124 protein-coding genes, 3 tRNA genes and 4 rRNA genes (2 of these 131 only partly in view) are annotated in these 109,337 nt (G+C 54.4%); 41 read left to right on the top strand and 90 right to left on the bottom strand.

The window, feature by feature from the left end; all coding sequences use genetic code 11:
* The 6 genes from prmA to C3F35_RS14180 all read left to right on the top strand — a co-directional run.
* On the top strand, nt 1-443 hold the 3' portion of the coding sequence (gene prmA, locus C3F35_RS14205) for a 50S ribosomal protein L11 methyltransferase (RefSeq protein ID WP_103792772.1). The gene continues 439 nt to the left of window position 1, outside the view; the window shows 443 of its 882 coding nt (coding positions 440-882); its start codon lies beyond the left edge, outside the window; the stop codon is at nt 441-443.
* A gap of 137 nt (nt 444-580) precedes the next feature.
* A complete protein-coding gene (locus tag C3F35_RS14200; protein WP_059309065.1) occupies nt 581-1,321 on the top strand; it encodes a carbonic anhydrase in 741 nt (246 codons plus the stop codon).
* Nucleotides 1,322-1,650: 329 nt separating this feature from the next.
* On the top strand, nt 1,651-2,616 hold the full coding sequence (gene dusB / locus C3F35_RS14195; protein WP_032614590.1) for a tRNA dihydrouridine synthase DusB: 966 nt from the start codon (nt 1,651-1,653) through the stop codon (nt 2,614-2,616).
* Between the two features lie 23 nt (nt 2,617-2,639).
* Nucleotides 2,640-2,936, top strand: a complete 297-nt coding sequence (gene fis / locus C3F35_RS14190; protein ID WP_000462905.1) for a DNA-binding transcriptional regulator Fis — start codon at nt 2,640-2,642, stop codon at nt 2,934-2,936.
* 200 nt (nt 2,937-3,136) lie between these two features.
* Nucleotides 3,137-3,301 (top strand): DUF2556 family protein, encoded by a 165-nt coding sequence (locus C3F35_RS14185; protein ID WP_032614592.1) that lies wholly within the window; start codon nt 3,137-3,139, stop codon nt 3,299-3,301.
* A gap of 127 nt (nt 3,302-3,428) precedes the next feature.
* Nucleotides 3,429-5,498 (top strand): putative bifunctional diguanylate cyclase/phosphodiesterase, encoded by a 2,070-nt coding sequence (locus tag C3F35_RS14180; RefSeq protein WP_103792771.1) that lies wholly within the window; start codon nt 3,429-3,431, stop codon nt 5,496-5,498.
* Between the two features lie 14 nt (nt 5,499-5,512).
* On the opposite strand, the gene envR is transcribed toward C3F35_RS14180, so the two are convergent.
* Nucleotides 5,513-6,160: an acrEF/envCD operon transcriptional regulator gene (gene envR, locus C3F35_RS14175; protein ID WP_103792770.1), complete on the bottom strand. Its 648-nt coding sequence runs from the start codon at nt 6,158-6,160 to the stop codon at nt 5,513-5,515.
* A 394-nt stretch (nt 6,161-6,554) separates the two neighbouring features.
* Between envR and C3F35_RS14170 the strand changes: the two genes are divergently transcribed.
* The 7 genes from C3F35_RS14170 (at nt 6,555) to C3F35_RS14140 (ending at nt 15,929) form a co-directional block, all read left to right on the top strand.
* Nucleotides 6,555-7,694, top strand: coding sequence for an efflux RND transporter periplasmic adaptor subunit (locus C3F35_RS14170; protein WP_103792769.1), 1,140 nt, complete (start codon nt 6,555-6,557; stop codon nt 7,692-7,694).
* Nucleotides 7,695-7,704: 10 nt separating this feature from the next.
* The gene (locus C3F35_RS14165; protein WP_103792768.1) at nt 7,705-10,818 is read left to right on the top strand and encodes an efflux RND transporter permease subunit; all 3,114 of its coding nucleotides are present in this window, start codon (nt 7,705-7,707) and stop codon (nt 10,816-10,818) included.
* Between the two features lie 319 nt (nt 10,819-11,137).
* Nucleotides 11,138-11,359, top strand: coding sequence for a lipoprotein (locus C3F35_RS14160; protein WP_032614604.1), 222 nt, complete (start codon nt 11,138-11,140; stop codon nt 11,357-11,359).
* Between the two features lie 415 nt (nt 11,360-11,774).
* Nucleotides 11,775-12,800, top strand: coding sequence for an amino acid ABC transporter substrate-binding protein (locus C3F35_RS14155; protein ID WP_059307083.1), 1,026 nt, complete (start codon nt 11,775-11,777; stop codon nt 12,798-12,800).
* A 68-nt stretch (nt 12,801-12,868) separates the two neighbouring features.
* On the top strand, nt 12,869-14,050 hold the full coding sequence (locus tag C3F35_RS14150; RefSeq protein ID WP_032614609.1) for an amino acid ABC transporter permease: 1,182 nt from the start codon (nt 12,869-12,871) through the stop codon (nt 14,048-14,050).
* Between the two features lie 9 nt (nt 14,051-14,059).
* The gene (locus tag C3F35_RS14145) at nt 14,060-15,163 is read left to right on the top strand and encodes an amino acid ABC transporter permease (RefSeq protein ID WP_103792767.1); all 1,104 of its coding nucleotides are present in this window, start codon (nt 14,060-14,062) and stop codon (nt 15,161-15,163) included.
* A gap of 7 nt (nt 15,164-15,170) precedes the next feature.
* On the top strand, nt 15,171-15,929 hold the full coding sequence (locus C3F35_RS14140; protein WP_032614613.1) for an amino acid ABC transporter ATP-binding protein: 759 nt from the start codon (nt 15,171-15,173) through the stop codon (nt 15,927-15,929).
* A 123-nt stretch (nt 15,930-16,052) separates the two neighbouring features.
* Here C3F35_RS14140 and rrf (C3F35_RS14135) read toward each other — a convergent pair.
* From rrf (C3F35_RS14135) to C3F35_RS14105, 7 genes are all read right to left on the bottom strand, one after another.
* Nucleotides 16,053-16,168: ribosomal RNA gene (rrf, locus tag C3F35_RS14135) — 5S ribosomal RNA — on the bottom strand.
* 38 nt (nt 16,169-16,206) lie between these two features.
* Nucleotides 16,207-16,282 (bottom strand) — tRNA-Thr (locus tag C3F35_RS14130).
* Between the two features lie 14 nt (nt 16,283-16,296).
* Nucleotides 16,297-16,412: ribosomal RNA gene (gene rrf / locus C3F35_RS14125) — 5S ribosomal RNA — on the bottom strand.
* 92 nt (nt 16,413-16,504) lie between these two features.
* Nucleotides 16,505-19,411 (bottom strand): 23S ribosomal RNA (locus tag C3F35_RS14120).
* 195 nt (nt 19,412-19,606) lie between these two features.
* Nucleotides 19,607-19,682: transfer RNA gene (locus tag C3F35_RS14115), tRNA-Ala, on the bottom strand.
* A gap of 49 nt (nt 19,683-19,731) precedes the next feature.
* Nucleotides 19,732-19,808 (bottom strand) — tRNA-Ile (locus tag C3F35_RS14110).
* A gap of 71 nt (nt 19,809-19,879) precedes the next feature.
* Nucleotides 19,880-21,419 (bottom strand): 16S ribosomal RNA (locus C3F35_RS14105).
* Together the 16S, 23S and 5S rRNA genes with 3 tRNA genes alongside form the textbook arrangement of a ribosomal RNA operon.
* A 471-nt stretch (nt 21,420-21,890) precedes the next feature.
* On the opposite strand from C3F35_RS14105, the gene C3F35_RS14090 reads away from it, so the two are divergent.
* Nucleotides 21,891-22,445, top strand: coding sequence for a gamma carbonic anhydrase family protein (locus tag C3F35_RS14090; protein ID WP_103793549.1), 555 nt, complete (start codon nt 21,891-21,893; stop codon nt 22,443-22,445).
* Here C3F35_RS14090 and C3F35_RS14085 read toward each other — a convergent pair.
* Genes C3F35_RS14085 through dprA form a run of 6 tightly spaced genes read right to left on the bottom strand, consistent with a single transcriptional unit; the run spans nt 22,421 to nt 26,204 of the window.
* On the bottom strand, nt 22,421-22,669 hold the full coding sequence (locus tag C3F35_RS14085) for a DUF1488 domain-containing protein (protein ID WP_077228022.1): 249 nt from the start codon (nt 22,667-22,669) through the stop codon (nt 22,421-22,423). The genes C3F35_RS14090 and C3F35_RS14085 overlap by 25 nt on opposite strands.
* Nucleotides 22,666-23,484 (bottom strand): shikimate dehydrogenase, encoded by an 819-nt coding sequence (gene aroE, locus C3F35_RS14080; RefSeq protein WP_103793550.1) that lies wholly within the window; start codon nt 23,482-23,484, stop codon nt 22,666-22,668. Before aroE ends, C3F35_RS14085 begins: the two co-directional genes overlap by 4 nt.
* A gap of 4 nt (nt 23,485-23,488) precedes the next feature.
* Nucleotides 23,489-24,061 (bottom strand): L-threonylcarbamoyladenylate synthase type 1 TsaC, encoded by a 573-nt coding sequence (gene tsaC / locus C3F35_RS14075; protein WP_032614665.1) that lies wholly within the window; start codon nt 24,059-24,061, stop codon nt 23,489-23,491.
* Entirely contained in the window at nt 24,054-24,608 is a 555-nt protein-coding gene (locus C3F35_RS14070) for a DNA topoisomerase family protein (RefSeq protein ID WP_032614667.1), read from the bottom strand. Before C3F35_RS14070 ends, tsaC begins: the two co-directional genes overlap by 8 nt.
* Nucleotides 24,609-24,634: 26 nt before the next feature.
* A complete protein-coding gene (gene smg / locus C3F35_RS14065; RefSeq protein ID WP_032614670.1) occupies nt 24,635-25,108 on the bottom strand; it encodes a DUF494 family protein Smg in 474 nt (157 codons plus the stop codon).
* Entirely contained in the window at nt 25,080-26,204 is a 1,125-nt protein-coding gene (gene dprA / locus C3F35_RS14060) for a DNA-protecting protein DprA (protein ID WP_103793551.1), read from the bottom strand. Before dprA ends, smg begins: the two co-directional genes overlap by 29 nt.
* A 127-nt stretch (nt 26,205-26,331) precedes the next feature.
* On the opposite strand from dprA, the gene def reads away from it, so the two are divergent.
* The 5 genes from def (at nt 26,332) to mscL (ending at nt 31,115) form a co-directional block, all read left to right on the top strand.
* Nucleotides 26,332-26,841: a peptide deformylase gene (def, locus tag C3F35_RS14055; protein ID WP_032614674.1), complete on the top strand. Its 510-nt coding sequence runs from the start codon at nt 26,332-26,334 to the stop codon at nt 26,839-26,841.
* A gap of 25 nt (nt 26,842-26,866) precedes the next feature.
* Nucleotides 26,867-27,814 (top strand): methionyl-tRNA formyltransferase, encoded by a 948-nt coding sequence (gene fmt, locus C3F35_RS14050; protein ID WP_103793552.1) that lies wholly within the window; start codon nt 26,867-26,869, stop codon nt 27,812-27,814.
* A gap of 52 nt (nt 27,815-27,866) precedes the next feature.
* The gene (gene rsmB / locus C3F35_RS14045; protein WP_103793557.1) at nt 27,867-29,153 is read left to right on the top strand and encodes a 16S rRNA (cytosine(967)-C(5))-methyltransferase RsmB; all 1,287 of its coding nucleotides are present in this window, start codon (nt 27,867-27,869) and stop codon (nt 29,151-29,153) included.
* A 22-nt stretch (nt 29,154-29,175) separates the two neighbouring features.
* Nucleotides 29,176-30,552: a Trk system potassium transporter TrkA gene (gene trkA, locus C3F35_RS14040; RefSeq protein WP_032614678.1), complete on the top strand. Its 1,377-nt coding sequence runs from the start codon at nt 29,176-29,178 to the stop codon at nt 30,550-30,552.
* 146 nt (nt 30,553-30,698) lie between these two features.
* Nucleotides 30,699-31,115 carry a large-conductance mechanosensitive channel protein MscL gene (mscL, locus tag C3F35_RS14035; RefSeq protein WP_032614681.1) on the top strand — a complete coding sequence of 139 codons (417 nt, stop codon included), beginning with the start codon at nt 30,699-30,701 and terminating at the stop codon, nt 31,113-31,115.
* Here mscL and C3F35_RS14030 read toward each other — a convergent pair.
* The 31 genes from C3F35_RS14030 to rpsJ form a co-directional block, all read right to left on the bottom strand.
* A complete protein-coding gene (locus tag C3F35_RS14030; protein WP_103793553.1) occupies nt 31,083-31,328 on the bottom strand; it encodes an alternative ribosome-rescue factor A in 246 nt (81 codons plus the stop codon). The two genes, mscL and C3F35_RS14030, sit on opposite strands and share 33 nt — an antisense overlap.
* Before the next feature lie 55 nt (nt 31,329-31,383).
* Nucleotides 31,384-31,809 (bottom strand): Zn(2+)-responsive transcriptional regulator, encoded by a 426-nt coding sequence (gene zntR, locus C3F35_RS14025; protein ID WP_032614684.1) that lies wholly within the window; start codon nt 31,807-31,809, stop codon nt 31,384-31,386.
* A gap of 2 nt (nt 31,810-31,811) precedes the next feature.
* Nucleotides 31,812-32,180, bottom strand: a complete 369-nt coding sequence (locus C3F35_RS14020; protein WP_103793554.1) for a DUF1992 domain-containing protein — start codon at nt 32,178-32,180, stop codon at nt 31,812-31,814.
* Nucleotides 32,181-32,286: 106 nt separating this feature from the next.
* Nucleotides 32,287-32,670 carry a 50S ribosomal protein L17 gene (gene rplQ / locus C3F35_RS14015; protein ID WP_001216368.1) on the bottom strand — a complete coding sequence of 128 codons (384 nt, stop codon included), beginning with the start codon at nt 32,668-32,670 and terminating at the stop codon, nt 32,287-32,289.
* A 40-nt stretch (nt 32,671-32,710) separates the two neighbouring features.
* Nucleotides 32,711-33,700 (bottom strand): DNA-directed RNA polymerase subunit alpha, encoded by a 990-nt coding sequence (locus C3F35_RS14010; RefSeq protein ID WP_002919219.1) that lies wholly within the window; start codon nt 33,698-33,700, stop codon nt 32,711-32,713.
* 25 nt (nt 33,701-33,725) lie between these two features.
* Nucleotides 33,726-34,346, bottom strand: a complete 621-nt coding sequence (rpsD, locus tag C3F35_RS14005) for a 30S ribosomal protein S4 (RefSeq protein ID WP_032614687.1) — start codon at nt 34,344-34,346, stop codon at nt 33,726-33,728.
* A gap of 34 nt (nt 34,347-34,380) precedes the next feature.
* Nucleotides 34,381-34,770, bottom strand: coding sequence for a 30S ribosomal protein S11 (rpsK, locus tag C3F35_RS14000; RefSeq protein ID WP_003863312.1), 390 nt, complete (start codon nt 34,768-34,770; stop codon nt 34,381-34,383).
* A gap of 16 nt (nt 34,771-34,786) precedes the next feature.
* Nucleotides 34,787-35,143 (bottom strand): 30S ribosomal protein S13, encoded by a 357-nt coding sequence (rpsM, locus tag C3F35_RS13995; RefSeq protein WP_003031135.1) that lies wholly within the window; start codon nt 35,141-35,143, stop codon nt 34,787-34,789.
* Nucleotides 35,144-35,289: 146 nt separating this feature from the next.
* Nucleotides 35,290-35,406 (bottom strand): 50S ribosomal protein L36, encoded by a 117-nt coding sequence (gene rpmJ / locus C3F35_RS13990; protein ID WP_000868187.1) that lies wholly within the window; start codon nt 35,404-35,406, stop codon nt 35,290-35,292.
* A 28-nt stretch (nt 35,407-35,434) separates the two neighbouring features.
* On the bottom strand, nt 35,435-36,769 hold the full coding sequence (gene secY, locus C3F35_RS13985; protein ID WP_032614690.1) for a preprotein translocase subunit SecY: 1,335 nt from the start codon (nt 36,767-36,769) through the stop codon (nt 35,435-35,437).
* A 7-nt stretch (nt 36,770-36,776) separates the two neighbouring features.
* Nucleotides 36,777-37,211, bottom strand: a complete 435-nt coding sequence (rplO, locus tag C3F35_RS13980; protein ID WP_032614692.1) for a 50S ribosomal protein L15 — start codon at nt 37,209-37,211, stop codon at nt 36,777-36,779.
* 3 nt (nt 37,212-37,214) lie between these two features.
* The gene (gene rpmD, locus C3F35_RS13975; RefSeq protein ID WP_003863301.1) at nt 37,215-37,394 is read right to left on the bottom strand and encodes a 50S ribosomal protein L30; all 180 of its coding nucleotides are present in this window, start codon (nt 37,392-37,394) and stop codon (nt 37,215-37,217) included.
* A gap of 6 nt (nt 37,395-37,400) precedes the next feature.
* Nucleotides 37,401-37,901, bottom strand: a complete 501-nt coding sequence (gene rpsE, locus C3F35_RS13970) for a 30S ribosomal protein S5 (protein ID WP_007369821.1) — start codon at nt 37,899-37,901, stop codon at nt 37,401-37,403.
* A gap of 14 nt (nt 37,902-37,915) precedes the next feature.
* Nucleotides 37,916-38,269, bottom strand: a complete 354-nt coding sequence (gene rplR, locus C3F35_RS13965) for a 50S ribosomal protein L18 (RefSeq protein ID WP_103793555.1) — start codon at nt 38,267-38,269, stop codon at nt 37,916-37,918.
* Between the two features lie 9 nt (nt 38,270-38,278).
* A complete protein-coding gene (gene rplF, locus C3F35_RS13960) occupies nt 38,279-38,812 on the bottom strand; it encodes a 50S ribosomal protein L6 (protein WP_032614696.1) in 534 nt (177 codons plus the stop codon).
* A 12-nt stretch (nt 38,813-38,824) separates the two neighbouring features.
* Nucleotides 38,825-39,217: a 30S ribosomal protein S8 gene (rpsH, locus tag C3F35_RS13955; protein WP_032614699.1), complete on the bottom strand. Its 393-nt coding sequence runs from the start codon at nt 39,215-39,217 to the stop codon at nt 38,825-38,827.
* 30 nt (nt 39,218-39,247) lie between these two features.
* Nucleotides 39,248-39,553, bottom strand: a complete 306-nt coding sequence (gene rpsN / locus C3F35_RS13950) for a 30S ribosomal protein S14 (protein WP_032614701.1) — start codon at nt 39,551-39,553, stop codon at nt 39,248-39,250.
* A 14-nt stretch (nt 39,554-39,567) separates the two neighbouring features.
* On the bottom strand, nt 39,568-40,107 hold the full coding sequence (gene rplE / locus C3F35_RS13945; protein ID WP_032614703.1) for a 50S ribosomal protein L5: 540 nt from the start codon (nt 40,105-40,107) through the stop codon (nt 39,568-39,570).
* Between the two features lie 14 nt (nt 40,108-40,121).
* Nucleotides 40,122-40,436 (bottom strand): 50S ribosomal protein L24, encoded by a 315-nt coding sequence (gene rplX, locus C3F35_RS13940; RefSeq protein ID WP_003863287.1) that lies wholly within the window; start codon nt 40,434-40,436, stop codon nt 40,122-40,124.
* A gap of 10 nt (nt 40,437-40,446) precedes the next feature.
* On the bottom strand, nt 40,447-40,818 hold the full coding sequence (rplN, locus tag C3F35_RS13935) for a 50S ribosomal protein L14 (protein ID WP_004160583.1): 372 nt from the start codon (nt 40,816-40,818) through the stop codon (nt 40,447-40,449).
* Nucleotides 40,819-40,983: 165 nt separating this feature from the next.
* Nucleotides 40,984-41,238 carry a 30S ribosomal protein S17 gene (gene rpsQ / locus C3F35_RS13930; RefSeq protein WP_008503489.1) on the bottom strand — a complete coding sequence of 85 codons (255 nt, stop codon included), beginning with the start codon at nt 41,236-41,238 and terminating at the stop codon, nt 40,984-40,986.
* A complete protein-coding gene (rpmC, locus tag C3F35_RS13925) occupies nt 41,238-41,429 on the bottom strand; it encodes a 50S ribosomal protein L29 (RefSeq protein ID WP_032614707.1) in 192 nt (63 codons plus the stop codon). The genes rpsQ and rpmC overlap by 1 nt, the downstream gene beginning before the upstream one ends.
* Nucleotides 41,429-41,839, bottom strand: coding sequence for a 50S ribosomal protein L16 (rplP, locus tag C3F35_RS13920; protein WP_002919759.1), 411 nt, complete (start codon nt 41,837-41,839; stop codon nt 41,429-41,431). The genes rpmC and rplP overlap by 1 nt, the downstream gene beginning before the upstream one ends.
* Before the next feature lie 12 nt (nt 41,840-41,851).
* The gene (rpsC, locus tag C3F35_RS13915; protein WP_000529945.1) at nt 41,852-42,553 is read right to left on the bottom strand and encodes a 30S ribosomal protein S3; all 702 of its coding nucleotides are present in this window, start codon (nt 42,551-42,553) and stop codon (nt 41,852-41,854) included.
* Nucleotides 42,554-42,570: 17 nt separating this feature from the next.
* Nucleotides 42,571-42,903 (bottom strand): 50S ribosomal protein L22, encoded by a 333-nt coding sequence (rplV, locus tag C3F35_RS13910; protein ID WP_002919773.1) that lies wholly within the window; start codon nt 42,901-42,903, stop codon nt 42,571-42,573.
* Between the two features lie 14 nt (nt 42,904-42,917).
* The gene (gene rpsS, locus C3F35_RS13905; protein ID WP_001138115.1) at nt 42,918-43,196 is read right to left on the bottom strand and encodes a 30S ribosomal protein S19; all 279 of its coding nucleotides are present in this window, start codon (nt 43,194-43,196) and stop codon (nt 42,918-42,920) included.
* A 16-nt stretch (nt 43,197-43,212) separates the two neighbouring features.
* Complete coding sequence (rplB, locus tag C3F35_RS13900) at nt 43,213-44,034, bottom strand: 50S ribosomal protein L2 (protein WP_000301869.1); 822 nt, start codon at nt 44,032-44,034, stop codon at nt 43,213-43,215.
* A 17-nt stretch (nt 44,035-44,051) separates the two neighbouring features.
* The gene (gene rplW, locus C3F35_RS13895; protein WP_004868363.1) at nt 44,052-44,354 is read right to left on the bottom strand and encodes a 50S ribosomal protein L23; all 303 of its coding nucleotides are present in this window, start codon (nt 44,352-44,354) and stop codon (nt 44,052-44,054) included.
* Nucleotides 44,351-44,956 carry a 50S ribosomal protein L4 gene (rplD, locus tag C3F35_RS13890; protein ID WP_003031119.1) on the bottom strand — a complete coding sequence of 202 codons (606 nt, stop codon included), beginning with the start codon at nt 44,954-44,956 and terminating at the stop codon, nt 44,351-44,353. The genes rplW and rplD overlap by 4 nt, the downstream gene beginning before the upstream one ends.
* Nucleotides 44,957-44,966: 10 nt before the next feature.
* Nucleotides 44,967-45,596, bottom strand: a complete 630-nt coding sequence (rplC, locus tag C3F35_RS13885; RefSeq protein ID WP_016538466.1) for a 50S ribosomal protein L3 — start codon at nt 45,594-45,596, stop codon at nt 44,967-44,969.
* A gap of 32 nt (nt 45,597-45,628) precedes the next feature.
* A complete protein-coding gene (gene rpsJ / locus C3F35_RS13880) occupies nt 45,629-45,940 on the bottom strand; it encodes a 30S ribosomal protein S10 (RefSeq protein WP_001181005.1) in 312 nt (103 codons plus the stop codon).
* Nucleotides 45,941-46,327: 387 nt separating this feature from the next.
* On the opposite strand from rpsJ, the gene C3F35_RS13875 reads away from it, so the two are divergent.
* A complete protein-coding gene (locus C3F35_RS13875; protein WP_059307074.1) occupies nt 46,328-46,801 on the top strand; it encodes a prepilin peptidase in 474 nt (157 codons plus the stop codon).
* On the opposite strand, the gene bfr is transcribed toward C3F35_RS13875, so the two are convergent.
* The 11 genes from bfr to fkpA form a co-directional block, all read right to left on the bottom strand.
* Complete coding sequence (gene bfr / locus C3F35_RS13870; protein ID WP_032614711.1) at nt 46,785-47,261, bottom strand: bacterioferritin; 477 nt, start codon at nt 47,259-47,261, stop codon at nt 46,785-46,787. The genes C3F35_RS13875 and bfr overlap by 17 nt on opposite strands.
* 70 nt (nt 47,262-47,331) lie before the next feature.
* Entirely contained in the window at nt 47,332-47,526 is a 195-nt protein-coding gene (gene bfd, locus C3F35_RS13865) for a bacterioferritin-associated ferredoxin (protein ID WP_008503493.1), read from the bottom strand.
* 177 nt (nt 47,527-47,703) lie between these two features.
* Nucleotides 47,704-48,888, bottom strand: coding sequence for an elongation factor Tu (gene tuf, locus C3F35_RS13860; protein ID WP_059307073.1), 1,185 nt, complete (start codon nt 48,886-48,888; stop codon nt 47,704-47,706).
* Nucleotides 48,889-48,957: 69 nt separating this feature from the next.
* A complete protein-coding gene (gene fusA, locus C3F35_RS13855) occupies nt 48,958-51,072 on the bottom strand; it encodes an elongation factor G (protein WP_032614724.1) in 2,115 nt (704 codons plus the stop codon).
* Nucleotides 51,073-51,168: 96 nt separating this feature from the next.
* Nucleotides 51,169-51,639 (bottom strand): 30S ribosomal protein S7, encoded by a 471-nt coding sequence (gene rpsG, locus C3F35_RS13850; RefSeq protein WP_004106370.1) that lies wholly within the window; start codon nt 51,637-51,639, stop codon nt 51,169-51,171.
* Nucleotides 51,640-51,735: 96 nt separating this feature from the next.
* Nucleotides 51,736-52,110, bottom strand: a complete 375-nt coding sequence (gene rpsL, locus C3F35_RS13845; RefSeq protein WP_003023654.1) for a 30S ribosomal protein S12 — start codon at nt 52,108-52,110, stop codon at nt 51,736-51,738.
* 124 nt (nt 52,111-52,234) lie between these two features.
* On the bottom strand, nt 52,235-52,522 hold the full coding sequence (gene tusB / locus C3F35_RS13840; RefSeq protein WP_077226876.1) for a sulfurtransferase complex subunit TusB: 288 nt from the start codon (nt 52,520-52,522) through the stop codon (nt 52,235-52,237).
* 7 nt (nt 52,523-52,529) lie between these two features.
* Nucleotides 52,530-52,889 (bottom strand): sulfurtransferase complex subunit TusC, encoded by a 360-nt coding sequence (tusC, locus tag C3F35_RS13835; RefSeq protein WP_077226875.1) that lies wholly within the window; start codon nt 52,887-52,889, stop codon nt 52,530-52,532.
* Nucleotides 52,889-53,275, bottom strand: a complete 387-nt coding sequence (tusD, locus tag C3F35_RS13830; protein WP_103793239.1) for a sulfurtransferase complex subunit TusD — start codon at nt 53,273-53,275, stop codon at nt 52,889-52,891. Before tusD ends, tusC begins: the two co-directional genes overlap by 1 nt.
* Complete coding sequence (locus C3F35_RS13825) at nt 53,275-53,997, bottom strand: helix-turn-helix transcriptional regulator (RefSeq protein WP_032614730.1); 723 nt, start codon at nt 53,995-53,997, stop codon at nt 53,275-53,277. The genes tusD and C3F35_RS13825 overlap by 1 nt, the downstream gene beginning before the upstream one ends.
* Nucleotides 53,998-54,160: 163 nt before the next feature.
* Nucleotides 54,161-54,979, bottom strand: a complete 819-nt coding sequence (gene fkpA / locus C3F35_RS13820) for an FKBP-type peptidyl-prolyl cis-trans isomerase (protein ID WP_032614732.1) — start codon at nt 54,977-54,979, stop codon at nt 54,161-54,163.
* 236 nt (nt 54,980-55,215) lie between these two features.
* On the opposite strand from fkpA, the gene C3F35_RS13815 reads away from it, so the two are divergent.
* Nucleotides 55,216-55,434 carry a protein SlyX gene (locus C3F35_RS13815; protein WP_032614734.1) on the top strand — a complete coding sequence of 73 codons (219 nt, stop codon included), beginning with the start codon at nt 55,216-55,218 and terminating at the stop codon, nt 55,432-55,434.
* Between the two features lie 53 nt (nt 55,435-55,487).
* Here C3F35_RS13815 and slyD read toward each other — a convergent pair whose 3' ends face one another.
* From slyD to kefG, 4 genes are all read right to left on the bottom strand, one after another.
* Entirely contained in the window at nt 55,488-56,072 is a 585-nt protein-coding gene (gene slyD / locus C3F35_RS13810; RefSeq protein WP_032614736.1) for a peptidylprolyl isomerase, read from the bottom strand.
* 94 nt (nt 56,073-56,166) lie between these two features.
* Nucleotides 56,167-56,367, bottom strand: coding sequence for a YheV family putative zinc ribbon protein (locus C3F35_RS13805; RefSeq protein ID WP_032614738.1), 201 nt, complete (start codon nt 56,365-56,367; stop codon nt 56,167-56,169).
* A gap of 11 nt (nt 56,368-56,378) precedes the next feature.
* Nucleotides 56,379-58,184 (bottom strand): glutathione-regulated potassium-efflux system protein KefB, encoded by a 1,806-nt coding sequence (gene kefB / locus C3F35_RS13800; protein ID WP_032614741.1) that lies wholly within the window; start codon nt 58,182-58,184, stop codon nt 56,379-56,381.
* Nucleotides 58,184-58,735, bottom strand: coding sequence for a glutathione-regulated potassium-efflux system ancillary protein KefG (gene kefG, locus C3F35_RS13795; RefSeq protein ID WP_072250907.1), 552 nt, complete (start codon nt 58,733-58,735; stop codon nt 58,184-58,186). The genes kefB and kefG overlap by 1 nt, the downstream gene beginning before the upstream one ends.
* A gap of 124 nt (nt 58,736-58,859) precedes the next feature.
* Here kefG and C3F35_RS13790 point away from each other — a divergent pair, with 124 nt between their 5' ends.
* Both C3F35_RS13790 and C3F35_RS13785 read left to right on the top strand, forming a co-directional pair.
* Nucleotides 58,860-60,764 (top strand): ABC transporter ATP-binding protein, encoded by a 1,905-nt coding sequence (locus tag C3F35_RS13790; RefSeq protein ID WP_059307069.1) that lies wholly within the window; start codon nt 58,860-58,862, stop codon nt 60,762-60,764.
* A gap of 15 nt (nt 60,765-60,779) precedes the next feature.
* The gene (locus tag C3F35_RS13785) at nt 60,780-61,718 is read left to right on the top strand and encodes a LysR family transcriptional regulator (RefSeq protein ID WP_032614746.1); all 939 of its coding nucleotides are present in this window, start codon (nt 60,780-60,782) and stop codon (nt 61,716-61,718) included.
* On the opposite strand, the gene mdcH is transcribed toward C3F35_RS13785, so the two are convergent.
* From mdcH to mdcA, 8 genes are all read right to left on the bottom strand, one after another.
* Nucleotides 61,708-62,604 (bottom strand): malonate decarboxylase subunit epsilon, encoded by an 897-nt coding sequence (mdcH, locus tag C3F35_RS13780; RefSeq protein ID WP_103793240.1) that lies wholly within the window; start codon nt 62,602-62,604, stop codon nt 61,708-61,710. The two genes, C3F35_RS13785 and mdcH, sit on opposite strands and share 11 nt — an antisense overlap.
* On the bottom strand, nt 62,604-63,221 hold the full coding sequence (locus C3F35_RS13775) for a malonate decarboxylase holo-ACP synthase (protein WP_103793241.1): 618 nt from the start codon (nt 63,219-63,221) through the stop codon (nt 62,604-62,606). The genes mdcH and C3F35_RS13775 overlap by 1 nt, the downstream gene beginning before the upstream one ends.
* Nucleotides 63,222-63,223: 2 nt before the next feature.
* A complete protein-coding gene (locus tag C3F35_RS13770; RefSeq protein WP_032614752.1) occupies nt 63,224-64,183 on the bottom strand; it encodes an AEC family transporter in 960 nt (319 codons plus the stop codon).
* A 128-nt stretch (nt 64,184-64,311) separates the two neighbouring features.
* Nucleotides 64,312-65,112, bottom strand: a complete 801-nt coding sequence (mdcE, locus tag C3F35_RS13765) for a biotin-independent malonate decarboxylase subunit gamma (RefSeq protein WP_103793242.1) — start codon at nt 65,110-65,112, stop codon at nt 64,312-64,314.
* Nucleotides 65,112-65,945: a biotin-independent malonate decarboxylase subunit beta gene (locus tag C3F35_RS13760; RefSeq protein WP_059307064.1), complete on the bottom strand. Its 834-nt coding sequence runs from the start codon at nt 65,943-65,945 to the stop codon at nt 65,112-65,114. Before C3F35_RS13760 ends, mdcE begins: the two co-directional genes overlap by 1 nt.
* Nucleotides 65,938-66,237 (bottom strand): malonate decarboxylase acyl carrier protein, encoded by a 300-nt coding sequence (gene mdcC, locus C3F35_RS13755; RefSeq protein WP_059307063.1) that lies wholly within the window; start codon nt 66,235-66,237, stop codon nt 65,938-65,940. Before mdcC ends, C3F35_RS13760 begins: the two co-directional genes overlap by 8 nt.
* 9 nt (nt 66,238-66,246) lie before the next feature.
* Nucleotides 66,247-67,104: a triphosphoribosyl-dephospho-CoA synthase gene (locus C3F35_RS13750; RefSeq protein ID WP_032614759.1), complete on the bottom strand. Its 858-nt coding sequence runs from the start codon at nt 67,102-67,104 to the stop codon at nt 66,247-66,249.
* Nucleotides 67,104-68,759 carry a malonate decarboxylase subunit alpha gene (mdcA, locus tag C3F35_RS13745; protein WP_032614760.1) on the bottom strand — a complete coding sequence of 552 codons (1,656 nt, stop codon included), beginning with the start codon at nt 68,757-68,759 and terminating at the stop codon, nt 67,104-67,106. The genes C3F35_RS13750 and mdcA overlap by 1 nt, the downstream gene beginning before the upstream one ends.
* Before the next feature lie 289 nt (nt 68,760-69,048).
* On the opposite strand from mdcA, the gene C3F35_RS13740 reads away from it, so the two are divergent.
* From C3F35_RS13740 to C3F35_RS13730, 3 genes are read left to right on the top strand one after another with little or no spacing between them, the layout of a single operon-like run.
* Entirely contained in the window at nt 69,049-70,071 is a 1,023-nt protein-coding gene (locus C3F35_RS13740) for a hydrolase (RefSeq protein WP_077226872.1), read from the top strand.
* Nucleotides 70,068-70,286 carry a YheU family protein gene (locus tag C3F35_RS13735; RefSeq protein WP_032614764.1) on the top strand — a complete coding sequence of 73 codons (219 nt, stop codon included), beginning with the start codon at nt 70,068-70,070 and terminating at the stop codon, nt 70,284-70,286. The genes C3F35_RS13740 and C3F35_RS13735 overlap by 4 nt, the downstream gene beginning before the upstream one ends.
* Nucleotides 70,287-70,316: 30 nt before the next feature.
* Nucleotides 70,317-71,186, top strand: a complete 870-nt coding sequence (locus C3F35_RS13730) for a phosphoribulokinase (RefSeq protein ID WP_032614766.1) — start codon at nt 70,317-70,319, stop codon at nt 71,184-71,186.
* A gap of 90 nt (nt 71,187-71,276) precedes the next feature.
* Here the strand turns inward: C3F35_RS13730 and C3F35_RS13725 are convergent, their stop codons facing one another.
* Nucleotides 71,277-71,681: an OsmC family protein gene (locus C3F35_RS13725; protein ID WP_103793243.1), complete on the bottom strand. Its 405-nt coding sequence runs from the start codon at nt 71,679-71,681 to the stop codon at nt 71,277-71,279.
* 309 nt (nt 71,682-71,990) lie between these two features.
* Between C3F35_RS13725 and crp the strand changes: the two genes are divergently transcribed.
* Together crp and C3F35_RS13715 are read left to right on the top strand one after the other, a co-directional pair.
* Nucleotides 71,991-72,623, top strand: coding sequence for a cAMP-activated global transcriptional regulator CRP (gene crp / locus C3F35_RS13720; protein WP_000242758.1), 633 nt, complete (start codon nt 71,991-71,993; stop codon nt 72,621-72,623).
* A gap of 57 nt (nt 72,624-72,680) precedes the next feature.
* Entirely contained in the window at nt 72,681-74,768 is a 2,088-nt protein-coding gene (locus tag C3F35_RS13715) for a YccS/YhfK family putative transporter (protein WP_103793244.1), read from the top strand.
* 84 nt (nt 74,769-74,852) lie between these two features.
* Here the strand turns inward: C3F35_RS13715 and argD are convergent, their stop codons facing one another.
* From argD to ppiA, 5 genes are all read right to left on the bottom strand, one after another.
* Complete coding sequence (gene argD, locus C3F35_RS13710; protein WP_103793245.1) at nt 74,853-76,073, bottom strand: bifunctional acetylornithine/succinyldiaminopimelate transaminase; 1,221 nt, start codon at nt 76,071-76,073, stop codon at nt 74,853-74,855.
* An 87-nt stretch (nt 76,074-76,160) separates the two neighbouring features.
* The gene (gene pabA, locus C3F35_RS13705; RefSeq protein ID WP_032614773.1) at nt 76,161-76,724 is read right to left on the bottom strand and encodes an aminodeoxychorismate synthase component 2; all 564 of its coding nucleotides are present in this window, start codon (nt 76,722-76,724) and stop codon (nt 76,161-76,163) included.
* 30 nt (nt 76,725-76,754) lie between these two features.
* A complete protein-coding gene (locus tag C3F35_RS13700; RefSeq protein ID WP_059307058.1) occupies nt 76,755-77,357 on the bottom strand; it encodes a putative adenosine monophosphate-protein transferase Fic in 603 nt (200 codons plus the stop codon).
* Nucleotides 77,347-77,514: a YhfG family protein gene (locus C3F35_RS13695; protein WP_103793246.1), complete on the bottom strand. Its 168-nt coding sequence runs from the start codon at nt 77,512-77,514 to the stop codon at nt 77,347-77,349. Before C3F35_RS13695 ends, C3F35_RS13700 begins: the two co-directional genes overlap by 11 nt.
* Before the next feature lie 107 nt (nt 77,515-77,621).
* A complete protein-coding gene (gene ppiA / locus C3F35_RS13690) occupies nt 77,622-78,194 on the bottom strand; it encodes a peptidylprolyl isomerase A (protein ID WP_032614775.1) in 573 nt (190 codons plus the stop codon).
* A 277-nt stretch (nt 78,195-78,471) separates the two neighbouring features.
* Between ppiA and tsgA the strand changes: the two genes are divergently transcribed.
* The gene (gene tsgA, locus C3F35_RS13685; protein ID WP_032614776.1) at nt 78,472-79,656 is read left to right on the top strand and encodes an MFS transporter TsgA; all 1,185 of its coding nucleotides are present in this window, start codon (nt 78,472-78,474) and stop codon (nt 79,654-79,656) included.
* A gap of 4 nt (nt 79,657-79,660) precedes the next feature.
* Here the strand turns inward: tsgA and C3F35_RS13680 are convergent, their stop codons facing one another.
* Nucleotides 79,661-80,977 (bottom strand): cytosine deaminase, encoded by a 1,317-nt coding sequence (locus C3F35_RS13680; RefSeq protein ID WP_032614778.1) that lies wholly within the window; start codon nt 80,975-80,977, stop codon nt 79,661-79,663.
* A gap of 240 nt (nt 80,978-81,217) precedes the next feature.
* Here C3F35_RS13680 and nirB point away from each other — a divergent pair, with 240 nt between their 5' ends.
* From nirB to C3F35_RS13655, 5 genes are all read left to right on the top strand, one after another.
* Nucleotides 81,218-83,761, top strand: coding sequence for a nitrite reductase large subunit NirB (gene nirB, locus C3F35_RS13675; protein ID WP_103793247.1), 2,544 nt, complete (start codon nt 81,218-81,220; stop codon nt 83,759-83,761).
* Nucleotides 83,758-84,084 carry a nitrite reductase small subunit NirD gene (gene nirD, locus C3F35_RS13670; RefSeq protein ID WP_032614780.1) on the top strand — a complete coding sequence of 109 codons (327 nt, stop codon included), beginning with the start codon at nt 83,758-83,760 and terminating at the stop codon, nt 84,082-84,084. Before nirB ends, nirD begins: the two co-directional genes overlap by 4 nt.
* Before the next feature lie 200 nt (nt 84,085-84,284).
* Nucleotides 84,285-85,094, top strand: coding sequence for a nitrite transporter NirC (gene nirC, locus C3F35_RS13665; RefSeq protein ID WP_032614782.1), 810 nt, complete (start codon nt 84,285-84,287; stop codon nt 85,092-85,094).
* Nucleotides 85,095-85,108: 14 nt separating this feature from the next.
* Nucleotides 85,109-86,482, top strand: a complete 1,374-nt coding sequence (gene cysG, locus C3F35_RS13660; RefSeq protein WP_103793248.1) for a siroheme synthase CysG — start codon at nt 85,109-85,111, stop codon at nt 86,480-86,482.
* A gap of 133 nt (nt 86,483-86,615) precedes the next feature.
* Nucleotides 86,616-86,786 (top strand): YhfL family protein, encoded by a 171-nt coding sequence (locus C3F35_RS13655; protein WP_032614785.1) that lies wholly within the window; start codon nt 86,616-86,618, stop codon nt 86,784-86,786.
* 143 nt (nt 86,787-86,929) lie between these two features.
* Here C3F35_RS13655 and trpS read toward each other — a convergent pair whose 3' ends face one another.
* The 12 genes from trpS to C3F35_RS13590 form a co-directional block, all read right to left on the bottom strand.
* The gene (trpS, locus tag C3F35_RS13650; protein ID WP_032614786.1) at nt 86,930-87,934 is read right to left on the bottom strand and encodes a tryptophan--tRNA ligase; all 1,005 of its coding nucleotides are present in this window, start codon (nt 87,932-87,934) and stop codon (nt 86,930-86,932) included.
* Nucleotides 87,927-88,688, bottom strand: coding sequence for a phosphoglycolate phosphatase (gene gph / locus C3F35_RS13645; protein WP_077226867.1), 762 nt, complete (start codon nt 88,686-88,688; stop codon nt 87,927-87,929). Before gph ends, trpS begins: the two co-directional genes overlap by 8 nt.
* Nucleotides 88,681-89,358, bottom strand: coding sequence for a ribulose-phosphate 3-epimerase (rpe, locus tag C3F35_RS13640; protein WP_103793249.1), 678 nt, complete (start codon nt 89,356-89,358; stop codon nt 88,681-88,683). Before rpe ends, gph begins: the two co-directional genes overlap by 8 nt.
* Before the next feature lie 41 nt (nt 89,359-89,399).
* Nucleotides 89,400-90,212: an adenine-specific DNA-methyltransferase gene (dam, locus tag C3F35_RS13635; RefSeq protein WP_032614792.1), complete on the bottom strand. Its 813-nt coding sequence runs from the start codon at nt 90,210-90,212 to the stop codon at nt 89,400-89,402.
* Nucleotides 90,213-90,279: 67 nt separating this feature from the next.
* The gene (gene damX, locus C3F35_RS13630; protein WP_032614794.1) at nt 90,280-91,563 is read right to left on the bottom strand and encodes a cell division protein DamX; all 1,284 of its coding nucleotides are present in this window, start codon (nt 91,561-91,563) and stop codon (nt 90,280-90,282) included.
* A 92-nt stretch (nt 91,564-91,655) separates the two neighbouring features.
* Complete coding sequence (gene aroB / locus C3F35_RS13625) at nt 91,656-92,744, bottom strand: 3-dehydroquinate synthase (protein WP_077226865.1); 1,089 nt, start codon at nt 92,742-92,744, stop codon at nt 91,656-91,658.
* Nucleotides 92,745-92,801: 57 nt separating this feature from the next.
* Nucleotides 92,802-93,323, bottom strand: a complete 522-nt coding sequence (aroK, locus tag C3F35_RS13620) for a shikimate kinase AroK (RefSeq protein WP_010436374.1) — start codon at nt 93,321-93,323, stop codon at nt 92,802-92,804.
* 295 nt (nt 93,324-93,618) lie between these two features.
* Nucleotides 93,619-94,854: a DNA uptake porin HofQ gene (gene hofQ, locus C3F35_RS13610; protein ID WP_103793250.1), complete on the bottom strand. Its 1,236-nt coding sequence runs from the start codon at nt 94,852-94,854 to the stop codon at nt 93,619-93,621.
* A complete protein-coding gene (locus C3F35_RS13605; RefSeq protein ID WP_059307052.1) occupies nt 94,769-95,164 on the bottom strand; it encodes a HofP DNA utilization family protein in 396 nt (131 codons plus the stop codon). Before C3F35_RS13605 ends, hofQ begins: the two co-directional genes overlap by 86 nt.
* Entirely contained in the window at nt 95,154-95,615 is a 462-nt protein-coding gene (locus tag C3F35_RS13600; protein ID WP_051916080.1) for a HofO family protein, read from the bottom strand. Before C3F35_RS13600 ends, C3F35_RS13605 begins: the two co-directional genes overlap by 11 nt.
* Entirely contained in the window at nt 95,599-96,141 is a 543-nt protein-coding gene (locus C3F35_RS13595; RefSeq protein ID WP_103793251.1) for a PilN domain-containing protein, read from the bottom strand. Before C3F35_RS13595 ends, C3F35_RS13600 begins: the two co-directional genes overlap by 17 nt.
* Nucleotides 96,138-96,917, bottom strand: a complete 780-nt coding sequence (locus tag C3F35_RS13590; protein ID WP_032614805.1) for a hypothetical protein — start codon at nt 96,915-96,917, stop codon at nt 96,138-96,140. Before C3F35_RS13590 ends, C3F35_RS13595 begins: the two co-directional genes overlap by 4 nt.
* 120 nt (nt 96,918-97,037) lie before the next feature.
* Between C3F35_RS13590 and mrcA the strand changes: the two genes are divergently transcribed.
* A complete protein-coding gene (gene mrcA, locus C3F35_RS13585; protein WP_032614807.1) occupies nt 97,038-99,590 on the top strand; it encodes a peptidoglycan glycosyltransferase/peptidoglycan DD-transpeptidase MrcA in 2,553 nt (850 codons plus the stop codon).
* 41 nt (nt 99,591-99,631) lie between these two features.
* Here the strand turns inward: mrcA and nudE are convergent, their stop codons facing one another.
* On the bottom strand, nt 99,632-100,192 hold the full coding sequence (nudE, locus tag C3F35_RS13580; RefSeq protein WP_103793252.1) for an ADP compounds hydrolase NudE: 561 nt from the start codon (nt 100,190-100,192) through the stop codon (nt 99,632-99,634).
* Nucleotides 100,193-100,517: 325 nt separating this feature from the next.
* Between nudE and C3F35_RS13570 the strand changes: the two genes are divergently transcribed.
* The 5 genes from C3F35_RS13570 to pckA all read left to right on the top strand — a co-directional run bounded on the left by C3F35_RS13570 (nt 100,518) and on the right by pckA (nt 106,696).
* Complete coding sequence (locus tag C3F35_RS13570; protein WP_059307048.1) at nt 100,518-102,653, top strand: intracellular growth attenuator family protein; 2,136 nt, start codon at nt 100,518-100,520, stop codon at nt 102,651-102,653.
* A 64-nt stretch (nt 102,654-102,717) separates the two neighbouring features.
* Complete coding sequence (gene yrfG, locus C3F35_RS13565) at nt 102,718-103,401, top strand: GMP/IMP nucleotidase (RefSeq protein ID WP_032614813.1); 684 nt, start codon at nt 102,718-102,720, stop codon at nt 103,399-103,401.
* Complete coding sequence (gene hslR / locus C3F35_RS13560; RefSeq protein ID WP_032614815.1) at nt 103,398-103,799, top strand: ribosome-associated heat shock protein Hsp15; 402 nt, start codon at nt 103,398-103,400, stop codon at nt 103,797-103,799. The genes yrfG and hslR overlap by 4 nt, the downstream gene beginning before the upstream one ends.
* Nucleotides 103,800-103,822: 23 nt before the next feature.
* Nucleotides 103,823-104,701 carry an Hsp33 family molecular chaperone HslO gene (gene hslO, locus C3F35_RS13555; RefSeq protein ID WP_032614817.1) on the top strand — a complete coding sequence of 293 codons (879 nt, stop codon included), beginning with the start codon at nt 103,823-103,825 and terminating at the stop codon, nt 104,699-104,701.
* A gap of 378 nt (nt 104,702-105,079) precedes the next feature.
* Nucleotides 105,080-106,696: a phosphoenolpyruvate carboxykinase (ATP) gene (gene pckA / locus C3F35_RS13550; protein ID WP_032614819.1), complete on the top strand. Its 1,617-nt coding sequence runs from the start codon at nt 105,080-105,082 to the stop codon at nt 106,694-106,696.
* A 90-nt stretch (nt 106,697-106,786) separates the two neighbouring features.
* Here the strand turns inward: pckA and envZ are convergent, their stop codons facing one another.
* Both envZ and ompR read right to left on the bottom strand, forming a co-directional pair.
* Entirely contained in the window at nt 106,787-108,133 is a 1,347-nt protein-coding gene (envZ, locus tag C3F35_RS13545; RefSeq protein WP_032614822.1) for a two-component system sensor histidine kinase EnvZ, read from the bottom strand.
* Entirely contained in the window at nt 108,130-108,849 is a 720-nt protein-coding gene (ompR, locus tag C3F35_RS13540; RefSeq protein ID WP_001157751.1) for an osmolarity response regulator transcription factor OmpR, read from the bottom strand. The genes envZ and ompR overlap by 4 nt, the downstream gene beginning before the upstream one ends.
* A 227-nt stretch (nt 108,850-109,076) precedes the next feature.
* On the opposite strand from ompR, the gene greB reads away from it, so the two are divergent.
* Nucleotides 109,077-109,337, top strand: partial view of a transcription elongation factor GreB gene (gene greB / locus C3F35_RS13535; RefSeq protein ID WP_032614824.1) — the 5' portion only. It continues 213 nt past the right edge of the window; only the first 261 of its 474 coding nucleotides appear in the window; its start codon is at nt 109,077-109,079; its stop codon lies beyond the right edge, outside the window.

Genomic DNA, 109,337 nt, shown 5'->3' with positions numbered 1-109,337 from the left:
TGTGCCTGCAGTGGCTGGATGGTCTGGATCTGGATGGCAAAACGGTGATCGACTTTGGCTGCGGATCCGGGATCCTCGCCATCGCCGCCCTGAAGTTGGGCGCAGCAAAAGCGATCGGGATCGACATCGATCCGCAGGCGATTCAGGCCAGCCGTGACAACGCCGAGCGCAATGGCGTTTCCGATCGTCTCGAACTCTATTTGCCGGATGCCCAGCCAGCGGCCATGAAAGCCGATGTGGTCGTCGCGAATATCCTGGCTGGCCCGTTACGCGAGCTGGCGCCATTAATCAGCGTACTACCGGTTGGGGGTGGCCTGCTGGGCCTTTCCGGTATCCTTGCCAGCCAGGCAGACAGCGTCTGCGAAGCCTATGCCGATCTCTTTGCCCTCGACCCGATTGTCGAGAAAGAAGAGTGGTGCCGCATCACTGGCCGTAAAAAATAAGCCTTTGGCGTGGTCCTCTGACCACGCCTTTCCTCGTCTGAATTTTCTCCCTTCCCTCTTATTTGTCCGTTAAAATAACCACACAAATCATAATGTTAATTAATGATTTGAATATAAAAATCTATCGGATAAATATCATGAAAAACATTTCAGGCAAGGCAGCGCTGTTGGCGCTGGGTATGATCTCGACTTCGGCTTTTGCATCACACTGGAGTTATCAGGCGGAAGGCGCACCGGAACATTGGGGCGAGCTGGACGAGGCATACAAGATATGCAAAAGCGGCATGAATCAGTCCCCTGTCAACATCGATACCACCGTTAAGGCCCACCTCTCTCCGCTGGAAACACACTATATCGACGGCCCGGTCACCCTGACGAACAACGGTCACACTATCCAGGCAAGTGAAAAGGCGGATACACGCGACAGCATCACGCTTGATAACCAAAACTGGACGTTACAGCAGTTCCATTTCCATGCGCCAAGCGAAAATACGGTGCACGGTAAAAAATACGCAATGGAAATGCATCTGGTCCACAAAAATGCCGACGGCGAACTGACGGTTGTTGCTGTTATGTTTGATCAGGGTGCCGCAAACCCTGAACTGGATAAACTTTGGGGCGTAATGCCGGATCGGGTTGATCAAAACGTCACGATTACGCCAAATCTCGATATGAACAAATTGCTTCCTGCGGATAAAACCTACTGGCGCTTTAGCGGCTCTCTGACCACGCCACCTTGCTCAGAAGGGGTAACGTGGGTAGTGCTCAAGCATCCTCTGACCGTCTCTGCCGCACAGCTGGAAAAATTCACCCACACCATGCATCACGATAACAGCCGCCCGGTACAATCCCTTCATGGCCGTCTGGTTGTTGAATAAGCCCATTTTTTGCTCTGATATCCTGTGCTGAAATGTGACGCAGATTGCAAAGATGCACCATAATCTGCTGCTTATAGCAGCAGATTATCCCGGAGAAATGATTCATTTATCCAGAAATGATGAGAAGTTACGGGAAATTGTAAGCGCCCACAAAATATCCATTCAACACTAACACAATGATTTAAATAGTGAATAATCCGCACTAAAAAGTCAGAGTTGCGATTCCTTGATCTACAACAGAGGATTGTTCAAAGTTTGGCCTTTCATCTCGTGCAAAAAATGCGTAAGATACGCCGCCTTGCAGTCACAGTATGGTCATTTCTTAACTCATGCGCATCGGAAACCACCAGCTCAGAAATCGCCTGATCGCAGCACCTATGGCAGGTATTACCGACCGGCCCTTCAGGACGCTGTGCTATGAGATGGGAGCAGGTTTAACCGTTTCCGAGATGATGTCGTCTAACCCGCAGGTTTGGGAAAGCGATAAATCCCGTCTTCGGATGGTGCACGTTGATGAACCGGGTATCCGCACCGTGCAAATTGCCGGTAGCGTACCTGAAGAGATGGCAGACGCCGCGCGTATTAACGTGGAAAGTGGTGCCCAGATTATTGATATCAATATGGGGTGCCCGGCCAAAAAAGTGAATCGCAAGCTTGCAGGTTCAGCCCTTCTGCAATACCCCGACCAGGTGAAGTCAATCCTGACGGCGGTTGTCAGCGCAGTGGACGTTCCTGTTACGTTGAAGATTCGCACGGGTTGGTCGCCGGATCACCGTAACTGCGTAGAGATTGCCCAACTGGCCGAAGACTGTGGCATTCAGGCCCTGACCATACATGGACGCACTCGCGCCTGTTTGTTCAACGGCGAAGCTGAATACGACAGCATTCGGGCAGTTAAGCAGAAAGTTTCCATTCCGGTTATCGCGAATGGCGACATTACTGACCCGCTTAAAGCCAGAGCTGTGCTCGACTATACGGGAGCTGATGCTCTGATGATAGGACGTGCGGCTCAGGGAAGACCCTGGATCTTTCGGGAAATCCAGCATTATCTGGACACTGGGGAGCTGCTTGCCCCGCTGCCACTGGCAGAGGTCAAGCGCTTGCTTTGTTCGCACGTTCGGGAATTGCATGACCACTACGGCCAGGCAAAAGGGTACCGAATTGCGCGTAAACACGTATCCTGGTATCTCCAGGAACACGCTCCAAATGACCAGTTTCGGCGCACATTCAACGCCATAGAGGATGCCAGCGTACAGCTGGAGGCGTTGGAGGCATACTTCGAAAATCTTGCGTAATGAAATAAAGAGCTGACAGAACTATGTTCGAACAACGCGTAAATTCTGACGTACTGACCGTTTCCACCGTTAACTCTCAGGATCAAGTAACTCAAAAGCCCCTGCGTGACTCGGTTAAACAGGCACTGAAGAACTATTTTGCTCAACTGAATGGTCAGGATGTTAACGACCTGTATGAGCTGGTACTGGCTGAAGTTGAACAGCCCCTGTTGGACATGGTGATGCAATACACCCGTGGTAACCAGACCCGTGCTGCCCTGATGATGGGTATCAACCGTGGTACGCTGCGTAAGAAATTGAAAAAGTACGGCATGAACTAATTTCGATTAGCTAAATGCTTGTATAAAAAGGCGCAAACCGGCATGGGGACGCGCCTTTTTTTATGCCCTCTTTTCCCCCGTTTTGCTCCCCTCATCACGCGGCTAACAACCGAAACGTAAACATCGGTCTGCCCACTTCTCAGCCGCTATTTTTCGTGTATATTTCCTGCACTCTTTTCCTTTGTATCCGGAAACTCCGAATGATCCGTAAGTATGGGTGGTTAGTCGTCTTCGCGATTAGCGTTTTCATTTTTGATGCACTGTTAATGCAGTGGATTGAGCTGATGTCTACGGAAACGGACAAATGCCGTAATATGGACTCCGTAAATCCACTTAAGCTAATTAACTGCGCAGATCTGGATTAAGCCCTTACTTTCCCTCGAAAAATGTGCGGACTTAAAAGCCTTTGAGGCATCTCCGTTGGATGATAATGTCTCAGCCCGTCTCACCCGGTATCACGTAATACCTCCCTGCGTTTGAGTTGATGAGATCATGCTGGTTAGCCAATACGACCAACTTCTTGTGGTTATCTCTTTTGTTGTCGCCATTCTTGCATCCTACACCGCCCTGAATATGGCAGGCCGGGTAGTGGGAAGTACGGGCATCGCGGCACGTGTCTGGCTGACGGGTGGCGGTATCGCCATGGGCATCGGCATCTGGTCTATGCATTTTATCGGCATGCTGGCGATGGATGTCACCCTGCGGCTGAACTACAGCCTGCTGCCAACGGCACTCTCAATGCTTATTGCCATCGGCGCCTCGCTGTTCGCTATTTGGCTGGTGAGCCGGGATCATTTTCGCAGGCGTCGCCTGTTCACCGGTGCCGTGATTCTGGGTACCGGTATTGTCGCGATGCACTACACCGGGATGGCTGCATTGCAGGTGGAGCCGGCTATCGTATGGGATATGCGCTGGGTTGCGCTGTCGGTAGTGATCGCCCTGCTCGCCTCGCTGGCCGCCCTGTGGCTCACGTTTCGTCTACGCCGCGACGCGGCCCAGGTTGCGCTGATGCGTGCAGGCGCCGCCGTGCTGATGGGCGTTGCCATTGCTGGCATGCACTACACGGGGATGATGGCCGCGCAGTTCCCGGTTCAGGCCCATATGCACCACCAGGGCGTAAACGGCAGCTGGCTGGCGGTGCTGGTGAGCGTCGTTGCGCTCTCCATTCTGGGTATTACGCTGCTGGTCTCGATGTTTGACGCCAGGCTACAGGCTCGCACCGCCCTTCTGGCCTCGTCGCTCGCGGAAGCGAACCGTGAACTGGCGCAGCTGGCGCTGCACGACACGCTGACACGCTTGCCAAACCGTGTGCTGCTGGAGGACCGTCTCGATCAGGCGATCAACAAAGCCGATCGCGAAGGAAAGTTATTCGCGCTGCTGTTTATGGATCTGGACGGCTTCAAAGCCGTTAACGATGCCTACGGGCACGACGCCGGTGACAAGCTGCTGATTGCCGTCACGGAACGCCTTGAGCAGCCGTTGAAAGGTCAATACACCCTCGCCCGTATTGGCGGTGACGAGTTTGTTCTGCTGGCCGAGATCGATACCCCGTCGCTGGCCAGCGCGCTGGTGCATGTAATCGATCAGCCCTTCAGCTTTGAACTCTACGACCTGGTGGTTACCCTAAGCGTCGGGATTGCTATCTATCCGCACGATGGCAAAAACCAGCGGGAGCTGATGTTTAACGCCGATGCGGCGATGTATCACACCAAGCATATGGGGCGTAACGGCTACCACTTCTTCCAGCCTTCAATGAATACGCTGGCGCAGAAACAGCTCCAGCTGATGAACGATCTGTGGCTGGCGCAGGATCGCCACGAGCTGCATCTGGTTTATCAGCCGAAGTTTCAGGCCCCGGCTGGCCCTATCGTCGGCTTTGAAGCCTTGCTGCGCTGGCAGCACCCTACCCAAGGGTTGTTATCACCTGACCAGTTCCTGCCGCTGGCGGAAAAGAGCGGGCTGATTATTCCTATTGGCAACTGGGTGATCGATGAGGCCTGCCGCCAGCTCCGTGTATGGCATCTCGAAGGGCATACCGAGTGGTCGATAGCAGTGAACCTCTCCACGCTGCAGTTTGAACAACCCCAGCTGGTTGATACGGTGATGGGTAGTCTGGCACGACATGGCATTCCGCCCCATACGCTGATCCTGGAAGTGACTGAAACGACGGCCATGAATAACCCGGATGAGAGCGTGCGGGTGCTTACCGAACTGACGCAGGCGGGGGTAAAGGCCTCCATCGACGATTTTGGTACCGGCTATTCCAGCCTGCTGTACCTGAAAAAGCTTCCAGCGTGTGAACTGAAAATCGATCGGGCGTTTGTTAAAGATCTCAACGGCACGGGTGAAGACGCCACTATCGTTGCAGCCATCATTGCGCTGGCGAAGACCCTTAACCTGAAAGTGGTGGCCGAAGGCGTTGAAACCCAGGAGCAGCAGACGTTTTTGACCGAACTCGGATGCACGACGTTACAAGGTTTTCTGCTGGGTAAACCCGTTTCGGCGCAGACTATCAACGCCATGAGCCGGGATCCGCAGGCCTTGCTGACGCAGCAAATCTGACCGGACTGATGCCGTTATGAGGCGGCGTCGTAGAACCGGCCCGGCACCGGGGCAGCCAGTAAGGTCGAGAGAATGTTATCCACCAGCGCGGGGGCCTGTTGATACAGGTCCAGCCTTTCCGGTTTCATTAACCAGTTTTTAATCAGCCCGCAAAAAAAACCATGAAAAACAATTAACGTCGTGTCGATATTGATCTGCGCGGAAATACTGCCTGCCGCAATGCAATTTTGCAGAATCTGACGCACGTTTTCATCGCTGAAGCCGATCCTCTTGCGAATTTCATATTCTGAAACCATGCCCTGTTCAAATTCACATTTGTGATAAAGGATCTGTAATAGTGCGCGCTGGCGGTGGTCCCTGGCAATATATTGTAAAGCGGTAACAAACTGCTCACGTAAATTAAATAAAGGATCACGTTCTGTCACTTTGGATAACTGATCGTTAATGATTTCACGGAGTGGGCATTGCTCCTGCCAGATGGCGTTAAAAATTTCCGCTTTACTGCTGAAGTGCCAGTAAATCGCTCCCCGGGTCAGGTTGGCGGCATCAGCAATATCGGTAAGCGTGGTATAAGCCACCCCCCGGGCAGCAAACTGTTCTATCGCCGCCTCAATCAACAACTGGCGTGTCCTCTGCGCCTCGGCCTTCGTTTTGCGTGCCATTGGGAGCCACTCTTTTAACGGATTAATTACATTTATCAAACAATGGGGATAATGATTAGGCCGGGTATTATCCATTACTGCAAAAAATAATTTTGAACAAAAAACGTTAACACGCTTAATTTATAAATTTCAATGATATTTGAGCATCATTTTATTCACTAAATACATGTACACACATAAACCTTATTGCGCAGGAATACATGGCCAGAAATGCTATTCCGTTGTTTAATCATGTTCAGCGCTAATTTTTCTCTCATCCATTCTTTCTCCGCACTTATAAATCAAAAAATCACCCACCCATTCTTTATTATGGCGCCCGCCGTTTTCTCTTTACCTCTCCTTAACGCTTAACCGCTGTCGGTTAATGCGGATTGATGATTTTGAAGGAATAGCCATGACGCCTCATTTCAGGTTTTTACCCTTATCCGGTTTTATCATCGGTGCCGCATTACTCGTGGGTTGTGATGATCACAGCGGGCAAGCCCAACAGCCACCTTCACCACAGGTTGTGGTTCATGTCGTGAAAAGCGCGCCGCTGGTTGTCACCACCGAACTGCCGGGCCGCACCGATGCGTATCGTGTTGCAGAGGTTCGTCCTCAGGTGAGTGGCATCGTCCTGAAGCGCAACTTTACCGAGGGTAGCGATGTAAAAGCGGGGGAATCGCTGTATCAGATCGATCCGGCCACGTATCAGGCCGCGTTTGACAGCGCTTCGGGCGAGCTGGCCAAAGCTCAGGCTGCGGCTAACATTGCCCACCTGACCGTGAAACGCTATTTGCCGTTGATGGGCACCCATTACGTCAGCAAGCAGGAGTACGACCAGGCGGTTGCCACAGCTCGTCAGGCTGATGCTTCGGTGATTGCGGCCCGGGCAGCCGTCGAGACCGCGCGCATTAATCTCGCTTATACCAAAGTGACGTCACCTATCAGCGGGCGCATCGGCAAATCCAGCGTCACCGAGGGGGCGCTGGTATCAAATGGCCAGGCCTCGGCGCTGGCTACGGTACAGCAACTCGATCCGATTTATGTCGATGTGACGCAGTCCAGCAACGATTTTATGCGCCTTAAGCAATCTCGCCTGCAAACGGGCGAGAACGCCAGCAGCGTACAGTTGCTGATGGAGAATGGTCAGCCCTATCCCCTGAAAGGTTCGCTGCAATTCTCCGATGTCACCGTAGACGAGAGCACCGGCTCCATTACCCTGCGGGCGATCTTCCCTAACCCGCAACATATTCTGCTACCCGGCATGTTTGTTCGGGCGCGCATTGATGAGGGAACTCAGCCTCAGGCCATCCTGGTGCCGCAGCAAGGGGTCACTCGTACCCCGCGCGGTGAGGCCAGCGTGATGGTAGTGAATGCGAAGAATCAGGCCGAAGCGCGAAACGTCGTCGCGCCCCAGGCGATTGGCGATCAATGGCTGATCACCCAGGGCCTGCAGGAAGGCGATCGGGTGATTGTCAGCGGGCTACAAAAGGTGCGCCCTGGCGTCGCGGTTGTCGCTACGCCAGATACCACTGCGCAAAAAGCAGGGTAAGGAACAGAGCATGGCTAACTTCTTTATTCAGCGCCCGGTTTTTGCGTGGGTACTCGCTATTATTTTGATGATTGCGGGCGGGCTGGCGATCCTGAAATTGCCTATCGCCCAGTATCCCACCATTGCCCCGCCTGCCGTGGCGATCTCGGCGACCTACCCCGGTGCCGATGCACAGACGGTACAGGATACGGTGACTCAGGTTATCGAACAGAACATGAACGGCATCGATAACCTGATGTATATGTCCTCCACCAGCGATTCGTCGGGCAGCGTGACCATTACCCTGACCTTCCAGTCAGGCACTGACCCGGATATTGCGCAGGTGCAGGTGCAGAACAAATTACAGCTGGCGATGCCGCTGCTGCCGCAGGAAGTGCAGCAGCAGGGGATCGGCGTGGAGAAGTCGAGCAGCAGCTTCCTGCTGGTGGCTGGCTTTGTCTCAGACAATAAAAACCTTAGCCAGGACGATATCTCTGACTATGTTGCCTCTAACGTCAAGGATGCCATTAGCCGCACCTCCGGGGTGGGTGATGTACAACTCTTTGGTGCCCAGTATGCGATGCGTATCTGGCTGGACGCGAATAAGCTGAATGCCTATCAGCTGACGCCGCTGGACGTCATCAATCAACTCAAAACCCAGAATAACCAGATTGCCGCAGGTCAGCTGGGCGGCACACCATCGGTGCCGGGCCAGCAGCTCAATGCCTCGATCATCGCCCAGACGCGCCTGAAAACCGTCGAAGAGTTTGGCAACATCACCCTGAAGGTCAATCAGGACGGATCAATGGTCCATCTGAAAGATGTCGCCCGCATTGCGCCTGGCGGTGAAAACTACAACATGGTGACCAAAATCAACGGCCAGGCGGCGACCGGGCTGGGGATCAAACTTGCCACCGGTGCCAACGCGCTGGATACTGCCGCAGCGATTAAAAGCAAACTGGCGCAGCTGCAAACCTTCTTCCCGCAGGGCCTGAAGGTGGTCTATCCCTACGACACCACGCCGTTTGTGAAGATCTCCATCCATGAAGTGGTGAAGACGCTGTTTGAAGCCATCATCCTCGTCTTCCTCGTGATGTATCTGTTCCTGCAAAACCTGCGCGCCACGCTGATCCCGACCATTGCCGTGCCGGTGGTGTTGCTGGGTACTTTTGCGGTTCTGGCGGCGTTTGGCTTCTCCATCAATACCCTGACCATGTTTGGTATGGTGCTGGCGATAGGCTTACTGGTGGATGACGCCATCGTGGTGGTAGAGAACGTCGAGCGCGTGATGGTAGAGGAAAAGCTACCGCCAAAAGAGGCAACACAAAAATCGATGTCGCAGATCCAGGGGGCGCTGGTCGGCATTGCCATGGTGCTGTCGGCAGTATTTATCCCGATGGCCTTTTTCGGCGGTTCCACCGGGGCGATTTATCGCCAGTTCTCCCTGACGATTGTCTCAGCTATGGCGCTTTCCGTACTGGTGGCGCTGATCCTGACTCCTGCGCTGTGCGCCACTCTGCTCAAATCACCCGGCGAGCATCATGAGCCTAAAGGCGGATTCTTCGGCTGGTTCAATGCGCTGTTCGACAGGAGCGTGGCGCACTACAGCAATAGCGTCAGCCATATTCTGCGCAAGACCGGCCGCTATCTGGTGGTCTATGTCCTTATTGTCGGCGGTATGGCGGTGCTGTTCCTGCGCCTGCCGACCTCGTTCCTGCCGGAAGAAGACCAGGGTGTTTTCATGACCATGGTGCAGCTCCCGGCGGGCGCTACACAAACCCGTACCCAGCAGGTGCTGGATCAGGTTGAGCATTATTACCTCACCAAAGAAAAAGCTAACGTGGAGTCGGTGTTTACCGTTAACGGCTTCAGCTTCAGCGGTCAGGGGCAAAATGCCGGGGTGGCGTTTATCAGCCTTAAGCCCTGGGAGGAACGCCCTGGCGCCGCCAACGGCGTCGCGGCTATCGTCAGCCGGGCAAGCCGGGCCTTCAGCCAGATTAAAGATGGGCTGGTGTTCCCGTTCAACCTGCCTGCCATTATTGAGCTGGGCACCGCTACCGGGTTCGATTTTGAGCTTATCGACCAGGCCAACCTGGGCCATAACCAGCTTACGCAGGCCCGAAACCAGCTGTTGGGCATGATCAAAGCTCATCCCGATCTTCTGGTTCGCGTGCGGCCTAATGGTCTGGAAGATACCCCGCAGTTCAAGCTGGATATCGATCAGGAGAAAGCGCAGGCGCTGGGCGTTAGCGTGTCGGACATCAACCAGACCATCTCCACCGCCCTGGGGGGCACCTACGTCAATGATTACATAGACCGTGGTCGGGTGAAGAAGGTCTATGTCCAGGCAGATGCGCCTTTCAGGATGCTGCCCGCGGATATCAATCGCCTTTATGTGCGCAGCGCTAACGGTGAAATGGTGCCGCTTTCGGCGTTCAGCGAGTCACACTGGATCTACGGGTCACCGCGTCTCGAACGCTATAACGGCACTCCTTCAATGGAGATCCTCGGGGAGGCCGCGCCAGGCAAAAGTACCGGTGAAGCAATGGCCTTAATGGAGCAACTGGCGGCGAAACTGCCGACGGGTATTGGTTTTGACTGGACCGGCATGTCCTACCAGGAACGGCTGTCAGGCAACCAGGCACCTGCCCTGTACGCCATCTCGCTGGTGGTGGTGTTCCTCTGTCTGGCAGCGCTGTATGAAAGCTGGTCGATTCCGTTCTCGGTGATGCTGGTGGTGCCGTTGGGGGTAGTCGGTGCCTTGTTAGCTGCCTCCCTGCGCGGGCTAAACAATGATGTCTATTTCCAGGTGGGGCTACTTACCACGATCGGCCTGTCAGCAAAGAACGCGATTCTTATAGTCGAATTTGCTAAGGATCTGATGGAGAAAGACGGGAAAGGCATTGTTGAAGCCACGCTGGAGGCGTCCCGGATGCGCCTGCGTCCGATCCTGATGACCTCCCTGGCGTTTATTCTTGGCGTGATGCCGCTGGTCATCAGCCATGGCGCTGGCAGTGGTGCGCAAAACGCCGTGGGTACCGGGGTAATGGGCGGCATGCTTTCGGCAACCTTGCTGGCCATCTTTTTTGTGCCGGTCTTCTTTGTCGTGGTACGCAGACGCTTTACGCGTCATCAAGAACAGTAATAGATAAAGGCGCTTCGGCGCCTTTATCGATGATAATAAACAGAAAATTAGTCTTATCCATTTATTTATCTTATTAATTAGCACCCCAATGAATTGTTTGCTTGCGATTTTTAGCTTGCGTACTTAATCAATGCCTCTCCCTAATTCCTCCATTATTGGCTTGCAGTAAGAAGGATTTCTCCATCTTTTTTACAATCCAAATAATTTGAGATTATTCACCCTTTATGGCGATTTTTAAGCGGTGGTAATATAAGCATCAGCTTTGCGGAACACACGACTGACTATATCGCAAAGTTAGATTTCATTTTGAGGTAACACCATGAAAAGACTCATTTCGGTTGCACTCCTTACCGCGCTGCTTGCAGGTTGCGCGCATGACTCTCCGTGCGTACCGGTATACGATGATCAGGGCCGACTGGTTCATACTAATACCTGTATGAAGGGTACCACGCAGGATAACTGGGAAACTGCAGGGGCGATAGCAGGTGGCGCAGCAGCCGTTGCAGGCCTGACGCTGGGCATCATTGCCGTGTCTAAGTAATCCATAAAGCGCGAATTCGTTCGCGCTTTTGCTTTCCCGATTTAGGTTAATAAATAATCCTGCCGCTGCTCACATCTTTTTGCCGTTTTATTTTTATTTCAGTTTGCCGACGTGATGTTATTCACATCCTGTTAGCCTCCAATATTCACGCCATAATTTATCCTTTCACTCCTGCGTTTCTGAATCAACTTTTGCTCTGATTTGTGGCGCAGGTTGTAATTTCGCACCATTTCAGGGCGCTCGATTTAATTATCTCTGTCTACACTCTGCTTTACGCGTTGCGTAATCGTTTATTACGTCAATTGCAAAAACTGGCATCGCGTTTGCTTTATTAACGTCGGCCACAGCCACAGACAGGTTTAAGCGTTTATAAACGCTTCACTATAACGATAATTTTCGACACACAGGATGCATTATGAAAAAGATGATGATGGCCAGCCTCGCCGCTGCAGGTGTGCTTTTTGCGATCTCCGGCCAGGCCCAGGCGGGTGCTACGCTGGATGCCGTTAAGCAGAAAGGATTCGTGCAATGTGGGATCAGCGACGGTTTGCCAGGGTTCTCCTATGCAGATGCCAACGGTAAATTCTCCGGTATTGATGTCGATGTGTGCCGTGGCGTTGCTGCCGCTGTATTCGGCGACGACACTAAAGTTAAATATACCCCGCTGACGGCGAAAGAGCGTTTTACCGCCCTGCAATCTGGTGAAGTGGATATGCTGTCACGCAATACCACCTGGACCTCCTCACGTGATACCGGTATGGGCATGTCCTTTACCGGCGTGACCTATTACGACGGCATTGGTTTCCTGACGCACAATAAAGCAGGCCTGAAGAGCGCTAAAGAGCTTGATGGTGCCACAGTCTGTATTCAGGCGGGTACTGATACTGAACTGAACGTCGCGGATTATTTTAAAGCCAATAACATGAAATATACGCCAGTGACTTTCGACCGCTCTGACGAATCTGCCAAAGCACTGGAATCGGGACGCTGCGACACCCTGGCATCCGACCAGTCCCAACTGTACGCGCTGCGGATCAAGCTGAGCAACCCGGCGGAATGGATCGTCCTGCCGGAAGTGATCTCTAAAGAGCCGCTTGGCCCGGTCGTGCGTCGTGGCGATGATGAATGGAACTCTGTTGTTCGCTGGACGCTGTTCGCCATGCTTAACGCAGAAGAGATGGGCGTTAACTCGAAGAACGTCGATGAGAAAGCCGCTAATCCAACCACACCGGATATGGCCCACCTGCTGGGTAAAGAGGGCGATTACGGCAAGGATCTGAAGCTGGATAACAAATGGGCATACAACATCATTAAAAAGGTGGGTAACTACGCTGAAATTTTCGAGCGTAACGTTGGCTCTGAAAGCGCGCTGAAGATCAGCCGTGGGCAGAATAATCTCTGGAACAATGGCGGCATCCAGTACGCGCCGCCAGTACGCTAAGCAGCATGCTGTAACGGGCACTGCCGGTGCGGTGCCCAGTCCAGAGTCATGGTTACCCGAGGTTTTTTATGTCCCATCGCCGCTTAGCCCTGAAAGGAGCCTTCTCCTTTTCCAATCCTGCGGTTCGCGCCTGGCTTTTCCAGATACTCGCTGTTCTCGCTGTCCTGGCCGTCGCGATCTACTTGTTCCATAACACCGTTACCAACCTGAGTACACGCGGCATTACTTCGGGCTTTGCCTTCCTTGACCGTAGTGCGGGATTTGGCATCGTTCAGCACTTAATAGATTACACCGAAGGAGATACCTACGGTCGCGTATTCCTGGTCGGCCTGATGAATACCCTGCTGGTCTCCGGGTTATGCATTGTTTTTGCTTCTCTGCTGGGCTTTTTCCTGGGCCTTGCACGTCTGTCTGATAACTGGCTGCTGCGTAAGCTTTCCACGTTTTATATTGAGACGTTCCGTAATATCCCGCCGCTGCTCCAGATCTTCTTCTGGTATTTCGCCGTTTTGCGTAACCTGCCCGGACCTCGCCAGGCGGTGGATGCCTTCGATCTGGCCTTTTTAAGCAATCGCGGGTTGTATATCCCGTCTCCGCAGATTGCCGAAGGAATGCTGGCGCTGCTGGCGGCTCTGGCGTGCGTGGTGATCGTCTCCGTCGCGCTGTTCCGCTACAACCGAATGCATCAGATCAAAACCGGACAGTTACGGCGCACCTGGCCGGTAACGCTGATCTTGCTGGTGATCCTGTCGGGTCTGGCGCACGTCATTTTTGGTCCGGCGATGCACTGGGATGTGCCGCAGTTGCGGGGGTTTAATTTCCGCGGCGGTATGGTATTAATTCCTGAGCTGGCTGCTCTGACGCTGGCACTTTCGATCTATACCTCAGCCTTTATCGCAGAAATTATTCGTGCCGGCATTCAGGCCGTTCCTCACGGCCAGCATGAAGCCGCTCGCTCGCTTGGCCTGCCAAACCCGGTCACGCTACGTCAGGTCATCATTCCCCAGGCCATGCGGGTTATCATCCCACCGCTGACCAGCCAGTATCTGAACATTGTGAAAAACTCGTCCCTTGCGGCCGCGATTGGCTATCCCGATATGGTTTCTCTGTTTGCCGGCACCGTTCTTAACCAGACGGGCCAGGCTATCGAAACGATCGCCATCACGATGTCGGTTTACCTGATTATCAGCCTGACCATTTCCCTGTTAATGAATATCTATAACCGTCGCATCGCGCTGGTTGAACGCTAAGGAATCATGATGACAAAAGCCGTCTTGTCTCACCCTGTGCGTCCGGCCACGACCGGCAATGGACGCATTATTATCTGGGTACGTAAAAACCTGTTCTCTAGCTGGAGTAATAGCTTACTCACCCTGCTCTGTTTCTGGCTGATGTGGGAGCTGATCCCGCCCCTGCTCAATTGGGCGTTTTTGCAGGCTAACTGGGTCGGCACCACGCGCGCCGATTGTACGAAAGAGGGAGCCTGCTGGGTCTTCATTCATCAGCGTTTCGGCCAGTTCATGTATGGGCTTTACCCGCACGACCAGCGCTGGCGCATCAATCTTGCCCTGCTAGTGGGGCTGCTTTCTATCTTGCCCATGTTCTGGAAAGGATTACCGCAGCGGGGACGGTACATCGCCTGTTGGGCTGTGATCTATCCCCTCATCGTCTGGTTGTTACTCTTTGGCGGTGTGCTGGGGCTGGAGCGCGTCGAAACCCGCCAGTGGGGTGGCCTGACGCTGACGCTGATTATCGCCTCGGTGGGGATAGCTGGCGCATTACCATTAGGTATTTTGCTGGCGCTGGGACGCCGTTCAACCATGCCGGTCGTGCGCATCCTGTCGGTGATTTTCATTGAGTTCTGGCGTGGAGTACCGCTGATCACCGTGCTGTTTATGTCGTCGGTTATGCTGCCGCTGTTTATGGCAGAGGGCACCACCATTGACAAACTGATCCGCGCCCTGGTTGGCGTCATTTTGTTTCAGTCTGCCTATGTAGCTGAGGTCGTACGCGGCGGGTTACAGGCCCTGCCAAAGGGCCAGTATGAAGCCGCCGAATCGCTGGCGCTGGGATACTGGAAAACGCAGGGATTAGTGATCCTGCCGCAGGCGCTGAAACTGGTGATACCGGGTCTGGTGAACACCATTATTGCGCTGTTCAAAGATACCAGTCTGGTGATCATCATTGGTTTATTCGATCTCTTCAGTAGCGTGCAGCAGGCCACTGTCGACCCGGCGTGGCTGGGCATGTCGACAGAAGGTTATGTTTTTGCTGCGCTTATCTACTGGATTTTCTGTTTTAGCATGTCGCGCTACAGCCAGCATCTGGAAAAGCGCTTTAACACCGGGCGTACACCGCACTGAGGAACCTATGAGCCAGATAACTATGACCCCCGCTGACGCGATGATTACGCTGGATAATGTGAATAAGTGGTACGGGCAATTTCACGTTCTGAAAGACATTAACCTGAAGGTAAAACAAGGGGAACGTATTGTCCTTTGCGGCCCTTCAGGCTCGGGTAAATCAACTACCATCCGTTGCATTAACCATCTGGAAGAGCATCAGCAGGGACGGATTGTTGTTGATGGTATTGAGCTGAACGACGACATCCGTAATGTGGAGCGTGTTCGCCAGGAAGTGGGTATGGTATTCCAGCATTTTAATCTGTTCCCCCACCTGACCGTTCTGCAAAATTGCACCCTGGCCCCCATCTGGGTACGCAAAATGCCAAAAAAGGAAGCGGAGGCGCTGGCCATGCACTATCTGGAACGCGTGCGCATCGCAGAACACGCACATAAATTTCCAGGGCAGATCTCGGGAGGACAGCAGCAGCGCGTGGCCATCGCCCGCTCTCTGTGTATGAAACCGAAAATTATGCTGTTTGATGAACCTACCTCCGCCCTGGATCCTGAGATGGTGAAAGAAGTGCTGGATACCATGATAGGGCTGGCTGAATCAGGAATGACGATGCTGTGCGTGACGCATGAAATGGGTTTTGCCAGAACCGTAGCAGATCGGGTCATCTTTATGGATCGCGGGGAGATCGTCGAGCAAGCGCCACCGGAAGAATTCTTCTCTCACCCTAAATCGGAACGTACACGCGCGTTCTTGTCACAGGTTATTCACTGATCGTTTGCACTGCCCGGTGGCGCTACGCTTACCGGGCTTACGGTATGCGCGCTTTCCACGCGTTTTACGGAACGCATAACGCAAAAAGGCCATCCTTACGGATGGCCTTTTCACTTATTTGATGTCTGGCAGTTCCCTACTCTCGCATGGGGAGACCCCACACTACCATCGGCGCTACGGCGTTTCACTTCTGAGTTCGGCATGGGGTCAGGTGGGACCACCGCGCTACAGCCGCCAGACAAATTCTTTTCTACGCGCCGAACTTTAACCTAAAAACTGGTGCTGATACCCAGAGTCGAACTGGGGACCTCACCCTTACCAAGGGTGCGCTCTACCAACTGAGCCATATCAGCACACTTAATTTGATGCCTGGCAGTTCCCTACTCTCGCATGGGGAGACCCCACACTACCATCGGCGCTACGGCGTTTCACTTCTGAGTTCGGCATGGGGTCAGGTGGGACCACCGCGCTACAGCCGCCAGGCAAATTCTGTTTCCGGGCCGCCTCGCGGGCCACCCGGTTAATCTGGTTCAGCTGAAAATTGTCTCAGTCACCGAAAACAGCTTCGGCGTTGTAAGGTTAAGCCTCACGGTTCATTAGTATCGGTTAGCTCAACGCATCGCTGCGCTTACACACCCGACCTATCAACGTCGTCGTCTTCAACGTTCCTTCAGGAGCCTTAAAGGCTCAGGGAGAACTCATCTCGGGGCAAGTTTCGTGCTTAGATGCTTTCAGCACTTATCTTTTCCGCATTTAGCTACCGGGCAGTGCCATTGGCATGACAACCCGAACACCAGTGATGCGTCCACTCCGGTCCTCTCGTACTAGGAGCAGCCCCCCTCAATTCTCCAGCGCCCACGGCAGATAGGGACCGAACTGTCTCACGACGTTCTAAACCCAGCTCGCGTACCACTTTAAACGGCGAACAGCCGTACCCTTGGGACCTACTTCAGCCCCAGGATGTGATGAGCCGACATCGAGGTGCCAAACACCGCCGTCGATATGAACTCTTGGGCGGTATCAGCCTGTTATCCCCGGAGTACCTTTTATCCGTTGAGCGATGGCCCTTCCATACAGAACCACCGGATCACTATGACCTGCTTTCGCACCTGCTCGAGCCGTCACTCTCGCAGTCAAGCTAGCTTATGCCATTGCACTAACCTCCTGATGTCCGACCAGGATTAGCTAACCTTCGTGCTCCTCCGTTACTCTTTAGGAGGAGACCGCCCCAGTCAAACTACCCACCAGACACTGTCCGCAACCCGGATTACGGGCCCACGTTAGAACACCAGCCATTAAAGGGTGGTATTTCAAGGATGGCTCCACGCAGACTGGCGTCCACGCTTCAAAGCCTCCCACCTATCCTACACATCAAGGACCAGTGTTCAGTGTCAAGCTATAGTAAAGGTTCACGGGGTCTTTCCGTCTTGCCGCGGGTACACTGCATCTTCACAGCGATTTCAATTTCACTGAGTCTCGGGTGGAGACAGCCTGGCCATCATTACGCCATTCGTGCAGGTCGGAACTTACCCGACAAGGAATTTCGCTACCTTAGGACCGTTATAGTTACGGCCGCCGTTTACCGGGGCTTCGATCAAGAGCTTCGCGTTGCCGCTAACCCCATCAATTAACCTTCCGGCACCGGGCAGGCGTCACACCGTATACGTCCACTTTCGTGTTTGCACAGTGCTGTGTTTTTAATAAACAGTTGCAGCCAGCTGGTATCTTCGACTGATTTCAGCTCCACCCGCAGGGGCTTCACCTACATATCAGCGTGCCTTCTCCCGAAGTTACGGCACCATTTTGCCTAGTTCCTTCACCCGAGTTCTCTCAAGCGCCTTGGTATTCTCTACCTGACCACCTGTGTCGGTTTGGGGTACGATTTGATGTTACCTGATGCTTAGAGGCTTTTCCTGGAAGCAGGGCATTTGTTACTTCAGCACCGTAGTGCCTCGTCATCACACCTCAGCGTTAATAAGGTACCGGATTTACCTGGAACCTCCGCCTACATGCTTAAACCGGGACAACCGTCGCCCGGCCAACATAGCCTTCTCCGTCCCCCCTTCGCAGTAACACCGAGTACAGGAATATTAACCTGTTTCCCATCGACTACGCCTTTCGGCCTCGCCTTAGGGGTCGACTCACCCTGCCCCGATTAACGTTGGACAGGAACCCTTGGTCTTCCGGCGAGCGGGCTTTTCACCCGCTTTATCGTTACTTATGTCAGCATTCGCACTTCTGATACCTCCAGCAACCCTCACAGGTCACCTTCGACGGCTTACAGAACGCTCCCCTACCCAACAACACCTAAGTGTCGCTGCCGCAGCTTCGGTGCATGGTTTAGCCCCGTTACATCTTCCGCGCAGGCCGACTCGACCAGTGAGCTATTACGCTTTCTTTAAATGATGGCTGCTTCTAAGCCAACATCCTGGCTGTCTGTGCCTTCCCACATCGTTTCCCACTTAACCATGACTTTGGGACCTTAGCTGGCGGTCTGGGTTGTTTCCCTCTTCACGACGGACGTTAGCACCCGCCGTGTGTCTCCCGTGATAACATTCTCCGGTATTCGCAGTTTGCATCGGGTTGGTAAGCCGGGATGGCCCCCTAGCCGAAACAGTGCTCTACCCCCGGAGATGAATTCACGAGGCGCTACCTAAATAGCTTTCGGGGAGAACCAGCTATCTCCCGGTTTGATTGGCCTTTCACCCCCAGCCACAGGTCATCCGCTAATTTTTCAACATTAGTCGGTTCGGTCCTCCAGTTAGTGTTACCCAACCTTCAACCTGCCCATGGCTAGATCACCGGGTTTCGGGTCTATACCCTGCAACTTAACGCCCAGTTAAGACTCGGTTTCCCTTCGGCTCCCCTATACGGTTAACCTTGCTACAGAATATAAGTCGCTGACCCATTATACAAAAGGTACGCAGTCACACCACGAAGGTGCTCCCACTGCTTGTACGTACACGGTTTCAGGTTCTTTTTCACTCCCCTCGCCGGGGTTCTTTTCGCCTTTCCCTCACGGTACTGGTTCACTATCGGTCAGTCAGGAGTATTTAGCCTTGGAGGATGGTCCCCCCATATTCAGACAGGATACCACGTGTCCCGCCCTACTCTTCGAGTTCACAGCACATGCATCTTCGTGTACGGGAGTATCACCCTGTACCCTGCGACTTTCCAGACGCTTCCACTGACACACATGCTGATTCAGACTCTGGGCTGCTCCCCGTTCGCTCGCCGCTACTGGGGGAATCTCGGTTGATTTCTTTTCCTCAGGGTACTTAGATGTTTCAGTTCCCCTGGTTCGCTTCGTTAAGCTATGTATTCACTTAACGATAGTGTGACGAGTCACACTGGGTTTCCCCATTCGGAAATCGCCGGTTATAACGGTTCATATCACCTTACCGGCGCTTATCGCAGATTAGCACGTCCTTCATCGCCTCTGACTGCCTAGGCATCCACCGTGTACGCTTGGTCGCTTAACCTCACAACCCGAAGCTGTTTCACTTCATGATTGCGAAATCTGAGACCCGACCACACCTTCATCTGCTCTTATTACGGAGAACAGACACAGTGCGTCGTTTCAATTTTCAGCTTGATCCAGATTTTTAAAGAGCAAAACTTCGCAGCGCACCTTTTCAGGTACACTCTGAAGTTTTCTTGTTGTCGCAGTAAAAGGATGGTGGAGCTATGCGGGATCGAACCGCAGACCTCCTGCGTGCAAGGCAGGCGCTCTCCCAGCTGAGCTATAACCCCATCGCAAAATGCTAATCTCTGTACCGCTCATCCTTTATCACAAGGAGTCTGGTAGGCCTGAGTGGACTTGAACCACCGACCTCACCCTTATCAGGGGTGCGCTCTAACCACCTGAGCTACAAGCCTGCAGAGATTTTTTACTGCTTCTTTTTCATCAGACAATCTGTGTGGACACTACAAAGGCAGGTTCTTTAAGGTAAGGAGGTGATCCAACCGCAGGTTCCCCTACGGTTACCTTGTTACGACTTCACCCCAGTCATGAATCACAAAGTGGTAAGCGCCCTCCCGAAGGTTAAGCTACCTACTTCTTTTGCAACCCACTCCCATGGTGTGACGGGCGGTGTGTACAAGGCCCGGGAACGTATTCACCGTAGCATTCTGATCTACGATTACTAGCGATTCCGACTTCATGGAGTCGAGTTGCAGACTCCAATCCGGACTACGACGCACTTTATGAGGTCCGCTTGCTCTCGCGAGGTCGCTTCTCTTTGTATGCGCCATTGTAGCACGTGTGTAGCCCTACTCGTAAGGGCCATGATGACTTGACGTCATCCCCACCTTCCTCCAGTTTATCACTGGCAGTCTCCTTTGAGTTCCCGGCCGGACCGCTGGCAACAAAGGATAAGGGTTGCGCTCGTTGCGGGACTTAACCCAACATTTCACAACACGAGCTGACGACAGCCATGCAGCACCTGTCTCAGAGTTCCCGAAGGCACCAAAGCATCTCTGCTAAGTTCTCTGGATGTCAAGAGTAGGTAAGGTTCTTCGCGTTGCATCGAATTAAACCACATGCTCCACCGCTTGTGCGGGCCCCCGTCAATTCATTTGAGTTTTAACCTTGCGGCCGTACTCCCCAGGCGGTCGACTTAACGCGTTAGCTCCGGAAGCCACTCCTCAAGGGAACAACCTCCAAGTCGACATCGTTTACGGCGTGGACTACCAGGGTATCTAATCCTGTTTGCTCCCCACGCTTTCGCACCTGAGCGTCAGTCTTTGTCCAGGGGGCCGCCTTCGCCACCGGTATTCCTCCAGATCTCTACGCATTTCACCGCTACACCTGGAATTCTACCCCCCTCTACAAGACTCTAGCCTGCCAGTTTCGAATGCAGTTCCCAGGTTGAGCCCGGGGATTTCACATCCGACTTGACAGACCGCCTGCGTGCGCTTTACGCCCAGTAATTCCGATTAACGCTTGCACCCTCCGTATTACCGCGGCTGCTGGCACGGAGTTAGCCGGTGCTTCTTCTGCGGGTAACGTCAATTGCTGCGGTTATTAACCACAACACCTTCCTCCCCGCTGAAAGTACTTTACAACCCGAAGGCCTTCTTCATACACGCGGCATGGCTGCATCAGGCTTGCGCCCATTGTGCAATATTCCCCACTGCTGCCTCCCGTAGGAGTCTGGACCGTGTCTCAGTTCCAGTGTGGCTGGTCATCCTCTCAGACCAGCTAGGGATCGTCGCCTAGGTGAGCCATTACCCCACCTACTAGCTAATCCCATCTGGGCACATCTGATGGCAAGAGGCCCGAAGGTCCCCCTCTTTGGTCTTGCGACGTTATGCGGTATTAGCTACCGTTTCCAGTAGTTATCCCCCTCCATCAGGCAGTTTCCCAGACATTACTCACCCGTCCGCCACTCGTCACCCGAGAGCAAGCTCTCTGTGCTACCGTTCGACTTGCATGTGTTAGGCCTGCCGCCAGCGTTCAATCTGAGCCATGATCAAACTCTTCAATTTAAGTTTGATGCTCGTGAATTAAACTTCGTAATGAATTACGTATGTTCACTCAGAGACTTGGTATTCATTTTTCGTCCGAGGACGTTAAGAATCCATGTCACTTTGAGTGCCCACACAGATTGTCTGATAAATTGTTAAAGAGCAGTGCAACGCGGCTTTCGCTCACCGTTGCGAGGTGGCGTATATTACGCTTTCCTCTTTCAGAGTCAAGCGATTATTTCACGCTTTTCTCTTCAACCGGCCCGGCTGTTTGTGTGAAGTGATTCACATCCGCCGTGTCGATGGAGGCGCATTATAGGGATCCCAGTTTTTAGCACAAGCATTTTTTCGATCTTTTCTACTGACTGTTCTTTTTTCGTTCTTTTCGCCGAAATCCCACGCGATCCGCTCAAATAATGACGCAATTCCTCCTTGATCAAGCAGAATAATAGGATCAAAGTTTCTATAAAAAGCACATCAGTCGAGGTTGATATGTCTGTAGCACTCCGTCCCTACAAAGATCTTTTCCCCAAAAAAGGCGATCGCGTCTTGATCGACAGCAGTAGTGTGGTCATTGGTGATGTCCGTATGGGCGACGACGTCAGTATCTGGCCCCTGGTTGCCATCCGTGGAGATGTTAACTATGTCTCCATCGGCGCACGCACCAATATTCAGGATGGCAGCGTGCTGCACGTTACCCATAAATCCTTTTATAACCCTGAAGGCAACCCGCTGATCGTTGGTGAAGAAGTTACTGTGGGTCATAAGGTGATGCTGCACGGCTGCACCATCGGCAATCGTGTTCTGGTGGGTATGGGATCTATTTTATTGGATGGTGTGGTAGTAGAAGATGATGTGATGATTGGTGCCGGGAGTCTGGTTCCGCAAAATAAGCGGTTAGAAAGCGGCTTTCTTTATTTAGGTAGCCCGGTGAAACAAATCCGCCCCCTGACAGAAGCGGAAAAGGAAGGCCTGAAGTACTCAGCCAATAACTATGTTAAGTGGAAGAATGACTATCTGGATCAAGAGAGCCAGAACCAGCCCTGATCGTCTTCTTCGCCTGCACGGATCGCATCGCTGGCTTCTTCTTCCAGATCCCAGCGATGTTCACGAAAAAGAGTGAGTGGCAGGCCTTCGCCAAAACGACGAACCAGCGTTGCCCCTTCAATCGCACACATCATTTGCATGCCGTTCACCAGAGCGGGAAAACAGACGGCCAGCTTTTCGTCGTCCCATGTTTCCCGGTCCGAAAACTGGATCGCCTGGTTCATGCCGACAGCTCCTGTTTGAGCTTTTCAATCACGGGTTCGACTGCTGGCAATACACCGTGCCACAACAGTACGGCATGTGCGGCCTGCCCCACCAGCATTCCCAGCCCATCAGCAAGATGTTTTGCACCGTGTTGTTCACACCAGCTCAGAAAAGACGTTTTGCCTTTTTGGTAGAACATGTCGTAGCAATGAACATGCGCGTTAACTAATGAAGAAGGAATGGCGGGAACCTCGCCAGCAATACCGCTCGAGGTCGCATTAATGATCAGATCAAATTCATGACCGCTTAACGCATCCATGTCCACCGCATGAATGCTCCCGGTATGGGCAAACAAGGTGGCCAGCTCTACGGCACGGGAATAAGTACGATTCGTTATGGTCACAGCGCAATCCAGAGAGAGCAGCGGTAAAATAACCCCACGCGAAGCCCCACCCGCACCTATCAACAGGACGCGCGTGCCTGGTTTGATAAATGATAGCCGCTCCAGATCGCTCAGCAAGCCGATACCGTCCGTGTTATCCCCCAGAATCCGGCCATCTTCAAGCCGTTTAAGGGTATTCACCGCTCCCGCGAGAGACGCACGTTCCGTTAATTCATCGGCACGCTCGAATGCCTCTTCCTTAAAAGGCACGGTGACATTTGCCCCTTTTCCGCCACCAGCAAAAAAGTTATTCAACGTCATGACAAAGTCATCGACAGGCGCAAGTACACGACCATAAGGATGATCAATGTGCAGCTGCTGCGCAAACTGCTGATGAATAAACGGTGACTTGCTGTGAGCGATTGGATTACCAAAAACGGCGTACGCTTCCATCTCATTACCCCTGGCGAAAACGTTCGCCGGTCAAAGCATCACGAATTTCTGACGGATTCAGGCGACCACCGGTTTCACCGATAACCACAGGAAAATCGTTACCAAACTGCGCTAACACCTCTTCTGCGGTGCGGCATGGAGGCAACCCCGTCAGATTGGCGCTGGTAGATACCAGCGGTTTACCAAAACGATGGCAGAGTTCGATAACCAAGGGATGGTCTGTTACGCGAACGGCGAGTGAATCAAACCGTCCCGTCAGCCACCGCGGTGTCGTCGGCAGCGCAGGGAATACAAAGGTCACGGGACCCGGCCAGGCCGCAAAAATAGTTTCACGTTGCGCAGACGTCAACATGGAATCATCAATATAAGGTTTAAGCTGGTCGAAACTGGCAGCAATGAGAATCAGCCCTTTTTCAACCGGCCTTTGTTTGAGTGTTAACAGGCGCGATACGGCTAATTCGCTGTCGGGATCGCATCCCACCCCAAAAACAGCTTCTGTTGGATAAGCGATGACATCTTCTTTATTCAGTACGTCCACTGCATGCGCAATGGAGTCTGATTGCAGGTTATTATTCACTTTTTTGATCCGCCGAAACCGGCTTTCCACATTGTTTACTGGCGCAAAAACGCTTCATGCCTTGCGCCGTTTTCTTCTCGATAAGTAGCGGGTAGTGGCACTCAGGACAGCTTCCCGCCACCGGTTTGAAATTAGTCACGAATTGACATTCAGGATAACGATCGCAGGAATGGAATGTCTTACCATAACGTGAACGCCGTTGAACAAGGTGGCCGCTGTCACATTGTGGACAGGCCAGGGCTGTCTCATCGGGTTTATCAATCTGTTCAGTATGTTCACATTCAGGATAGCGACTACACCCGATAAACATGCCATAGCGACCCTGACGCAGCGCCAGATCGCTGCCACATTGCGGGCATGCCTGTCCCTCCAGAACTTTAACAATATGCCCGTCCGCCTGACTTTTCAGGGGACGGACATAATCACAGTCTGGATAGTGTGAACAACCGAGAAACGGCCCGTGTTTACCGGACCGGATTACAAGCTCTGCCCCGCACTGCGGGCATGGCTCATTTTTGTGCACCGTAAATAGTGCTGATTTGGCCATAACAACTCTTGGTGCTGCATGATGAATTAATGCAGCATACCTTCATTCACTTCAAAGAGTAATTCTTCCATTTGTTGATAGGCATTTTCACAGCCTGGAATGTTGAACAGAACCATCAGGATGACCCATTTCAGATCTTCCAGCTCAAATTCTGCCGTATCCAGCGCCATGACGCGCTCTATCACCATTTCTCGCGTTTCGAGGTTCAGCACCTGAATCTGCTCAAGGAATAAAACAAATCCCCGGCAACTGGCATCCAGCCTTTCACACTCTTCAGCCGTATAAATGCGTACAGACAGTGGATCGGAAGCCAACTGCATCGGTTCGGCGAGGCCTTCCTGATAATCAGCCAGTTTTTCGAGCCATATTAACGCGTTGTAAATATCTTCCCGTTCGAAACCTGCATCGGTAAGATCGCGTGTAAGTTTGTCCTGATCCACGCGTGCTTCAGCTTCGTTATGGATGTAAGTCTCAAACAAATACATGAGTACGTCGAACATGGCTTGCCCTCCTTAATCGGACATAGCCGCCGGGTACAGCTGCGATCCATCCTGCTAACTCCAGTTCGAGTAGCTGTGCTACCGTTACTGGCACAGGTTGGCCGGCACGTTCAGCGACAACGTCAACAGGTGTTACCTCATCTCCTACGTTAGCCAGGAGCTCAGGAAATGGCAATGCTACCTGGTCCTGATCTGATGAATAAAGCCAATTTTCGTGATCCTCAGGCAGCCAGTTAAGGCCATATTGCAAACTTTCCAGAATATCTTCGACCGCCGTTACTGCCGTGGCTCCCTGCTTAATTAACCAGTGCGGCCCCTCACATCCTGGATTTCCAATCGCCCCTGGCAGCGCAAAGACTTCACGCCCCTGTTCGAGTGCACATTTCGCCGTAACGAGTGAACCACTCTTTAATAGGGCTTCGATAACGAACACCCCCTGGCTGAGGCCACTAATGATACGGTTACGCCGGGGAAAATTACCGGGCCATGGCGGCGTAGCGAGAGGAAACTCCGAAACCACAGCGCCACCGCCCTCAACAAGCTGCATGGCCAGCGAGTGATGCCGGCGGGGATAGATGCCGGACAAGCCATTGCCTAAAACCGCCACGCTTTTCCCTTTAACATTAAGCGCGGCACGATGTGCAACCCCATCAATCCCACAGGCCAGACCGCTGGTAATTGTCAGGCCCGCCTGGGCTAACTGTTCACACAGGATCTTGCCCCATCGCTCTCCGTACCAGGAGTGGGAACGGCTACCCACGACGGCTAGCTGCAGGCTCGACAGCACCCGCACATCCCCCATGACGAACAGGGCGCCAGGGTAATCCGAAATTGCGCGCAGCTGGACGGGGTACAAGGCATTGTCAGCACATAACAGGTGATGGCCTGGCTCTGCCAGCCATTGCATGCTGCGTTCCAGCTCATGCGCCGAAAATGAAAAGAAGCGCGTCTTTTGCTTTTGGGTCAGCCCCACGCCTGCCAGCGCAGTGTTATCAATGTGGGGTTCACGCTGCAACTGCTGCGCTATCGCCATCATCTTATCGCCGTATAATTCTCCAATACTTATCAGGCGTAACCATATCTCTGTGGATGTCATCCTTTCCCCTGCCACAAGCCGCTCTGGCAATCTTTGCGATTGGTCACTGATGCTGTCAATCAGAGGGGGTTTTGTCTAGAATAGAGGTTATATTCTTATCAACTCCTGAATACGACTCTGGAAAAATATGGCAGTTTTGCAAGTGTTACATATCCCGGACGAGCGCCTTCGCAAAGTCGCCGAACCGGTTAAAGAAGTGAATGCAGAAACGCAACGTATCATTGATGATATGTTCGACACGATGTACGCCGAAGAAGGTATCGGTCTCGCAGCTACGCAGGTAGATATTCATCAGCGCATTATCGTGATTGATGTTTCCGAAAACCGTGAAGAACGCCTGGTATTAATTAACCCGGAGTTACTGGAAAAAAGCGGTGAAACCGGAATCGAAGAAGGCTGTCTCTCCATTCCTGAGCAGCGTGCGCTGGTTCCTCGCGCAGAGAAAGTTAAAATACGTGCGCTTGATCGCGACGGTAAGCCATTCGAACTGGAAGCGGACGATCTCCTGGCAATCTGCATTCAGCATGAAATGGATCATCTGGTCGGTAAGCTGTTTATCGATTACCTCTCTCCATTGAAACAGCAGCGTATTCGTCAGAAAGTAGAGAAACTGGACCGCATGCGCGCTCGCGCATAACGTGACCCCGGATACAAGGATTAACGTGTCTACATCACTACGTATCATCTTCGCAGGAACACCTGACTTCGCAGCGCGTCATCTGGACGCGCTGTTGTCGTCTGGCCATCAGGTTGTTGGCGTTTTTACTCAGCCCGACCGCCCGGCAGGCCGCGGTAAAAAATTGATGCCGAGCCCGGTTAAAGTGCTGGCAGAAGAACACGGCTTACCGGTTTTCCAGCCTGCTTCGTTGCGGCCGCAGGAAAACCAGCAGCTGGTCACAGATTTGAATGCGGATGTCATGGTGGTTGTGGCATATGGCCTCATTCTGCCAAAAGCGGTACTGGATATGCCGCGCCTGGGTTGCATTAATGTCCACGGTTCACTGCTTCCGCGTTGGCGCGGCGCAGCACCGATTCAACGTTCGTTGTGGGCCGGAGATACTGACACTGGCGTGACGATTATGCAGATGGACGTGGGTCTGGATACCGGCGACATGCTTTATAAGCTTTCTTGCCCTATTACAGACGAAGACACCAGCGCCACGCTGTATGACAAACTGGCGGAGCTTGGGCCAAAAGGTCTTATTGATACGCTGCAGCAGCTGGCGGATAACCGTGTTCAACCGGAAGTCCAGGACGAAGCCCTGGTGACCTATGCCGAGAAGCTCAGCAAAGAAGAGGCCCGCCTCGACTGGTCACTTCCTGCAGCCCAGCTTGAACGGTGCATTCGGGCATTTAATCCCTGGCCAATGAGCTGGCTGGAAATAGACGGGCAGCCGGTGAAAGTCTGGCAGGCCTCCGTCATTGCCGGACCAGTCAATGCCGCACCCGGAACAATTGTTGAAGCGAATAAGCAGGGTATTCAGGTCGCAACTGTTGAAGGGATCCTGAATCTGGAATCCTTACAACCAGCCGGTAAAAAAGCCATGAGCGCGCAGGATCTTCTGAACTCACGCCGTGAATGGTTTACGCCTGGCAATAGTCTCGCCTGAGATCATCTCCATTTAAGGCCCGGTGTTTCCGGGCATTTTTATTTTTGCGGTTATGAAAAAACAAAATTTACGCAGCCTGGCAGCGCAGGCAATTGAACAAGTGGTCGAACAGGGCCAATCATTGAGCAATGTCCTGCCACCATTACAGCAAAAAGTTTCCGATAAAGATAAGGCGCTTCTTCAGGAGTTGTGCTTTGGCGTTCTGCGCACCTTACCGCAGCTGGAGTGGCTGATCGGAAAACTAATGGCGCGCCCGATGGCAGGCAAACAGCGCGTACTTCATTATCTGATCATGGTCGGCTTCTATCAGTTACTGCATACCCGTATTCCGCCTCATGCCGCACTGGCCGAGACGGTAGAAGGTGCAGTTGCGGTAAAACGTCCGCAGCTTAAAGGGCTGGTTAATGGCGTTTTACGCCAGTTCCAGCGTCAGCAGGATGAATTGCTGACTGAATTTGCCCGCTCGGAAAAACGTTTCCTGCATCCCGACTGGTTATTAAAACGTCTGCAAAAAGCCTATCCTCAGCAGTGGGAAACGCTGGTTGAGGCTAATAACCAGCGACCGCCTATGTGGTTACGCGTCAACCGCAACCACCACTCCCGCGATGCGTGGCTGGCACTACTGGAAGAAGCCGGGATGAGTGGATTCCCGCATCCGAATTATAGTGATGCGGTTCGTCTGGCCGCGCCAGCGCCGGTGCATGCTCTTCCAGGGTTTGAACAGGGCTGGGTTACCGTTCAGGATGCCTCTGCCCAGGGTTGCATGACCTGGCTTGAACCGCAAAATGGCGAACGTATCCTTGATCTGTGCGCCGCGCCTGGCGGTAAGACAACGCATATTCTGGAAGTCGCACCGCAGGCAAGCGTAATGGCGGTCGATGTTGACGAACAGCGTCTTTCACGTGTTTACGATAATCTTAAACGTCTGGGCATGAAGGCCGAGGTCAAACAGGGCGACGGACGTACACCTGCTCAGTGGTGCGGAGATGAGCAGTTCGACCGTATTTTACTGGATGCCCCTTGTTCCGCTACCGGGGTGATCCGCCGCCATCCTGATATTAAATGGTTACGCCGCGATCGGGATATTAAAGAGCTGGCACAGCTGCAGTCAGAGATTCTGGATGCCATCTGGCCACATCTGAAAAGCGGCGGGACGCTGGTTTATGCCACCTGTTCCGTATTGCCAGAAGAGAACAGTCAGCAGATCGCGGCCTTCCTGAAGCGTACGCCCAATGCCCGTCTGCATCTGACCGGTACACCAGAGCAGCCCGGCAAACAAAACCTGCCTGGGGCAGAAGAAGGCGACGGCTTCTTTTACGCTAAGCTAATCAAAGAGTGATGTTGAAAACGGGTCACAAGATATGAAGATAATCATTCTGGGCGCGGGACAGGTGGGCGGTACGCTGGCGGAAAACCTGGTCGGTGAGAATAACGACATCACAATCGTTGATACCAATGGCGATCGTCTGCGCAGCCTGCAGGATAAATTTGATCTGCGTGTGGTTCAGGGGCATGGTTCTCATCCACGGGTGTTACGTGAAGCCGGTGCTGATGATGCCGATATGCTGGTTGCTGTTACCAGTTCCGATGAGACTAATATGGTTGCCTGTCAGGTCGCCTATTCACTCTTCAACACCCCAAACCGCATTGCACGTATCCGCTCCCCGGATTATGTCCGCGATGCCGATAAGCTGTTTCATTCCGATGCGGTTCCTATCGACCATTTGATTGCTCCAGAACAGCTGGTTATCGACAGCATCTACCGACTGATTGAATACCCGGGCGCACTGCAGGTGGTGAATTTCGCGGAAGGTAAAGTCAGTCTTGCAGTGGTCAAAGCCTATTATGGTGGCCCACTGATTGGCAACGCGCTTTCCACCATGCGCGAACATATGCCGCATATTGATACCCGTGTCGCCGCGATCTTCCGTCATGATCGCCCTATCCGACCGCAAGGCTCTACCATTGTCGAAGCCGGAGATGAAGTCTTCTTTATTGCTGCATCGCAGCACATTCGTGCAGTAATGAGTGAACTTCAGCGACTGGAAAAACCCTATAAACGCATCATGCTGGTTGGGGGCGGTAATATCGGTGCCGGTCTGGCTCGCCAGTTGGAAAAAGATTACAGCGTTAAACTGATCGAACGCGATCAACAGCGAGCTTCTGAGCTGGCAGAAAAACTGCAAAATACGATCGTTTTTTATGGCGATGCGTCGGATCAAGAGTTGCTCGCCGAAGAGCATATCGATCAAGTTGATCTTTTCATTGCGGTCACCAATGACGATGAAGCCAACATCATGTCAGCGATGCTGGCAAAACGGATGGGCGCGAAGAAAGTCATGGTGCTTATTCAGCGTCGGGCGTATGTCGATTTGGTACAAGGCAGCGTCATTGATATCGCAATTTCACCGCAACAGGCCACTATTTCTGCCCTGCTGAGCCATGTGCGTAAAGCGGACATCGTGGGTGTGTCTTCTCTACGTCGCGGAGTGGCAGAAGCTATCGAAGCCGTGGCGCACGGAGATGAAAGTACTTCCCGTGTGGTAGGGCGTACTATCGACGAAATTAAGCTCCCGCCGGGGACCATCATTGGTGCGGTAGTGCGCGGTAATGATGTGATGATCGCCAATGATAACTTGCGCATTGAGCAAGGCGATCATGTAATCATGTTCCTGACAGATAAAAAGTTTATTACCGACGTCGAACGTCTGTTCCAGCCAAGTCCTTTCTTCCTGTAATGCCTGAAGGGTGCTGTTATCAGCACCTTTTTTTATAACCCAATAATATGTAAGGGTTATATTTCTGTGACGCATGTCTCTCTTCAATGGCAATCCGCTAATGATTTGTTAAACTTGTATTTGTCAGCTGGCACAAGGAGAACAAAATGAGTTTTATTAAAGAATTTCGCGAATTTGCGATGCGCGGGAATGTAGTGGATTTGGCTGTAGGTGTAATTATTGGTGCAGCGTTTGGTAAGATCGTTTCATCACTGGTTGCCGATATTATCATGCCCCCGCTGGGATTATTGATTGGCGGGATCGATTTCAAACAGTTCGCTATAACACTGCGTGAAGCACAAGGTGATATTCCTGCAGTGGTAATGCATTACGGCGTGTTTATTCAAAACGTATTTGATTTTGTGATTGTTGCTTTTGCCATCTTTATGGCCATCAAGCTGATCAATAGATTGAATCGTAAGAAAAAAGAAGAACCGGCTGCGCCGGCAGCCCCCTCGAAAGAAGAAGTATTGCTGACAGAAATTCGTGACTTACTGAAAGCGCAAAACAACCGTACTTTGTAAGGCTTTGAAAGCAAGAAGGCCAGTGGTAAGAAAGCGATTTGCTTGCTTGCCACTGGCCTCCCAGTTACCCCGTTTCGCATGTTTATTTTTACGTAGATAACTTCCTTTCCCTTTCTTATTCTTCTCAATTCGCTGCCTGAATAAAGGATCATGTAATAATGCTTCAATAGCGTTATCGTTGATTTGCCCTTTCTTATGCTGATAATGGCTCATGATTTCTCCGGTATAGACAATATCCACGCGAGTGTAAAATCTGAGATAAATAAAATCAACAGCCGCGCGTTTCCCCGTTTGCCCCCTGCTCGAGTGTTTCGAGGATAGAGCAGTAGACGCTACTATGAGCAGTGCCACAACAAGCATCGTTCAGCCGCTGTAGAGACAGGCGCATCGTTTGTAACTCTTCGATACGCGCTTCGACTTCACTCAGTCTAGCCTGCACAATGCTTTTTGATTCCTGGCAGGTGTGGTGTTCAGGATCGATGCGGATCGACAGCAGTTCACGGATCGATTCCAGCGTAAAACCCAGCTGTCGGGCGTGACGAATGAACTTCAACCGCTGAAGATCCTTATCGGTATACAACCGAAAGCCACCTTCAGTGCGAATTTCATGCTCCATCATCTGCTGTTTTTCGTAATAACGAATGGTGTCAGGCGTGACATCAGCCAGCTTGGCAATCTCACCAATACGATACATCGCTAATCCTCATTCATTTTTTTCACTAGCCGGTCAGCGTAGTCGCCGTGCAGGAAATTTGTGCTTACACCCGCCTGTCGAAGCTTAAGCTCAAGAAGTGCGAGTCGCCGGCTGTAATCCGTATGCTCGGGAGATCCTTGTCTGACTGTACTGAGTAATTGAGCAAGCTCAACTGCCTCTTTACGCTGCTCAAGTTCTGGCGGCAGGCAACCAGCATTTTTCAACATTCGATAACCTGCTCTCAGTTCAGCAGGAACATGTGAATCATCATCCAGTATTAATGGGCATCCACTACCAGGCAGGTTATCAAATTCACCCTGGCGTTGAGCATCAAGAATGTGTCGTTCTGCCCACTGGTCAAGTAACCACATAGCAAAACTCCGCAGAGAACGAAAAGAATACGACTATTGTAGGAAAGTGGGGATACAGCAGATATAAAAAAACCCGCCGAAGCGGGTTTTTTTACGTTACTGCAGATTACTCTGCAGCAGCTTCTGCTTTCTCTGAACGATCAACCAGCTCGATGTAAGCCATCGGCGCGTTGTCGCCTGCACGGAAGCCACACTTCAGAATACGAGTGTAACCACCGGCACGGCTCGCGAAACGCGGGCCCAGTTCGTTAAACAGTTTTGCCACGATCTCGTTATCACGAGTACGGGCGAATGCCAGACGACGATTAGCAACGCTGTCAGTCTTGGCAAGAGTAATCAGCGGCTCAACTACGCGACGCAGCTCTTTCGCTTTAGGCAGGGTCGTCTTGATGATCTCATGACGAACCAGTGAACCTGCCATGTTGCGGAACATAGCCTGGCGATGGCTGCTGTTGCGGTTCAGTTGACGACCACTCTTACGATGGCGCATGACCTTATCCTTCTCAGTAAAACCTTAACCTGTGATCCGGTTACTCGTCAGCAATGCTTGCCGGTGGCCAGTTTTCCAGGCGCATGCCCAGAGACAGACCACGTGAAGCCAGCACGTCTTTAATCTCAGTAAGAGATTTTTTACCCAGGTTCGGCGTTTTCAGCAACTCAACCTCGGTACGCTGTACCAGATCACCGATATAGTGGATAGCTTCTGCCTTGAGGCAGTTAGCAGAGCGGACAGTCAATTCCAGATCGTCAACAGGGCGCAGCAGGATCGGATCGAATTCTGGTTTCTCTTCTTTCACTTCCGGCTGACGTACATCACGTAAGTCAACGAAAGCTTCCAGTTGTTCTGCCAGGATGGTTGCCGCACGACGAATCGCCTCTTCAGGATCGATTGTGCCGTTGGTTTCCATTTCGATGACCAGCTTGTCCAGGTCGGTACGCTGTTCTACACGCGCTGCTTCAACATTGTAGGCAATACGCTCTACAGGGCTGTAGCATGCGTCGACCAGCAGACGGCCGATTGGGCGCTCATCTTCTTCCGAATGAATTCGGGCAGAAGCCGGCACATAACCACGACCGCGCTGAACTTTGATACGCATGCTAATAGCTGCGTTCTCATCGGTCAGGTGGCAGATCACGTGCTGCGGCTTGACGATTTCGACATCACCGTCGTGGGTGATATCGGCTGCAGTCACAGGGCCAATGCCAGATTTATTCAGAGTAAGAATAACTTCATCTTTACCCTGAACTCTCACCGCCAGCCCTTTCAGGTTGAGCAGGATTTCAAGGATATCTTCCTGAACGCCTTCTTTGGTGCTGTACTCATGAAGTACACCATCAATCTCAACCTCGGTCACCGCGCAACCCGGCATCGATGAGAGCAGAATACGGCGCAGTGCGTTACCCAGAGTATGGCCAAAGCCACGCTCTAAAGGCTCAAGGGTCACCTTGGCGTGCGTCGAACTCACTTGCTCGATATCTACCAGGCGCGGTTTTAGAAACTCTGTCACAGAACCCTGCATTGTGTCCTCTCTTTGGTACTAAGCTTTACTTGGAGTAAAGCTCGACGATCAGGTGTTCGTTAATGTCCGCAGACAGATCAGAACGTTCCGGCTGACGCTTGAACGTGCCTTCCATCTTGCCAGCATCAACTTCCAGCCAGGTTGGCTTTTCACGCTGCTCAGCCAGCTCCAGAGCGGCTTTCACGCGAGATTGCTTTTTCGCTTTCTCACGAATGCTAACAACGTCATTCGCTTTAACCTGATAAGAAGCGATGTTAACAACACGACCGTTTACCATGATTGCTTTATGGCTAACCATCTGACGTGCTTCAGCACGAGTGGCACCAAAGCCCATACGGTATACTACGTTGTCCAGACGGCCTTCCAGCAGAGCCAACAGGTTTTCACCGGTGTTGCCTTTCAGACGTGCTGCTTCTTTATAGTAGTTACGGAACTGACGCTCCAGCACACCGTACATACGGCGAACTTTCTGCTTTTCACGCAACTGCACACCATAGTCAGACAGACGCGGTTTACGCGCACCGTGCTGGCCAGGAGCTTGTTCAATTTTACACTTGGTATCGATCGCGCGAACGCCAGACTTAAGGAATAAGTCGGTGCCCTCACGACGGCTCAGCTTGAGCTTAGGACCCAAATATCTTGCCATTTTCTATCTCCAACAATCCTAGAAAACGAACGCGTTATACGCGACGTTTTTTCGGCGGACGACAACCGTTATGAGGGATCGGAGTCACATCAGTAATATTCGTGATGCGGAAACCAGCGGCGTTCAGAGCACGAACAGTAGATTCGCGACCTGGACCCGGACCTTTTACCATAACTTCCAGATTCTTGATGCCGTATTCTTTTACGGCTTCAGCGCAACGCTCTGCTGCAACCTGAGCTGCGAACGGAGTGGATTTGCGTGAACCACGGAAACCGGAACCACCGGCTGTTGCCCAACCCAGTGCGTTACCCTGACGATCAGTAATAGTAACGATGGTGTTGTTGAAAGAAGCATGGATATGAGCCACGCCGTCAGAGACTTGTTTTCTTACACGCTTACGTGCACGAACTGGTGCCTTTGCCATTATTCAATCACCCCGATTATTTCTTGATCGGTTTGCGCGGACCCTTACGGGTACGTGCGTTGGTCTTGGTACGCTGGCCGCGAACCGGGAGACCACGACGATGACGCAAACCGCGATAGCAACCAAGATCCATAAGGCGCTTGATGCTCATGCTAACTTCACGGCGCAGATCACCTTCAACGACAAATTTGGCAACTTCGTCACGCAGCGTGTCGATTTGTTCTTCAGACAGCTCACTGATCTTAACATCTTCAGCGATACCCGCTGCAGCCAGAATGGCTTTGGAACGGGTCTTGCCGACGCCGTAGATCGAAGTTAATGCGATCACAGCATGTTTCTGATCAGGAATGTTAATGCCTGCTATACGGGCCACTATGCACTCCTACTATTTAATATGTACGCACCATGCTGAAAAGCCCGTTTTCAGGATACTCAAATGGAAACGTACAGACATACAAAAGATTGGCTGGCTAATCTAGCCAGCTCAACCCAACTTTGCAAGAAAAATATGCGAAATAATCAGCCTTGGCGCTGTTTATGCTTCGGCTCGGCACTGCAAATCACACGGATGACACCATCACGCTTAACGATTTTGCAGTTACGGCATAATTTCTTGACGGAAGCACGAACTTTCATTTTTACTCTCCGTAACTTCTCGAGCGACCTATTGTCGGCCGTAGCCTTTAAGGTTCGCCTTCTTCAATGCAGACTCGTACTGACTTGACATCATCAGAGTTTGCACTTGAGCCATAAAGTCCATAATCACGACAACAACGATAAGCAGTGAGGTTCCACCGAAGTAGAACGGTACTTTCATTGCATCACGCATGAACTCCGGGATCAGGCAAATAAAAGTAATATAAAGCGCACCAACCAAAGTCAGGCGAGTCATTACTTTATCGATATACTTCGCCGTTTGCTCTCCCGGACGAATTCCTGGTACAAATGCACCGGACTTCTTCAGGTTATCTGCTGTTTCACGCGGGTTGAAGACCAACGCCGTGTAGAAGAAACAGAAGAAGATGATCGCAGACGCATAGAGTAACACATAAAGTGGTTGCCCAGGCTGCAAATACAGCGAAATTGTTGTCAGCCAGTTCCAACCAGTCCCGCCCCCGAACCATGACGCGATGGTCGCCGGGAACAGAATAATACTGGAAGCGAAGATTGCCGGGATTACCCCTGCCATATTCACTTTCAGCGGTAAATGTGTGCTCTGTGCAGCATAGACACGACGACCTTGCTGACGTTTCGCGTAGTTTACCACAATGCGGCGTTGACCACGTTCAACGAAGATAACAAAGAACGTCACTGCAAATACTAATACTGCAACCAACAGCAACAGGAGGAAGTGCAGGTCGCCTTGACGCGCTTGCTCGATAGTATGGGCGATGGCTGGCGGGAGACCCGCAACAATACCAGCGAAGATAATGATCGAAATACCGTTGCCGATACCTCGTTCAGTAATTTGTTCGCCGAGCCACATCAGGAACATCGTTCCTGAAACCAGACTTACAACAGCGGTGAAATAGAATGCAAAGCCTGGGTTAATAACCAGGCCCTGCATACCAGGCATATTCGGTAGACCGGTAGCAATACCGATCGACTGGAATATCGCCAGCACCAGAGTGCCGTAACGGGTGTACTGGCTGATCTTACGACGACCAGACTCCCCTTCTTTCTTCAGCTCTGCCAAGGTCGGATGAACGACCGTCAGCAGCTGGATAATGATCGATGCCGAAATATACGGCATGATACCCAAAGCAAAGATTGAAGCACGGCTGAGAGCACCACCAGAGAACATGTTAAACATTTCAATGATGGTGCCACGCTGTTGCTCAAGCAGTTTGGCAAGTACAGCGGCATCAATACCAGGGATCGGAATAAAAGAGCCAATACGGAACACAATAAGCGCACCGATTACAAACAACAGTCTGCGTTTCAGCTCGCCTAAGCCACCTTTGGCACTTTGAAAATCTAATCCCGGTTGTTTAGCCATCTGCTACTTATTCCTCGATTTTACCGCCAGCAGCTTCGATAGCAGCACGAGCACCTTTAGTAACACGCAGGCCACGAACAGTTACCGGAGTAGAAACTTCACCAGCCAGGATCACTTTCGCGAACTCGATCTGGATACCGATAATGTTTGCTGCTTTCAGCGTGTTCAGGTCTACAACGCCGCCTTCAACTTTCGCCAGGTCAGACAGACGAACTTCGGCTGTGATCGCTGATTTGCGAGAGGTGAAGCCGAACTTCGGCAGACGACGGTACAGTGGCATCTGGCCACCCTCGAAACCGCGACGTACGCCACCGCCAGAACGAGAGTTCTGACCTTTGTGACCACGACCACCGGTTTTGCCGAGGCCAGAACCGATACCACGACCCAGGCGTTTACCCGCCTTTTTAGAGCCTTCGGCCGGAGACAGAGTATTTAAACGCATCTCTTACTCCTCAACTTTAACCATGAAGTAAACCGCGTTGACCATACCACGAACAGCAGGAGTATCCTCGCGCTCAACGGTATGACCAATACGACGCAGACCCAGGCCAAGCAGAGTTGCCTTGTGTTTCGGCAGACGTCCGATTGCACTGCGGGTTTGTGTAATTTTAATAGTCTTTGCCATGGTCAATTACCCCAGAATTTCTTCAACGGATTTACCACGCTTGGCAGCGACCATTTCTGGAGATTTCATATTTTCCAGGCCATCAATAGTTGCACGAACCACGTTGATCGGGTTGGTGGAACCATATGCTTTAGCCAGAACGTTATGAACTCCAGCAACTTCCAGAACGGCGCGCATTGCACCACCGGCGATGATACCGGTACCTTCGGAAGCTGGCTGCATGAAGACACGAGAACCCGTGTGAGTACCCTTAACTGGGTGCTGCAGGGTGCCGTGGTTCAGCGCGACGTTAATCATATTGCGACGGGCTTTTTCCATCGCTTTCTGGATCGCTGCTGGAACTTCACGCGCTTTACCGTAACCAAAACCTACGCGGCCATTACCATCACCAACAACAGTCAGAGCTGTGAAGGAGAAAATACGACCACCTTTAACGGTTTTAGATACGCGGTTAACCGCGATCAGCTTTTCCTGCAGTTCGCCAGCCTGTTTTTCGATGTGAGCCATCTTACACCTCTACCTTAGAACTGAAGGCCAGCTTCACGGGCAGCATCTGCCAGTGCCTGGACGCGACCATGATATTGGAACCCGGAACGGTCAAAGGACACAACTGTGATGCCTTTTTCCAGAGCGCGTTCAGCAACAGCTTTACCTACAGCTGCAGCAGCGTCTTTGTTACCGGTGTACTTCAATTGTTCAGTAATAGCTTTTTCTACAGTAGAAGCAGCTACCAGAACTTCAGAACCGTTTGGTGCAATAACCTGTGCGTAAATATGACGCGGGGTACGATGTACCACCAGGCGAGTTGCACCCAGCTCTTTGAGCTTGCGGCGTGCGCTGGTCGCACGACGGATACGAGCAGATTTCTTATCCATAGTGTTACCTTACTTCTTCTTAGCCTCTTTGGTACGCACGACTTCGTCGGCGTAACGAACACCCTTGCCTTTATAAGGCTCAGGACGACGGTAGGCGCGCAGATCTGCTGCAACCTGACCGATCAGCTGTTTATCAGCGCCTTTCAGCACGATTTCAGTCTGAGTCGGGCATTCTGCAGTGATACCGGCCGGCAGCGGATGCTCAACAGGGTGTGAGAAGCCCAGAGACAGGCCTACTGCATTCCCTTTGATCGCTGCACGATAACCTACACCAACCAGCTGAAGCTTTTTAGTGAAGCCTTCGGTAACACCAACAACCATTGAGTTCAGCAGGGCACGCGCGGTACCAGCCTGAGCCCAGCCATCAACGTAACCAGTACGTGGGCCGAAAGTCAGAGCGTTGTCTACATGATTAACTTCAACAGCATTGTTGAGGGTACGAGTCAGCTCGCCATTTTTACCTTTGATCGTAATAACCTGACCGTCGATTTTTACATCAACGCCGGCAGGAATAACGACCGGTGCTTTAGCAACACGAGACATTCTTTCCTCCGATTAGGCTACGTAGCAGATAATTTCGCCACCAAGACCAGCTTGGCGCGCTGCACGATCAGTCATAACACCTTTAGAGGTAGAAACAACTGCGATACCCATGCCGGCCATAACTTTTGGCAGCTCATCTTTTTTCTTATAGATGCGCAGGCCTGGGCGGCTGACACGCTGAATGCTTTCTACAACAGCTTTACCCTGGAAATACTTAAGAGTAAGTTCCAGTTCCGGCTTGGTGTCGCCTTCAACTTTAAAATCTTCGATAAAACCTTCTTCCTTCAGCACGTTGGCAATTGCCACTTTCAGCTTGGCGGAAGGCATGGTGACCGCAACTTTGTTCGCGGCCTGACCGTTACGGATACGGGTCAGCATATCCGCGATCGGATCTTGCATGCTCATCTGTCTTTACTCCCGTGATTCAATTGGTAATTACCAGCTAGCCTTTTTCAAGCCTGGTACTTCACCGCGCATGGCGGCTTCACGCAGTTTGATACGGCTCAACCCGAACTTGCCCACGAAACCATGTGGACGACCTGTTTGACGACAGCGGTTACGCTGACGAGACGGGCTGGAATCACGCGGCAGAGACTGCAGCTTGAGAACAGCATTCCAACGATCTTCGTCGGAAGCGTTCACATCAGAAATGATCGCTTTCAGTTCAGCGCGTTTAGCGAAGAATTTATCAGCTAAAGCTACGCGCTTTACTTCGCGTGCTTTCATTGATTGCTTAGCCATTCAGTAACCCTACCTTACTTGCGGAACGGGAAGTCAAACGCAGCCAGCAGAGCGCGGCCTTCTTCGTCAGAGTTCGCAGTAGTGGTAATGGTAATATCCAAACCACGCACGCGGTCGACTTTATCGTAGTCGATCTCTGGGAAGATGATCTGCTCACGGACACCCATGCTGTAGTTGCCACGACCGTCGAAAGACTTAGCGGACAAGCCACGGAAGTCACGGATACGTGGAACAGCAATAGAGATCAGGCGCTCAAGGAACTCCCACATGCGTTCGCCACGCAGAGTTACTTTACAGCCGATCGGATAGCCCTGACGGATTTTGAAGCCTGCAACAGATTTGCGTGCTTTGGTGATCAGCGGTTTTTGACCGGAGATTGCTGTCAGATCAGCTGCTGCGTTATCCAGCAGTTTCTTGTCAGCGATCGCTTCACCAACACCCATGTTCAGGGTGATCTTCTCGACCCGAGGGACTTGCATGACAGAATTGTAGTTAAACTCAGTCATGAGTTTGTTAACTACTTCGTCTTTGTAGTAATCATGCAGTTTCGCCATCGTACTACTCCAAATTACTTGATAGTTTCGCTGTTAGACTTGAAGAAACGGACTTTTTTGCCGTCTTCGAATCTAAAGCCTACACGGTCAGCCTTACCGGTTGCCGCATTGAAGATTGCAACGTTAGAAACCTGAATTGCAGCTTCTTTTTCAACGATGCCACCTGGCTGGTTCAGGGCCGGAACCGGCTTCTGATGTTTCTTAACCAGGTTGATACCTTCAACGACGAGTTTGCCGGAAGACAGAACATTTTTTACTTTACCGCGTTTACCTTTATCTTTACCGGTTAACACGATAACTTCGTCATCACGACGGATTTTCGCTGCCATGATTCGCTCCTTAGAGTACTTCTGGTGCCAGAGAGATAATTTTCATGAACTTTTCAGTACGAAGTTCACGAGTTACCGGCCCAAAGATACGCGTGCCGATAGGCTGCTCGCTGTTATTGTTTAAAATAACGCATGCATTACCATCGAAGCGAATGACAGAACCGTCAGGGCGACGAACACCCTTCCTGGTGCGCACCACTACCGCTTTCAGCACATCACCTTTCTTGACCTTACCACGTGGAATTGCTTCCTTGATGGTGATCTTGATGATGTCGCCTACGCCTGCGTAGCGACGGTGCGAGCCACCCAGAACCTTGATACACATTACGCGACGTGCACCGGAGTTGTCGGCGACGTTCAGCATAGTCTGTTCTTGGATCATTTCAGTGCTCCGCTAATGTCAACTACTACCTGAGACTCTAAAATCAGAGCCGTTAAAAAGCCCCATATCGAGGGCGCGGCATTATAACACCGCTTCTGCAATATGGGTAGAAAAAATAAACGGCCCATTGCTGAGCCGTTTATTCGTATCGAGAAGGCTACTCTATTACAGAACCGCTTTCTCTACAACGCGAACCAGCGTCCAGGACTTAGTCTTGGACAGTGGACGGCATTCACGGATTTCAACCTTGTCGCCGATACCACATTCGTTGTTCTCGTCATGTACGTGCAGTTTGGTCGTACGCTTGATGAATTTACCGTAGATCGGGTGTTTCACAATACGTTCGATAGCTACAACGATGGATTTCTCCATTTTGTCGCTAACAACACGACCTTGCAGAGTACGGATTTTATCGGTCATTACGCACCCGCCTTCTGAGTCAGTAAAGTCTTAACGCGTGCAACATCACGACGTACCTGCTTCAGCAGGTGAGTCTGTTGCAGCTGGCCACTTGCAGCCTGCATACGCAGGTTGAACTGCTCACGCAGCAGGTTCAGCAGCTCAGCGTTCAGCTCTTCTACGCTTTTTTCACGCAGCTCATTTGCTTTCATTACATCACCGTCTTAGTTACAAAGGTGGTTTTGATAGGCAGTTTCGCTGCTGCCAGGCCGAAGGCTTCACGGGCCAGCTCTTCCGGAACACCGTCCATTTCATAAAGGACTTTGCCCGGTTGGATCAAGGCAACCCAGTACTCCACGTTACCTTTACCTTTACCCATACGAACTTCCAGCGGCTTCTCGGTAATTGGTTTGTCCGGGAAAACACGGATCCAAATTTTACCTTGACGCTTAACTGCACGGGTCATAGCACGACGTGCTGCTTCGATCTGACGTGCAGTCAGACGACCACGGCCAACAGCTTTCAGACCGAAAGTGCCGAAGCTAACATCCGTACCCTGCGCCAGACCACGGTTGCGGCCTTTGTGCACTTTACGGAATTTTGTACGCTTTGGTTGTAACATCAGCGACGCTCCTTATTTACGGCCTTTACGCTGCTGCTTTTTAGGTTGCGCAGCCGGTTTTTCCGGTTGTTCAACAGCAGCCATACCACCCAGGATCTCACCTTTGAAGATCCATACCTTAACGCCGATTACACCGTAAGTGGTGTGCGCTTCAGAGGTGTTGTAGTCGATGTCAGCACGCAGAGTGTGCAGCGGTACGCGACCTTCGCGGTACCATTCGGTACGTGCGATTTCCGCGCCGCCCAGACGGCCGCTAACTTCAACTTTGATACCTTTAGCGCCCAGACGCATTGCGTTCTGTACAGCACGCTTCATAGCACGACGGAACATAACGCGACGTTCCAGCTGTGAAGTGATGCTATCAGCAACCAATTTAGCGTCCAGTTCAGGCTTACGAACTTCAGCGATATTGATCTGTGCAGGAACGCCAGCGATATCCGCTACGACCTTGCGCAGTTTTTCTACGTCTTCGCCTTTCTTACCGATTACGATGCCAGGACGAGCGGTGTGAATAGTCACACGGATGCTCTTAGCTGGACGCTCGATAACGATACGAGATACAGACGCTTTAGCCAGTTCCTTAGTCAGGTACTGACGTACTTTAAAATCGCTGTCCAGGTTGTCAGCGAATTCTTTGGTGTTCGCAAACCAGGTTGAGTTCCATGGTTTTACAATACCCAGGCGAATACCATTAGGATGTACTTTCTGACCCATTGCTAGTCTCCAGAGTCTCAGCGATCGGACACAACCACAGTAATGTGGCTGGTGCGCTTCAGGATGCGATCTGCACGACCTTTCGCACGCGGCATAATGCGCTTCATGCTTGGGCCTTCGTCTACGAAGATTTTCGCGACTTTCAGATCGTCAATGTCAGCGCCATCGTTGTGTTCAGCGTTAGCAATGGCAGATTCCAGTACCTTCTTAACCAATACCGCAGCTTTCTTGTTGGTATAGGTCAGGATGTCCAGGGCCTGCGACACTTTCTTACCGCGAATCAGGTCAGCAACAAGGCGAACCTTCTGAGCAGAAGAACGAGCATGGCGATGTTGAGCTAAAGTTTCCATCTCTTCCTCCTACCTTATTTCTTCTTCGCTTTTTTATCAGCAGCATGGCCGCGATAAGTACGAGTCGGTGCGAATTCACCCAGTTTGTGACCGACCATTTCATCGGAAACAAAGACTGGAACGTGCTGACGACCATTATGGACAGCGATGGTCAAACCGATCATGTTAGGAAAGATCGTTGAACGACGGGACCAAGTGCGCAGGGGCTTCTTGTCTCCGCTTTCCACCGCTTTCTCTACCTTCTTCAGCAAGTGCAGGTCAATAAAAGGACCTTTCTTGAGAGAACGTGGCATGGCTTATCCTCTAATATTATTTGCTACGGCGACGTACGATAAATTTATCAGTACGCTTGTTGCTGCGGGTCTTCTTACCTTTGGTCTGAACGCCCCACGGAGTTACCGGGTGCTTACCAAAGTTACGACCTTCACCACCACCATGTGGGTGGTCGACTGGGTTCATCGCAGTACCGCGAACGGTAGGACGAACACCACGCCAGCGTGCAGCACCTGCTTTACCCAGAACGCGCAGCATATGCTCAGCATTGCCAACTTCGCCCAGAGTTGCGCGGCAGTCTGCTTCGACTTTACGCATTTCACCAGAACGCAGACGCAGGGTGACATAAGCACCATCGCGCGCAACGATCTGAACGTAAGTACCAGCGGAACGTGCCAGCTGACCGCCTTTACCTGGTTTCATTTCTACGTTATGAACGGTAGAACCAACCGGGATATTGCGCATCGGCAGGGTGTTACCTGCTTTGATTGCAGCATCAACGCCAGACTGAATCTGGTCGCCAGCTTTCAGGCCTTTAGGGGCCAGAATGTAACGGCGCTCGCCATCTTTGTACAGAACCAGCGCGATGTTCGCGGAACGGTTCGGATCGTACTCAAGACGCTCAACAACAGCTGGGATACCGTCTTTGTTGCGTTTGAAGTCAACAATACGGTAAGCCTGCTTGTGACCACCACCGATGTGACGAGTGGTGATACGGCCATTGTTGTTACGACCACCGGATTTGCTGTTTTTTTCAACCAGCGGAGCAAAAGGTTTGCCCTTGTGCAGCTCTGGGTTGACCACTTTAACGACGTGGCGACGACCCGGAGATGTCGGTTTACATTTAACAACTGCCATTGTATTACTCCTCCGACTTACTCAGCGCCGCCAACGAAGTCCAGGTTCTGGCCTTCTTTCAGGGTGACGTAAGCTTTTTTCCAGTCGCTACGACGACCGATACGCTGTCCGTGACGTTTAACTTTCCCTTTAACTACCAGGGTGTTAACGACTTCGACTTCGACTTCAAACAGTTTCTGCACAGCAGCTTTGATTTCTGCTTTGGTCGCGTCTTTAGCAACTTTGAGAACGATGGTGTTTGTTTTTTCCATCGCAGCAGACGCTTTTTCAGAAACGTGCGGTGCACGAAGCACCTTCAGCAGACGTTCTTCACGAATCATGCCAGCATCTCCTCAACTTGCTTAACAGCATCAGCAGTCATTACGACTTTGTCGAAGGCGATCAGGCTAACCGGGTCGATACCAGTCGCATCGCGTACGTCAACCTTGTGCAGGTTACGTGCGGCCAGGAACAGGTTCTCGTCCAGCTCACCGGTGATGATCAGCACATCTTCCAGAGCCATGTCTTTCAGTTTCTGTGCCAGCAGCTTAGTTTTAGGCGCTTCTACAGAGAAAGATTCGACAACGATCAGACGATCCTGACGTACCAGCTCGGACAGGATGCTTTTCAGCGCGCCGCGGTACATCTTTTTGTTAACTTTTTGACTGTGGTCCTGCGGGCGAGCAGCGAAGGTCACGCCACCGGAACGCCAGATCGGGCTCTTGATAGAACCTGAACGCGCACGGCCGGTACCTTTCTGGCGCCACGGCTTTTTGCCGGAACCAGTTACTTCAGCACGAGTCTTCTGAGCACGAGTACCCTGACGAGCACCAGCTGCATAAGCAACAACAACCTGGTGAACCAGCGCTTCGTTGAAATCACGACCGAAGGTAGTTTCGGAAACAGTCAGCGCGCTCTGCGCGTCTTTCAATACTAATTCCATTGCTATCCCCTTACGCCTTCACAGCTGGTTTAACGATCAGGTCGCTACCGGTTGCACCCGGAACTGCACCTTTAACCAGCAGCAGGTTGCGCTCAGCGTCAACACGTACTACGTCCAGGCTCTGAACGGTCACACGTTCGTTACCCAGCTGACCTGCCATTTTCTTGCCTTTGAACACTTTGCCCGGAGTCTGGTTCTGACCGATAGAACCCGGAACGCGGTGGGACAAGGAGTTACCGTGCGTGGCATCCTGAGTACGGAAGTTCCAGCGCTTAACGGTACCAGCAAAACCTTTACCTTTAGAGGTACCGGTTACGTCAACTTTTTTAACTTCTGCAAACAGCTCAACGCTAATGTCCTGACCTACGGTGAACTCTTCGCCTTCAGCAAGACGGAATTCCCACAGACCACGGCCAGCTTCAACGCCAGCTTTAGCGAAGTGACCCGCTTCCGGTTTGGTTACACGGTTAGCTTTTTTAGCACCAGTGGTAACCTGAACGGCACGGTAGCCATCGTTAGCCAGGTCTTTAACCTGAGTAACGCGGTTTGCTTCAACTTCGATTACGGTTACTGGGATAGATACGCCATCTTCAGTGAAGATGCGGGTCATGCCCACTTTTTTACCGACTAAACCAATCATTGTATCAACCTCTCAATCGCTCGATGACCTGATTAACCCAGGCTGATCTGCACGTCTACACCGGCAGCCAGATCCAGACGCATCAGAGCATCAACGGTTTTCTCGGTTGGCTCAACGATGTCAACCAGACGCTTGTGAGTGCGGATTTCGTACTGATCACGCGCGTCTTTGTTAACGTGCGGGGAGATCAGAACGGTAAAGCGCTCTTTGCGGGTCGGCAGCGGGATCGGACCACGGACTTGCGCACCAGTGCGCTTAGCAGTCTCGACGATTTCCGCGGTTGATTGATCGATCAGACGATGATCAAACGCTTTAAGACGGATACGGATTCTTTGGTTCTGCATGAGACCAGAGCTCCAATTATTTTATAAACGAAAATGATTACTACTCAAACCCATTACGATTGATGGGAGAGTGTAACCGTTCTTACGTAGCCCCCCAATTGGGAGCATTGTTAGGCAACGAAAAACAGTGTTGCCTGGGTTCAGATTGAACCAGCTGTCAATTACGACAAGCCCGCGCATTATACGTAAATCTGGGCAGGACGCAAGCCCCGTTTAGGAAATAGACGACACTGGTGAGTTTTGCGTGGCGACTCGTAAATTTTCTGTAATGTAACGGCGACCTGCAAATACTCAGGAAGGCTTTACGCAGGGTTTCGTTTTGCAGTTTGTTTAACCACAGCAAGTACGCGGAATATGGCCTCACACATTTCATTGAGGCGCCAAACGATGCTTACTACCCTCCCCTTCCTGTTCGTCTACCTGGGTTTAACCTTTTTATTAGTCCGGGAAGATATCCGTTCGCATCTGCTTTTGGACAAATACCTCTGTCCATTGCTCTGGACGGGTCTGCTCTATCACCTCTGTCTTCATCCCGATTTTCTGGCAAGCGCGGTTCTGGGTGCGATCGCGGGATACACCGGTTTCGCGATGATTTATTGGGCTTACAAACTGATACGTAAACGTGAAGGATTGGGATACGGAGACGTGAAATATCTGGGGGCACTGGGCGCATGGCATGGCTGGTGCGTGCTTCCTGCTCTGGCCTTATCGGCAGCCCTGCTGGCGACGCTCTATCTTTTGATAAAATCTTTGTTTAAACCGGGAGAACAGATATTAAAAAACCCGCTGCCCTTTGGGCCTTTTATGGCGGCAGCAGGTTTAATGATTGGCGGGCAAAGCCTGATCAGCTTTCCACTTTGATCTGTGACTGGAGGTAATTCTGCAGACCGATTTTACCGATAAGATCCAGCTCAGTCTCCAGCCAGTCGATGTGCCCTTCTTCATCGGCCAGGATCTGGATCATCATATCGCGGCTGACATAATCGTGAACACTGTCGGCGTAAGCGATAGCTTCACGAAGATCTTTTGCACCCTCGAGTTCCAGTGCCAGATCGGAGCGCAGCATCTCTTCAACATCTTCACCGATACCCAGCTTGCCGAGATCCTGCAGGTTGGGGATTCCCTCAAGGAATAAAATACGCTCGATATACTTATCGGCGTGTTTCATTTCATCAATGGATTCATGGTATTCAACGTCGTTGAGGCGAGTCAGCCCCCAGTTCTTGAACATTCTCGCATGGAGAAAGTATTGATTGATTGCAACAAGCTCATTTCCCAATAATTTATTGAGATAACTTATGATTTTAATATCACCTTTCATTATAGTCCCTCCGCTTCCACTTATTGAAGCGTAGATGGGGCTACAGGGATGTCAAAAAAAAGAATGAGCCTCAGGCAATCTCTTTGTATTCCGGGATCTGCATCAATTCGTCTTGCATGATCTCACGGGCAGCGCGAACGCACTTACCGCATTGATTTCCCACTGGAACAAACTTACGCAGCTGCTGAAAAGATTGTGGTTGAAACTGGCGAACGGCCTGACGGATTTTTTTATCACTTACACCATTACATAAACAAACGTACATAACCACTCCCGTTCAAAATATGCGCAAAGTGTAAGTGAGAATAATTATGATTACAATAGCACAAGCATCGAGATACGGGACGGGCGCCAGCAAAAAATGCGAAAATTTGTGACAGGGACAAACGCAAGGCAACAAAAAAGGACGCCGAAGCGTCCTTTTTAATTCAGGGATAATTAATTAGCCCAGAACTTTAGCAACAACACCCGCGCCAACGGTACGGCCGCCTTCGCGGATTGCGAAGCGCAGACCATCGTCCATTGCGATTGGGTGGATCAGGGTAACAACCATCTTGATGTTGTCGCCTGGCATTACCATCTCAACGCCTTCTGGCAGTTCGATGGTACCGGTCACGTCAGTCGTACGGAAGTAGAACTGTGGACGGTAGCCTTTGAAGAACGGAGTATGACGGCCGCCTTCGTCTTTGGACAGGATGTACACTTCAGATTCGAACTTGGTGTGCGGCTTGATGGAGCCTGGCTTAGCCAGAACCTGACCACGTTCGATTTCTTCACGTTTGATACCACGCAGCAGAACACCAACGTTCTCACCGGCACGGCCTTCGTCCAGCAGTTTGCGGAACATTTCAACGCCGGTACAGGTAGACTTAGCAGTGTCCTTGATACCAACGATTTCAACTTCTTCGCCAACCTTGATGATACCGCGCTCTACACGACCGGTAACAACGGTACCACGACCGGAGATGGAGAATACGTCTTCGATAGGCAGCAGGAACGGCTTGTCAATCGCACGCTCTGGCTCTGGGATGTAGGAATCCAGGTAGCCAGCCAGTTCGATGATTTTCTCTTCCCACTCTGCTTCGCCTTCCAGCGCTTTCAGCGCAGAACCACGAACGATTGGGGTGTCGTCGCCCGGGAAGTCGTACTGGGACAGGAGTTCACGAACTTCCATCTCAACCAGTTCCAGCAGCTCTTCGTCATCAACCATGTCGCATTTGTTCAGGAACACGATGATGAAAGGAACGCCTACCTGACGACCCAGCAGGATGTGCTCACGGGTCTGAGGCATTGGGCCGTCAGTCGCAGCAACAACCAGGATCGCGCCGTCCATCTGCGCAGCACCGGTGATCATGTTTTTAACATAGTCGGCGTGGCCCGGGCAGTCTACGTGTGCGTAGTGGCGAGTCGGGGTGTCATATTCAACGTGAGAAGTGTTGATGGTGATACCACGAGCTTTTTCTTCTGGTGCGTTATCGATCTGGTCGAATGCACGAGCAGAACCACCGTAGGTTTTTGCCAGAACGGTAGTGATTGCAGCGGTCAGAGTAGTTTTACCGTGGTCAACGTGGCCGATAGTACCAACGTTGACGTGCGGTTTTGTACGTTCAAATTTTTCTTTAGACACGGCTATATTCCTTACTATAGTGCTCTCCCCTTTGGAGAGAGCACGGGACTTAGGTTTTAATCCTGTGGATTATTTACCACGGGCTTCAATTACGGCCTGAGCAACGTTGTTCGGCGCATCATCATACTTCAGGAATTCCATGGTGTATGATGCACGACCTTTGGTCAGAGAACGCAGCTGAGTTGCATATCCGAACATTTCAGACAGCGGAACTTCAGCGTGGATCTTAACGCCAGTTACTTCAGATTCCTGACCACGCAGCATACCGCGACGACGGCTCAAGTCACCGATAACGTCACCGGTGTTCTCTTCAGGAGTTTCTACTTCAACCTTCATGATCGGCTCAAGCAGAACTGGTTTCGCTTTCTTAAAGCCTTCTTTAAAGGCGATAGAAGCAGCCAGTTTAAACGCCAGTTCAGAGGAGTCAACGTCATGGTAAGAACCGAAGTGCAGACGAACACCCATGTCTACTACCGGGTAACCAGCCAGTGGACCAGACTTCAGCTGCTCCTGGATGCCTTTATCAACGGCAGGGATGTATTCACCAGGAATCACACCACCTTTAATGTCGTTGATGAACTCGTAACCTTTCGGGTTAGAGCCTGGCTCCAGTGGGTACATGTCGATCACAACGTGACCATACTGACCACGACCACCGGACTGCTTAGCGTGTTTACCTTCAACATCGGAAACTTTCTGACGAATCGCTTCACGGTAAGCAACCTGAGGTTTACCTACGTTAGCTTCAACGTTGAATTCACGACGCATACGGTCAACGATGATGTCCAGGTGCAGTTCACCCATACCAGCGATGATGGTCTGGTTAGATTCTTCATCAGTCCATACGCGGAATGATGGGTCTTCTTTAGCCAGACGGCCCAGAGCCAGACCCATTTTTTCCTGGTCAGCTTTGGTTTTCGGCTCAACGGCGATAGAGATTACCGGCTCTGGGAACTCCATACGCTCCAGAATGATTGGGTGATCTGGGTTACACAGGGTGTCACCAGTAGTCACGTCTTTCAGACCGATAGCAGCAGCGATGTCGCCCGCACGAACTTCTTTGATCTCTTCACGTTTGTTCGCGTGCATCTGTACGATACGACCGAAACGCTCACGTGCAGCTTTCACGGAGTTCAGGATGGTGTCACCGGAGTTAACCACACCAGAGTACACACGGAAGAACGTCAGGTTACCTACGAACGGGTCGGTAGCGATTTTGAACGCCAGAGCAGCAAACGGCTCTTCATCACTTGCGTGACGCTCAGCCGGCGTGTCTTTACCGTCGTCCAGGATACCGTTGATCGCAGGAACGTCTACCGGGGATGGCAGGTAGTCAACTACTGCATCCAGCATCGCCTGAACACCTTTGTTCTTGAACGCAGAACCACAGGTTACCAGGATGATTTCGTTGTTCAGAACACGCTGACGCAGAGCTTTTTTGATCTCTTCTTCAGTCAGTTCTTCACCACCCAGGTATTTTTCCATCAGCTCTTCAGAAGCTTCCGCTGCGGACTCGATCAGGTTCTGGTGCCATTCGTCAGCCAGGTCCTGCATGTCTGCTGGGATATCTTCGTAGGTGAAGGTTACGCCTGCGTCTTCTTCGTTCCAGTTGATGGCTTTCATTTTCACCAGGTCGATTACGCCGGTGAAACCTTCTTCAGCACCAATTGCCAGCTGCAGCGGAACAGGGTTCGCGCCCAGACGGGATTTGATCTGACCAACAACTTTCAGGAAGTTAGCACCCATACGGTCCATTTTGTTAACGAACGCGATGCGCGGAACTTTGTATTTGTTTGCCTGACGCCATACGGTTTCAGACTGTGGCTGAACACCACCAACTGCGCAGTAAACCATTACCGCACCATCCAGAACACGCATGGAACGTTCTACTTCGATGGTGAAGTCAACGTGCCCCGGGGTGTCGATGATGTTTACGCGATGCGGTTCATACTGCTTAGCCATACCAGACCAGAATGCAGTAGTCGCTGCGGAGGTAATGGTAATACCACGCTCCTGCTCCTGCTCCATCCAGTCCATGGTAGCGGCGCCGTCGTGAACTTCACCGATTTTATGGTTTACACCGGTGTAGAACAGAATACGTTCGGTAGTAGTGGTTTTACCGGCGTCGATGTGCGCACTGATACCAATGTTACGGTAGCGTGCGATGGGTGTTGTACGAGCCATTTGATTCCTCGTTTATCTTTTTAGGCGTTCAGTTAAGTAACCCAAAGCGGGCTGCTTCGCTGAAGCGCCCGCCTGGTGACTAATACTCCGAAGGGATTACCAACGGTAGTGTGCGAACGCCTTGTTGGCTTCTGCCATACGGTGAACGTCTTCACGTTTCTTAACTGCAGTACCTTTGTTGTCTGCAGCATCAGAAAGTTCGTTCGCCAGACGCAGAGCCATGGATTTATCACCGCGTTTACGAGCAGCTTCAACGATCCAACGCATTGCCAGAGCATTACGACGAACCGGACGAACTTCAACTGGAACCTGATAAGTAGAACCACCAACGCGGCGGGACTTAACTTCTACAGTCGGGCGAACGTTGTCGAGAGCGACTTCGAAAGCTTCCAGTTCATTTTTACCAGAACGCTGAGCCAGGGTCTCAAGCGCGCTGTATACGATTGCTTCTGCAGTAGATTTTTTACCATCTACCATCAGGATATTTACAAATTTTGCCAGCAGTTCTGATCCGAATTTCGGATCTGGAAGAATTTTACGCTGACCAATGACGCGACGACGTGGCATGGGAATACTCCGTTGTTAATTCAGGATTGTCCAAAACTCTAAGAGTTTAGTGTGACATTAAGATAAATCAGTTTGGCCTTACTTAACGGAGAACCATTAAGCCTTAGGACGTTTCACGCCGTACTTAGAGCGAGATTGCTTACGGTCTTTAACGCCGGAGCAGTCAAGCGCACCACGAACGGTGTGGTAACGAACACCCGGAAGGTCTTTTACACGACCGCCACGGATCAGGATCACGGAGTGTTCCTGCAGGTTGTGACCTTCACCACCGATGTAGGAAGTCACTTCAAAACCGTTAGTCAAACGCACACGGCAGACTTTACGCAGTGCGGAGTTTGGTTTTTTAGGAGTGGTGGTATACACACGAGTACATACACCACGTTTCTGCGGGCAGGCTTCCAGCGCAGGCACGTTGCTTTTTGCAACTTTGCGAGCGCGTGGTTTGCGTACCAGCTGGTTAACTGTTGCCATTAAATAGCTCCTGGTTTTAGCTTTTGCTTCGTAAACACGTAATAAAACGACCTCATACAATATGAGGACGCGAAATTTTAGGGCTACGTCGAAAAGGTGTCAAGAAATATACAGCGATCTCACATCACCAGTTCATTTGGCCAGCGTGCTGGACAACCAGATTAACGAAATCAGTATAGCTAACCACGTCAATACTGGCTGAAATTTGACCAGCCAGGCCGCGAGCCTCGATGTCATCTTTAAGCGCAGAGACAGAGATGGGGGCATTATTGAGAAGATCAACAAAGCGACTGCCCTCTACCGCCGCCAGAACGCCATCCTGGATAAGCAGCAGGGCGTCGCCTTCACGCACCATTCTTAACAGACTTTCGATGTCGCAGTGCCAGGGAGAGTGGCTCAGAGTATGGAGCATGACGGCCTCAGAATGTCAGGATAGTGTCGAACCGGGAGAGATGTTCACGCAGTACCTCTGGCTCCACCACCGTGGCGTCGAGAACAAAGGGCGTGTTTTCATTCAGACCGCGCGCCTGCAGGGAGGCGGCACAAACGTAAAACGTCTCTATGTCATACAGCGGCAGAACTTTAAAGGTCGCGATGTAGTCACGCGCCAGCACGACTTGCGGCTGCTGGCCGGTAAGCAGCTGGAACACGCCGTCGCCGATAAAAAATACGCCGATCTCTTCCGTCAGTGCTGAAGTCGCCAGTAACGCATCCAGCCCTTCCCTTCCGGCGGCACTGCCATGCGGAGCAGAGGAAAAAACAAAAGCCACGCGGTTCATCAGAATTGCACCATTCGGTCGCAGGTTAATGCGGCTTGGGCCAGCGCCCCGAGGCCACTCAGTGAAAAGCCGTCATTAAGGTTGGCAGTTGGCAGGCCCAGGCGCTGTGCTTCGTTCGCATCGCTTACGCCACGACGGAGCGCCGCCGCCACACAGATGTGCAGAGCAACCCCGTGCTGCTGGTTTAGCGATTGCCATGCACGCACCAGATCAAACTCATCAGAGGCAGGAGACGTCAGTTGGTTGGCGTTATAGACACCTTCCCGATAAAAAAAGACGCTGACCAGCTCGTGCCCGGCGGCAAGCAGCGCGCGCGCAAATTGCAACGCACTGCTGGCCTGCTGCGTACCGTAAGCCGGTCCTGTCACCATTAACGCGAAACGCATTACTTCTCGTGCCCCAGGAAATCGCCGCTTTTAAACTGACGGATATAGAGATACACCGTGTGTTTAGAGATATTGAGACGATCCGCTACCTGGTTAATCGCATCTTTGATATCAAAAATGCCTTTCTCGTAGAGGTTAAGCACGATCTGGCGATTCTTGGCATTGTTGGACACATTGCGATCGGCATTGACTTCTTCGATGGTGAATTCCAGCGTCTGGGTGACGAGGTCTTCAACCGAGGAGGCAAAGTTAACAGAGGATCCAACATCCGGTGTTTCTGGCGGAATGAAGGTGTTCATGATCTGGGAGAACGGCACATCGAGATTCATATTGATGCACAGCAAGCCAATCACCCGATGATCGCGGTTGCGGATGGCAATCGTCACGGACTTCATCAGGACACCGCTTTTCGCGCGGGTGAAATAACATTTTGAGACGCTGCTGTCCGCACCGGTCATGTCGTGCAGCATACGCAGTGCAAGGTCGGTGATTGGCGAGCCAATTTTACGGCCAGTATGCTCACCATTGGCAATGCGGATGGCAGAACATTTCAGATCTTGCAGGGAGTGCAATACGATTTCGCAGTGGGACCCAATGAGCATCGCTAACCCGTCCACTACCGCTTCGTAGGATTTCAGAATATCGAAATCGGTCTGATCGAAAGGACGCTGATCCAGCAAATCAAGTTCGCTGGTTTCGTTGGTTAAAAGCGACCTGGTCATGAAAAAAACACTCCTTTTCAGGAGCCTGTCGGTAAGTTTTCAGGGCAGGCTCATTATTTACACGGGCAACTAAATTAATACAGCGTAGTTAGCGCTTCCAGTGTTAATTATATCTGCACCATAATAAAAAACCGCCGCTTCAGGGGCGGCGGTTGTTACCGATTTACTTCTTGGTGGCTTCTGCTGACGCTTCTGGCTTCGCGTCCGGCTTAGCATCCGCTTTCGGCGCTGGCTTAATGTCCAGCAGCTCTACATCGAATACCAGCGTGGAGTTAGCCGGGATACCCGGGACGCCAGTTTTGCCGTAGGCCAGATCCGGTGGGATGACCAGCTTGATTTTACCGCCTTTCTTGATGTTCTTCAGGCCTTCAGTCCAGCCCGGGATAACACCATCCAGACGGAAGGAGAGCGGCTCACCACGGGTGTAAGAGTTATCGAACTCTTTACCGTCAGTCAGGGTACCTTTGTAGTTCACAACTACGGTATCGCTGTCTTTCGGTGCGTCGCCGGTACCTTCTTTCTCTACTTTGTAGACCAGGCCAGTAGCAGAGGTTTTCGCGCCTTTCTCTTTAGCGAAAGCGTCACGGTAAGCTTTACCCTTCGTTTCGTTCTCGGTCGCGTCTTTCTCCATTTTCTCCTGCGCTGCGCCTTTCACGCGCGCTTCGAAAGCCTGCAGAGTTTGCTCGATTTCCTGGTCTGACAGTTTGCTCTTATCAGCAAAGGCATCCTGAACACCGGCGATCAGTTGCGCCTGATCCAGTTTGATGCCCAGTTTTTCTTGCTCTTTCAGAGAGTTTTCCATGTAACGGCCCAGAGATGCGCCCAGTGCGTAGGCTGATTTCTGGTCGTCATTTTTGAACGCCGCATTGCTGTTAGCAGTCGCAGCAGGCTTTGCTGCAGTATCGGCAGCGAAAGTCAGCGGCGCATGCAGAGCGACGGCCATCGTGGTCGCCAGCAGCGTTACTTTAAACAGTGATTTCATCCATTTCTCCAGGGCCGGGGACTCTCACCCCGTATTAAGCGTAAATGAGAAGCGTACTATAAAACGTTGAGGAACAAATCTACAGGTAGACGCCTCTGATTAGCACCACATTTCAGACTATTTTTGTTTAAATTAGTTTCTTAGCGCAGGGATGTTTACTGCGCGCGAGGATAATCTCGGGTAAAATCCGCCGCCGCAAGCCCCGGACGGGCTAAACAAGACCAACGAGGTGAATCATGCAGGATAACGATATGGAAGCACGACTGGCTGAACTTGAAAGCCGACTGGCTTTTCAGGAGATCACCATCGATGAGCTGAATCAGACCGTAACGGCCCACGAGCTGGAAATGGCCAAACTGCGGGATCTGCTGCGTCTGTTAACCGAAAAAGTGAAAGCGTCGCAGTCATCGCACATTGCGTCACAGTCGGAAGAGACGCCGCCGCCTCACTATTGAGACGTAAAAAAAGCGGGATTAATCCCGCTTTTTTGTGCCTGAAGCCGTGAAGCTTAGTGGCAACCGCAACCGCCATTACCGCAACCACCTTTACCGTGGTCGTGACCATGGTCGTGATCGTGGCCGTGACCGCCGCAGCAACCGTCGTGACCGTGATCGTGGTCATGGCCGTGCGCACCGTGAACGTGGCCGTGAGCCAGCTCTTCTTCGGTGGCTTCGCGGATTGCAACCACTTCAACGTTGAACTTGAGGTTCTGGCCAGCCAGCATGTGGTTGCCATCAACCACAACGTGGTCATCTTCAACTTCAGTGATTTCTACTGGAACCGGACCCTGGTCAGTTTCAGCCAGGAAGCGCATGCCAACCTGCAGTTCGTCAACGCCCATGAACACGTCTTTAGGAACGCGCTGCACCAGGTTGTCATCGTACTGACCGTAAGCGTCGTTTGCGCCTACAGCAACGTCAAATTTGTCGCCAACTTCGTGACCGTCCAGCGCGTTTTCCAGACCGGAAATCAGGGAACCGTGACCGTGCAGGTAGTCCAGCGGCGCACTCACCGGAGACTCATCAACCAACACACCGTCTTCTGTACGTACCTGATAGGCCAGGCTGACCACCAGGTCTTTTGCTACTTTCATGATATCTCCTGAGCGTGGGAAAATTGCTGGCGCAGATTGTAACGGAAATCTGCACCCGTGTACCCTTTAGCTTAAAAAAACTCAGGGCATATCGCTAGTCGGGATGAAAAATCCCTATCACTTGCTCTTCTTTGCGAACATGCTCGCGAACCTCTTTATCCGCTTCACGCATCTGGTGTCCGCACTTAACACACTCAACAATATCGATATTATTCTCTCGCCACATGGCCAGAGTATCCTGAGCCTGACAGGCCGGGCATTTCGCACCGGCGATAAAGCGTTTACGTACCGCCATTCTCTACCTCGTTATTCAAATTCATCCCAGCCGTCCAGCTGCCGACGCTCCTGCTGCATCTCACGCTGGAAGATCTCTTCCAGCTCGCGGCGCGCTTCCCGCACCCGGGAAATTTGCACCGTGTCGGTATGCACCGGCATCAACTCGCGCAGCATCATCATATCCAGACGGCGAAAATGTAGCTGCGCGCGCTGGGCCTGATGCGGATGCATACCCAGCGTCACTAACGTTTTGCGCCCCAGCTCCAGCGCACTGGAGAAGGTCTCACGGGTAAATTGCGTTACCCCGGCCTGGAGCAGTTCATGTGCCTCTACACGCCCGCGCGCTCGCGCCAGGATATGCAGATGCGGAAAATGCTGCTGGCAGATCTGCACCAGCTTCATGGTGTCTTCCGGCTCATTACAGGTGATAACAATCGACTCCGCTGCTTCTGCCCCGGCCGACCGCAGGAGTTCCACCTGAGTGGCATCACCGTAATAGACCTTGTAACCGTACTTGCGCATCAGGTTAACCGCGCTGATATCACGCTCCAGCACCGTCACGCGCATTTTATTCGCCATCAGCAGGCGGCCAATCACCTGCCCAAAGCGCCCGAAGCCCACCACAATGACCTGCGGTTTATCATCATCCACCCAGGGCGCTTCATGTTCATCTTCCGGTGCATTCAGGCGTCGGGAAAGCCGCTTATCGATCAGCTTCATTAACAACGGTGTGGTCATCATCGACAGCGTGACGGTCACCAGCAGCAGCGCCATCTGGTCATGCTGGAACAATCTCTGGGACGATGCTGTGGAGAAGAGCACAAAAGCGAACTCTCCCCCCTGGCTCAGCACCCCGGCAAGCTGCGCACGCTCCGGGTGACGCAGACCGTATACCCGCGCCAGCACGTACAGCACCAGCATTTTGACGGCGATCAGCACCGCAACGCCCAGCAATACGGCCAGGATATGGGTGTAAAGCACGCCAAGATTCAACGCCATGCCAACCGAGATAAAGAACAGCCCTAACAGCAGCCCCTTAAACGGATCGATGGCAATTTCCAGCTCGTGCCTGTACTCACTTTCCGCCAGCAGTACGCCGGCAATAAAGGTCCCCAGCGCCATCGACAGCCCCAGCGCATCCATAAACAGCGCCGAACCCAGCACCAGCAGCAGCGTGGCGGCGGTAAACACTTCCCGCACCCCGGACGCCGCAATAAAGCGGAACACCGGACGCAGCAGATAACGTCCGCCCACCAGCATGCCGCCAAAGGCCAGCACCTTCATGCCGATTTTCATCCAGTCGAAATGCTCGTCGCCCGATCCCGCCAACAGCGGAACCAGGGCCAGCGCCGGGATCACCGCCAGATCCTGAAACAGCAGCACGGAGAAACCCAGCTGCCCCGTTTCGTTGCGGTTCATGCCTTTGTCGCGCATTAGCTGTAACGCCATGGCGGTTGAGGACATCGCCAACCCAATCCCGCCAACCACCGCCGCCTGCCAGGAGAACTGAGCCAGCATCAGCAGGCCGCCGAGGATCACCGCACTACCGATAACCTGGGCAGCACCCACGCCGAAGATGGAACGCCGTAGCTGCCAGAGTTTTGCCGGGTTCAGCTCCAGGCCGATAATAAACATCAGAAAGACGACACCCAGCTCCGAGAAGTGCAGGATTTCGTCCACATCACTGATAAACCCCAGCCCCCAAGGGCCAATGGCGATACCCGCCAGCAGATAGCCGAGCACCGCGCCAATACCCAGCCGCGAAGCCAGCGGCACCGCCACCACGGCGGCGAGCAGAAACAGCACGCCCGCCAGCAACAGATCGGAACCCTCCATCAGTGGCCTCCCGTCAGATTGGGTGCAGCCAGCCAGTCACCGTAGGCTTTGGCATGGCTGGCCAGCTCATCCTGATGCTGCCGACGCGCCCAGTAGATAATGATCGGACTCAGCCAGTGCATGTGGCACATGGCCGCCGTCAGCTCGAACGGGCGCAGGATATCGTTCATCGAATAGCGGTTAAGCCCATCGTGACGATACGCACTCTCCGGCTCGCCGGTAGTAATAACGTTCCGCCAGTACTTTCCCGCCAGCTGGTTTCCTCCCACCCCACTGGCAAAGCCCCGGCTCAGCACGCGGTCCAGCCACTCTTTCAGCAGCGCCGGGCAGCTGTAGGTATAAAGCGGATGCTGGAACACAATGACGTCGTGCTCGCGCAGCAACGCCTGCTCATAAGGGATGTCGATAAAAAAATCGGGGTAGTGCGCGTAGAGATCGTGCACCGTTACATTACTGAGCCGTAATGCCGGCTGGAGCAAAACCCGGTTAGCGACCGAGTCCTGAGACTCTGGATGGGCATACAGCAGCAGCACTTTTGCTGTCTGGGACATCATTCCTCTCCCGGGTCGTCATCACTGTTATTTTGGGCTACCATGGCACACCCACGCGGCGCGTGGCGGCACATTTAACCTGATTATAATGACAACTTAACATAGTCGGAACATACGGCGCTCTATGATTGTTTTCTCCTCATTACAAATTCGTCGCGGCGTACGCGTCCTGCTGGACAACGCTACAGCCACCATTAACCCGGGCCAGAAAGTAGGACTGGTGGGCAAAAACGGCTGCGGTAAATCCACGTTACTGTCATTGCTGAAAAACGAGATCAGTGCCGACGGCGGTAACTTTACCTACCCTGGCAACTGGCAGTTGGCTTGGGTGAACCAGGAGACGCCCGCGCTGAGCGTACCGGCAATGGACTATGTTATTGACGGCGACCGGGAGTACCGCAAACTGGAAGCTGAACTTAATGCCGCCAACGAACGCAACGATGGCCACGCGATTGCCACCGTCCACGGCAAACTCGACGCCATCGACGCCTGGACTATCCGCTCCCGCGCCTCCACGCTTCTGCACGGTCTGGGTTTCAGCAATGAACAGCTGGAACGTCCGGTCAGCGACTTCTCCGGTGGCTGGCGCATGCGTCTTAACCTGGCCCAGGCGCTGATCTGCCGCTCCGATCTGCTGCTGCTCGATGAACCGACTAACCACCTCGATCTGGATGCCGTCATCTGGCTGGAGAAGTGGCTGAAGAGCTATCAGGGCACGCTGATCCTGATCTCTCACGACCGTGACTTCCTCGACCCGGTGGTAGACAAAATTATTCATATCGAACAGGAGTCGATGTTCGAATACACCGGCAACTACAGCTCGTTTGAGCGCCAGCGCGCGGTGCGACTCTCCCAGCAGCAGGCGATGTACGAAAGCCAGCAGCAGCGGGTGGCGCATCTGCAAAGCTTTGTCGATCGCTTCAAGGCCAAAGCCTCCAAAGCCAAACAGGCCCAGAGCCGTATCAAGATGCTGGAACGTATGGAGATGATTGCCCCGGCACACGTCGACAACCCGTTCCACTTTAGCTTCCGCGCGCCGGAAAGCCTGCCTAACCCTCTGCTGAAGATGGAAAAGGTCAGCGCCGGTTATGGTGACCGCATCATTCTTGATTCCATTAAGCTCAACCTGGTTCCGGGTTCCCGTATCGGTCTGCTCGGGCGCAACGGTGCCGGTAAATCCACCCTCATTAAGCTACTGGCGGGTGAACTGGCCCCGGTCCGCGGCGATATTGGTCTGGCGAAGGGCATTAAGCTGGGCTATTTCGCCCAGCATCAGCTGGAATATTTACGCGCGGATGAATCGCCGCTGCAGCACCTGGCGCGTCTGGCACCACAGGAGATGGAGCAGAAGCTGCGCGACTACCTGGGTGGCTTCGGCTTCCAGGGCGATAAAGTGACCGAGAATACCGGGCGCTTCTCCGGCGGCGAAAAAGCGCGTCTGGTGCTGGCCCTCATCGTCTGGCAGCGTCCGAACCTGCTGCTGCTCGATGAACCAACTAACCACCTGGATCTGGACATGCGCCAGGCCCTGACCGAAGCCTTAATCGAATTCGAAGGCGCGCTGGTGGTGGTCTCGCACGACCGGCACCTGCTGCGTTCCACCACCGACGATCTCTATCTGGTGCACGACAGCAAAGTGGAGCCTTTCGACGGCGATCTGGAAGATTACCAGCAGTGGCTGAGCGACGTGCAGAAGCAGGAAAGCCAGCCTGCGGAAGGGGCCAAAGATAACGCCAACAGCGCCCAGGCGCGTAAAGACCAGAAGCGACGCGACGCGGAGCTGCGCACGCAAACCCAGCCGCTGCGTAAAGAGATCACCCGTCTGGAAAAAGAGATGGAGAAGCTCAACGCCACGCTTGAGGCCGTAGAAGAGAAGCTGGGCGACAGCGGTCTGTATGACCAGTCGCGCAAAGCCGAGCTAACCGAGTGCCTGCAAATACAGGCCAAAACCAAATCCAGCCTTGAAGAGTGTGAAATGGCCTGGCTGGACGCGCAGGAACAGCTCGAAGGGATGCTCCAGAGCGACTGACCCGGTGGAGGGGCGATGATACCTGACCTGACCAGCGAAATTACATTTCGCAAACTTAGCATCTTCATGACATTTATGGAGACGGGCAATATTGCCCGTGCTGCTGAGGTGCTGAACCTCAGTGGGGTCAGCGTCCATCGCGCCTTGCATACCCTGGAAGAGAACGTTCGCTGTCCGCTGTTCACGCACAAAGGCCGTAATCTGATTGCCCTGCCCGCTGCCTGGACGCTGCTTGAGTACTGCCAGGAGGTGATGCAGGTCATGGAGCGCGGGCTGGAAGAGGCGCGCAAAACCGCCGGTGTCGGCCAGGGTCGTCTGCGGGTAGGAACGCTCTACTCCCTGACGCTCGAGACGGTTCCGCAGTTAATTATGGGCATGAAGCTGCGCCGCCCGGATCTGGAGATGGATCTCACCATGGGATCCAACGAGACTCTGTTACACATGCTGGATGAAGGCTCGCTGGATGCCATTCTCATCTCCCTCTCTGAAAGCGAAATTGACCGCAATCACCTCGAAGTGCTGCCCTTGTTCCACGACGATATCTTTCTTGCCGCTCCCGCCTCGGCGCAGCTGAATACCGAAGCGCTGGCGGATTTACGCGACTATAAAAATCAGAAATTCGTGGCTCTCGCCGAGGGCTTTGCCACCTACGCCGGGTTTCAGGAGGCGTTTCATATCGCCGGATTCGAGCCGGAGATCGTCACCCGGGTGAATGATATTTTCTCGATGCTGAGCCTGGTGCAGGCGGGTGTCGGCTTTACGCTGATGCCGGGCAGGATGAAGAAAGTGTATGAAAACTCGGTGCAGCTATTGAAGCTGGCTCAGCCGTATCAGATGCAGCAGCTGATCGCCATCGTCTTTGCCCGCAACCGCGAACAGGATCCAGGCCTGCGGGCGCTGGCGGCGGAAGGCCGCATGTACGCCCGCCGCCTTGAGCAGAACGCTAATCCTTAAGACGCCGCGCCAAATGCACCGCGACATCAATCCCGCTTCGTTCCAGAGAGACTGACTCCCCTTCCCAGGCCGCCTGACGCGTTAAGCAGGTCAATATGCCGCCGGGCGGCATCTCAATAGCCAGCCGCGCTTCACGCTCGTTAGCAGCAATCACCGCCTCCTGCCAGCGTACGGTGCGGGCCATATTCATCGCCAGATCATCGGCGATCTTCTCCGGCTGCCACAGCACGCGGCCGGTGCTGCCGCTCAGGTATGCGCAGCGGGGACGAGAGAGCGTGACCCGGCTGAACGCCTCGACAAGTTTTTGCGCCGGTTCCGCCAGTAGCGCGCAGTGCGACGGCACGCTGACCGTCAGTCTTTTGGCTTTGTTCGCCCCTTTCGCCAGCGCACGCTCGGCTACCTGCGCCATGCCGTCATCGGCACCGGCGATCACAATCTGCGTCTCCGCATTCAGGTTGGCGATATAGGTGCCGGTGCCTTCGATAAGCTGTTCCACTTGCGGCAGGGTCAAGCCCATAATCGCCGTCAGGCCATAGCCGTGCGGATAGGCCTGCTCCATTAAATCGCCACGCAGTGCGACCAGCCTAAGCGCGTCGGTGAAGTCCAGCGCGCCCGCAATAACCGCCGCCGGGTATGCACCAATGGACAGCCCGCTGACGATATCCGGCGTCACGCCGCGTCGCTCAAGCTCGCGCGCCCAGGCGACACCGGCTATCAGTAGCGAAAGCTGCACCGCGCGGGTATGGGATAACGAAGCTGCGCTATCCAGCGTATCAACCTCCGTTCCCAACACCTCGCGCGCCTGAGCCAGTTCAGTGCCCGGCAGGTTTTGCAGCATGCCTTCATGCTGTGTGCCCTGCCCCGGAAAAGTAAACAGTATTTTCATCACGCCTCCCTGTGCCACGGGTCCGTCACCAGACGTGGCCCGCGGCGGGTTTTCAGCAGTGTTTTGCCGTCGCGCAGCCATTCCGCCAGCGCAAAGCCGCCCTCGGGCGTATCCACCTGCGTGTCTGCCCGGCACAGCGCGCGGCTAAGCTGGGCTTGCCAGGCGGCAAACGCGTCAGGGGACACTGGCTGCGGAGCGCGGATCAGCAAATCAAGATCGCTGTCGGCATGGATAACCGGGATGCCGGTCGCCAGCGCGTAACCGGTGCTGCCGGTAATGCCCCACGCCCACGGCCACGGCTGCTGAGAAAGTTGCAGCGCCACCTGAACGGGTGGCTGCGTCACAAAGGGTGAGCGTAGCAGCTTGGCCGTTACGCTCAGCGATTCGGGCGAAACCACGCGCGTTACGCGTTCTGGCTTCACCCATCCGGCCGCCCGCTGGTCGCGGCGCAATCCGCGCACGCCAACGGGAATACGGCCTTCGCTATCAACATCACGCCGCACCACCACCGGCAATCCGGTGTGCCAGGCCGCATCCACCCAGGATTCGGTGATGCCTTCCAGCGCGTCACGCGCGGTGAGCCAGATTAAGTCGTGCGGGCGTAATGTTGTGGTCATGATTACATTCCTGAAGTCAGCGAGATAAACAGCGGCAGCGACAGGATACACAGGACGGAGCTTAACAGCAGCACGGCTTCTGCATCCGGGGACTGTACGCCAAAGCGGTTACCAAACACGACGCCAAAGAAACCGGCAGACAGGGCAATCATCAGGATCGCGGTGATCGCTACCGAACCGTGCAGACCGAAGATTAAAACGATACCCCAGGCAATCGCAGGCTGGATCAGCAGCTTGGCAATGGTAGAGGTGATCACCATGGTGTTGATCTGCAGCTTACGTGCCGACAGAATCACCCCGGTCAGGAACAACGCCGCCGCAGTGGCGGACAGCCCCAGCGGTTTAATCGCCGCGAGAACCAGATCCGGCATTTTGATGCCAATCGCTGACAAAATCACACCCAGCAGCGGGCCCATCACGATAGGTTTTTTAATCGAGCGCCACATCAGTACCGGCAGCATAGAGAGCGTTGAGCCGGAGTTATTCCCTTCGGCGCGCGCTTTTTCACGCTCCAGAATCAGCAGACAGAACGGCGTCATCAGTACGGAACCACAGGCAATGGAGACCGCCACCGAGAGCGAGGTCGCCGGGCTTTCGCCCAACACGCTGCCCAGAATCGGCAGGCCCAGCGCGGCATAGTTTGGCAGCGCCACGGTCAGGGTCAGCACGGCGGCGTCCTGTGGGGATTTTTTAAAGACTTTGGTGGCGAGGAAGTAGATTGCCGCGTAGGTGATCCACATCGCCAGGGTCAGGACCAGGATCAGCGGCGACTGGGCAATGATACCTGTCCAGGGCGTTTGCACCGTGGCGCTGAACAGCGCGGCGGGCAGCGCAAAATCCATCACAAAGATATTAAGCAGAGACACATTTTTGTTATCCACCATTTTCGCTTTACCGGCCCAGAAGCCGAGCAGCATGATGACAAAAATGGGGGCAAGGGCATGAACAATCACATAAGTCATAAATCACCTGTAAAAAAGAAGTTTAAGCACTGACGCGATGGTTATTATTTTCAGGATGCAGGTTCCCGCGTGGGCGCAACGGGTGCGCCCACGGGCATGCATCTGGCAGGTCTTTTATTTTTTCGGTATTACCAGCTGGCGCGCATACGTTCGCGTACCAGAGCAGAGCTATGACGGTTGTCGGCACCCAGACGGCTCTTCAGCGTCGGATCCCGGCGAGCGTCATCAATGGCCTGTTGCAGGGTGGTTTTCACCAGCGCCAGATCGAGGGATGAAGGGGCGTCCGGGTTGCTGATATCCAGCAGGTTTTCCAGCAGCCCCAGTGTCGCGTAGTTACTGATGTCATACGCCATGGGCGGGATCGTTGCCGCCAGCTTTTCCAGCGCATCGACAGTACGAAGCGTGATGCGCGCGGCAGACTCTTTCCCCATCGCGTGGATTAACACGCCCTGGTCGTTAAAGGCGATCAGTCGGTTGGCCTGATAGCCGTGGGCCAGAAACGCCCCGGACATCGCTTTACCGACGATAAGGCCAATCACCGGATGGCCTGCCAGACGCGCGTTAGCATAGGCTGCAGCGGCACCGGCCAGCGCCTGGTGAATACCAAACCCCTCTTCACGACGGCCATAAGCCTGACTCGGCACGTCGATCACCGCCACAATCGGGCGTTTAACCGTTTTGTCAGCATCGGCCGCGACGGTTTCACTCACCACTTTGGCCAGCGTCCAGCCTTCCAGCAGACCGACTTCGCCTCGTGCCGCACGCGGATAGTGGTTGTTCGCATCAGGTACTACGGCGACAAAGCGCACCGCTTCACCATTCAGCTCGCCGTCCGCCGCCTGAACCGACGGGCAAAGCCCTTCCAGACGGCTGGCATTCGGGGCAAGGGTTTCCAGCCACAGCGCACCACGGCTAATTGAAGTACTCATCATTTCACCTCCCGGGCAAAGAGCGCGTGAATCTGTTCGGTATCCGCCTGTTTGCGGGTGTCGAAGTGGGTCAGGCGTTCGAGATACCAGTCGTAATTATCGGTGCGGTGTTTTGCCGGCACGCCTTTCGCAATCGCGTCGTTCATCGCCGCTTTTACCGCGTTCACACCGTCGCCCACCAGCGCATCCACCAGTCCGCTTTCATAGCGGATTTCGCCCCCGGTCATGCTCCAGATAAACGGACGGTCGCGGGAGTCGTACTCTTCAATTCCCGCCTCCTGCTCGATAACCTGCGGGCCGTTCAGCCCCAGACGCGCTTCACGGGTGACGATAAGATAGCTGCACAGCGCTGCCGCAATGGACATCCCGCCGAAGCAGCCGACAGTACCGGCGACAATGCCGATGACCGGGGTATAACGGCGCAGATCGACAATCGCGGCGTGAATATCGGCAATCGCCGCCAGGCCGAGGTTCGCCTCCTGCAAACGAACGCCGCCGGTTTCCAGGCTCAATACCGCCTGGGTTGGAATGCCGTTGCGGTTATCTTCCGCCGCCAGCTCCAGCGCCGCCGCCATTTTGGCACCTGAAACTTCGCCCATGCTGCCGCCCTGGAACGCACCTTCGATGGCGACCACTACCGCGGGTTTGCCGTTGATGGTGCCTTTTGCCACCACCATGCCGTCATCGGCCTGCGGCACAATTCCCTGTGGCCCCAGCCACGGAGACATAATCCCTTCAAAAGGATCCAGCAGTTCGCGATAGCTGCCCTCGTCGAGCAGGGCCTGCGCACGCTGGCGAGCTTTTAATTCGATAAAGCTGCTGTCATCACGCATGGCTCACCCCCTCAAAGACTTGTTCGATACGAATGCGTGCCACGCCCGGCGTTGCGCCGAAGTCGTGGATGGTCAGTTTGCCCGCCGGCAGGCTGCTGACGGTCTGCAATCTGTTGAACAGCGCATCCCAACGGCTACGGCTGTTATCGACGGAGGTGGTGATATCAATCGCCAGCGTCTGGCCCTGGTCGGCGGTGAATAACACCTCCATATCCCCGGAGCCAACAACGCCTGCCAGCGCTTTGCCGCTAAGGGTACGGCTGGCAGGCAGAGTTAATGTAATTTTTTCCATAACATCCTCTTAATTCGCTAAATAAGGCGTCTCAATGCGGTCAAGGAACAGCGTGGCGGCCAGCAGGTCGGCCGCGCCGCCCGGTGAGGCATTGAGCAAGAGCATTTGTTTGTCTAATACGGCTAAGATGCGTTGCCCTTCAGGGTGAGCGGTGCCGCCAGCGGCTAACACCGCGCGGGCGCCGCTCTGCATGGCGTCCAGCCCCGCCATACCGGCGCGGGAGAGCACGCAGGTATCGGTGAGAGAGGTCATGATCGCCATCAATGCATCGAGCCGGGCATGGGCTTCTGTACCGCCATTGAGTCGGCTCAGGCGAAGCTGTGGCAGTGCCCGCTGCATAATGTGCGGAAATGCCTGCTGCGCCTCTTCGCGCGCGCCTGGCACCCGATAACGGTGCGTGGCGCGCAGCCCTTTGCTGAACACTTTCGGGGCGGCATCATCCGGCAGTTTCGCCAGCTGCGCGGCGGTATCGGCTACCGCCCGGGCTTTCCCATTGCCGCCGAGCATCGCCACGGCGCTGACTAATAATCCCAGCGCCCAGATAGCGCCACGGTGGGTATTCACCCCGCCGGTAGCGGCCATCATCTGCTGCTCACCTTCGCGCCCCAGCCGACCCACGGTCTGCCGTAGCGCGATATCGGCCGGACGCTGCCAGCTTTGCAGCGCCAGCGCCTGAAAGGTGGGAGTGAGGCTGTGCGCCGAACGCTCCATCAGAGCGAGGGATAAATCGTGATGCGCGCCGTTCCCCCGGCTGTCCACCAGACCGGGTTTCGGGCTTAGTCGCGCTTCGTCAATCAGACACTGCGTGGCGGTTCGCGCCAGCCATTCGGCACCGCCTTCAACCTGGATCCGGGGGAGAAGTTTCATTACCAGCTCCTGAATTTCGCAGGTGGGTTGTACAGACCGCCCGACCATTCCACCAGGTCGGACACGCTGCCCGCCGCCAGCAGAGAGCGAGTGGCGTCGGTGCGGCGGATCCCCATATCTTCCGGGTAAACCACTTTGCCGCTCTGGCGCAGCTCCGCGACACGTTTAGCGTCCACACCCAGACCGATATCGGTAATACCCGCGACGGCCGCGACCATGGCACGACGCTCCTCAAGATCTTTTGCGCGGTAGAGGTAAGCAATCCCCTCCTCTGTCAGCACGTGGGTAACGTCATCGCCATAGATCATCACGGGTGCCAGCGGCATACCGGAGGCTTTCGCCACGTCAACGGCGTCGAGTTTTTCCACAAAGGTCGGTTTCACACCTGCCTGGAAGGTTTCAACCATCTGCACCACCAGCTTTTTACCGCGCTGCATAGGATCGGGTTCAGTGATCATGTTCAGCCAGGCCGGGGTGGCATGGCGACGACCGTGCGGGTCATGCCCCATGTTTGGCGCGCCGCCGAAGCCGGAAAGACGACCGCGGGTGACGGTTGAGGAGTTGGCATAGCCGTCAACCTGGAGCGTTGAACCAATGAACATATCTACCGCGTACTGGCCTGCCAGCTGGCAGAAGGCGCGGTTAGAGCGCATGGAGCCGTCGGCACCGGTAAAGAAGATGTCAGGGCGGGCACGAATGTACTCTTCCATACCCAGCTCACCGCCGAAGCAGTGCACGCTCTCCACCCAGCCGCTTTCGATAGCCGGGATCAGCGTTGGATGCGGGTTCAGGGTCCAGTGTTTACAGATTTTGCCTTTCAGGCCGAGCTGTTCACCGTAGGTAGGCAGCAGGAGTTCAATGGCGGCGGTGTTGAAGCCGATACCGTGGTTCAGCGACTGGACCTGGTGTTCTGCATAGATGCCTTTGATGGCCATCATCGCCATCAGGATATGTTCTTGCTTAATCAGACGCGGGTCACGGGTAAACAGCGGTTCGATAAAGAACGGCTTGTCAGCCACTACCACGAAATCAATCCAGGAGCCGGGGATATCCACGCGCGGCAGATCGCACTCGTCGTCCACCAGCTCGTTCACCTGCGCGATGACGATGCCATCGTGGAAGGCGGCGGCTTCGACCAGCGCCGGGGTGTCCTCGGTACTGGCACCGGTATAGAGGTTCCCTTTACGGTCCGCTTTAAAACCGGCAATCAGCGCCACGTTTGGCGACAGATCAACATACAGGCGGGAGTAAAGCTCGATGTAGGTGTGGATGGCACCAATCTCCAGCTGCCCGTCTTCCAGCAGCTGCGAAATACGCAGGCTTTGAGTACCGGAGAAAGAGAAGTCGAGTTTGCGGGCAATGCCCTTCTCAAAAATATCCAGGTGCTCGCTACGACCGACGCTCGGCATAATCATATGCAGGTCGTGAACGATTTGCGGGTTCACTTCGGCTAGCATTCGTGAAAGAAAATCTGCCTGTTTTTGGTTATTCCCTTCCAGCACCACTTTGTCGCCTGGGGCGATCAGTTTTTCCAGCATGGCGACAAGGTCGCCTGTTGGCAGTACCTTGCCCTGCACCGGGACGGAAGCCAGGCGGCGCGCTTTTTCAGTGCGACGCGTATTCCAGCTCCGGGCTGGCGTTTGCCCTGATAACATTGTTAACCTCCTGATTCAGCACATCTTTAGATTTGCTTAACGCTGAGTTAAGTGTGCTCTCTGGTGATAAAGCCATCAATTAAGCCTGGAACAGAATCGTTAGCCTGAGAGTAATAATGAAGGTGATAAATTGTGATCAGGATCATTACCTGCTGTTAAACAACAGACTAAGGGCAGAAAAAGGTGCGCCGCGAGGGGGATGAAATCTCAGGCCTGCGTCTCTTTTTATAAACAGGAGCCGATTCGGAAGGTATAGTGAACAATTGAAAAGAGTTAACATCACATCGTTATGACGCAGACAATTCCATCCGAATTTAACTTTACGCCCGACGAGAGCGCGACTTTTGTCCCCATGCGGGGCGTGTCGAATCGACACCTGCAGACCATGCTGCCGCGCCTCATCCGCCGTAAAGTGCTTTTTACCCCCGTCTGGCAGCGCCTTGACCTGCCGGATGATGATTTTGTTGATTTAGCCTGGAGTGAAGACCCGGTGCAGGCACAGCACAAACCCCGGCTGGTGGTCTTTCATGGTCTGGAGGGCAGTCTGCACAGCCCCTACGCTCACGGCCTGATTCAGGCGGCGAAAGCGCGTGGCTGGCTGGGTGTAGTGATGCACTTCAGAGGATGCAGCGGTGAACCCAATCGCCAGAAACGCATCTACCACTCCGGCGAAACGGAAGATGGCACCTGGTTCCTGCGCTGGCTGGCAGAGACCCACGGCCCGGCCCCGACGGCGGCAGTGGGCTATTCGCTGGGAGGAAACATGCTCGCCTGCCTGCTGGCAAAAGAGGGTGACACGGTTCCGCTGGATGCCGCCGCCATCGTCTCCGCCCCCTTTATGCTGGAGCACTGCAGCTATCATATGGATAAGGGCTTCTCGCGCGTTTATCAGCGCTATCTGCTGAACTTGCTCAAAGCCAATGCCGCACGCAAACTAAAAGCTTACCCGGATACGCTGCCGGTCAGTCTGCGACAGCTGAAGAAAGTGCGTCGCCTGCGCGAATTTGACGATCTGATCACCGCCAAAATTCACGGGTTTGCCGATGCTATTGACTACTATCGCCAGTGCAGCGCCATGCCGTTGTTGAGTAAGATCACCAAACCGGTGCTGATTATTCATGCTAAAGACGATCCTTTTATGGATCATCATTCGATACCCGCGCAGGAGTTTTTGCCCGCGAACGTGCAGTATCAGCTGACCGAACATGGCGGGCACGTGGGCTTTGTCGGCGGCACGCTACGTCGTCCGAAGATGTGGCTGGAAACGCGTATCCCGGACTGGCTGACCACATACCTGGAACCGATAAGATGATTATTCCCTGGCAAGATCTGGCTCCCGAAACGCTGGATAATCTGATTGAAAGCTTTGTGTTACGCGAAGGCACCGATTATGGTGAACAGGAACGTTCGCTTGAGCAGAAGGTGGCCGATATCAGGCGCCAGCTGCAAAGCGGTGAGGTGCTGGTGGTATGGTCAGAGCTGCACGAAACCGTCAACATCATGCCTCGCAATCAATTTCGCGGTTAACCGCGACCTCTTTCCATTCAGGGAGTTGCTATGTCTGCCAGACATCCGGTTATTGCCGTTACAGGGTCGAGTGGTGCGGGTACCACCACCACCAGCCTCGCCTTTCGTAAGATCTTCTCCCAGCTGCATCTGCGTGCCGCAGAAGTGGAAGGCGACAGCTTTCACCGCTTCACCCGTCCTGAGATGGACATGGCCATCCGTAAGGCGCGCGATCTCGGCAAACACATCAGCTATTTTGGCCCTGAAGCGAACGACTTTGGCCTGCTGGAACAAACCTTCGCCGAATACGGGCGGAGCGGCACCGGCCAGTCGCGCAAATACCTGCACACCTATGACGAAGCGGTGCCCTGGAACCAGGTGCCAGGCACCTTTACCCCCTGGCAGCCGCTGCCGGAACCGACCGACGTCCTCTTTTACGAAGGCCTGCATGGCGGGGTAGTCACGCCGGATCACGACGTGGCGCGCCATGTTGATCTGCTGGTGGGGGTCGTGCCTATTGTCAACCTGGAGTGGATCCAGAAGCTGACGCGGGATACCAGCGAACGCGGCCATTCCCGCGAGGCGGTGATGGACTCCGTGGTGCGCTCCATGGAGGATTACATTAACTTCCTGACGCCACAGTTTTCCCGCACCCACATTAACTTCCAGCGCGTCCCGACCGTGGACACCTCGAACCCCTTTGCCGCTAAAGGCATCCCTTCGCTGGACGAGAGCTTCGTGGTGATCCATTTCCGCAATCTGGACAATATCGATTACCCCTGGCTACTGGCGATGCTACAGGGCTCGTTTATCTCGCACATCAATACGCTGGTGGTCCCGGGCGGGAAGATGGGGCTGGCGATGGAGTTAATCATGATGCCGCTGGTGCAGCGGTTGATGGAAGGGAAGAAGATCGACTGAGGCTGTGTCGCCCGGTGGCGCTACGCTAACGGGCCTACAGAAACCTACTGGCCGGGCAAACGACGTGCCGCCCGGCGTTTTATCCGGGGCTTACGCCTCGATCACTTCATACGAGTGGGTAATGTTGACCGCTTTCTCCAGCATCAGCGCTACGGAACAGTACTTCTCCGCAGAGAGATCCACCGCGCGGGATATCGCAGCGTCTTTCAGTTGTTTGCCGGTGACCACGAAATGAAGATTGATATGGGTGAACAGGCGCGGCGCCTCTTCACGACGCTCTGAGGTCAGCTTAACTTCACAGTCGGTCACATCGTGACGTCCTTTTTGCAGGATCGACACCACGTCGATCGCGCTGCATCCGCCTGCCGCCATCAGGACAACTTCCATCGGGCTTGGCGCTTTGTCGCCGGAGTTGCCATCCATTAAAATCTGGTGCCCGGAAGCCGACTCACCAAGGAACGTTAACCCTTCGACCCATTTCACACGTGCTTGCATTTTAATTAACTCCAGGATTGCATTTTTCCTGACAGATTACGCGTCAGTAACAATTCTGACAACGGAAGTCGACCTGCATCAAGCTGAAGCGAGACACCAGGAGACAGGCGGCGAAAGCTATGCTAAAACAGTCGAGATGCTACAGTAATACATTGACGTTGCACATGTATGCAGAGGACATCACACATTACAGGCTGCTAATTATTGTGCAGGCCAGACCCCAGGCAAGGGGAAGAATTCGATTGCAACCCCAGAGTACAGGTACATAGCCAGACTCTGGAGCCAGCTTATAACAGAGGATAACAGCGCATGGTGCTTGGCAAACCGCAAACAGACCCGACTCTCGAATGGTTCTTGTCTCATTGCCATATTCATAAGTACCCATCGAAGAGCACGCTGATTCACCAGGGTGAAAAAGCGGAAACGTTGTATTACATCGTCAAAGGCTCGGTGGCAGTGCTGATCAAAGATGAAGAAGGCAAAGAGATGATCCTCTCTTACCTGAATCAGGGAGATTTCATCGGCGAACTGGGCCTGTTTGAAGAAGGACAGGAGCGTAGCGCCTGGGTCCGTGCAAAAACCGCGTGTGAAGTGGCTGAGATCTCCTATAAAAAGTTCCGCCAGCTCATTCAGGTTAACCCGGATATCCTGATGCGCCTCTCTTCGCAGATGGCTCGCCGTCTGCAGGTCACGTCCGAGAAAGTGGGTAACCTCGCCTTCCTCGACGTAACAGGCCGCATTGCTCAGACCCTGCTGAACCTGGCGAAACAGCCAGACGCCATGACCCACCCGGACGGTATGCAAATTAAAATTACCCGTCAGGAGATTGGTCAGATCGTCGGATGTTCTCGTGAGACAGTAGGCCGTATTCTGAAAATGCTGGAAGATCAAAACCTGATTTCTGCCCACGGTAAAACCATCGTGGTTTACGGAACACGTTAATTCCGCTAAAACGGCGTGACATCGCATGATGACACGCCGTTTTTGTCTCTATCACCCATGTGGCGCAGGCTCATTTATCACCCGGAAGTTAACTACGCACTGCGGCAAACGCTGGTGTTGTGTCTTCCTGTGGCTGTAGGTTTGATCCTCGGCGATCTGCAACACGGCCTGCTCTTCTCCCTCGTTCCTGCCTGCTGCAACATTGCTGGCCTGGACACACCGCATAAACGCTTTTTTAAACGCCTGACTATTGGCGGCTGCCTGTTTGCCGGCTGTAGCCTGGCCGTACAGCTGTTGCTGGCGCGCGATATTCCGCTGCCCCTCATTCTGACCGTGCTGGCGATGACGTTAGGGGTCACGGCAGAGATCAGTGCCCTGCATGCCCGACTGCTGCCCGCCTCGCTGATTGCGGCCATCTTTACCCTGAGCCTGGCGGGGAACATGCCGGTCTGGGAGCCGCTACTGCTCTATACGCTGGGCACCCTCTGGTACGGGCTGTTTAACTGGTTCTGGTTCTGGATGTGGCGCGAACAACCGCTGCGGGAATCCTTGAGCGTGCTCTATCAGCAGCTGGCCGATTATTGCGAAGCAAAATACACCCTGCTGACGCAGCATACCGACCCTGAAAAATCGTTGCCGCCGCTGCTGGCTCGCCAGCAGAAGGTGGTCGATCTGATCAGCCTCTGTTATCAGCAGCTGCATATGCTGGCGGCCAACAGAAATCACGAATACAAACGCCTGCTGCGCACCTTCCAGGTGGGGCTGGATCTGCAGGAGCATATCTCGGTCAGCCTGCATCACCCGAAGGAGGTGCAGAAGCTGGTGGAGCGCAGCCACGCCGAAGCGGTGATACGCTGGAACGCGCAGACCGTTGCGGCACGCCTGCGGGTGTTGGCTGACGATATTCTCTATCATCGTTATCCCACCCGGTTTACCATGGACAAGCAGCTTGGCGCGCTGGAGAAAATCGCCCGTCAGCACCCGGATAACCCGGTGGGCCAGTTCTGCGCCTGGCACTTCAGCCGTATTGCCCGCGTTCTGCGCACGCAACGCCCGCTCTATCCGCGCGATCTGATGGCCGACAAACAGAAACGCCTGCCATTGTTCCCCGCCCTCAAAAGCTATCTGTCGCTGAAGTCTGCCGCCCTGCGTAATGCGGCGCGCATCAGCGTGATGCTGAGTATCGCCAGCCTGATGGGCATGGCGCTGCACCTGCCGAAACCTTACTGGATCCTAATGACCGTGCTGCTGGTGACGCAAAACGGCTACAGCGCGACGCGGGTACGTATTCTTCACCGGGCGGCCGGCACCATGGTGGGGCTGATCATCGCGGGCGTGACCCTGCACTTACACGTCCCGGAAGGTTATACCCTTGCCGGAATGCTGATAGTGACCCTGGTGAGCTACCTGATCATTCGCAAGAGCTACGGCTGGGCGACGGTGGGCTTTACGGTCACAGCGGTATATACCCTGCAACTGCTGACCCTGAACGGCGAGCAATTTATTATCGCCCGGCTGGCCGATACCCTGATTGGCTGCCTGATTGCTTTCGGTGGAATGGTCTGGCTGTGGCCACAGTGGCAGAGCGGGCTGCTGCGCCAGAATGCCCATGATGCACTGGAGGCCGATCAGGAAGCCATCCGCCTGATCCTCAGCGACGATCCGCAGCCGACGCCGCTGGCCTGGCAGCGCATGAAGATCAACCAGGCGCACAACGCGCTGTTCAACTCACTCAACCAGGCGATGCAGGAGCCGGGCTTCAACTCGGCATATCTGGCAGATATGAAGCTGTGGGTGACCCACAGTCAGTTTATCGTTGAGCATATCAACGCGATGACGACCCTGGCACGGGAGCATACGATGCTGACGCCGGACCTGGCGCAGCGTTATCTGCAATCGTGTGAAATTGCCCTTCAACGCTGCCAGCAGCGTCTGGAGTATGATTCACCGGGCGAAAGCGGCGATGAGAATATCCTGGAAGCCCCCGAAACCATGACCTACGGTCCTATGAGCACGCTGGAACAACATCTGCAGCGCACCCTCGGGCATCTGAACACCATGCACACCATTTCGTCAGTGGCATGGCGTCAGCGCCCGCATCATGGGATTTGGTTGATCCGGCGGTTGAAACGAACACCGCATTAAACGCAAAACGGTAACCCCCAGGTTACCGTTTTTTATATATGCGCCCTCTGCGTGCAGGAGAGGATGAGGATAAACGCAGCGCCCTTACGGCTGCACCACGCGCTTCACCGCCTGTGCAAAGCGGGTCATCCCTTCATCGATATCCTGACTTTCCACCAGCAGCGACGGCGCAAAGCGCATTACGTCCGGCCCGGCGTTGAGCACCATCGCCCCTTCACTGGCGGCGGCGTAGAGGAAATCGCGCGCCCGGCCTTTGTATTGCGGCTTCAGCTCGGCGCCAATCAACAGCCCCATGCCGCGAATATCGCTGAACACATCGTACCGGGCATCGATCTGCTGGAGGTGTTTCACAAACTGCTCGCGCTTCGTCATCACACCGCTCAACACTTCCGGCGTATTAATGATATCGAACGCCGCCCCTGCCACCGCACACGCCAGCGGGTTGCCGCCGTAAGTGGAGCCGTGAGAGCCGACGTGGAACGCCGAGGCAATATCCTGGGTGGTGAGCACCGCGCTGACCGGGAAACCACCGCCGAGCGCTTTGGCGCTGGTCAGGATGTCTGGCGTCACGCCGTAATGCATATAGGCAAACAGATTCCCGGTACGCCCCATGCCGCTCTGCACCTCATCAAACACCAGCAGCGCCTGGTGCTGGTCGCACAACTCGCGCAGCCCCTGCAGGAACTCCGGGGTCGCCGCCATCACGCCGCCTTCACCCTGAATCGGCTCGACCACCACGGCACAGGTGTGATCGTCCATCACTGCTTTCACCGCATGCAGATCGTTAAACGGCACGTGAATGATGTCGGCTGGTTTCGGGCCAAAGCCGTCGGAATATTTAGGCTGGCCGCCCACGGTCACCGTAAAGAGCGACCGGCCATGGAAAGCGTTATGGAAGGCGATGATTTTGGTTTTAAACGGGCTATGGCGGGTGGAGGCGTAGTAGCGCGCCAGCTTAAAGGCCGTTTCGTTGGCTTCGGTGCCGGAGTTCATAAACAGCACGCGCTCGGCAAAGGTGGCGTCGATAATTTTACGCCCCAGACGCAGCGCCGGTTCGTTGGTGAAGACGTTGCTGGTGTGCCACAGGGTTTCACCCTGAGTTTTGAGCGCCTCGACCAGCGCCGGGTGACAGTGGCCTAACGCCGTCACCGCAATTCCGCCCGCAAAATCAATGTACTCTTTACCCTGCTGATCCCAGACGCGGCTGCCTTTCCCCTTCACCGGGATAAACTCAGCCGGTGCATAAATTGGCAGGATAACTTCATCGAATGTTGCGCGCGTAATTGCAGATTGTTCAGTTGCCATGTAACCCCACCCTTTTTTAAGCAAGAAGCAGAAGTGAAAATATAATCACGAAATATGCTTAAAAAATCACTTTATGGCAACTAAAAATCAACGATGGAGGAAATTAGCCAGCAGTTGATGGCCCTGTTCGCTCAGAATGCTTTCCGGGTGGAACTGCACCCCTTCCAGATCCCATTCGCGATGGCGGATACCCATGATCTCCCGGGTCTCGCTCCAGGCGGTGACCTCAAAGCAGTCGGGCAAGGTTGGCGGGTCGATAACCAGAGAGTGATAGCGGGTCACGGTCAGAGGATTATTCAGGCCAGAGAACACCCCTGTACCGTTGTGGGTCACCGGGGCGGTTTTGCCGTGCATCACTTTCGCGGCGCGGACAATGGTTGCGCCCATGACCTGGGCAATGGCCTGATGCCCGAGGCAGACGCCGAGGATCGGTACTTTCCCGGCATAGTGCTTAATCACCGCCAGCGAGATCCCGGACTCATCCGGCGTGCAAGGGCCCGGAGAGATAACGATCTTTTGTGGATTCAGCGCCGCGACATCTTCCAGAGAAAGTACGTCGTTGCGCCGGACCACCACCTCTGCCCCCAGCTCGCAAAAATACTGGTACAGGTTCCAGGTGAAAGAATCGTAGTTATCAATCAGCAGAATCATGGCGGCTCCCGAAAAAATGGCCGCCCTATTCTACTCAGTTTCCCGGGCTTCGCTTACCACTTTGCTGAAGATTGTGTTCAGCGCGCTCAAATCCCCCATCGCACCGCTCTGGTTGGCCTGCGCCCACGCTTCCGGGTCGATACCGCGCCAGTCGAGCTGATAGCCCGCGTGGATCGCCAGCTGCTCAAAGAAGATGCGCTGAACAATACCATTGCCGATGCGGAACGGGTGCAGGACGTTGATTTCACAGTAGTAGTGGCTGAGGCGGTTAATAAAATCTGCTTTCTCCAGCCCGACGAGATACCCCTCCTCCTCCAGATCCTGCATCAGGGCATTGCCCTCTTTTTCGATATAGGCGAAGTGGCAGAATCGGGTATCCCCCTGATAAATATCCATTTCGCGGATATCACCCGCCCAGTCAAAAATATCCTGATAGAGATGCTGGTGAATGGCGCACAGGTGCGGCAGCCCGCGTAACAGCGGCCCCAGGCTCAGGGTCGCGGCGCGCAGTGCGGTAAATTCATATGCCGCCTGAGCGAGCCGCTCGGCCTGGCGAATGCCCAGCCGGTTACGCATCACATTCAGTTCGGGGTAGAGATAGGGATCGCGATCGTTACCGTATTTATCGCTCATGCTGCCCCCCTAACTCCTCAAGACGGCGTTGCGCCTCATCTGCGCTGAGGGTGACCAACGGACTATCGACCCCTTCAAGGCGGCGACTGGCCTGGAAATTGATATTTCGCTGTTGTTCCCAGAGACGGGATTTTTGTTTGTCAGTGAGCTTTTTCACCTGTTACCTCCCTGATTGCGCTCGTGTGCCACAAGTATAAGCAGCAAACTACGGTTTCGCAGGAAGGTAAAGGCAACGCGGGCATTGCTTGCCCGCGTCATCAGGGATTACGGCAGGACTTTCGCAGAGAGGATAACTACCGGTTTTGTCGGCACATTCTGGTACGGACCCACATCGTGAGTCTGCACCTGAGAAATTTTATCGGCCACATCCATGCCTTTCACAACTTTACCAAATACCGCATAGCCAAAATCACGCTGGCCGTGGTCGAGGAAAGCGTTATCGGCCACGTTGAGGAAGAACTGGCTGGTCGCGCTGTCTTTATCGGCAGTACGCGCCATGGAGATGGTGCCGCGGCTGTTGCGCAGGCCGTTATCCGCTTCGTTCTTGATAGGCGGGTTCGGCTGTTTCTGCTGCATCTGCTCATTGAAGCCACCGCCCTGCAGCATAAAGCCCGGGATCACACGGTGGAAAGTGGTGCCGTTATAAAAACCGCTGTTCACATAATCGAGGAAGTTTTTCACAGAAACAGGGGCTTTCTGACTGTTCAGTTCCAGCTCAATGTTACCGGCAGAGGTGGTCAACAGAACGTGCGGGTCTCCTTTGGCTGCCAGCGCAGCAGGAGAGAGGGCTGAAAGGGCGAGTACAGCCGCGACAGCCGCCAGGGTTGATTTGAGCATGAGAATTCCTTAACAAAGCGCAGTAAAGAAAGCGAATGGCTTGATTCTAAAGAGCAGTATGAATACAGGCCAGCCTTTTACCTAATTTTACGAATTTGAAACAGATGTAACCGATAAGAAACCACTGGCGCAGGCAGTAAAGTGATACAAATCACACTAAAAACTGCAATTTTTGTTTAATTACTCATAAAAGATTTAATTAGATCACATTCACGCTTAAAATCTGGCCGCTCGCAGCGCCTTCCGGGCGCTTTACATTTCTATTCACAGGCCAGTCATGACTAACAGCAATCGTATCAAGCTCACATGGATCAGCTTCTTCTCCTACGCCCTTACCGGTGCGTTGGTTATCGTCACCGGGATGGTGATGGGAAATATCGCAGAGTATTTCAACCTGCCCGTTTCCAGCATGAGTAACACCTTCACCTTTCTTAACGCCGGGATCCTCATCTCCATCTTCCTGAACGCCTGGTTGATGGAAATCGTCCCCCTGAAAACGCAGCTGCGTTTCGGCTTTGTACTGATGTTGGGTGCCGTTGCAGGTCTGATGCTCAGCCACAGCATCGCCCTGTTCTCTGCCGCCATGTTTGTGCTTGGGCTGGTCAGCGGGATCACCATGTCCATCGGGACGTTTCTCATTACCCACATGTATGAAGGCCGCCAGCGCGGCGCGCGTCTGCTGTTTACCGACTCCTTCTTCAGCATGGCAGGGATGATCTTCCCGATGGTGGCCGCCGTTCTGCTGGCACGCAGCATTGAGTGGTACTGGGTTTACGCCTGCATCGGCCTGGTCTACGTGGCGATTTTTGTCCTGACCTTCGGCTGCGATTTCCCGGTTCTCGGCAAGAAAGCGCAAACCACCAGCGAGCCGGTGGTAAAAGAGAAGTGGGGTATCGGCGTACTGTTCCTTTCCATTGCCGCTCTGTGCTACATCCTCGGCCAGCTGGGCTTTATCTCCTGGGTGCCAGAGTATGCCAAAGGCCTGGGAATGAGCCTGAACGATGCCGGTCAGCTGGTGAGTGACTTCTGGATGTCCTACATGTTCGGTATGTGGGCCTTCAGCTTTATTCTGCGCTTCTTCGACCTGCAGCGGATCCTCACCGTGCTGGCCGGTGCCGCCACCGTGCTGATGTACCTTTTCATCAACGGTTCGCCGGAACAGATGCCGTGGTTTATCCTGACGCTCGGCTTCTTCTCCAGCGCCATCTACACCTCGATCATTACTCTGGGTTCACTGCAAACCAAAGTCGCCTCGCCGAAACTGGTTAACTTCGTGCTTACCTGCGGCACCATCGGGACCATGCTGACCTTCGTCGTTACCGGCCCGATTGTGGCACACAGCGGCCCACTGGCGGCGTTACACACCGCTAACGGCCTCTACGCTGTGGTGTTCGTGATGTGTCTGGTGCTGGGCTTCGTGACCCGCCACCGCCAGCACAATACTGCGGCAGCGTCTCACTGATGCCTCATGCCCCTCTGCTGCCTGCAGAGGGGCTGTTTTGGGTAAAGCACACCTCTTCTCCCCCGCGATCTGTCTGTATCCACGTCTGTGCCAGCTGCGTGGTGGCAATCACCCTCCCCTGACGAATCGACCAGCGTACCGGCACCTGACACCGCACCGCATCAAAACCCGTCTCCGCAGGCAGGATCACCAGGTTAGCCGGGTTGCCCGGTTCAATGCCGTAATCGGCCAGGCCAAAAGTACGCGCGCTGTTGTGGGTGATCAGGTTAAGTCCGCTGTCGATTTGCGGATAACCCATCATCTGACAGACATGCAGCCCCATATGCAGAACCTGCAACATATTGCCGGTGCCCAGCGGATACCAGGGATCAAACACATCGTCATGACCGAAGCAGACGTTAATCCCCGCCTCGAGCAACTCCTTCACCCGGGTAATGCCGCGCCGCTTCGGGTAATCGTCAAAACGGCCCTGCAAATGAATATTCACCAGCGGATTGGCGACAAAGTTAATCCCGGAGAGCTTCAACAGACGAAACAGCCGTGACGTGTAAGCCCCGTTATAAGAGTGCATCGCGGTGGTGTGGCTGGCGGTGACACGCGGGCCGATCCCGGCCTCATACGCCAGCGTCGCCACCGTTTCGACAAACCGCGACTGCTCGTCGTCAATCTCGTCGCAGTGAATATCCAGCGGCCGGTCGTACTTCTTCGCCAGTTCAAACGCTATATGCAGCGACTGCACGCCATACTCGCGGGTGAACTCAAAGTGCGGGATGGCCCCCACCACGTCGGCCCCGAGCTGCAACGCCTCTTCCAGCAGGGCGGCACCGTTGGGATAAGAGAGGATCCCCTCCTGCGGGAAGGCGACGATTTGCAGCTCAACCCAGGGGGCTACCTCCTGCTTCACCTCCAGCATCGCCTTCAGGGCGGTAAGGGTCGGGTCAGAGACATCCACATGCGTACGAACAAACTGGATACCATTGGCGATCTGCCACTTAAGGGTCTTCCACGCCCGGGCTTTGACATCTTCATGGCTGAGCAGCGCCTTGCGCTCCGCCCAGCGTTCGATGCCCTCAAACAGCGTGCCGGACTGGTTCCAGTTCGGTTCACCTGCGGTCTGGGTGGTATCAAGATGAATATGCGGCTCGATAAAAGGCGGAAGAGCCAGACCACCCCGCGCGTTTAACACTTCATAGCTCTCGCTTTGCCCCTCGCCCGTTGGGGTGATTTCGCCAAAACGACCGTTCTCAATAGCCAGTTGCCATAATCCGTCCCGACCCGGTAACCGGACGTTCTGGATCAGCCAAAGCGGTGCTGTAGACATCGTATTCTCCCGAAAAAGGGGGCTGAAATTTAGGAGTAGCGGATCAATAAGATTAGCCCCCTAATTTGTACACAAAATCGGCTAAGACGAAAAGCCTGCGATTTCCGTTACTTAGAAAAATCCTGACAAATCAGTCATCTACCCACTAAGGAGTAGTTTAAGGCGTATTTGATTTGCATCAATAAGTGGCTTTGCTGAATCGTTAAGGTAGGCAGTAATAGAAAAGAAATCGAGGCAAAAATGAGCAAAGTCAGACTCGCGATTATCGGTAACGGCATGGTCGGTCACCGCTTTATTGAGGATCTTCTTGATAAAGCCGATGCTGACCGGTTCGATATTACCGTGTTCTGTGAAGAACCCCATAAGGCGTACGACCGCGTGCACCTCTCCTCCTATTTCTCTCACCACACCGCTGAAGAGCTTTCTCTGGTGCGTGAAGGTTTTTACGAGAAACATGGCGTGAAGGTGCTGGTGGGCGAACGCGCTATTACCATCAACCGTCAGGAAAAAGTGATTCATTCCAGTGCGGGACGCACGGTTTTTTACGACAAGCTGATCATGGCGACAGGCTCTTACCCGTGGATCCCACCGATCAAAGGGTCAGAAACTCAGGATTGCTTCGTCTATCGTACCATTGAAGATCTCAACGCCATTGAATCCTGTGCCCGTCGCAGCAAACGCGGCGCGGTGGTCGGCGGCGGTCTGCTCGGCCTCGAGGCCGCGGGCGCGCTTAAAAACTTAGGCGTTGAAACCCACGTCATCGAATTTGCCCCGATGCTGATGGCAGAGCAGCTTGACCACATGGGTGGCGAGCAGCTCAAACGCAAAATTGAAAGCATGGGTGTGAAAGTTCACACCAGCAAAAATACCAAAGAGATCGTCCAGGAAGGCACCGAAGCGCGTAAAACCATGCGCTTTGCCGACGGCAGCGAGCTGGAAGTCGACTTCATCGTCTTCTCTACCGGTATCCGCCCGCGCGACAAACTGGCTACCCAGTGTGGCCTGGCCGTTGCCCAGCGCGGCGGCATCATGATCAACTCCACCTGCCAGACCTCCGATCCCGATATCTATGCTATCGGGGAGTGCGCCAGCTGGGAAAATCACGTTTACGGTCTGGTTGCTCCTGGCTACAAAATGGCGCAGGTCACTGCCGACCATATCCTCGGTAATGAAAACGCCTTCACCGGCGCAGACATGAGCGCCAAGCTGAAACTGCTGGGCGTTGACGTGGGCGGCATTGGTGATGCGCACGGTCGCACGCCAAACTCACGCAGCTACGTTTACCTCGACGAAAGCAAAGAAGTTTATAAGCGTCTTATCGTAAGCCCGGACAACAAGACCCTGCTCGGTGCGGTGCTGGTGGGTGATACCAGCGACTTCGGTAACCTGCTCCAGCTGGTACTGAACGCCATCGAACTGCCGGAGAACCCGGACGCCCTGATCCTGCCAGCCCACGCGGCCAGCGGTAAGCCTTCGATTGGTGTCGATAAACTGCCAGACAGCGCGCAGATTTGCTCCTGCTTCGATGTCACCAAAGGCATGCTGATTTCTGCCATCAACAAGGGTTGCCACACCGTGGCGGCACTGAAGGCCGAAACCAAAGCCGGTACCGGCTGCGGCGGTTGTATCCCACTGGTCACCCAGGTGCTCAACGCCGAGCTGGCGAAACAGGGCATTGAAGTGAACAACAACCTGTGCGAGCACTTCGCTTACTCTCGCCAGGAGCTGTATCACCTGATCCGCGTGGAAGGCATCAAATCCTTCGACGAGCTGCTGCAGAAACACGGCCAGGGTTACGGCTGTGAAGTGTGTAAACCTACCGTCGGTTCTCTGCTGGCCTCCTGCTGGAATGAGTACGTGCTCAAGCCGCAGCACACCCCGCTGCAGGACACCAACGATAACTTCCTGGCCAACATCCAGAAAGACGGTACTTACTCGGTGATCCCACGCTCTGCCGGCGGGGAAATCACCCCGGAAGGCCTGGTGGCAGTGGGCCGTATCGCCCGCGAATTTAACCTGTACACCAAAATCACCGGTTCCCAGCGTATCGGTCTGTTCGGTGCGCAGAAAGACGACCTGCCGGAAATCTGGCGTCAGCTGATTGAAGCAGGCTTCGAAACCGGTCATGCCTATGCCAAAGCGCTGCGTATGGCGAAAACCTGCGTCGGCAGCACCTGGTGCCGCTACGGTGTGGGCGACAGCGTCGGCTTCGGCGTTGAGCTGGAAAACCGCTACAAAGGCATTCGCACCCCGCACAAAATGAAGTTCGGCGTCTCTGGCTGTACCCGTGAATGTGCCGAAGCGCAGGGTAAAGATGTGGGTATCATCGCCACTGAGAAGGGCTGGAATCTGTACGTCTGCGGTAACGGCGGGATGAAACCGCGTCATGCGGATCTGCTGGCGGCGGATATCGACCGTGAAACGCTGATCAAGTATCTCGATCGCTTCATGATGTTCTACATCCGTACCGCAGACAAACTGACCCGTACCGCACCGTGGCTGGATAACCTGGAAGGCGGCATCGACTACCTGAAGTCAGTGATCATCGACGACAAACTCGGCCTGAACGCGACGCTGGAAGAAGAGATGGCACGCCTGCGTGACGCCGTGATTTGCGAATGGACTGAAACCGTCAACACCCCGGCGGCGCAGGTTCGCTTCAAACACTTTATCAACAGCACCCAGCGCGACCCAGGCGTGCAGGTGGTGCCAGAGCGCGAGCAGCATCGCCCGGCAACACCTTATGAACGCATTCCGGTCATGCTGGTGGAGGAAAACGTATGAGCCAGTGGGTAAACATCTGCAAAATCGACGAGATCCTGCCTGCCACCGGCGTGTGCGCGCTGTTAGGTCATGAGCAGGTTGCTATTTTCCGTCCACGCCACGACGAACAGGTCTTTGCCATCAGCAATATCGACCCTTTCTTTGAGGCCAGCGTGCTCTCCCGTGGGATTATCGCTGAGCATCAGGGCGAGCTATGGGTTGCCAGCCCGCTGAAAAAGCAGCGTTTCCGTCTGAGCGACGGACACTGTATGGAAGATGAAAGCCGCTCCGTGAAGCACTATGACGTTCGTGTCAAAGACGGCAAAGTGCAGCTTCGAGGCTGATTAACACGGGGGCGCAATGCCCCCGCTTTTGTAATGTTCTCCCGTTCGGGATTTTTTCAACTTTTTACACGAAATCATGTGCGCTGCATCGCGGCGGCAACTGAACGAATCCCCGGGCGCATAGTTCACTGTGTGACTGGGATGAGTGAAGGCAGCCAACAACGAGGCAGCGTAGAGGATGAAGTGTACAGGATAATCAAATGTTTACAGACACTATCAATAAGTGTGCGGCTAATGCTGCGCGTATTGCACGCCTCAGTAAAAACAGTCCCCTCGGATTCTGGATCAGCTCCGCCATGGCGGGGGCTTATGTCGGGTTGGGGATCATTTTAATTTTCACCCTCGGCAATCTGCTCGATCCCTCTGTTCGTCCGCTGGTGATGGGCGCCACCTTTGGTATCGCCCTGACCCTGGTCATCATCGCTGGCTCTGAACTGTTCACCGGCCACACCATGTTCCTGACGCTGGGCGTGAAAGCGGGTACCATTACTCAGGGCCAGATGTGGGCGATCCTGCCACAAACCTGGCTCGGCAACCTGGTCGGCTCCGTGTTTGTCGCCCTGCTTTACAGCTGGGGCGGTGGTAGCCTGCTGCCGGTTGATACCAGCCTTGTTCACACCGTCGCGCTGGCAAAAACCTCCGCACCGGCGATGGTGCTGTTCTTCAAGGGCGCGCTCTGTAACTGGCTGGTGTGTCTTGCTATCTGGATGGCAATCCGCACTGAAGGCGCCGCGAAATTTATCGCTATCTGGTGGTGTCTGCTGGCCTTTATCGCTTCCGGCTACGAGCACTCCGTAGCCAACATGACGCTGTTTGCCCTCTCCTGGTTCGGTCACCACAGCGAAGCGTATACGCTGTCAGGTATCGGCCATAACCTGTTGTGGGTAACCCTTGGCAATACTCTTTCTGGGGTTGTATTTATGGGTTGGGGTTACTGGTATGCTACCCCTAAAGCGGAGCGTCCGACTCCGGCTACCATCGCAACCGTTCAGGCGAAAGCCAACCCGTAAGAAGAGGTAATGTCGTGGATCACCTGCCAATATTCTGTCAATTACGCCATCGCGACTGCCTGCTTGTAGGTGGTGGCGATGTGGCTGAACGTAAAGCCCGCCTGCTGTTAGAGGCCGGTGCCCGACTCACCGTCAATGCCCTCGCCTTCGCCCCGCAATTCACCGTGTGGGCGCAGGAAGGGATGCTCACCCTCGTCGAAGGGGAATTTCGGGAATCGCTGCTCGATACCTGCTGGCTGACCATTGCCGCCACTGACGACGATGCGGTTAACCAGCGCGTCAGTGACGCCTGTGAAGCGCGGCGGATCTTCTGCAACGTGGTGGATGCGCCGAAAGAGGCGAGCTTTATCATGCCGTCAATTATCGATCGCTCGCCACTGATGGTCGCCGTCTCCTCCGGTGGGACTTCACCAGTGCTGGCGCGCCTGCTACGCGAAAAGCTGGAAGCGATCCTGCCGCAGCATCTGGGTCAGGTAGCTCATTACGCAGGGAAACTGCGCGCCCGGGTGAAAAAGCAGTTCGCCACCGTCGGCGAGCGCCGCCGCTTCTGGGAGAAATTCTTTGTGAACGATCGCCTGGCGCAGTCGCTGGCGAATCAGGATCAGAAAGCCGTGGATGAGACGACCGAGCAGCTTATCAATGCGCCGCTCGATCACCGCGGCGAAGTGGTGCTGGTGGGGGCGGGTCCGGGCGATGCAGGCCTGTTAACCCTGAAAGGGCTGCAGCAGATCCAGCAGGCGGATATCGTGGTCTATGACCGCCTGGTCTCCGACGACATCATGAACCTGGTGCGCCGGGATGCGGATCGGGTGTTTGTTGGCAAACGTGCCGGGTATCACTGCGTACCGCAGGAAGAGATTAACCAGATCCTGCTGCGTGAAGCGCAAAAGGGTAAACGCGTGGTACGCCTGAAAGGCGGCGATCCGTTTATCTTCGGGCGCGGCGGCGAGGAGCTGGAAACCCTGTGCGAGGCAGGCATACCGTTCTCGGTGGTGCCGGGCATTACCGCTGCCTCCGGCTGTTCTGCCTATTCAGGCATCCCGCTGACCCACCGTGACTACGCCCAGAGCGTGCGCCTGGTCACCGGCCATCTGAAAACCGGCAGCGAACTGGACTGGTATAACCTGGCGGCAGAGAAACAGACCCTGGTGTTCTATATGGGGCTGAACCAGGCGGCGACCATTCAGGCTAAGCTGCTCGAACACGGCATGGAGGCGACAATGCCGGTTGCGCTGGTGGAAAACGGCACGTCGATCAAACAGCGTGTGGTGAGTGGCGTGTTAACCGAGCTGGGCGAGCTGGCGCAGCAGGTTGAAAGCCCGGCGCTGATCGTGGTGGGTCGCGTGGTGGCGCTGCGTGACAAGCTCAACTGGTTCTCAAATCATTAAGTCAGACTGAACATAATCTCCGCAAAATGAGTAGTCCTGTTATGGACTACTCCTCTCTTACTGCTGTCGATAACATGCTCTTCGAGAAAGCCTATTTCTCTCTATTCCCTCATGTTATTGACAAGGAAGCGTTATGTTCAAACTGGCAAAGATTGCCCTGGTTGCAGGCATCTTAACTACCCTGACGGCGTGCACTGGCCACGTGCAAAACACCAAAAATAACTGCAGCTACGACTACCTGCTGCACCCGGCGATCTCTATCTCCAAGATCATCGGCGGCTGCGGCCCGGCAGCAAATCAGTAAGCTTTTTTCAGGCATAAAAAAACCGGGAATATCCCGGTTTTTTTATTGGTAGAGCAGTGCGGCCTGATGCCTTCGTCCTGCTCCTCTCTTAAGAGAGAGTACAAAGCCTGGAAACGGTAACAGGGTTACCGTTTTGCTTTTACTTATGGCTTCGCCACAAACCCAATCGCTTCATACACCGCTTTCAGCGTTTCGGAGGCGCGCGCGCTGGCTTTCTCGGCCCCTTCTTTCATCACTTTCTGCAGGAAGGCTTCGTCATTGCGGAACTGGTGATAACGCGCCTGCAGCTCGGTCAACATGCCGGAGACCGCGTCCGCCACTTCGCCTTTCAGATGGCCGTACATTTTGCCTTCGAAGTGCTGCTCCAGCTCTGGAATGCTCTGGCCAGTGACGGCAGAGAGGATATCCAGCAGGTTAGAGACGCCCGCTTTATTCTGCACGTCGTAACGCACCACTGGTGGCTCGTCAGAGTCAGTAACCGCACGCTTAAGCTTCTTCACCACCGCTTTCGGATCTTCCAGCAGGCCGATGACGTTGTTGCGGTTATCATCCGACTTGGACATCTTTTTGGTCGGCTCCAGCAGGGACATCACGCGGGCACCGGATTTCGGAATGAACGGCTCTGGCACCTTGAAGATATCGCCGTAAATCGCGTTGAAGCGCTGGGCCACGTCGCGGCTCAGTTCCAGATGCTGCTTCTGGTCTTCACCCACCGGCACCTGGTTGGTCTGATACAGCAGAATGTCAGCCGCCATCAGCACCGGATAGTCAAACAGACCGGCGTTGATGTTTTCAGCGTAGCGGGAAGACTTATCCTTGAACTGGGTCATACGGCTCAGTTCGCCGAAATAGGTATAGCAGTTCAGCGCCCAGCCCAGCTGCGCGTGTTCCGGGACATGAGACTGAACGAAGATGGTGCTTTTCTCAGGATCGATACCGCAGGCCAGATACAGCGCAAGGGTGTCGAGCGTCGCTTTACGCAACTGCTGCGGATCCTGGCGCACGGTAATGGCGTGCTGGTCAACGATGCAGTAGATACAGTGATAGTCATCCTGCATGTTCACCCACTGACGCAGCGCACCCATATAGTTGCCAATGGTCAGTTCACCTGAGGGCTGTGCGCCACTAAATACGATGGGCTTAGTCATTTTTCAATTCCTGATTTTCACTGTGCGAAAGCCCGAGAACGGGCAGTAAATCTTTGAAGTGGTCGAAGACGAAATCCGGCTCACTCAGCGTAATGGATTCACCGTAGTTGTAGCCATAGGTCAGGCCCACGGACGGGCAACCTGCAGCCCTGGCCGCCAGAATATCATTGCGCGAATCCCCCACAAAGAGCAGCGCATCCGGCGTTAAGGATAATTTTCCTGCCACCAGCAACAGCGGCTCGGGATGCGGCTTTTTATTCTGCACGTCATCGCCACCGACAACCACCGAGAAGTAGTCGGCGATACCCAGCGCTTCCAGCAAAGGCGCGACAAAGGCCGTCGGTTTGTTGGTGACCAGCGCCAGCGGCATACCTTCAGCATGCAGCGCGCTCAGGGTGTCCGCCACATCCGGGAACAGGAAGCTGCCCTCTTCTACCGTCTCTTCATAAAAACGGTTGAACAGCTTACGCAGGAGGCGAATTTGCTCTTCCTGCGGGATATCCGCGTGATCGACGCCAGGTTTGCCCTGTGCCGCACGCTGAATGGCACGCTCCTGACGCGCCCAGGTCAGCGCGCGCTCCATCAGCACGTCTGCCCCGTTACCAATCCACGTTATCACACGGTCTTCACCCGCCATCGGCAGTTCCAGCGCATACAGCGCCTGGTCAACCGCCGCGGTTAAGCCCGGCGCGCTGTCCACCAGCGTGCCGTCGAGGTCAAATGCAACGCCCCGAATTGCCTGCAACTTATTCATGACTTACCTTCGCCAGTTCACTGCGCATTTCATCGATGACTTTCTTGTAGTCCGGCTGGTCGAAAATCGCCGAGCCGGCCACGAACATGTCTGCGCCCGCCGCGGCGATGTCGCCGATATTGCTTACCTTCACGCCGCCGTCCACTTCAAGACGGATATCAAAGCCTGATTCGTCGATGCGGCGACGCACTTCACGCAGCTTATCCAGGGTTTGTGGAATGAAGGATTGACCACCAAAGCCCGGGTTGACGGACATCAGCAGGATCACGTCCAGCTTATCCATCACGTAATCAAGGTAGCTCAGCGGCGTGGCTGGGTTAAACACCAGGCCCGCCTTACAGCCGTGCTCTTTAATCAGCTGCAGGGTGCGGTCAACGTGCTCAGAGGCTTCAGGGTGGAAAGTGATGATGCTGGCACCCGCGGCGGCAAAATCCGGCACGATGCGGTCGACCGGCTTCACCATCAGATGCACATCAATGGGGGCGGACACGCCGTAGTTGCGCAGTGCCTTCAGTACCATCGGGCCGATGGTCAGGTTAGGCACGTAGTGGTTATCCATAACGTCGAAATGAACGACATCCGCACCGGCAGCCAGGGCTTTCGCGGTATCTTCGCCCAGCCGGGCAAAATCAGCCGAAAGAATTGAGGGTGCAATCAAATACTGTTTCATCCGCATCTCCTTGAACTTTGTTTAACGGCGGGCGAAACGGCTCAGGGTAGATAGAGAGCCAGCAGTTCGTCCACCTTTTTACGTGTACCGCCGTTGCTGCTGATGCTGCGCCGGACTTTGACCTGAAAATGCTCTGCGGTTTTGTACCATTCGCGCGTATCAGGCGTGTCGTGATTCGAAATTAACACCGGAATTCTTTTGCTGACCAGCTTTTCCGCCATTTCTGCCAGACGCGCCTGCTCGGCAGGGCTGAAGCTGTTGGTGTGATAAGCGGTAAAGTTCGCGGTGGCAGACAGCGGGGCGTACGGGGGATCACAGTAAACCACCGAGTTAACGTCAGCACGGTCCATACACTCTTCATAGGAGAGGCAATGGAACTCCGCATTCTGCGCTTTTTCAGCAAAGTGATACAACTCGGCCTCAGGGAAATAAGGGCGCTTGTAGCGACCAAAAGGCACGTTGAATTGACCACGCAGATTATACCGGCACAGGCCGTTGTAGCCATGGCGGTTGAGGTAGAGGAACAGCACTGCACGACGGAACTTATCCTGGCACTGATTAAATTCAGTGCGAAACAGATAGTAAACGTCCGGGTTGTTGTTCTCTGGGGTAAACAGCTTACGCGCCTCAGCAACGTACTCGTCGGTACGCAGCTTTACGATGTTATAGAGGTCGATAAGATCGCTGTTGATATCCGCAAGGATATAACGGGAGTAGTCGGTATTGAGAAATACCGAGCCAGCGCCCACAAAGGGTTCGACAAGACACTCACCCGCAGGCAGGCGTTGTTTAATATCATCGAGCAGGGGGTATTTCCCCCCTGCCCATTTCAGAAAAGCGCGATTTTTTTTCATGCTGACTAACTGATTACACCTTCTCCGGCTGTGGAGAAAGCTCCGACAGCATCCTGCGCTTCACAGATTACTTCAAATCGGACTGAACCTGACGGATCGGCTTCGCCCATGGGTTTTTCGCCTGAACATCGGCTGGCAGTGTAGCGACCGCGCGTTTTGCTTCATCTTTCGAAGCATACACGCCGCTCACCAGCACATACCACGGCTGACCGTTACGGGTAGTCTCATAGACGACAAAGTTTTTCAGGTTCGACTTTTTCGCCCAGCTGTTCAGGTTGTCATAGTTGGAAGAACTGCTCAACTGCAGCGTGTAATTGCTGGAGGAAGCAGACTTCAGTGAACTCACATTTCCTGACGTTTTACCGGTGCTGGCCGTGGCCGCAGGGGCTGCTGCCGCTGGCGTCGAAGCTGTCGCCGTCGGCGCTGGCGTTGCGGTCGCCTTCGGTGCCGCTGCTGTCGCAGCAGGCGCTTTCGCCGGTGCGCTGGTCGTGGTTTCGTTACGCTTAGGCTGAGCGGTCGCTTTCGGCTCTTCCGCTTTCGCCACTGGCTGCGGCTTCACGTCACGCTTCGGCTCAATCACCGTTTGTTTACGTTCCTGATGCTGAGCAGGCTTCGTCTGACGTGGCGCAGATTCTGTCGCCGCCGTCTGATGTTGCCCGGTCGCACCGCGGATTGGTGCCACGGTCGCAGGCTCGGTCGGCAGCGTGGAGTTGACCACCACATTGTTAACCTGCTGCTGGTTCTGCGGCTGTGTCAGCGCATTGTTCAGATCGCCCTGCACTTCAACACGCTGCTGGCCTTCCGGAGTTGCCGGTGCCTGCCCCTGGGTTGGTGTGGACGCGACTGGCGGCAGAGAGATATCCTGCTGGGTGTTCCCGGCAGTCTGCTCAGCGGAAGTGGTACCCGGCGCAGGCTGGGTGCCATTGGCCTGATCGGCAGCATTGCCGGACAGATCAACACTCTTCTCAGTAGAGGCGCTCTGATCCGCTGGATTGCTTGACGGGGCTTTAAGTGCCGAGCCGACGCCGATAATCAGCAGCAGCAGGACCAGCACACCCAGACCCATCATAATGTACTGGCGGGAAGCGGGCTTCGCCGGAGCAGCTTTGCGCTTACGCGGACGGCGCTCAACGGGCGCTTCGTCCACTGAATCATCATCAGACTCATACTCTTCTTCACGCTCGTCACGGGCAGCACGGCCACGCGAAGGACGAGGATCATCGTTGTCGAGATCGACCTCATCAAAGTTGATTTGCGGCTCGTTATCACGTTCTGAAGATTGGCGAGTACGACCAGTACGACGATCGCTGGGATCGGGTTTCAGCTCGTCTTCTGGTTTGAATTCATCCATTTAACACCCCACTAAAAGGCTTATGCCTACGACTTTGCACATCACCTGAAGCAAAATGGCTACGTTTTACCGCAGCCGGACCTTTCTAATAGTTACGCCTGCTGACAATCAGCAATAGCGCCAAGAACCACATCGTGCGGCACACCGCCACGCACTTCACTCTTACCTATCGCAAGCGGGAGCACCAGACGCATCTCGCCTGCTAATACTTTTTTATCGCGCATCATATGCGGCAGGTAGGCCTGCGCCGACATTTCACGCGGCCCGGTCACCGGTAACCCGGCACGCTCCAGCAGCGTGATAATGCGTTGTGTATCGGCCTTGCTGAACTGACCCAGACGCTCCGAGGTGCGAGCAGCCATCACCATCCCCGCCGCAACGGCCTCGCCATGCAGCCAGTTACCGTAGCCCATTTCGGCTTCGATAGCATGACCGTAGGTGTGCCCCAGATTCAGTAAAGCACGTAAGCCTGTTTCGCGCTCGTCTGCAGCCACGACTTCTGCTTTCAGCTCACAGCAGCGGCGAATACAGTACGCCATCGCCTGACCATCCAGACGCAGTAAGGCATCCATGTTCTCTTCCAGCCAGCTAAAGAACGCACCGTCCAGAATAATGCCGTACTTGATCACTTCCGCCAGGCCCGACGCCAGCTCACGCTGAGGCAAGGTTTGCAGACAGTCGAGATCCACCACCACCGAAGCGGGCTGGTAGAACGCGCCAATCATGTTTTTGCCAAGCGGATGGTTAACGGCCGTTTTGCCGCCAACAGAAGAGTCGACCTGCGACAACAGCGTGGTAGGAATTTGAATAAAACGGACGCCGCGCTGATAGCTTGCCGCAGCAAACCCCGTAAGATCGCCCACAACACCGCCGCCTAACGCCAGCAGTGTAGTATCGCGACCATGCGGTTTTTGCAGTAATGCGGTAAAGACGGTATCCAGTACCGTCAGGCTTTTATACTGCTCGCCATCAGGCAGAATCACACTGTCGACCTTCACGCCAGCCTGTTCAAGGCGCTGACGTACGTTGTCGAGATAAAGCGGAGCCAGCGTCTCATTGGTGACCAGCATTGCCTGATCACCCGCTTTCAGTGGTAAGAAGGAAGCTGGGTCGTTAAACAAACCAGCCGCGATAGTGATAGGGTAACTCCGTTCACCGAGAGTGACTGTAATCCTCTCCATAACGCGACATCCACCTTAAATGCTTTTACCCGCAGGCGAGTGTATATAAAGCCAGAATCAGTTGCTTTCCAGCATATGAATAATCTGGTTTGCGACCACTTTAGCGCTCTGGTCGTCGGTGCGAATGGTGACGTCAGCAATCTCTTCGTACAGCGGATTGCGTTCACCAGCCAGGGCTTCCAGAACTTCGCGTGGAGGCGTCTCAACCTGCAGCAACGGGCGTTTTTTATCACGCTGCGTACGCGCCAGTTGTTTTTCGATGGTCGTTTCAAGATAGACCACGACACCGCGGGCGGAGAGACGGTTGCGAGTTTCGCGAGATTTTACAGAGCCGCCGCCAGTAGCCAGCACAATGCCCTGTTTTTCCGTAAGTTCATTAATGACTTTTTCTTCACGGTCACGGAAACCCTCTTCGCCTTCTACATCGAAGACCCAGCCCACATCAGCTCCGGTTCGTTTCTCAATCTCTTGATCAGAATCGTAAAATTCCATATTGAGTTGTTGAGCTAACTGGCGCCCAATAGTGCTTTTGCCGGCACCCATAGGCCCAACCAGAAAGATATTGCGTTTCTCTGCCATTTTTTCGGTACTACTAAGACTATTCGTTAATGGTAAACCCGCTTCACCGGTATCTGGCGTAGCAGGACATGAACTGAAACCTCATATGCGATAGAGCGAGAGTCAGACTAAAAATTATCTCAATACTCCTGCTTGTTTGGCAACAGATTAAATCACCCTGCCGCCGCTTAAGTTATTAAGGAGTGAGATTGTGTATGCTGATTCTCAAATCGGTACTCCTTGTATGCTAATTCATGCCCCACGTCAAACATCTGCAACAAACTGAATGCAAAATCACGCGGGGCATCGCGGGACATTATGGCACTGCAACCAGACGAGGCGTGATAAAAACCACTAACTCCCGGCGTTCGTTGTCTTTTCCCTGATGGCTGAACAGCTGCCCCAGGAAAGGAATACGGCTCAAGCCTGGCACAGATTCGCTGCCGGTTTTATGCCTCTGAGAAAAAATCCCGCCCAAAGCCAGTGTTTCACCACTATTGACCTCGACCTGAGTTTCGATCTCCTGCTTATCTATCGCCAGCGTTTCACCATCGGCCTGCTGCAAAACCTGGCCCGGGGTGTTTTCACTGATGCGCAGCTTCAGGCGAACCCGTCCATTGGCCAACACCACTGGCGTCACCTCCATGCCCAGCACCGCCTCTTTAAACTCAACTGATGTTGCGCCGCTCTCGCCGCTGGATACCTGATAGGGGATTTCGCTGCCCTGCTTAATGCTGGCGGGCTGCATGTGTGATGCCAGCAGGCGTGGGCTGGCGATAATATCGACCTGCTGCTTTTGCTCCAACGCAGACAGTTCGAGATCCAGCAGTTGGCCATTGATCCGCCCGATAATAAACCCCACCTGGGTGGTGGCGCTGTTGACGGCCAGATCGCTGCTGAGCATCGTCAGCTGTCCTGGCTTACCAGGCTGCGCCCCCTGGGACAGATTCCACTTCACTCCCAGCTCTCGCAGGCTTTTTTCACTCATGCTGACGATATGCGCGGCCAGCTCCACCTGCGCCACGGGGAGATCTATCTGCGCAACCCAGTGCTGTAGCGCCTCCAGCGCGGCCCGGTTATCGCGCACCAGCAGGCGGTTGGTGCGTTTGTCTACCGCCAGGCTGCCTTTCGGGCTAAGGAGTTTTTCGGCAGCCTGCTGGATATCTCCCGCATCGGCGTAAGAGAGAGGCAGACTGCGCGACTCCAGCGGCGCACTGAGCTGTTGTTTTGTTCGCTCGGCCTCCTTTTTGGCCTGCTGTTTCTGCTGCCAGTCGACGGTGTGGATATAAAAAATGCCCGCCTGCTGGCGCATTACCAGCCCGGCACTGGTGACCACCGTCTGGATCGCCTGCAGCCAGGGAACCTCCTGCAGGCGCAGTGAGACCTTCCCGCTGACGTCCGGGGAGAAAATCATGTTGCGGTTCTCCTGCTCCGCCAGCGCCTGCAAAAGCTGGGCAACCGGTACCTCATCCACCACCAGGCTCACCGGTGCTGGCTTCGCGGCCAGCGCCTGGCTGACCATCAGCAGTAATCCCACGATCCCTGTTTTCATCCTGTTTCGTTCCTTGTCGTTGCCATCGCCACTGCGGCAGTTCACATGCCCCGGGCATATCGATGACCAGTTCCTTTTCATTCAATGCCGCCACCCGACTGCCCTGCGCCAGCGTGTCGCCGCGACGAAGGCGCAGCCAGCGCGACGTTTCATCCCGGACGATCGCCACTGGCACCGCGCCAAGCACCACCCCGACATAGCGCCACTGCTGCAGCGTTGCATCCGGGCAGCGTGATTCCGGGGGCTGAAAGGGATCGCGCAGGCCGAGCAGGAGCGGCAGTAATAACAGCACGCCGCACTTAACCCGCATCCTGGTGCTCCAGCTGCATGACGACCTGTAACTTGTTGTGCTCAGGCTGAATGCTAAAACGCGCTACCGCAACGTCGCGCCGGGCAAGAGTGGCAAACAGCGAGGGGATCTGCGCCCACGTCGCTTCAATCACCAGTTCACCTCCTGTGCCCACCGGCTGCCAGCGAACCATCCGCAGCTCATCGGTATCAAACGCCAGCGGCGAAAACGGCTGTGCCGCCACGGGAGCGTGTGTGTCGTCAGGGGGTGAGAGCTTGCGCACAGCGACCCACAACCGGGCATGAGCCTCTGCGTGCCGCACCTGCCCGGCCTGCTGCGTTGCTCTCTGCCGATCCTGCATTCGTCCCTGCAAACCGGTCACGCAGAGCAGCAGCAACGCTGAGCTGACTCCCCAGCACAGGCAGCGCCCGCGCGGTGTCATGGCATACCAGCTGTCAGGATGGATCCGCATCAGCACTCTCCTTACGGTTCAGCGTCCAGCTAAACAGCCAGCGGCCCTGGGCATCCTGACGCATCTCCCCTGGCGCACCGGGGGTAAACCCAGGCATCTGGCGTAGCGCCGGATCCAGCGCCGCCAGGGCAGGCAGCGTGGCGGCGTAGCCGGTCAGGGAGAGGGTCGACTGCTGAAAGCGCAGCTGCGCCAGCCATGCCTGCTCTGGCAGAAGGTGGGATAAGGCGATCAATGCCGGTTGCCAGGCTTCCGTCCTGGCTTTGTCGCGCATCCACCGCTGCTGTTGCTGGTGTTTAGCCTGTAACGCCGTCCACTGCTTTTGCCGCTGCTCCAGTCCCTGACGCAGTGCCACATCGCTGGCGTGACGCAGCGCGCTGGCACGTGTCACAAGCGCATCGCTGACCCGGCTGGTGGCGCAGAGCATTAGCGCTACCAGTAGCGAGCCGGTAAACATGCCTCCCCAGAAGCGCAGGCAGCGACGCTGTTGCCGCTGGCGCCACGGCAGAAGATTGGCCGTCCTCATCATGCGTGCTCTCCGGTCGCCAGCGCCAGCGCGACGCTGAAATCGGCCCCATTTTCAGGCAGTGGCGGCTGGCGTCGGGATAACACGCACCAGGGGTCAAAGTTGCCTGCCCCACAGCAGGCGATCTCGTCAACACCGAGTGCCAGCAGGGCGGCGAGCCTTTCGACGTCCGGGGCCTCCGCCAGCCCGCGCCTGCCCCACTGGTGGCGCATTGCCCATAGCCACTGGTCCCGATCGCGCCAGGCGACGCACTGGGCCGGGGCTTGCACAAAGGGCAGCAGGTGCGCCAGCGCGCCCGCATCGGGCGTGATGGTGGCCAGCCGCAAACGCAGTTCCCGGGCCAGTTCCAGTAGCGTCGCCACCTCCTTATTCTGTGCCGCCGTGACGTGATAAGCGTTACTGAAGGTATCTTCCGCATAGTCAAAACGCAGGGCATCGGGGGCCATCTCCAGTTCACGGCTCATCGCCGCGGCGATCCAGGCGGTCTGTTCGCTGTCGCGCAGGGTCATGGAAGGGCGTGGAAGCGTGCGCTGTAAGGTGCGGGCGGCCGGGAAGGCGAGAAAAATTTGATGTTGATGAGGCAGCAACTGGCGCCACTCGCGCAGTGCCGCAGCCAGCTGTTCAGGCTGAAGAATTTGCCCGTCGCGGATAATGCCCGCCGCCAGAGGGAGCTGCCACCAGCGGCGCAACCCCCACCCTGACTTTTCGCGTACCAGCGCGACCGCCAGAACCTTATCCTGTTGAATATGAACGCCTGTATGCCATGTTTTAAATGCCATGTTTCACGATCTCCTTATCGTTCCGGGGGATAACGGCTATATCAATGCTACAGGCTTGCCTTTATACTACCGCGCGATTGTTTAGAAACTGCCCAGTTCAAACTAAATGGGAAATCTCCAGTGAAGTTCGTAAAGTATTTATTGATCCTTGCAGTCTGTTGCATTCTGCTTGGAGCAGGCTCGATTTTTGGTTTGTACAAATATATTGAGCCGCAACTGCCTGATGTCGCTACGCTTCGTGATGTCCGGCTCCAGATCCCAATGCAGGTCTACAGCACGGATGGCGAACTTATCGCCCAGTACGGTGAGAAGCGCCGTATCCCGCTGACCCTGAATCAGATCCCCCCCGTCATGGTGAAAGCCTTTATTGCCACCGAGGACAGCCGCTTTTATGAGCACCATGGTGTCGATCCGGTGGGGATTTTCCGTGCCGCAAGCGTGGCGTTGTTCTCCGGCCATGCCTCTCAGGGTGCGAGTACTATCACCCAGCAGCTGGCACGTAACTTCTTCCTTAGCCCTGAAAAAACGCTGATACGTAAGGTCAAGGAAGTGTTCCTGGCGATCCGTATTGAGCAGATGCTGAATAAAGATGAGATCCTTGAGCTTTATCTCAACAAGATCTATCTCGGCTACCGTGCCTATGGCGTGGGCGCGGCGGCGCAGGTCTATTTTGGCAAATCCATTGAGCAATTAACCCTGAGTGAAATGGCAACCATCGCCGGTTTGCCGAAGGCGCCTTCAACCTTCAACCCGCTCTACTCACTCAATCGCGCTACCGCCCGCCGCAACGTGGTGTTATCGCGCATGCTGAGCGAAGGCTATATCAGCCAGACCCAGTACGATCAGGCGCGCAACGAGGTGATTGACGCCAACTACCATGCGCCGGAAATTGCCTTTTCCGCGCCTTATCTCAGCGAAATGGTGCGCCAGGAGATGGTCTCCCGCTACGGCGAGCAGGCTTATGAAGATGGCTACCGCGTCTACACCACCATCAGCCGCAACGTCCAGCAGGGCGCGCAGCAGGCGGTGCGTAATAACGTGATTGATTACGACATGCGCCACGGCTACCGCGGCCCGTCAAACGTGCTGTGGAAAGTGGGCGAGTCTGCCTGGGACAGCAAGAAAATCACCGATACCCTGAAACCGCTGCCGGGCTATGGGCCATTTGTCGCGGCAGTAGTGACCCAGGCCACTCCGCAGGAAGCCACCGCGATGCTCGCTGACGGCACCTCCGTATCGCTGCGCATGGACGGCATTCGCTGGGCTCGTCCGTATCGGTCAGATACGCAACAGGGTTCGACCCCGCGTAAAGTGACCGATGCAGTACAGGTGGGTCAGCAGATTTGGGTCCGTAAGGTTAACGACGCCTGGTGGCTGGGGCAGATCCCGGACGTTAACTCTGCGCTGGTCTCCATCGATCCACATAACGGCGCGGTGCTGGCGCTGGTTGGCGGCTTCGATTTCAACCAGAGCAAATTTAACCGTGCCACCATGGCGCTGCGCCAGGTCGGGTCCAATATCAAGCCGTTCCTCTACACCGCGGCAATGGACAAAGGTTTGACCCTCGCCAGCATCCTTAATGACGTGCCGATCTCCCGCTGGGATGCCGGTGCAGGTTCTGACTGGCGACCTAAGAACTCACCGGCAGAATACGCCGGGCCGATTCGTCTGCGTCAGGGGCTGGGGCAGTCGAAGAACGTGGTGATGGTTCGCGCCATGCGCGCCATGGGCGTCGATTATGCGGCGGAGTATCTGCAACGCTTCGGCTTCCCGGCACAGAATATCGTGCATACCGAGTCGCTGGCGCTGGGTTCTGCCTCCTTTACCCCGATGCAGGTGGCGCGCGGTTATGCGGTGATGGCGAACGGTGGCTTCCTGGTCGATCCGTTCTTCATCAGCAAAATCGAGAACGATCAGGGCGGTGTGCTGTTCGAAGCAAAACCGAAAATTGCCTGTGCAGAGTGTGATATTCCGGTGATTTATGGCGATACGCCAAAATCAGACGCCCTGAACAATCAGGACATGGAAGATGTCGCCATTTCTCAGGCGCAGCAAAATGCGGTGGTGCCAAAGCCACAGCTCGAGCAGGCTAATCAGGCGCTGGTTGCGCAGACCGGTGCTCAGGAGTACGCCCCGCATGTGATTAACACGCCGCTGGCTTTCCTGATCAAAAGCGCGCTGAACAGCAACATCTTTGGTGAGCCGGGCTGGCAGGGGACGGGCTGGCGTGCCGGTCGCGATCTGCAGCGCAAGGATATAGGCGGTAAGACCGGGACGACCAACAGCTCGAAAGATGCGTGGTTCTCGGGGTATGGCCCGGGTGCGGTGACCTCGGTGTGGATCGGCTTTGACGATCACCGCCGTGATTTAGGCCGTACTACGGCGTCCGGGGCGATCAAAGATCAGATTTCCGGTTACGAAGGCGGGGCCAAAAGCGCTCAGCCTGCCTGGGATGCCTTTATGAAGATGCTGCTGGACGGCGTGCCGGAGCAGCCATTAACACCACCGCCAGGCATAGTGACGGTCAATATCGATCGCAGCAGCGGTCAGTTGGCGAATGGCGGTAACAGTCGGGAGGAGTACTTCATCGAAGGCACACAGCCAACGCATCAGGTGGTGCATGAGGTGGGTACAACGTTGATTGATAACGGCGAGACACACGAGCTGTTCTAACTGTCTGCCCCCTTTCCCGCCGGGAGAGGGGGATCCTTCTGCTACAACCTGCCCTGCCCTTTCAGCCATTCCCGCACCAGGAACAGCGCGCTCACGTTCCGGGCTTCGTTGAAATCTGGCTCTTCCAGCAGATCCATCAGATGCGCCAGCGGCCAGCGCACCTGCGGCAGCGGCTCGGGTTCATCCCCTTCCAGCCATTCAGGATAGAGTTCTTCCGCCAGCACGATATTCATTTTGCTGGAAAAATAGGAGGGAGCCATGCTGAGCTTCTTCAGGAAGGTTAACTCTTTCGCACCAAACCCAACCTCTTCTTTCAGCTCACGGTTCGCGGCTTCATAGACCGATTCACCGGGATCAATCAGCCCTTTAGAGAAGCCAAGCTCGTAAGACTCGGTCCCCACCGCGTATTCGCGGATCAGGATCAGATGGTCATCAACAATGGGCACAATCATGACGGCTTCGCGCGTGGAGGGACGCATACGCTCGTAGACGCGGCGCACGCCGTTACTGAACTCCAGGTCCACACTTTCAACATTAAACAGACGCGATTTGGCGACGGTTTCAACATTCAGGATGGTGGGCTTTTGTAAGGGTTTGCTCATTTTGACGGGTCTTTGCTGAGTGAACTGGCGTCATTGTGCGATACGCCGCACGGTTTGGGCAATGTCAATCGCGCTTTATTTACATTTATGTAACCTGTGCAGATTCATTCCTCATTTCGCTTAAAAAGTCAAGAGGTTGAAATTATTCCAGGAATTTGCTGATATCCCGTCAGGTTTAGCTTTGCTATCATCAGCGATCACTGGGATGCGCTTCAATTTGCTCAAGTTCAACGCCTTACATGCCGATAGCCAATCACAGACACGCATTCACTGTTAAAAAGGTGCTACAGACTACACCTGTAAGTAAAAGTAAGATGGGGAAAGCATGAGCACCATTTTGATTGTCATCGCTGCTATGCTGGCCTGCGCATTCATTGCAGGGTGGTTGTACAGACGTCGGGCGCAGCGTCGATATCGCCTGCCTTATCACAATGCCTTTGCCGGGGCGAATACCCGCAAGCTCACTGCTGAAGAACGCAGCGCGATTGAGCAATATCTTGAGTCGTTTAACCGCATCCAGCAGACGCCGGCAACAGGCGCCAGCGCCGCACCCGTGTCGTTAAGCCTCAATGCCCAGAGCAGCACCGTGCTCTGCGTAACGCGCTCCATCACCCGCTACGGTATCACCACTGACGATCCCAATAAATGGCGTTACTACCTCGACTCGGTTGAGGTGCACCTGCCACCGTTCTGGGAACAGTACATCAACGATGAAAACAGCGTTGAGCTGATCCACACCGATTCAATCCCGCTGGTAATCGTCCTGAATGGGCACTCCATTGCGGAGTATGTTCAGGAAGCGCCCCACTTTGCGCTGGAACACGTCAGTTCAACCCAGGCTTCGATTCGTGGCGAAGAGACAGAGCAGATTGAGCTGCTGAATATTCGTCAGGAGACGCACGAAGAGTACGCCCTGAGCCGCCCGGACGGCATTCGCGAAGCGCTGCTGATTGTTGCCGCTTTCCTGCTCTTTTTCTTCTGCCTGGTCAGCCCGGATGTTTTTGCCCCCTGGCTTGCCGGTGGCGGCGTGCTGCTGCTGGCGGCGGGACTCTGGGGATTATTCGCCCCGCCTGCCAAAAATTCGCTGCGTGAGATCCACTGTCTGCGCGGCACGCCAAAACGCTGGGGACTGTTTGGCGAAAACGATCAGGATCACGTTAACAATATCTCGCTTGGCATCATCGACCTGATCTATCCGCGTCACTGGCAGCCCTGGCTGGCGCAGGATTTAGGGCAAAAAACCGATATTGATATCTACCTGGACAGGCACGTTGTGCGCCAGGGACGCTATTTATCTCTGCATGACGAGGTCAAAAACTTCCCGCTGCAGCACTGGCTGCGCAGCACGGTGATTGCCGCTGGTGCCGGGATCATACTGGCGATGCTGGTTCTCCTCGTCCCGCTGGATATGCCGATCAAATTTACCCTGTCGTGGATTAAGGGCGCCCAGACCATTGAGGCCACCAGCGTCGAGCAACTCGAAAACGCGGGCGTGCGCATTGGCGATACGCTGCGTCTGAAGGGCACCGGGATGTGTAATATCCATGCCCCTGGCACCTGGAACGCCCGGCAAAGCTCTCCTTTTACGCCCTTTGATTGCTCGCAGGTGATCTGGAATGACGCCGCGCCCCTGCCGCTGCCGGAATCCGACATCGTTAACAAAGCCACGGCCCTGACCCAGGCGCTGTCGAACCAACTGCATCCCAAACCGGAAAATAACTCACGCGTCAGCCCGGCATTACGCTCCGCCATCCAGAAATCGGGCATGATCCTGCTGGATGACTTTGGCGATATCGTGCTGAAAACCCAGGACCTCTGTGCCGAACAGGATGAGTGCATCAGGCTGAAAAATGCACTGGTTAACCTCGGTAACAGCAAAGACTGGGAGTCCCTGGTCAAACGTGCCGATGGCGGTCGTCTTGATGGCGTTAACGTGCTGTTACGTCCGGTCAGCGCGGAGTCGCTGGAAAATCTGGTCGCCACCTCCACTGCCCCCTTCGTCACCCGTGAAACCTCACGTGCCGCCCAGGCGCTTAATAGCCCGGCTCCCGGTGGTTTTGTGATCGTCAGCGACGAAGGCAGCGAGCTGGTCGATCAGCCTTATCCGTCCGTGGCGCTCTATGACTACCCGGCCCAGGAGCAGTGGGACGAGTTTCAGCGCCTGGCGCAGATGCTGATGCGCACGCCGTTCAGTGCCGAAGGGATTGTGACGGGCCTCTTCACCGATGCCAATGGCACCCGTCATGTCGAGCTGCACAGCATGCCTGACAGCGCCGGGTTATGGCGCTACATCGCCACCTCACTGCTGATGCTGACGCTGGTGGTGTGCATGCTCTGGAACGCCTTTATGGCGCTGCGTCGCTACCAGCGCTCGCGTACGCGTCTGGCCGATATTCAGCAATACTACGATAATTGCCTCAACCCAAAGCTTATCCCCACGCCTGAGAGCCTGATCGGATAACGCTCCCGCGCGGCAGGATATGCTACCCTGTCGCGCACGTTTCTTCTGGCTGGAGTTTTCCCCCATGCATTTTGATATCGACTGGCAGGAGGTCGATACCGTCCTGCTGGATATGGACGGTACGCTGCTCGATCTCGCGTTTGATAATCACTTCTGGCAAAAACTGGTGCCTGAGACCTACGGCGAGCAGCAGGGGATCTCCCCGGCAGAAGCACAGGAATTCATACGCCAGCAATATACCGCCGTACAACATACGCTAAACTGGTACTGCCTGGACTACTGGAGCGAACGCCTCGGTCTGGACATTTGCGCGATGACTACCGCTCAGGGTCCGCACGCCGTATTACGTGAAGATACCGTTCCCTTTCTCGATGCCCTGAAAGCGAGCGGCAAACGGCGCATACTGCTGACCAACGCGCATCCACATAATCTGGCGGTGAAGCTGGAACATACCGGACTGGCCTCACACCTTGATTTATTACTTTCCACCCACACATTTGGTTATCCGAAAGAGGATCAGCGATTGTGGCAGGCGGTGGCAGAAGAGACCGGCCTGCAGCCAGAAAGAACGGTGTTCATTGATGACAGCGAACCGATTCTGGATGCGGCGGCAACCTTTGGCATTCGTTATTGCCTTGGCGTAACGAATCCTGATTCTGGCCTGGCTGAAAAGAGCTATCTGCGGCATCCGGGGCTGAACGACTATCGCCGGATGATCCCCTCACTCACCGTGAAGGAGAAGCCATGAAAGAAAAACCCTCCGAAGGGGTAAGACTGGACAAATGGCTGTGGGCTGCCCGCTTTTACAAAACGCGCGCCCTCGCCCGGGAAATGATTGAAGGCGGCAAAGTGCATTACAACGGGCAGCGCAGCAAACCGAGCAAGCTCGTGGAGCTGAACGCCACCCTGACCCTGCGTCAGGGCAACGACGAACGAACGGTGATTGTGAAAAACATCACCGAACAGCGTCGCCCGGCAACGGAAGCCAGCACCCTGTATGAAGAGACGGCCGAAAGCGTTGAAAAACGCGAGAAAATGGCGCAGGCGCGCAAGCTGAATGCCCTGACCATGCCGCACCCCGACAGGCGACCGGACAAGAAAGAACGACGCGATCTGATTAAATTTAAAAATGGCGAGAATGAGTGATTCTTGCTGAACGAGAGATGACTATGGCCCAACACGACCAATTACACCGCTATCTGTTTGAACAATTTGCCGTTCGCGGCGAGCTGGTGACGGTATCCGAAACCTGGAAACAGATCCTGGAAAACCATAACTACCCGCAACCGGTGAAAGCCGTGCTGGGCGAGCTGCTGGTTGCCACCAGCCTGCTGACCGCCACCCTGAAATTTGCCGGTGACATCACCGTGCAACTCCAGGGCGATGGCCCGATGAGCCTGGCGGTGATCAACGGCAATAACCAGCAGCAGATGCGCGGCGTGGCGCGCGTACAGGGCGAGATCCCGGAAGACGCAGATCTGAAAACGCTGGTCGGCAACGGCTACCTGGTGATCACCATCTCTCCTGAAGAGGGTGAACGCTATCAGGGCGTGGTCGGTCTGGAAGGCGACACCCTGGCGGCCTGCCTGGAAGATTACTTCATGCGTTCTGAACAGCTGCCGACACGTCTGTTTATCCGCACCGGCGAAGTTGACGGCCAGCCGGCCGCAGGCGGTATGCTGCTGCAGGTGCTGCCAGCCCAGAATGCGCAGAGCGACGATTTCGATCACCTGGCGACGCTGACCGAAACCATCAAAGCTGAAGAGCTGTTCACCCTGCCGGCGAACGAAGTGCTGTGGCGTCTGTACCACGAAGAAGAGGTCACGCTGTACGATCCGCAGGACGTAGAGTTCAAATGCACCTGTTCCCGTGAACGCTGCGCGGGTGCGCTGAAAACCCTGCCGGATGAAGAGATCGACAGCATCCTGGCGGAAGATGGCGAGATCGACATGCACTGCGACTACTGCGGTTCGCATTACGTCTTTAACGCGATGGATATTGCCGAGATCCGTAACAACGCCTCCCCGGCCGATCCTCAGCTGCACTAAGTCTCCCCTGAACTGCCCTCTTCCGAGGGCAGTTGTTTTTCCCCTTCGCCCGGCTACCCTTTCTTTTTGTTCACTATTCTTTCCGCCCCGGCTGAATCGTTATCAGTGATGTAAGGCTTACGTAATTTTCTTTCATGTATGCGCTTACACTCACATTATCGTAGTTAAATTTACCGCCAATTAACCTTTTCAGAACATTTTCGCCAACCAAAAAGTGATTCCTGCCATAATCTGCTCCGCGAAGTGACAGGAGTCACAGCGTTTTCCGTCATAAAGGGTTTTTGTCCAGATACGCAAATCTATGAGCCCGGTCGCGGTTAACATTCGAGGAAAAACCCTACAATTTCGAGCAGTATATATTGGCTAAGGAGCAGTGATATGCGTGTTAATGGTTTAACCCCGCAGGATCTCAAGGCTTATGGTATCAACGACGCTCACGATATCGTCTACAACCCCGATTACGATACGCTGTATCAGGAAGAGCTGAACCCAGCGCTGGAAGGATACGAACGCGGTATATTGACGACCACCGGTGCTATCGCTGTCGATACCGGTATCTTTACCGGCCGCTCGCCGAAAGATAAGTACATTGTCCGTGACGACACCACCCGCGACACCCTGTGGTGGTCCGATAATGGCAAAGGGAAGAACGACAACAAAGCGATCTCCCCGGAAACCTGGCAGCAGCTGAAAACCCTCGTCACCCAACAACTTTCCGGCAAGCGTCTGTTTATTATTGATGCTTACTGCGGCGCTAACGCTGATACCCGTCTTTCCGTCCGCTTTATTACCGAAGTCGCCTGGCAGGCGCATTTCGTGAAGAACATGTTCATTCGCCCCACCGAGGAAGAGCTGCAAAGCTTCAAACCTGACTTTGTGGTGATGAACGGTGCGAAGTGCACTAACCCGAACTGGAAAGCCCAGGGGCTGAACTCGGAAAACTTTGTCGCCTTTAACCTGACGGAACGTATCCAGCTGATCGGCGGCACATGGTACGGCGGCGAAATGAAGAAAGGGATGTTCTCGGTAATGAACTACCTGCTGCCATTACAGGGCATTGCGTCGATGCACTGCTCGGCGAACGTCGGAGAGAAAGGTGACGTGGCTGTGTTCTTCGGCCTGTCCGGCACCGGTAAAACCACCCTCTCCACCGACCCGAAACGCCGCCTGATTGGCGACGACGAGCATGGCTGGGATGATGACGGCGTGTTCAACTTCGAAGGCGGCTGTTACGCCAAGACCATTCGTCTGTCGCCAGAAGCAGAGCCGGATATCTATCAGGCTATCCGCCGCGATGCGCTGCTGGAGAACGTGACGGTACGTGCCGACGGTACGGTCGATTTTGACGATGCGTCAAAAACCGAGAACACCCGCGTCAGCTATCCGATCTACCACATCGACAACATCGTTAAGCCGGTGTCGAAAGCAGGCCACGCAACCAAGGTGATCTTCCTCACCGCCGATGCGTTTGGCGTGCTGCCGCCGGTTTCACGCCTGACCGCCAGCCAGACCCAGTATCACTTCCTCTCCGGTTTTACCGCCAAGCTGGCCGGGACCGAGCGCGGTGTGACTGAGCCAACGCCAACCTTCTCTGCCTGCTTCGGCGCAGCTTTCCTGTCGCTGCACCCGACGCAGTACGCCGAAGTGCTGGTGAAACGCATGCAGGCCGCGGGTGCCCAGGCGTATCTGGTGAACACCGGCTGGAACGGCACCGGCAAACGTATCTCAATCAAAGATACCCGCGCCATTATCGACGCCATTCTTAACGGTTCGCTGGATGATGCGGAAACCTTTACCCTGCCGATGTTCGATCTGGCGATCCCGACCGAACTGCCGGGCGTGGACAGCCATATCCTCGATCCGCGCAACACCTACGCCTCCCCGGAGCAGTGGCAGGAAAAAGCCTCTCAGCTCGCGAAGCTGTTCGTGGAAAACTTTGAGAAGTACACCGATACGCCAGCAGGTGCGGCACTGGTAAGTGCAGGGCCAAGATAAACGCAAAACGGCAACCGAGGTTGCCGTTTTTCATGTTTGTGCCCACTGGGTGAGGATCGGGGTGAGGCCATCAGGCCGCACCCCGTTTTTTTAACTCTCTTTCACCTGTCCACGCGAAAACGGAACCGGCAGCCATGCGCGGATACTTAACCCGCCTCGCTCGCTGGTACCAATCTCCAGCAGACCGTTATGGTTATCCACAATACGCTGAACAATCGCCAGACCTAACCCGGTGCCGCTGGTGCTGCGCGCGCTGTCGCCACGGACAAACGGCTGGAAGAGATGTTTGCGCTGCTCCGGTTTAATGCCGGGGCCATCGTCTTCCACCTGGAACCAGGCGCGGCTCAGCTCCGAGCCGCTGCTGACCTTGATCCAGCCATTGCCGTAGCGGGCGGCGTTAACCACCATATTCGCCACTGCACGCTTAATGGAAAGAGGATGCATGCGCACGGTGATATCACCCGGCTGCAGGTCGGTTTCGATCTCACGCTCGTAACCGCTCTCTGCCGCCACCACTTCGCCCAGTACCGCGTTAAGATCCGCGACCTCCATCGGCATCTCCTGCCCGGTGCGCAGGTAGTCGATGAACTGCTCGATAATGGCGTTGCACTCTTCGATGTCCTTGTTGATGGACTCCGCCAGATAGCCGTCTTCTTCGCCCATCATCTCGGTCGCCAGGCGAATACGCGTCAGCGGAGTACGCAGGTCATGGCTGACCCCGGCCATCAACAGGGTACGGTCATCCGCCAACTGCTTAACGCCTGCCGCCATATGGTTGAAAGCGCGTGTTACCGAGCGCACTTCCGACGCACCGTATTCGCGCAGCGGAGGCGGGATAATGCCTTTACCGACCTGGAGCGCCGCATGCTCCAGGTCGACCAGCGGTCGGTTCTGGATACGGATAAACAGCCAGGCGCCGCCTATCGCCAGCAGCATAATCGCCAGGGTGTAACGGAACAGCGGCGAGAAGTCGCCCTGATGAATTTCGGTCAGCGGTACACGCACCCAGATGTTGGGTGAGAGCCAGGTTTTCAGCCAGACAACCGGCGAGCTTTTGTTGACCTCAACGCGCACTTCCGTCGGGCCGCCCAGCTGCTGCGCCATCTGCTGGCTAAGAAATTCGTAATGCTGTGCCCAGCGCAGGCCTGCGTCTTCCGCCGCTTCGTTGGAATAGAGCGATATCCCCAGCTCACGGTAGATTTCACGGCGAAACGCCGGTGGCACCACCAGCTGCGTGCCATCTTCCAGCTGCAGTTTATCGGTCATCAGCATACGTACTTCGTAGGCCAGGACCTTATTAAACTGCTGCAGGCTCGGCAGGATCGCAAAGTTCAGCACAACCAGGTAGGTCGTCACCAGGCTGACAAACAGCAGGGTGACGATCAGTAACAGGGTGCGGGCAAACGAGCTACGCGGCGAGAAACGCATTCGCCTCATGCTTTAGAGCCGTCCGGGACAAACACGTAGCCCAGACCCCAGACGGTCTGGATATAGCGCGGATGCGCCGGATCCTCTTCCACCATGCGACGCAGGCGGGAGATCTGTACGTCAATGGAACGCTCCATCGCGGAATATTCGCGGCCACGCGCCAGGTTCATCAGCTTATCGCGGGAGAGCGGCTCACGCGGGTGGCTGACTAAGGCTTTCAGCACCGCGAACTCACCGCTGGTCAGCGGCATCGGCTCATCTTCACGGAACATCTCGCGGGTGCCGAGGTTCAGCTTAAACTTACCAAAGGCGATCACCGCCTCTTCCTGGGACGGCGCGCCCGGCAGTTCATTCGCCTGGCGACGCAGTACGGCGCGGATACGCGCCAGCAGCTCACGCGGGTTAAACGGCTTTGGAATGTAGTCGTCGGCACCAATTTCCAGGCCGACGATACGGTCAACTTCTTCCCCTTTCGCCGTTACCATAATGATCGGCATCGGGTTGCTTTGGCTACGCAGACGGCGGCAGATGGAGAGCCCATCTTCGCCCGGCAGCATCAGATCCAGCACCATCAGGTGGAAGGATTCACGGGTTAACAGGCGATCCATCTGTTCGGCGTTGGCAACGCTACGAACCTGGAAGCCCTGCTCGGTCAGATAACGCTCAAGCAGCGCACGCAGGCGCATGTCGTCATCCACCACCAGAATCTTATAATTCTCTTGCATCGTCAGTACTCCCAAAGGTTCGGATAATCTTGAACAGCGTATTCTAAAAAAGTGCGCGTCCACGACCAGCTAATTCTGGTATAAATTCTAGTCGAAATTGTTACAAAGCATATTTTACAGCAGCTTATCTGCACAATCCGTCACAGAACGCATTATTAATCTTGTCTGATAAGCTAAGTGATACGTAATGTGCGCAAGGTATGCAACCTAAGTCGTAAGGCCAGAGTATGAAAACGCCCCTGATCACCCGCGAAGGGTACGAAAATCTGAAGAAAGAGATGGACACGCTGTGGCGGGAAGAGCGCCCGGAGGTGACGAAAAAAGTGACCTGGGCTGCGAGCCTGGGTGACCGTAGTGAAAACGCCGACTACCAGTACAACAAAAAACGGCTACGCGAAATCGACCGCCGGGTGCGGTATCTGACCAAATGCCTTGAGAACCTGAAAATCGTCGATTACTCCCCGCAGCAGGAGGGCAAAGTCTTCTTC

It is taken from the genome of Leclercia sp. LSNIH3 (assembly GCF_002935105.1).
In the GTDB taxonomy this organism is placed as follows: Bacteria; Pseudomonadota; Gammaproteobacteria; order Enterobacterales; family Enterobacteriaceae; genus Enterobacter; species Enterobacter adecarboxylatus.
The sequence above is the reverse complement of the archived record's forward strand: the minus strand, read 5'-3'. Positions and strand labels throughout refer to the sequence as shown.

What these genes read in the sequence shown, in the direction of transcription:
- mdcE (WP_103793242.1), bottom strand. Translation starts at nt 65,112, where the DNA reads ATGAGTACTTCAATTAGCCGTGGTGCGCTGTGGCTGGAAACCCTTGCC.
- C3F35_RS14030 (WP_103793553.1), bottom strand. Translation starts at nt 31,328, where the DNA reads ATGAGCCATTATCAGCATAAGAAAGGGCAAATCAACGATAACGCTATT.
- rpsS (WP_001138115.1), bottom strand. Translation starts at nt 43,196, where the DNA reads ATGCCACGTTCTCTCAAGAAAGGTCCTTTTATTGACCTGCACTTGCTG.
- def (WP_032614674.1), top strand. Translation starts at nt 26,332, where the DNA reads ATGGCAGTTTTGCAAGTGTTACATATCCCGGACGAGCGCCTTCGCAAA.
- rpmJ (WP_000868187.1), bottom strand. Translation starts at nt 35,406, where the DNA reads ATGAAAGTTCGTGCTTCCGTCAAGAAATTATGCCGTAACTGCAAAATC.
- C3F35_RS13655 (WP_032614785.1), top strand. Translation starts at nt 86,616, where the DNA reads ATGTTCAAACTGGCAAAGATTGCCCTGGTTGCAGGCATCTTAACTACC.
- rpsC (WP_000529945.1), bottom strand. Translation starts at nt 42,553, where the DNA reads ATGGGTCAGAAAGTACATCCTAATGGTATTCGCCTGGGTATTGTAAAA.
- C3F35_RS14010 (WP_002919219.1), bottom strand. Translation starts at nt 33,700, where the DNA reads ATGCAGGGTTCTGTGACAGAGTTTCTAAAACCGCGCCTGGTAGATATC.
- rplO (WP_032614692.1), bottom strand. Translation starts at nt 37,211, where the DNA reads ATGCGTTTAAATACTCTGTCTCCGGCCGAAGGCTCTAAAAAGGCGGGT.
- dprA (WP_103793551.1), bottom strand. Translation starts at nt 26,204, where the DNA reads ATGACATCCACAGAGATATGGTTACGCCTGATAAGTATTGGAGAATTA.
- dam (WP_032614792.1), bottom strand. Translation starts at nt 90,212, where the DNA reads ATGAAAAAAAATCGCGCTTTTCTGAAATGGGCAGGGGGGAAATACCCC.
- nirB (WP_103793247.1), top strand. Translation starts at nt 81,218, where the DNA reads ATGAGCAAAGTCAGACTCGCGATTATCGGTAACGGCATGGTCGGTCAC.
- C3F35_RS13700 (WP_059307058.1), bottom strand. Translation starts at nt 77,357, where the DNA reads ATGAGCGATAAATACGGTAACGATCGCGATCCCTATCTCTACCCCGAA.
- rpsJ (WP_001181005.1), bottom strand. Translation starts at nt 45,940, where the DNA reads ATGCAGAACCAAAGAATCCGTATCCGTCTTAAAGCGTTTGATCATCGT.
- C3F35_RS14155 (WP_059307083.1), top strand. Translation starts at nt 11,775, where the DNA reads ATGAAAAAGATGATGATGGCCAGCCTCGCCGCTGCAGGTGTGCTTTTT.
- crp (WP_000242758.1), top strand. Translation starts at nt 71,991, where the DNA reads ATGGTGCTTGGCAAACCGCAAACAGACCCGACTCTCGAATGGTTCTTG.
- secY (WP_032614690.1), bottom strand. Translation starts at nt 36,769, where the DNA reads ATGGCTAAACAACCGGGATTAGATTTTCAAAGTGCCAAAGGTGGCTTA.
- kefB (WP_032614741.1), bottom strand. Translation starts at nt 58,184, where the DNA reads ATGGAGGGTTCCGATCTGTTGCTGGCGGGCGTGCTGTTTCTGCTCGCC.
- rplW (WP_004868363.1), bottom strand. Translation starts at nt 44,354, where the DNA reads ATGATTCGTGAAGAACGTCTGCTGAAGGTGCTTCGTGCACCGCACGTT.
- fusA (WP_032614724.1), bottom strand. Translation starts at nt 51,072, where the DNA reads ATGGCTCGTACAACACCCATCGCACGCTACCGTAACATTGGTATCAGT.
- C3F35_RS13740 (WP_077226872.1), top strand. Translation starts at nt 69,049, where the DNA reads ATGACGCAGACAATTCCATCCGAATTTAACTTTACGCCCGACGAGAGC.
- rplX (WP_003863287.1), bottom strand. Translation starts at nt 40,436, where the DNA reads ATGGCAGCGAAAATCCGTCGTGATGACGAAGTTATCGTGTTAACCGGT.
- dusB (WP_032614590.1), top strand. Translation starts at nt 1,651, where the DNA reads ATGCGCATCGGAAACCACCAGCTCAGAAATCGCCTGATCGCAGCACCT.
- C3F35_RS13875 (WP_059307074.1), top strand. Translation starts at nt 46,328, where the DNA reads ATGCTTACTACCCTCCCCTTCCTGTTCGTCTACCTGGGTTTAACCTTT.
- rpsG (WP_004106370.1), bottom strand. Translation starts at nt 51,639, where the DNA reads ATGCCACGTCGTCGCGTCATTGGTCAGCGTAAAATTCTTCCAGATCCG.
- bfr (WP_032614711.1), bottom strand. Translation starts at nt 47,261, where the DNA reads ATGAAAGGTGATATTAAAATCATAAGTTATCTCAATAAATTATTGGGA.
- C3F35_RS13725 (WP_103793243.1), bottom strand. Translation starts at nt 71,681, where the DNA reads ATGCAAGCACGTGTGAAATGGGTCGAAGGGTTAACGTTCCTTGGTGAG.
- tusC (WP_077226875.1), bottom strand. Translation starts at nt 52,889, where the DNA reads ATGAACCGCGTGGCTTTTGTTTTTTCCTCTGCTCCGCATGGCAGTGCC.
- rpsQ (WP_008503489.1), bottom strand. Translation starts at nt 41,238, where the DNA reads ATGACCGATAAAATCCGTACTCTGCAAGGTCGTGTTGTTAGCGACAAA.
- C3F35_RS13815 (WP_032614734.1), top strand. Translation starts at nt 55,216, where the DNA reads ATGCAGGATAACGATATGGAAGCACGACTGGCTGAACTTGAAAGCCGA.
- C3F35_RS14090 (WP_103793549.1), top strand. Translation starts at nt 21,891, where the DNA reads ATGTCTGTAGCACTCCGTCCCTACAAAGATCTTTTCCCCAAAAAAGGC.
- C3F35_RS13760 (WP_059307064.1), bottom strand. Translation starts at nt 65,945, where the DNA reads ATGCGTGATGACAGCAGCTTTATCGAATTAAAAGCTCGCCAGCGTGCG.
- envR (WP_103792770.1), bottom strand. Translation starts at nt 6,160, where the DNA reads ATGGCACGCAAAACGAAGGCCGAGGCGCAGAGGACACGCCAGTTGTTG.
- hslR (WP_032614815.1), top strand. Translation starts at nt 103,398, where the DNA reads ATGAAAGAAAAACCCTCCGAAGGGGTAAGACTGGACAAATGGCTGTGG.
- bfd (WP_008503493.1), bottom strand. Translation starts at nt 47,526, where the DNA reads ATGTACGTTTGTTTATGTAATGGTGTAAGTGATAAAAAAATCCGTCAG.
- rpsE (WP_007369821.1), bottom strand. Translation starts at nt 37,901, where the DNA reads ATGGCTCACATCGAAAAACAGGCTGGCGAACTGCAGGAAAAGCTGATC.
- rpsN (WP_032614701.1), bottom strand. Translation starts at nt 39,553, where the DNA reads ATGGCTAAGCAATCAATGAAAGCACGCGAAGTAAAGCGCGTAGCTTTA.
- zntR (WP_032614684.1), bottom strand. Translation starts at nt 31,809, where the DNA reads ATGTATCGTATTGGTGAGATTGCCAAGCTGGCTGATGTCACGCCTGAC.
- pabA (WP_032614773.1), bottom strand. Translation starts at nt 76,724, where the DNA reads ATGATTCTGCTGATTGATAACTACGATTCTTTCACCTGGAACCTGTAC.
- mdcH (WP_103793240.1), bottom strand. Translation starts at nt 62,604, where the DNA reads ATGAAAATACTGTTTACTTTTCCGGGGCAGGGCACACAGCATGAAGGC.
- tusD (WP_103793239.1), bottom strand. Translation starts at nt 53,275, where the DNA reads ATGCGTTTCGCGTTAATGGTGACAGGACCGGCTTACGGTACGCAGCAG.
- kefG (WP_072250907.1), bottom strand. Translation starts at nt 58,735, where the DNA reads ATGTCCCAGACAGCAAAAGTGCTGCTGCTGTATGCCCATCCAGAGTCT.
- rplE (WP_032614703.1), bottom strand. Translation starts at nt 40,107, where the DNA reads ATGGCGAAACTGCATGATTACTACAAAGACGAAGTAGTTAACAAACTC.
- C3F35_RS13805 (WP_032614738.1), bottom strand. Translation starts at nt 56,367, where the DNA reads ATGGCGGTACGTAAACGCTTTATCGCCGGTGCGAAATGCCCGGCCTGT.
- rplF (WP_032614696.1), bottom strand. Translation starts at nt 38,812, where the DNA reads ATGTCTCGTGTTGCTAAAGCACCGGTCGTTATTCCTGCCGGCGTTGAT.
- nirD (WP_032614780.1), top strand. Translation starts at nt 83,758, where the DNA reads ATGAGCCAGTGGGTAAACATCTGCAAAATCGACGAGATCCTGCCTGCC.
- rplV (WP_002919773.1), bottom strand. Translation starts at nt 42,903, where the DNA reads ATGGAAACTTTAGCTCAACATCGCCATGCTCGTTCTTCTGCTCAGAAG.
- mscL (WP_032614681.1), top strand. Translation starts at nt 30,699, where the DNA reads ATGAGTTTTATTAAAGAATTTCGCGAATTTGCGATGCGCGGGAATGTA.
- C3F35_RS14185 (WP_032614592.1), top strand. Translation starts at nt 3,137, where the DNA reads ATGATCCGTAAGTATGGGTGGTTAGTCGTCTTCGCGATTAGCGTTTTC.
- C3F35_RS14145 (WP_103792767.1), top strand. Translation starts at nt 14,060, where the DNA reads ATGACAAAAGCCGTCTTGTCTCACCCTGTGCGTCCGGCCACGACCGGC.
- C3F35_RS14200 (WP_059309065.1), top strand. Translation starts at nt 581, where the DNA reads ATGAAAAACATTTCAGGCAAGGCAGCGCTGTTGGCGCTGGGTATGATC.
- ppiA (WP_032614775.1), bottom strand. Translation starts at nt 78,194, where the DNA reads ATGCTCAAATCAACCCTGGCGGCTGTCGCGGCTGTACTCGCCCTTTCA.
- C3F35_RS14150 (WP_032614609.1), top strand. Translation starts at nt 12,869, where the DNA reads ATGTCCCATCGCCGCTTAGCCCTGAAAGGAGCCTTCTCCTTTTCCAAT.
- gph (WP_077226867.1), bottom strand. Translation starts at nt 88,688, where the DNA reads ATGAATAAGTTGCAGGCAATTCGGGGCGTTGCATTTGACCTCGACGGC.
- rpsL (WP_003023654.1), bottom strand. Translation starts at nt 52,110, where the DNA reads ATGGCAACAGTTAACCAGCTGGTACGCAAACCACGCGCTCGCAAAGTT.
- rplN (WP_004160583.1), bottom strand. Translation starts at nt 40,818, where the DNA reads ATGATCCAAGAACAGACTATGCTGAACGTCGCCGACAACTCCGGTGCA.
- tsgA (WP_032614776.1), top strand. Translation starts at nt 78,472, where the DNA reads ATGACTAACAGCAATCGTATCAAGCTCACATGGATCAGCTTCTTCTCC.
- rplC (WP_016538466.1), bottom strand. Translation starts at nt 45,596, where the DNA reads ATGATTGGTTTAGTCGGTAAAAAAGTGGGCATGACCCGCATCTTCACT.
- C3F35_RS13605 (WP_059307052.1), bottom strand. Translation starts at nt 95,164, where the DNA reads ATGCGGGTTAAGTGCGGCGTGCTGTTATTACTGCCGCTCCTGCTCGGC.
- aroE (WP_103793550.1), bottom strand. Translation starts at nt 23,484, where the DNA reads ATGGAAGCGTACGCCGTTTTTGGTAATCCAATCGCTCACAGCAAGTCA.
- rpe (WP_103793249.1), bottom strand. Translation starts at nt 89,358, where the DNA reads ATGAAACAGTATTTGATTGCACCCTCAATTCTTTCGGCTGATTTTGCC.
- C3F35_RS13750 (WP_032614759.1), bottom strand. Translation starts at nt 67,104, where the DNA reads ATGAAACTTCTCCCCCGGATCCAGGTTGAAGGCGGTGCCGAATGGCTG.
- C3F35_RS13590 (WP_032614805.1), bottom strand. Translation starts at nt 96,917, where the DNA reads ATGGCATTTAAAACATGGCATACAGGCGTTCATATTCAACAGGATAAG.
- C3F35_RS14170 (WP_103792769.1), top strand. Translation starts at nt 6,555, where the DNA reads ATGACGCCTCATTTCAGGTTTTTACCCTTATCCGGTTTTATCATCGGT.
- aroB (WP_077226865.1), bottom strand. Translation starts at nt 92,744, where the DNA reads ATGGAGAGGATTACAGTCACTCTCGGTGAACGGAGTTACCCTATCACT.
- C3F35_RS14140 (WP_032614613.1), top strand. Translation starts at nt 15,171, where the DNA reads ATGAGCCAGATAACTATGACCCCCGCTGACGCGATGATTACGCTGGAT.
- hofQ (WP_103793250.1), bottom strand. Translation starts at nt 94,854, where the DNA reads ATGAAAACAGGGATCGTGGGATTACTGCTGATGGTCAGCCAGGCGCTG.
- slyD (WP_032614736.1), bottom strand. Translation starts at nt 56,072, where the DNA reads ATGAAAGTAGCAAAAGACCTGGTGGTCAGCCTGGCCTATCAGGTACGT.
- C3F35_RS13770 (WP_032614752.1), bottom strand. Translation starts at nt 64,183, where the DNA reads ATGACTTATGTGATTGTTCATGCCCTTGCCCCCATTTTTGTCATCATG.
- C3F35_RS14085 (WP_077228022.1), bottom strand. Translation starts at nt 22,669, where the DNA reads ATGAACCAGGCGATCCAGTTTTCGGACCGGGAAACATGGGACGACGAA.
- C3F35_RS14180 (WP_103792771.1), top strand. Translation starts at nt 3,429, where the DNA reads ATGCTGGTTAGCCAATACGACCAACTTCTTGTGGTTATCTCTTTTGTT.
- C3F35_RS13775 (WP_103793241.1), bottom strand. Translation starts at nt 63,221, where the DNA reads ATGACCACAACATTACGCCCGCACGACTTAATCTGGCTCACCGCGCGT.
- rpsD (WP_032614687.1), bottom strand. Translation starts at nt 34,346, where the DNA reads ATGGCAAGATATTTGGGTCCTAAGCTCAAGCTGAGCCGTCGTGAGGGC.
- C3F35_RS13825 (WP_032614730.1), bottom strand. Translation starts at nt 53,997, where the DNA reads ATGACCAGGTCGCTTTTAACCAACGAAACCAGCGAACTTGATTTGCTG.
- C3F35_RS13680 (WP_032614778.1), bottom strand. Translation starts at nt 80,977, where the DNA reads ATGTCTACAGCACCGCTTTGGCTGATCCAGAACGTCCGGTTACCGGGT.
- fis (WP_000462905.1), top strand. Translation starts at nt 2,640, where the DNA reads ATGTTCGAACAACGCGTAAATTCTGACGTACTGACCGTTTCCACCGTT.
- rpsK (WP_003863312.1), bottom strand. Translation starts at nt 34,770, where the DNA reads ATGGCAAAGGCACCAGTTCGTGCACGTAAGCGTGTAAGAAAACAAGTC.
- yrfG (WP_032614813.1), top strand. Translation starts at nt 102,718, where the DNA reads ATGCATTTTGATATCGACTGGCAGGAGGTCGATACCGTCCTGCTGGAT.
- rsmB (WP_103793557.1), top strand. Translation starts at nt 27,867, where the DNA reads ATGAAAAAACAAAATTTACGCAGCCTGGCAGCGCAGGCAATTGAACAA.
- rpmD (WP_003863301.1), bottom strand. Translation starts at nt 37,394, where the DNA reads ATGGCAAAGACTATTAAAATTACACAAACCCGCAGTGCAATCGGACGT.
- C3F35_RS13790 (WP_059307069.1), top strand. Translation starts at nt 58,860, where the DNA reads ATGATTGTTTTCTCCTCATTACAAATTCGTCGCGGCGTACGCGTCCTG.
- damX (WP_032614794.1), bottom strand. Translation starts at nt 91,563, where the DNA reads ATGGATGAATTCAAACCAGAAGACGAGCTGAAACCCGATCCCAGCGAT.
- rpmC (WP_032614707.1), bottom strand. Translation starts at nt 41,429, where the DNA reads ATGAAAGCAAATGAGCTGCGTGAAAAAAGCGTAGAAGAGCTGAACGCT.
- C3F35_RS14165 (WP_103792768.1), top strand. Translation starts at nt 7,705, where the DNA reads ATGGCTAACTTCTTTATTCAGCGCCCGGTTTTTGCGTGGGTACTCGCT.
- C3F35_RS13715 (WP_103793244.1), top strand. Translation starts at nt 72,681, where the DNA reads ATGTGGCGCAGGCTCATTTATCACCCGGAAGTTAACTACGCACTGCGG.
- C3F35_RS13785 (WP_032614746.1), top strand. Translation starts at nt 60,780, where the DNA reads ATGATACCTGACCTGACCAGCGAAATTACATTTCGCAAACTTAGCATC.
- trkA (WP_032614678.1), top strand. Translation starts at nt 29,176, where the DNA reads ATGAAGATAATCATTCTGGGCGCGGGACAGGTGGGCGGTACGCTGGCG.
- mdcA (WP_032614760.1), bottom strand. Translation starts at nt 68,759, where the DNA reads ATGTTATCAGGGCAAACGCCAGCCCGGAGCTGGAATACGCGTCGCACT.
- rplP (WP_002919759.1), bottom strand. Translation starts at nt 41,839, where the DNA reads ATGTTACAACCAAAGCGTACAAAATTCCGTAAAGTGCACAAAGGCCGC.
- nudE (WP_103793252.1), bottom strand. Translation starts at nt 100,192, where the DNA reads ATGAGCAAACCCTTACAAAAGCCCACCATCCTGAATGTTGAAACCGTC.
- ompR (WP_001157751.1), bottom strand. Translation starts at nt 108,849, where the DNA reads ATGCAAGAGAATTATAAGATTCTGGTGGTGGATGACGACATGCGCCTG.
- C3F35_RS13730 (WP_032614766.1), top strand. Translation starts at nt 70,317, where the DNA reads ATGTCTGCCAGACATCCGGTTATTGCCGTTACAGGGTCGAGTGGTGCG.
- trpS (WP_032614786.1), bottom strand. Translation starts at nt 87,934, where the DNA reads ATGACTAAGCCCATCGTATTTAGTGGCGCACAGCCCTCAGGTGAACTG.
- hslO (WP_032614817.1), top strand. Translation starts at nt 103,823, where the DNA reads ATGGCCCAACACGACCAATTACACCGCTATCTGTTTGAACAATTTGCC.
- C3F35_RS13600 (WP_051916080.1), bottom strand. Translation starts at nt 95,615, where the DNA reads ATGCGGATCCATCCTGACAGCTGGTATGCCATGACACCGCGCGGGCGC.
- mdcC (WP_059307063.1), bottom strand. Translation starts at nt 66,237, where the DNA reads ATGGAAAAAATTACATTAACTCTGCCTGCCAGCCGTACCCTTAGCGGC.
- fkpA (WP_032614732.1), bottom strand. Translation starts at nt 54,979, where the DNA reads ATGAAATCACTGTTTAAAGTAACGCTGCTGGCGACCACGATGGCCGTC.
- tusB (WP_077226876.1), bottom strand. Translation starts at nt 52,522, where the DNA reads ATGCTCCATACTCTGAGCCACTCTCCCTGGCACTGCGACATCGAAAGT.
- aroK (WP_010436374.1), bottom strand. Translation starts at nt 93,323, where the DNA reads ATGGCAGAGAAACGCAATATCTTTCTGGTTGGGCCTATGGGTGCCGGC.
- C3F35_RS14070 (WP_032614667.1), bottom strand. Translation starts at nt 24,608, where the DNA reads ATGGCCAAATCAGCACTATTTACGGTGCACAAAAATGAGCCATGCCCG.
- rplB (WP_000301869.1), bottom strand. Translation starts at nt 44,034, where the DNA reads ATGGCAGTTGTTAAATGTAAACCGACATCTCCGGGTCGTCGCCACGTC.
- C3F35_RS13570 (WP_059307048.1), top strand. Translation starts at nt 100,518, where the DNA reads ATGAGCACCATTTTGATTGTCATCGCTGCTATGCTGGCCTGCGCATTC.
- rplQ (WP_001216368.1), bottom strand. Translation starts at nt 32,670, where the DNA reads ATGCGCCATCGTAAGAGTGGTCGTCAACTGAACCGCAACAGCAGCCAT.
- envZ (WP_032614822.1), bottom strand. Translation starts at nt 108,133, where the DNA reads ATGAGGCGAATGCGTTTCTCGCCGCGTAGCTCGTTTGCCCGCACCCTG.
- nirC (WP_032614782.1), top strand. Translation starts at nt 84,285, where the DNA reads ATGTTTACAGACACTATCAATAAGTGTGCGGCTAATGCTGCGCGTATT.
- rplR (WP_103793555.1), bottom strand. Translation starts at nt 38,269, where the DNA reads ATGGATAAGAAATCTGCTCGTATCCGTCGTGCGACCAGCGCACGCCGC.
- smg (WP_032614670.1), bottom strand. Translation starts at nt 25,108, where the DNA reads ATGTTCGACGTACTCATGTATTTGTTTGAGACTTACATCCATAACGAA.
- rplD (WP_003031119.1), bottom strand. Translation starts at nt 44,956, where the DNA reads ATGGAATTAGTATTGAAAGACGCGCAGAGCGCGCTGACTGTTTCCGAA.
- pckA (WP_032614819.1), top strand. Translation starts at nt 105,080, where the DNA reads ATGCGTGTTAATGGTTTAACCCCGCAGGATCTCAAGGCTTATGGTATC.
- C3F35_RS14160 (WP_032614604.1), top strand. Translation starts at nt 11,138, where the DNA reads ATGAAAAGACTCATTTCGGTTGCACTCCTTACCGCGCTGCTTGCAGGT.
- argD (WP_103793245.1), bottom strand. Translation starts at nt 76,073, where the DNA reads ATGGCAACTGAACAATCTGCAATTACGCGCGCAACATTCGATGAAGTT.
- C3F35_RS14020 (WP_103793554.1), bottom strand. Translation starts at nt 32,180, where the DNA reads ATGTGGTTACTTGACCAGTGGGCAGAACGACACATTCTTGATGCTCAA.
- rpsH (WP_032614699.1), bottom strand. Translation starts at nt 39,217, where the DNA reads ATGAGCATGCAAGATCCGATCGCGGATATGCTGACCCGTATCCGTAAC.
- C3F35_RS13735 (WP_032614764.1), top strand. Translation starts at nt 70,068, where the DNA reads ATGATTATTCCCTGGCAAGATCTGGCTCCCGAAACGCTGGATAATCTG.
- C3F35_RS13595 (WP_103793251.1), bottom strand. Translation starts at nt 96,141, where the DNA reads ATGATGAGGACGGCCAATCTTCTGCCGTGGCGCCAGCGGCAACAGCGT.